The organism is Brevibacterium sp. Lmc1, from assembly GCF_057654315.1.
The window spans coordinates 1-115,343 of sequence record NZ_CM172803.1; the positions used below are offsets into that span (position 1 = coordinate 1).

100 protein-coding genes and 3 tRNA genes (1 of these 103 running past the window's edge) are annotated in these 115,343 nt (G+C 65.7%); 54 read left to right on the forward strand and 49 right to left on the reverse strand.

The features are described 5' to 3' along the window. Positions 1 to 100: 100 nt before the first annotated feature. The 9 genes from dnaA (at position 101) to AC239G_RS00045 (ending at position 11,379) form a co-directional block, all read left to right on the forward strand. Entirely contained in the window at positions 101 to 1,786 is a 1,686-nt protein-coding gene (gene dnaA, locus AC239G_RS00005; RefSeq protein WP_487489510.1) for a chromosomal replication initiator protein DnaA, read from the forward strand. A gap of 557 nt (positions 1,787 to 2,343) precedes the next feature. Then, positions 2,344 to 3,483 (forward strand): DNA polymerase III subunit beta, encoded by a 1,140-nt coding sequence (gene dnaN / locus AC239G_RS00010; protein WP_487489511.1) that lies wholly within the window; start codon positions 2,344 to 2,346, stop codon positions 3,481 to 3,483. Beyond that, the gene (gene recF, locus AC239G_RS00015) at positions 3,484 to 4,620 is read left to right on the forward strand and encodes a DNA replication/repair protein RecF (RefSeq protein WP_139909528.1); all 1,137 of its coding nucleotides are present in this window, start codon (positions 3,484 to 3,486) and stop codon (positions 4,618 to 4,620) included. It begins immediately after the preceding gene. Next, the gene (locus AC239G_RS00020) at positions 4,617 to 5,129 is read left to right on the forward strand and encodes a DciA family protein (protein WP_101546518.1); all 513 of its coding nucleotides are present in this window, start codon (positions 4,617 to 4,619) and stop codon (positions 5,127 to 5,129) included. Before recF ends, AC239G_RS00020 begins: the two co-directional genes overlap by 4 nt. 219 nt (positions 5,130 to 5,348) lie before the next feature. After that, the gene (gene gyrB, locus AC239G_RS00025; RefSeq protein WP_139467608.1) at positions 5,349 to 7,346 is read left to right on the forward strand and encodes a DNA topoisomerase (ATP-hydrolyzing) subunit B; all 1,998 of its coding nucleotides are present in this window, start codon (positions 5,349 to 5,351) and stop codon (positions 7,344 to 7,346) included. A 141-nt stretch (positions 7,347 to 7,487) separates the two neighbouring features. Continuing rightward, positions 7,488 to 10,055, forward strand: a complete 2,568-nt coding sequence (gene gyrA, locus AC239G_RS00030) for a DNA gyrase subunit A (RefSeq protein ID WP_139467609.1) — start codon at positions 7,488 to 7,490, stop codon at positions 10,053 to 10,055. Next, positions 10,052 to 10,912, forward strand: coding sequence for a DUF3566 domain-containing protein (locus AC239G_RS00035; RefSeq protein ID WP_487489512.1), 861 nt, complete (start codon positions 10,052 to 10,054; stop codon positions 10,910 to 10,912). Before gyrA ends, AC239G_RS00035 begins: the two co-directional genes overlap by 4 nt. 149 nt (positions 10,913 to 11,061) lie before the next feature. After that, positions 11,062 to 11,135: transfer RNA gene (locus AC239G_RS00040), tRNA-Ile, on the forward strand. Between the two features lie 171 nt (positions 11,136 to 11,306). Next, positions 11,307 to 11,379 (forward strand) — tRNA-Ala (locus AC239G_RS00045). Positions 11,380 to 11,461: 82 nt separating this feature from the next. Here the strand turns inward: AC239G_RS00045 and AC239G_RS00050 are convergent. Continuing rightward, a complete protein-coding gene (locus AC239G_RS00050) occupies positions 11,462 to 12,055 on the reverse strand; it encodes a CHAP domain-containing protein (RefSeq protein WP_487489513.1) in 594 nt (197 codons plus the stop codon). Between the two features lie 188 nt (positions 12,056 to 12,243). Here AC239G_RS00050 and AC239G_RS00055 point away from each other — a divergent pair, with 188 nt between their 5' ends. From AC239G_RS00055 to AC239G_RS00075, 5 genes are all read left to right on the forward strand, one after another. Next, complete coding sequence (locus AC239G_RS00055) at positions 12,244 to 13,116, forward strand: endo alpha-1,4 polygalactosaminidase (RefSeq protein WP_487489514.1); 873 nt, start codon at positions 12,244 to 12,246, stop codon at positions 13,114 to 13,116. A 249-nt stretch (positions 13,117 to 13,365) separates the two neighbouring features. Next, on the forward strand, positions 13,366 to 14,814 hold the full coding sequence (locus AC239G_RS00060) for an MDR family MFS transporter (RefSeq protein ID WP_172173512.1): 1,449 nt from the start codon (positions 13,366 to 13,368) through the stop codon (positions 14,812 to 14,814). A 145-nt stretch (positions 14,815 to 14,959) separates the two neighbouring features. Next, positions 14,960 to 17,521, forward strand: coding sequence for an excinuclease ABC subunit UvrA (locus tag AC239G_RS00065; protein WP_487489515.1), 2,562 nt, complete (start codon positions 14,960 to 14,962; stop codon positions 17,519 to 17,521). 140 nt (positions 17,522 to 17,661) lie between these two features. Further along, complete coding sequence (locus AC239G_RS00070) at positions 17,662 to 18,969, forward strand: sodium:proton exchanger (protein ID WP_487489516.1); 1,308 nt, start codon at positions 17,662 to 17,664, stop codon at positions 18,967 to 18,969. A gap of 10 nt (positions 18,970 to 18,979) precedes the next feature. Then, positions 18,980 to 19,654 carry a metal-dependent transcriptional regulator gene (locus AC239G_RS00075; protein WP_487489517.1) on the forward strand — a complete coding sequence of 225 codons (675 nt, stop codon included), beginning with the start codon at positions 18,980 to 18,982 and terminating at the stop codon, positions 19,652 to 19,654. A 13-nt stretch (positions 19,655 to 19,667) separates the two neighbouring features. Here AC239G_RS00075 and AC239G_RS00080 read toward each other — a convergent pair whose 3' ends face one another. Then, positions 19,668 to 20,882: an MFS transporter gene (locus AC239G_RS00080; protein ID WP_487489518.1), complete on the reverse strand. Its 1,215-nt coding sequence runs from the start codon at positions 20,880 to 20,882 to the stop codon at positions 19,668 to 19,670. A 168-nt stretch (positions 20,883 to 21,050) separates the two neighbouring features. Here AC239G_RS00080 and AC239G_RS00085 point away from each other — a divergent pair, with 168 nt between their 5' ends. From AC239G_RS00085 to AC239G_RS00095, 3 genes are all read left to right on the forward strand, one after another. Continuing rightward, complete coding sequence (locus tag AC239G_RS00085; protein WP_487489519.1) at positions 21,051 to 21,497, forward strand: MarR family winged helix-turn-helix transcriptional regulator; 447 nt, start codon at positions 21,051 to 21,053, stop codon at positions 21,495 to 21,497. Positions 21,498 to 21,619: 122 nt separating this feature from the next. Further along, the gene (locus AC239G_RS00090; RefSeq protein WP_487489520.1) at positions 21,620 to 22,255 is read left to right on the forward strand and encodes a TetR/AcrR family transcriptional regulator; all 636 of its coding nucleotides are present in this window, start codon (positions 21,620 to 21,622) and stop codon (positions 22,253 to 22,255) included. A gap of 46 nt (positions 22,256 to 22,301) precedes the next feature. Next, entirely contained in the window at positions 22,302 to 23,039 is a 738-nt protein-coding gene (locus AC239G_RS00095) for a DUF4097 family beta strand repeat-containing protein (RefSeq protein ID WP_487489521.1), read from the forward strand. Between the two features lie 139 nt (positions 23,040 to 23,178). On the opposite strand, the gene AC239G_RS00100 is transcribed toward AC239G_RS00095, so the two are convergent. Continuing rightward, positions 23,179 to 24,552 (reverse strand): aldehyde dehydrogenase family protein, encoded by a 1,374-nt coding sequence (locus AC239G_RS00100; protein WP_482401060.1) that lies wholly within the window; start codon positions 24,550 to 24,552, stop codon positions 23,179 to 23,181. Positions 24,553 to 24,665: 113 nt separating this feature from the next. Here AC239G_RS00100 and AC239G_RS00105 point away from each other — a divergent pair, with 113 nt between their 5' ends. Continuing rightward, a complete protein-coding gene (locus AC239G_RS00105) occupies positions 24,666 to 25,043 on the forward strand; it encodes a VOC family protein (protein WP_259358034.1) in 378 nt (125 codons plus the stop codon). A gap of 18 nt (positions 25,044 to 25,061) precedes the next feature. Here AC239G_RS00105 and AC239G_RS00110 read toward each other — a convergent pair whose 3' ends face one another. Further along, complete coding sequence (locus tag AC239G_RS00110; RefSeq protein ID WP_487489522.1) at positions 25,062 to 26,444, reverse strand: MFS transporter; 1,383 nt, start codon at positions 26,442 to 26,444, stop codon at positions 25,062 to 25,064. Between the two features lie 76 nt (positions 26,445 to 26,520). On the opposite strand from AC239G_RS00110, the gene AC239G_RS00115 reads away from it, so the two are divergent. Next, the gene (locus AC239G_RS00115) at positions 26,521 to 27,015 is read left to right on the forward strand and encodes a winged helix-turn-helix transcriptional regulator (RefSeq protein ID WP_139909554.1); all 495 of its coding nucleotides are present in this window, start codon (positions 26,521 to 26,523) and stop codon (positions 27,013 to 27,015) included. A gap of 97 nt (positions 27,016 to 27,112) precedes the next feature. Here the strand turns inward: AC239G_RS00115 and AC239G_RS00120 are convergent, their stop codons facing one another. The 5 genes from AC239G_RS00120 to AC239G_RS00140 form a co-directional block, all read right to left on the reverse strand. Further along, entirely contained in the window at positions 27,113 to 28,399 is a 1,287-nt protein-coding gene (locus AC239G_RS00120) for an MFS transporter (protein WP_487489523.1), read from the reverse strand. Then, on the reverse strand, positions 28,396 to 29,046 hold the full coding sequence (locus AC239G_RS00125) for a TetR/AcrR family transcriptional regulator (protein WP_487489524.1): 651 nt from the start codon (positions 29,044 to 29,046) through the stop codon (positions 28,396 to 28,398). Before AC239G_RS00125 ends, AC239G_RS00120 begins: the two co-directional genes overlap by 4 nt. A 113-nt stretch (positions 29,047 to 29,159) precedes the next feature. Next, on the reverse strand, positions 29,160 to 29,507 hold the full coding sequence (locus AC239G_RS00130; protein ID WP_487489525.1) for a VOC family protein: 348 nt from the start codon (positions 29,505 to 29,507) through the stop codon (positions 29,160 to 29,162). A gap of 35 nt (positions 29,508 to 29,542) precedes the next feature. Then, entirely contained in the window at positions 29,543 to 30,061 is a 519-nt protein-coding gene (locus AC239G_RS00135; protein WP_139467628.1) for a DinB family protein, read from the reverse strand. Further along, a complete protein-coding gene (locus tag AC239G_RS00140; RefSeq protein ID WP_487489526.1) occupies positions 30,058 to 30,537 on the reverse strand; it encodes a DUF488 domain-containing protein in 480 nt (159 codons plus the stop codon). The genes AC239G_RS00135 and AC239G_RS00140 overlap by 4 nt, the downstream gene beginning before the upstream one ends. A gap of 236 nt (positions 30,538 to 30,773) precedes the next feature. Here AC239G_RS00140 and AC239G_RS00145 point away from each other — a divergent pair, with 236 nt between their 5' ends. Together AC239G_RS00145 and AC239G_RS00150 are read left to right on the forward strand one after the other, a co-directional pair. Further along, positions 30,774 to 32,033: a Dyp-type peroxidase gene (locus tag AC239G_RS00145; RefSeq protein ID WP_487489527.1), complete on the forward strand. Its 1,260-nt coding sequence runs from the start codon at positions 30,774 to 30,776 to the stop codon at positions 32,031 to 32,033. After that, on the forward strand, positions 32,030 to 32,830 hold the full coding sequence (locus tag AC239G_RS00150; RefSeq protein ID WP_139467630.1) for a family 1 encapsulin nanocompartment shell protein: 801 nt from the start codon (positions 32,030 to 32,032) through the stop codon (positions 32,828 to 32,830). Before AC239G_RS00145 ends, AC239G_RS00150 begins: the two co-directional genes overlap by 4 nt. A 205-nt stretch (positions 32,831 to 33,035) precedes the next feature. Here the strand turns inward: AC239G_RS00150 and AC239G_RS00155 are convergent, their stop codons facing one another. From AC239G_RS00155 to AC239G_RS00175, 5 genes are all read right to left on the reverse strand, one after another. Next, positions 33,036 to 33,671 (reverse strand): TetR/AcrR family transcriptional regulator, encoded by a 636-nt coding sequence (locus AC239G_RS00155; protein WP_139467631.1) that lies wholly within the window; start codon positions 33,669 to 33,671, stop codon positions 33,036 to 33,038. Beyond that, positions 33,661 to 35,355 (reverse strand): AMP-binding protein, encoded by a 1,695-nt coding sequence (locus AC239G_RS00160; protein WP_487489528.1) that lies wholly within the window; start codon positions 35,353 to 35,355, stop codon positions 33,661 to 33,663. The genes AC239G_RS00155 and AC239G_RS00160 overlap by 11 nt, the downstream gene beginning before the upstream one ends. Before the next feature lie 94 nt (positions 35,356 to 35,449). After that, on the reverse strand, positions 35,450 to 36,214 hold the full coding sequence (locus AC239G_RS00165) for an SDR family NAD(P)-dependent oxidoreductase (protein ID WP_139467633.1): 765 nt from the start codon (positions 36,212 to 36,214) through the stop codon (positions 35,450 to 35,452). 108 nt (positions 36,215 to 36,322) lie between these two features. Beyond that, a complete protein-coding gene (locus tag AC239G_RS00170) occupies positions 36,323 to 37,468 on the reverse strand; it encodes an acyl-CoA dehydrogenase family protein (protein ID WP_482401068.1) in 1,146 nt (381 codons plus the stop codon). Between the two features lie 62 nt (positions 37,469 to 37,530). Beyond that, on the reverse strand, positions 37,531 to 38,364 hold the full coding sequence (locus tag AC239G_RS00175) for an enoyl-CoA hydratase-related protein (RefSeq protein ID WP_482401069.1): 834 nt from the start codon (positions 38,362 to 38,364) through the stop codon (positions 37,531 to 37,533). Positions 38,365 to 38,590: 226 nt separating this feature from the next. On the opposite strand from AC239G_RS00175, the gene AC239G_RS00180 reads away from it, so the two are divergent. Further along, on the forward strand, positions 38,591 to 39,229 hold the full coding sequence (locus AC239G_RS00180) for a hypothetical protein (protein ID WP_487489529.1): 639 nt from the start codon (positions 38,591 to 38,593) through the stop codon (positions 39,227 to 39,229). 227 nt (positions 39,230 to 39,456) lie between these two features. On the opposite strand, the gene AC239G_RS00185 is transcribed toward AC239G_RS00180, so the two are convergent. Further along, positions 39,457 to 42,780 carry a S41 family peptidase gene (locus tag AC239G_RS00185; protein ID WP_487489530.1) on the reverse strand — a complete coding sequence of 1,108 codons (3,324 nt, stop codon included), beginning with the start codon at positions 42,778 to 42,780 and terminating at the stop codon, positions 39,457 to 39,459. An 87-nt stretch (positions 42,781 to 42,867) separates the two neighbouring features. Here AC239G_RS00185 and argS point away from each other — a divergent pair, with 87 nt between their 5' ends. Then, positions 42,868 to 44,607, forward strand: a complete 1,740-nt coding sequence (gene argS / locus AC239G_RS00190; protein ID WP_487489531.1) for an arginine--tRNA ligase — start codon at positions 42,868 to 42,870, stop codon at positions 44,605 to 44,607. Further along, on the forward strand, positions 44,604 to 45,890 hold the full coding sequence (locus AC239G_RS00195; RefSeq protein WP_487489532.1) for an MFS transporter: 1,287 nt from the start codon (positions 44,604 to 44,606) through the stop codon (positions 45,888 to 45,890). Before argS ends, AC239G_RS00195 begins: the two co-directional genes overlap by 4 nt. A 204-nt stretch (positions 45,891 to 46,094) precedes the next feature. Here the strand turns inward: AC239G_RS00195 and AC239G_RS00200 are convergent, their stop codons facing one another. Further along, on the reverse strand, positions 46,095 to 46,835 hold the full coding sequence (locus AC239G_RS00200; protein ID WP_229664020.1) for a hypothetical protein: 741 nt from the start codon (positions 46,833 to 46,835) through the stop codon (positions 46,095 to 46,097). Between the two features lie 175 nt (positions 46,836 to 47,010). On the opposite strand from AC239G_RS00200, the gene AC239G_RS00205 reads away from it, so the two are divergent. Both AC239G_RS00205 and AC239G_RS00210 read left to right on the forward strand, forming a co-directional pair. After that, positions 47,011 to 47,553: a peptidylprolyl isomerase gene (locus AC239G_RS00205; protein WP_139467639.1), complete on the forward strand. Its 543-nt coding sequence runs from the start codon at positions 47,011 to 47,013 to the stop codon at positions 47,551 to 47,553. A gap of 38 nt (positions 47,554 to 47,591) precedes the next feature. Next, positions 47,592 to 48,293, forward strand: coding sequence for a rhomboid family intramembrane serine protease (locus AC239G_RS00210; RefSeq protein WP_487489533.1), 702 nt, complete (start codon positions 47,592 to 47,594; stop codon positions 48,291 to 48,293). A gap of 431 nt (positions 48,294 to 48,724) precedes the next feature. On the opposite strand, the gene AC239G_RS00215 is transcribed toward AC239G_RS00210, so the two are convergent. Next, positions 48,725 to 49,435 (reverse strand): cell division protein CrgA, encoded by a 711-nt coding sequence (locus tag AC239G_RS00215; RefSeq protein ID WP_487489534.1) that lies wholly within the window; start codon positions 49,433 to 49,435, stop codon positions 48,725 to 48,727. 264 nt (positions 49,436 to 49,699) lie between these two features. On the opposite strand from AC239G_RS00215, the gene AC239G_RS00220 reads away from it, so the two are divergent. The 4 genes from AC239G_RS00220 to AC239G_RS00235 all read left to right on the forward strand — a co-directional run bounded on the left by AC239G_RS00220 (position 49,700) and on the right by AC239G_RS00235 (position 52,390). Next, complete coding sequence (locus AC239G_RS00220; RefSeq protein ID WP_487489535.1) at positions 49,700 to 50,908, forward strand: class E sortase; 1,209 nt, start codon at positions 49,700 to 49,702, stop codon at positions 50,906 to 50,908. A 1-nt stretch (position 50,909) separates the two neighbouring features. After that, the gene (locus AC239G_RS00225) at positions 50,910 to 51,077 is read left to right on the forward strand and encodes a hypothetical protein (protein ID WP_167443994.1); all 168 of its coding nucleotides are present in this window, start codon (positions 50,910 to 50,912) and stop codon (positions 51,075 to 51,077) included. Beyond that, entirely contained in the window at positions 51,074 to 51,718 is a 645-nt protein-coding gene (locus AC239G_RS00230) for an anthranilate synthase component II (protein ID WP_139909575.1), read from the forward strand. The genes AC239G_RS00225 and AC239G_RS00230 overlap by 4 nt, the downstream gene beginning before the upstream one ends. Positions 51,719 to 51,877: 159 nt before the next feature. Beyond that, entirely contained in the window at positions 51,878 to 52,390 is a 513-nt protein-coding gene (locus AC239G_RS00235; RefSeq protein WP_487489536.1) for a GyrI-like domain-containing protein, read from the forward strand. A gap of 109 nt (positions 52,391 to 52,499) precedes the next feature. Here the strand turns inward: AC239G_RS00235 and pknB are convergent, their stop codons facing one another. The 7 genes from pknB to AC239G_RS00270 all read right to left on the reverse strand — a co-directional run bounded on the left by pknB (position 52,500) and on the right by AC239G_RS00270 (position 62,184). Further along, a complete protein-coding gene (gene pknB, locus AC239G_RS00240) occupies positions 52,500 to 54,389 on the reverse strand; it encodes a Stk1 family PASTA domain-containing Ser/Thr kinase (RefSeq protein ID WP_487489537.1) in 1,890 nt (629 codons plus the stop codon). 117 nt (positions 54,390 to 54,506) lie between these two features. Continuing rightward, positions 54,507 to 56,336, reverse strand: a complete 1,830-nt coding sequence (locus tag AC239G_RS00245) for a protein kinase domain-containing protein (protein ID WP_487489538.1) — start codon at positions 56,334 to 56,336, stop codon at positions 54,507 to 54,509. Further along, the gene (locus AC239G_RS00250) at positions 56,333 to 57,802 is read right to left on the reverse strand and encodes a peptidoglycan D,D-transpeptidase FtsI family protein (protein ID WP_139909578.1); all 1,470 of its coding nucleotides are present in this window, start codon (positions 57,800 to 57,802) and stop codon (positions 56,333 to 56,335) included. Before AC239G_RS00250 ends, AC239G_RS00245 begins: the two co-directional genes overlap by 4 nt. Continuing rightward, positions 57,799 to 59,391, reverse strand: a complete 1,593-nt coding sequence (locus AC239G_RS00255) for an FtsW/RodA/SpoVE family cell cycle protein (protein WP_487489539.1) — start codon at positions 59,389 to 59,391, stop codon at positions 57,799 to 57,801. Before AC239G_RS00255 ends, AC239G_RS00250 begins: the two co-directional genes overlap by 4 nt. Beyond that, positions 59,391 to 60,815, reverse strand: coding sequence for a PP2C family protein-serine/threonine phosphatase (locus tag AC239G_RS00260; RefSeq protein ID WP_487489540.1), 1,425 nt, complete (start codon positions 60,813 to 60,815; stop codon positions 59,391 to 59,393). The genes AC239G_RS00255 and AC239G_RS00260 overlap by 1 nt, the downstream gene beginning before the upstream one ends. Then, positions 60,812 to 61,321 (reverse strand): FHA domain-containing protein FhaB/FipA, encoded by a 510-nt coding sequence (locus AC239G_RS00265; protein WP_172173079.1) that lies wholly within the window; start codon positions 61,319 to 61,321, stop codon positions 60,812 to 60,814. The genes AC239G_RS00260 and AC239G_RS00265 overlap by 4 nt, the downstream gene beginning before the upstream one ends. Beyond that, positions 61,318 to 62,184 carry a DUF3662 and FHA domain-containing protein gene (locus AC239G_RS00270; protein ID WP_376905173.1) on the reverse strand — a complete coding sequence of 289 codons (867 nt, stop codon included), beginning with the start codon at positions 62,182 to 62,184 and terminating at the stop codon, positions 61,318 to 61,320. The genes AC239G_RS00265 and AC239G_RS00270 overlap by 4 nt, the downstream gene beginning before the upstream one ends. A 547-nt stretch (positions 62,185 to 62,731) precedes the next feature. Here AC239G_RS00270 and AC239G_RS00275 point away from each other — a divergent pair. After that, positions 62,732 to 62,815: transfer RNA gene (locus tag AC239G_RS00275), tRNA-Leu, on the forward strand. A gap of 179 nt (positions 62,816 to 62,994) precedes the next feature. On the opposite strand, the gene AC239G_RS00280 is transcribed toward AC239G_RS00275, so the two are convergent. From AC239G_RS00280 to AC239G_RS00320, 9 genes are all read right to left on the reverse strand, one after another. Beyond that, positions 62,995 to 64,305: a hydroxymethylglutaryl-CoA synthase family protein gene (locus AC239G_RS00280; protein ID WP_487489541.1), complete on the reverse strand. Its 1,311-nt coding sequence runs from the start codon at positions 64,303 to 64,305 to the stop codon at positions 62,995 to 62,997. Further along, positions 64,302 to 65,420 (reverse strand): hydroxymethylglutaryl-CoA reductase, encoded by a 1,119-nt coding sequence (locus AC239G_RS00285; RefSeq protein WP_446656483.1) that lies wholly within the window; start codon positions 65,418 to 65,420, stop codon positions 64,302 to 64,304. The genes AC239G_RS00280 and AC239G_RS00285 overlap by 4 nt, the downstream gene beginning before the upstream one ends. Further along, complete coding sequence (fni, locus tag AC239G_RS00290) at positions 65,417 to 66,577, reverse strand: type 2 isopentenyl-diphosphate Delta-isomerase (RefSeq protein WP_139467653.1); 1,161 nt, start codon at positions 66,575 to 66,577, stop codon at positions 65,417 to 65,419. Before fni ends, AC239G_RS00285 begins: the two co-directional genes overlap by 4 nt. Next, positions 66,567 to 67,697 carry a phosphomevalonate kinase gene (locus AC239G_RS00295; protein WP_446656482.1) on the reverse strand — a complete coding sequence of 377 codons (1,131 nt, stop codon included), beginning with the start codon at positions 67,695 to 67,697 and terminating at the stop codon, positions 66,567 to 66,569. Before AC239G_RS00295 ends, fni begins: the two co-directional genes overlap by 11 nt. After that, positions 67,694 to 68,710, reverse strand: coding sequence for a diphosphomevalonate decarboxylase (gene mvaD, locus AC239G_RS00300; RefSeq protein ID WP_259358059.1), 1,017 nt, complete (start codon positions 68,708 to 68,710; stop codon positions 67,694 to 67,696). Before mvaD ends, AC239G_RS00295 begins: the two co-directional genes overlap by 4 nt. Beyond that, positions 68,707 to 69,669 (reverse strand): mevalonate kinase, encoded by a 963-nt coding sequence (gene mvk / locus AC239G_RS00305; RefSeq protein ID WP_482401081.1) that lies wholly within the window; start codon positions 69,667 to 69,669, stop codon positions 68,707 to 68,709. Before mvk ends, mvaD begins: the two co-directional genes overlap by 4 nt. 84 nt (positions 69,670 to 69,753) lie before the next feature. After that, positions 69,754 to 71,007, reverse strand: a complete 1,254-nt coding sequence (locus tag AC239G_RS00310) for an RNA polymerase sigma factor (protein ID WP_487489542.1) — start codon at positions 71,005 to 71,007, stop codon at positions 69,754 to 69,756. A 10-nt stretch (positions 71,008 to 71,017) separates the two neighbouring features. Further along, positions 71,018 to 71,452, reverse strand: a complete 435-nt coding sequence (locus tag AC239G_RS00315) for a YciI family protein (protein ID WP_487489543.1) — start codon at positions 71,450 to 71,452, stop codon at positions 71,018 to 71,020. A gap of 138 nt (positions 71,453 to 71,590) precedes the next feature. After that, a complete protein-coding gene (locus tag AC239G_RS00320; RefSeq protein ID WP_139467658.1) occupies positions 71,591 to 72,964 on the reverse strand; it encodes an FAD-binding oxidoreductase in 1,374 nt (457 codons plus the stop codon). Positions 72,965 to 73,136: 172 nt separating this feature from the next. On the opposite strand from AC239G_RS00320, the gene AC239G_RS00325 reads away from it, so the two are divergent. From AC239G_RS00325 to AC239G_RS00340, 4 genes are all read left to right on the forward strand, one after another. After that, positions 73,137 to 74,927, forward strand: coding sequence for a bifunctional 3'-5' exonuclease/DNA polymerase (locus tag AC239G_RS00325; RefSeq protein WP_487489544.1), 1,791 nt, complete (start codon positions 73,137 to 73,139; stop codon positions 74,925 to 74,927). Between the two features lie 162 nt (positions 74,928 to 75,089). Then, complete coding sequence (locus tag AC239G_RS00330) at positions 75,090 to 76,169, forward strand: NAD(P)-dependent alcohol dehydrogenase (RefSeq protein ID WP_482401085.1); 1,080 nt, start codon at positions 75,090 to 75,092, stop codon at positions 76,167 to 76,169. 141 nt (positions 76,170 to 76,310) lie between these two features. After that, positions 76,311 to 76,778 carry a VanZ family protein gene (locus AC239G_RS00335; RefSeq protein ID WP_482401086.1) on the forward strand — a complete coding sequence of 156 codons (468 nt, stop codon included), beginning with the start codon at positions 76,311 to 76,313 and terminating at the stop codon, positions 76,776 to 76,778. A gap of 80 nt (positions 76,779 to 76,858) precedes the next feature. Next, positions 76,859 to 77,332 carry a VanZ family protein gene (locus tag AC239G_RS00340; protein ID WP_181271182.1) on the forward strand — a complete coding sequence of 158 codons (474 nt, stop codon included), beginning with the start codon at positions 76,859 to 76,861 and terminating at the stop codon, positions 77,330 to 77,332. Between the two features lie 38 nt (positions 77,333 to 77,370). Here AC239G_RS00340 and AC239G_RS00345 read toward each other — a convergent pair whose 3' ends face one another. After that, a complete protein-coding gene (locus AC239G_RS00345; protein WP_487489545.1) occupies positions 77,371 to 77,853 on the reverse strand; it encodes a MarR family winged helix-turn-helix transcriptional regulator in 483 nt (160 codons plus the stop codon). A 98-nt stretch (positions 77,854 to 77,951) separates the two neighbouring features. On the opposite strand from AC239G_RS00345, the gene AC239G_RS00350 reads away from it, so the two are divergent. Continuing rightward, positions 77,952 to 78,383: a VOC family protein gene (locus tag AC239G_RS00350; protein ID WP_487489546.1), complete on the forward strand. Its 432-nt coding sequence runs from the start codon at positions 77,952 to 77,954 to the stop codon at positions 78,381 to 78,383. On the opposite strand, the gene AC239G_RS00355 is transcribed toward AC239G_RS00350, so the two are convergent. From AC239G_RS00355 to AC239G_RS00365, 3 genes are read right to left on the reverse strand one after another with little or no spacing between them, the layout of a single operon-like run. Further along, a complete protein-coding gene (locus tag AC239G_RS00355) occupies positions 78,384 to 78,815 on the reverse strand; it encodes a YdeI/OmpD-associated family protein (protein WP_487489547.1) in 432 nt (143 codons plus the stop codon). It abuts the gene before it with no gap. A 45-nt stretch (positions 78,816 to 78,860) separates the two neighbouring features. After that, complete coding sequence (locus AC239G_RS00360; RefSeq protein WP_487489548.1) at positions 78,861 to 79,832, reverse strand: methyltransferase family protein; 972 nt, start codon at positions 79,830 to 79,832, stop codon at positions 78,861 to 78,863. Beyond that, entirely contained in the window at positions 79,829 to 80,752 is a 924-nt protein-coding gene (locus AC239G_RS00365; protein ID WP_487489549.1) for a PhzF family phenazine biosynthesis protein, read from the reverse strand. The genes AC239G_RS00360 and AC239G_RS00365 overlap by 4 nt, the downstream gene beginning before the upstream one ends. Before the next feature lie 203 nt (positions 80,753 to 80,955). Here AC239G_RS00365 and AC239G_RS00370 point away from each other — a divergent pair, with 203 nt between their 5' ends. From AC239G_RS00370 to AC239G_RS00385, 4 genes are all read left to right on the forward strand, one after another. After that, positions 80,956 to 82,062 (forward strand): Gfo/Idh/MocA family protein, encoded by a 1,107-nt coding sequence (locus AC239G_RS00370; protein ID WP_482401091.1) that lies wholly within the window; start codon positions 80,956 to 80,958, stop codon positions 82,060 to 82,062. Between the two features lie 121 nt (positions 82,063 to 82,183). Further along, on the forward strand, positions 82,184 to 82,933 hold the full coding sequence (locus AC239G_RS00375; RefSeq protein ID WP_172173048.1) for a M50 family metallopeptidase: 750 nt from the start codon (positions 82,184 to 82,186) through the stop codon (positions 82,931 to 82,933). A 151-nt stretch (positions 82,934 to 83,084) separates the two neighbouring features. Next, on the forward strand, positions 83,085 to 83,762 hold the full coding sequence (locus AC239G_RS00380) for an HAD family hydrolase (protein WP_487489550.1): 678 nt from the start codon (positions 83,085 to 83,087) through the stop codon (positions 83,760 to 83,762). Positions 83,763 to 83,934: 172 nt separating this feature from the next. Next, positions 83,935 to 86,148 carry an HNH endonuclease signature motif containing protein gene (locus AC239G_RS00385; protein WP_487489551.1) on the forward strand — a complete coding sequence of 738 codons (2,214 nt, stop codon included), beginning with the start codon at positions 83,935 to 83,937 and terminating at the stop codon, positions 86,146 to 86,148. Between the two features lie 165 nt (positions 86,149 to 86,313). On the opposite strand, the gene AC239G_RS00390 is transcribed toward AC239G_RS00385, so the two are convergent. Then, a complete protein-coding gene (locus AC239G_RS00390; protein WP_482401094.1) occupies positions 86,314 to 87,924 on the reverse strand; it encodes a nucleobase:cation symporter-2 family protein in 1,611 nt (536 codons plus the stop codon). A gap of 450 nt (positions 87,925 to 88,374) precedes the next feature. On the opposite strand from AC239G_RS00390, the gene AC239G_RS00395 reads away from it, so the two are divergent. After that, positions 88,375 to 89,919 carry an 8-oxoguanine deaminase gene (locus tag AC239G_RS00395; RefSeq protein ID WP_482401095.1) on the forward strand — a complete coding sequence of 515 codons (1,545 nt, stop codon included), beginning with the start codon at positions 88,375 to 88,377 and terminating at the stop codon, positions 89,917 to 89,919. A 115-nt stretch (positions 89,920 to 90,034) separates the two neighbouring features. On the opposite strand, the gene AC239G_RS00400 is transcribed toward AC239G_RS00395, so the two are convergent. Beyond that, positions 90,035 to 90,520, reverse strand: a complete 486-nt coding sequence (locus tag AC239G_RS00400) for a hypothetical protein (protein ID WP_487489552.1) — start codon at positions 90,518 to 90,520, stop codon at positions 90,035 to 90,037. Positions 90,521 to 90,665: 145 nt separating this feature from the next. Between AC239G_RS00400 and AC239G_RS00405 the strand changes: the two genes are divergently transcribed. After that, on the forward strand, positions 90,666 to 91,133 hold the full coding sequence (locus AC239G_RS00405; RefSeq protein ID WP_376905147.1) for a DUF2871 domain-containing protein: 468 nt from the start codon (positions 90,666 to 90,668) through the stop codon (positions 91,131 to 91,133). 132 nt (positions 91,134 to 91,265) lie between these two features. On the opposite strand, the gene AC239G_RS00410 is transcribed toward AC239G_RS00405, so the two are convergent. Together AC239G_RS00410 and AC239G_RS00415 are read right to left on the reverse strand one after the other, a co-directional pair. Beyond that, positions 91,266 to 92,075 carry a MerR family transcriptional regulator gene (locus AC239G_RS00410; RefSeq protein WP_482401098.1) on the reverse strand — a complete coding sequence of 270 codons (810 nt, stop codon included), beginning with the start codon at positions 92,073 to 92,075 and terminating at the stop codon, positions 91,266 to 91,268. A gap of 72 nt (positions 92,076 to 92,147) precedes the next feature. Next, complete coding sequence (locus AC239G_RS00415) at positions 92,148 to 92,894, reverse strand: FadR/GntR family transcriptional regulator (RefSeq protein ID WP_487489553.1); 747 nt, start codon at positions 92,892 to 92,894, stop codon at positions 92,148 to 92,150. A gap of 188 nt (positions 92,895 to 93,082) precedes the next feature. On the opposite strand from AC239G_RS00415, the gene eat reads away from it, so the two are divergent. Genes eat through AC239G_RS00445 form a run of 6 tightly spaced genes read left to right on the forward strand, consistent with a single transcriptional unit; the run spans position 93,083 to position 99,753 of the window. After that, positions 93,083 to 94,519, forward strand: a complete 1,437-nt coding sequence (gene eat / locus AC239G_RS00420) for an ethanolamine permease (protein WP_139467681.1) — start codon at positions 93,083 to 93,085, stop codon at positions 94,517 to 94,519. 47 nt (positions 94,520 to 94,566) lie between these two features. Beyond that, complete coding sequence (locus AC239G_RS00425; RefSeq protein ID WP_172173034.1) at positions 94,567 to 95,985, forward strand: glutamine synthetase family protein; 1,419 nt, start codon at positions 94,567 to 94,569, stop codon at positions 95,983 to 95,985. Then, positions 95,966 to 96,736: a gamma-glutamyl-gamma-aminobutyrate hydrolase family protein gene (locus AC239G_RS00430; protein ID WP_172173032.1), complete on the forward strand. Its 771-nt coding sequence runs from the start codon at positions 95,966 to 95,968 to the stop codon at positions 96,734 to 96,736. The genes AC239G_RS00425 and AC239G_RS00430 overlap by 20 nt, the downstream gene beginning before the upstream one ends. Next, positions 96,733 to 98,100, forward strand: coding sequence for an aldehyde dehydrogenase family protein (locus AC239G_RS00435; protein WP_259358081.1), 1,368 nt, complete (start codon positions 96,733 to 96,735; stop codon positions 98,098 to 98,100). Before AC239G_RS00430 ends, AC239G_RS00435 begins: the two co-directional genes overlap by 4 nt. Positions 98,101 to 98,143: 43 nt before the next feature. Then, positions 98,144 to 98,920, forward strand: a complete 777-nt coding sequence (locus tag AC239G_RS00440; protein WP_139467685.1) for a 3-oxoacyl-ACP reductase — start codon at positions 98,144 to 98,146, stop codon at positions 98,918 to 98,920. A gap of 29 nt (positions 98,921 to 98,949) precedes the next feature. Then, a complete protein-coding gene (locus AC239G_RS00445; RefSeq protein WP_482401099.1) occupies positions 98,950 to 99,753 on the forward strand; it encodes a type 1 glutamine amidotransferase in 804 nt (267 codons plus the stop codon). Positions 99,754 to 99,849: 96 nt separating this feature from the next. On the opposite strand, the gene AC239G_RS00450 is transcribed toward AC239G_RS00445, so the two are convergent. The 8 genes from AC239G_RS00450 to AC239G_RS00485 form a co-directional block, all read right to left on the reverse strand. Then, positions 99,850 to 100,692, reverse strand: a complete 843-nt coding sequence (locus AC239G_RS00450) for a hypothetical protein (protein WP_139467687.1) — start codon at positions 100,690 to 100,692, stop codon at positions 99,850 to 99,852. Beyond that, the gene (locus AC239G_RS00455) at positions 100,689 to 101,306 is read right to left on the reverse strand and encodes a DUF6114 domain-containing protein (protein ID WP_487489554.1); all 618 of its coding nucleotides are present in this window, start codon (positions 101,304 to 101,306) and stop codon (positions 100,689 to 100,691) included. Before AC239G_RS00455 ends, AC239G_RS00450 begins: the two co-directional genes overlap by 4 nt. Further along, positions 101,306 to 101,920, reverse strand: a complete 615-nt coding sequence (locus tag AC239G_RS00460; protein WP_487489555.1) for a DUF6230 family protein — start codon at positions 101,918 to 101,920, stop codon at positions 101,306 to 101,308. Before AC239G_RS00460 ends, AC239G_RS00455 begins: the two co-directional genes overlap by 1 nt. Before the next feature lie 339 nt (positions 101,921 to 102,259). Then, complete coding sequence (locus tag AC239G_RS00465; protein WP_139467689.1) at positions 102,260 to 103,804, reverse strand: AbgT family transporter; 1,545 nt, start codon at positions 103,802 to 103,804, stop codon at positions 102,260 to 102,262. Positions 103,805 to 103,931: 127 nt separating this feature from the next. Beyond that, a complete protein-coding gene (locus tag AC239G_RS00470) occupies positions 103,932 to 104,744 on the reverse strand; it encodes a creatininase family protein (RefSeq protein WP_487489556.1) in 813 nt (270 codons plus the stop codon). Then, positions 104,741 to 105,454, reverse strand: coding sequence for a FadR/GntR family transcriptional regulator (locus AC239G_RS00475; protein WP_487489557.1), 714 nt, complete (start codon positions 105,452 to 105,454; stop codon positions 104,741 to 104,743). The genes AC239G_RS00470 and AC239G_RS00475 overlap by 4 nt, the downstream gene beginning before the upstream one ends. A gap of 58 nt (positions 105,455 to 105,512) precedes the next feature. Further along, the gene (locus AC239G_RS00480; protein ID WP_139467692.1) at positions 105,513 to 106,538 is read right to left on the reverse strand and encodes a CE1 family esterase; all 1,026 of its coding nucleotides are present in this window, start codon (positions 106,536 to 106,538) and stop codon (positions 105,513 to 105,515) included. Between the two features lie 143 nt (positions 106,539 to 106,681). Beyond that, positions 106,682 to 107,341 carry a GntR family transcriptional regulator gene (locus AC239G_RS00485; RefSeq protein WP_139467693.1) on the reverse strand — a complete coding sequence of 220 codons (660 nt, stop codon included), beginning with the start codon at positions 107,339 to 107,341 and terminating at the stop codon, positions 106,682 to 106,684. A 185-nt stretch (positions 107,342 to 107,526) separates the two neighbouring features. Here AC239G_RS00485 and AC239G_RS00490 point away from each other — a divergent pair, with 185 nt between their 5' ends. The 6 genes from AC239G_RS00490 to AC239G_RS00515 all read left to right on the forward strand — a co-directional run. Next, positions 107,527 to 108,543: a 1-aminocyclopropane-1-carboxylate deaminase gene (locus AC239G_RS00490; protein ID WP_139467694.1), complete on the forward strand. Its 1,017-nt coding sequence runs from the start codon at positions 107,527 to 107,529 to the stop codon at positions 108,541 to 108,543. A 2-nt stretch (positions 108,544 to 108,545) separates the two neighbouring features. Next, positions 108,546 to 110,999 (forward strand): transketolase-like TK C-terminal-containing protein, encoded by a 2,454-nt coding sequence (locus AC239G_RS00495; protein WP_487489558.1) that lies wholly within the window; start codon positions 108,546 to 108,548, stop codon positions 110,997 to 110,999. 343 nt (positions 111,000 to 111,342) lie between these two features. Beyond that, positions 111,343 to 112,737 (forward strand): NAD-dependent succinate-semialdehyde dehydrogenase, encoded by a 1,395-nt coding sequence (locus AC239G_RS00500; protein WP_139467696.1) that lies wholly within the window; start codon positions 111,343 to 111,345, stop codon positions 112,735 to 112,737. A 378-nt stretch (positions 112,738 to 113,115) separates the two neighbouring features. After that, the gene (locus tag AC239G_RS00505) at positions 113,116 to 113,829 is read left to right on the forward strand and encodes a FadR/GntR family transcriptional regulator (protein WP_487489559.1); all 714 of its coding nucleotides are present in this window, start codon (positions 113,116 to 113,118) and stop codon (positions 113,827 to 113,829) included. A 67-nt stretch (positions 113,830 to 113,896) separates the two neighbouring features. Beyond that, complete coding sequence (locus AC239G_RS00510; protein WP_139909621.1) at positions 113,897 to 114,919, forward strand: asparaginase; 1,023 nt, start codon at positions 113,897 to 113,899, stop codon at positions 114,917 to 114,919. 74 nt (positions 114,920 to 114,993) lie between these two features. Beyond that, positions 114,994 to 115,343: the 5' end (the start) of an aspartate ammonia-lyase gene (locus AC239G_RS00515; protein ID WP_487489560.1), read on the forward strand. 1,054 nt of this gene lie beyond the right edge of the window; only the first 350 of its 1,404 coding nucleotides appear in the window; it begins with the start codon at positions 114,994 to 114,996; the stop codon falls past the right edge of the window.

Genomic DNA, 115,343 nt, shown 5'->3' on the forward strand with positions numbered 1-115,343 from the left:
AGTCGGCACTGATCCACATTCTGTGGAAAACTATGTGGAAGTCATGCACAGGTGTGGATCACGCCAGAACGATTTTTTTGAAAGCTGAGGAAATGTGACGGTGTCGAATTCCAAGAATGAGCTCATCAGCCGCTGGCACACGGTGGTCTCAAACCTGGAAAAGGACCCGGGCCTCTCGTCGCACCAGAAGGGTTTCCTCTCCCTCGCCGTGCCGAAGGCCCTCGTCGACAATGCCCTCATCCTTCTCGCCGTGCGCGAAGAACACACCCGCCGCACCATCGAGACTCGACTGCTCGGCCCCCTGACCAGGGAGTTCTCCAAGGTCCTCGGGTTCGAAGTGACGTTCGGATTCGTCGTCGATCCCGAACTCGACGTGCCGATCCGCTTCGAAGAACTCATCGGAGAGCCGACACCGGGAACTCAGGTTCCCATCGATCCGGCCACCTCCTCCTCGGCGACGGAATCGCCGGAACCCATCCCCACTGAGGCGGCCGAACCGGTCCGACCGGTCCCCGCCGATCATTCGACGCTCGAATCCGCCCAGCCGAACCAGGGCCAGCCGGCCGCGCAGACCTCGGACACCCAGTTGCCGCAGGCGCAAGCATCGGCACCGCCGGCAACGCAGACGCCCGCCTCGCAGCCGCAGGCTCCCGACGATTCCGGGATGACCGACCGTGAGATGAAGATCGCCGAGGCGACCGCCGCCCCGATGGGCCCGCCTGTCGATGCTCCCGGCGTCGCCCAGCTCAATCCGAAGTACACCTTCGACACCTTCGTCATCGGCGCTTCCAACAGGTTCGCCCATGCAGCGGCCTTCGCTGTCGCCGAGGCACCGGCCAAGGCCTACAATCCTCTGTTCATCTATGGGGACTCGGGATTGGGCAAGACCCATCTGCTCCATGCGATCGGCTACTACGCGACTCAGCTGTTCCCGGAGATCCGAGTGAAGTACGTCTCCAGCGAAGAGTTCGTCAACGACTTCATCAATACGATCGGCTCATCGAAGACCTCGAATGCTCTGCGTCCGGCATTCCAGCGCCGCTACCGTGAGGTCGACATCCTCATGATCGACGACATCCAATTCCTGCAGGGCAAGGATGCGACCGTCGAAGAGTTCTTCCATACGTTCAACGCCCTGCACAATGAGGCGAAACAGGTCGTCATCACCTCCGATCAGCCGCCGAAGATGCTCAAGGGCTTCGAAGAGCGGCTGCGCTCCCGATTCGAATGGGGTCTGCTCACGGACGTGCAGCCGCCGGATATGGAGACTCGGTTCGCGATTCTGCGCCGCAAGGCCGCAGCCGAGCAGCTCGATGTTCCCGACGATGTCCTCGAATACATCGCCTCCCGTGTGTCCTCGAACATCCGCGAACTCGAAGGCGCTCTCATCCGGGTCACGGCATTCGCCAACCTCAACGATCAGCAGATCGACGTCTCCTTGGCCGAGACCGTGCTCAAGGACTTCATCACCCCCGATGACACCCCTGCGGTCACGGCCGCGGACATCATGGGTCAGACCGCTGCCTACTTCAGCCTCACCCTCGATGACCTGTGCGGAACCTCCCGGTCCAGGACGCTGACGACGGCCAGGCAGATCGCCATGTACCTGTGCCGCGAGCTCACCGACCTGTCCCTGCCGAAGATCGGACAGGCGTTCGGTGGACGCGATCACACCACCGTGATGCACGCGAACAAGAAGATTCGAACTCAGATGGCCGAACGACGGGCCGTCTACACCCAGGTCACCGAACTCACAAACCGCATTAAACAACAGCACCGCCTATAGAAGACGTCATACACATCTGTGGATAACCCTGGGGACAATTGCTCACAGCTTGGGGACAGAGCGGTGGACAGAACTGCTCCACGGGTGGAAAGATGTGAACTACATGCTTGTGTTTACCCAAGCGCCCACCGACGCCTCGGTCACGGTGCACATGGCATCCACAAGCCCATAATGGCTCAGAACCCTTGATTACTCTGGGGTAAGCGGCACTTGTCCACAGTGTCCACATGTGCTGATACTTCTACCAAGTGAATTCAACTCTTAAGAGGGCGACCGCCACCGACTGCTGCGGTGGATGAGCTTCGAGCTCACAAGCTCGAGGTCGAGAGAGTCATGGACCTGCAGAATATTCGAACACAGGATCTCGGCTGATTCTCGAATGCGAGATTCGCTCGCTGAGCACCCCTGGCATCCCTTTTCGGCCGCCACTCCTGAGGTGGGCACAAATCGGATAGGCTGTGTAAAGTTTTCCGAGCAGTATCGAGCCTGTGACTCGCAACCCGGAATCTCGTGCCAGATGCCCAGTGCAGGTCGGGTGGCCACCCCGAAGGAGTAAAGTGAACGCGGAAGCATCCCCCTTGAAGTTCAAAGTCAATCGCGACGTTCTCGCTGACGCTGTTGCCTGGGCGACCAAGACTCTGCCCAACCGTCCTTCCGCTCCGGTCCTCACCGGTATTCTCATCACCGCCGAAGCCGGCGGCACAGTGCGTCTGGCCGTCTTCGACTACGAAGTCTCATCCCGCGTCGAGATCGTTGCCGAGGTCGCCTCCGCAGGAACGGTCCTCGTCTCCGGACGTCTGCTCGCCGACATCTCCAAGGCTCTGCCGAACCAAGAGGTCACCCTCGAACAGATCGATGCGAAGGTCGACGTGACCTGCGGATCCTCGCGCTTCTCACTCATGACGATGCCCGTGGCCGAATACCCCGCGCTGCCGCAGATCCCCGACGACTCGGGCACCGTTTCGGCCGGTGAGTTCCAGAACGCCGTCTCACAGGTCACGATCGCGACCTCGAAGGACGACACCCTGCCGATCCTCACCAGCGTGAGAGTCGAGATCGAGGGCGAGAAAGTCACGATGCTCGCCACCGACCGCTATCGTCTGGCCGTTCGCGAGTTCACTTGGAACCCGGGACGCCCCGACGTCTCGGCCGTGGCTCTGCTGCGCGGACGCACGCTCTCCGATGTCTCGAAGTCCCTCGGCGGCGATGTCACGATCGGCCTGAGCACCGATGCCGGCAAGGACCTCATCTCCTTCACCTCGGCGGGTCGAGTCACCACCTCGCTGCTCATCGAGGGCGAGTACCCGAAGGTCCGGTCGCTGTTCCCGGATTCGGTTCCGATCCATGCCATCGTCGAGACCGCCGTGCTGCGCGAAGCCGTTCGCCGCGTCTCACTCGTGGCAGAACGCAACACCCCGCTGCGCTTCGAGGTCACCGACGGCATGCTCACCCTCCACGCCGGCACCGGTGACGACGCTCAGGCCTCCGAAGCCGTCGAAGCCACCCTCCAGGGCGACGAGATCACCGTCGGCTTCAACCCGCACTACATCGCCGAAGGTCTCGCCGCTGTCGAGAGCCCGTACGTGAACTTCTCCTTCACACAGCCGATGAAGCCGGTCATCATCTCCGGGCAGAAGGAACTCGACGGTCCTGCCGACGAGTCCTATCGCTATCTGCTCATGCCCACGCGCATCTGAATGTGGATATCCCGACTCTCCCTGCGTGACTATCGGTCGTATCCGGAACTCGACCTCGAGTTCTCACCCGGAGTCACCACATTCGTGGCCGACAATGGGACCGGGAAGACCAATATCGTCGAGGCGATCGGGTACCTCGCTCATCAGCGCTCCCATCGGGTGGCCTTCGACGCTCCGCTCGTCCACGAGGGGCGACCGGCTGCGACGGTGTCCGCACTGGTCAACCGGGATCAGCGGCATGCCACCGTCGAGGTGACTATCCAGGCCAAAGGTGCCAACCGGGCCCGGGTCAACCGCAATGCGGTGAAGCTCAAGGACATCCTCGGCCTCGTCTCCTGCGTCGTCTTCGCTCCCGAGGATCTCAGTCTGGTCCGCGGTGAACCGGCCGAACGCCGGTCGTGGATCGACACGCTCGTCGTGGCGCGAAATCCGCGCTTCGCTTCGATCATCACGGACTTCGAACGGGCACTCAAACAGCGCAATGCTCTGCTCAAACGGCTCCGCGAGGACCGCGATCCCGGCCTCGAGGCGACACTCGACATCTGGAATATGGCCTACGCGGACTCCGCTGCCGAACTCGTCTTCGGGCGACAGCGGATCCTCGCCGATATCGTCGAGCCGCTGCAGACGAACTTCGCCTATATCGCAGCCGATGCCCGACTGGAACGGCAAGGCGCCCACATCGCCTACGATTCGCGCATCGACTACTCGCAGGCAGCATCCGCTGCCGACTGCAAGGAGCTGCTGCTGGCGGCCCTCGATCGTCGCCGCACGACTGAGATCGAGCGCGGACTGACCCTGCACGGACCCGGTCGCGATGATCTGTCCCTGATGATCGGAACCCATCCGGCGAAAGGCTATGCCTCTCACGGAGAGACCTGGTCGCTGGCGTTGGCCATGCAGCTGGCAGGGTGGGATCTGCTCTCCGCCGATGCCGGAAGCGCCGCTGAACAGCCGATCCTCGTCCTCGATGACGTCTTCGCCGAACTCGACACCGGTCGGCGTCAGCGTCTGGCGTCCAGAGTGACATCGGCCGAACAGGTCTTCATCACCGCGGCCGTCGACTCCGATCTGCCCGATGGTCTCGAAGGAATCCGGATCGACCAGTCCCGACTTCTGCAGAGCGGCGCATCATGAGCGGCATCGACCGGGACTACTCCACTCCCGTCGCCGCACTCGAAGCCCTCGACCGAGTCCGACGGATGGAGGTCACCGAAGCGAAGTTCGTCCGCAGCCGTCGCCGTTCCCGCCTGCGCGGCGAAGCCGTCTACTCCGGATCGGGTCGTGACGGCCGTGACCCGAAGACCGTGTCATCCGTGCTCGGGTCGCTCATCACGGACCGCGGCTGGTCGTCCTCACTCGACATCGGCAAGGTGCTCGGCCGGTGGCCCGACCTCGTCGGACCCCAGGTGGCCCAGCACGCGACGCCCGTCGACTTCTCTCCTCCCCTGCTCGTCATCGCCGCAGACTCGACGACCTGGGCGACCCAGCTGCGGGTGCTCAAACCGACGATCCTGCGCAGACTCGAGGAAGGGCTGGGTTCGGCGACGATCACCGAGATCGAGATCAAGGGGCCACAGGGACGCAGCTTCAAACGCGGTCGACGATCGGTGGCCGGCCGCGGACCCCGGGACACATTCGGGTGAAGTGGGCAGCCGCCTCGGCGAAATTCCGGGAAGAATCCCTGTATTTCTGAGAAGAACACAGAGGGCCTTAAACGGCCATAGCCGCTACCTCACCTGTCCGGGGGTACATCTGCGGCACGAAAATTCGGGAAATATGCCTTCACAGGCCGCTTACGGGCATTTCAGCGTGCGGCGCGGTAGAATGGGGAGCTGATAGCGACCATCCGAACAAGGAGTCATATGACGACCGAGGATCAGCCTCATTATGATGCCGGCGACATCACTGTTCTCGAGGGTCTCGAGGCAGTCCGGAAACGGCCCGGCATGTACATCGGTTCGACCTCGGAACGTGGTCTCCACCACCTCGTTCAGGAGATCGTCGACAACTCGGTCGACGAGGCGATGGCCGGCTACTGCGATCATATCGAGGTCACCATCCTCGCCGACGGAGGCGTCCGTGTCGCCGATGACGGCCGTGGAATGCCGGTGGCGATGCACCCGACGGAAGGCAAGCCGACCGTCGAGGTGATCCTCACGATCCTCCACGCCGGCGGTAAGTTCGGCGGCGGCGGATATGCCGTGGCAGGCGGTCTCCACGGTGTGGGTTCGACCGTCGTCAACGCACTGTCCGAACGACTCGAGGTCGAAGTCAGGCGCGACGGCTACGTGTGGACGATGGACTTCGACCGTGGTGTGCCCAACGGCGAACTGCAGCGCGGCGAAGCCACCGATGAGACGGGCACGACCGTGACCTTCTGGCCGGACGGCTCGATCTTCGAGACCACGGACTTCTCCTACGAGTACCTCCGTGCGCGCTTCCAGCAGATGGCCTTCCTCAACAAGGGCCTGAAGATCAGCCTCACCGATGAGCGCCACAACGAAGTCGATGACGACGATGTCCAGATCGACGAGGACGAGGCGACCGAGTGGAAGCCGCGCACCGTCACCTACGAGTACGCGAACGGTCTGCTCGACTATGTCGAGTACCTCAACTCGACGAAGAAGGCCGATCTCGTCCACCCCGATGTCATCGTCTTCGAAGCCGAAGAGGGCGAACAGACTCTCGCGCTCGAGATCGCGATGCAGTGGACGACGTCGTACAACGAGTCCGTCCACACCTACGCCAACGTCATCAACACCCATGAGGGCGGCACCCACGAAGAGGGCTTCCGCACGGCTCTGACCTCGCTGGTCAATGCGTATGCGAAGGACCAGAAGCTGCTGCGCGACAAGGACCCGAACCTCACCGGCGATGACATCCGCGAGGGTCTCACGGCCGTCATCTCCGTCAAGCTCGGCGATCCCCAGTTCGAGGGGCAGACGAAGACGAAGCTCGGCAACTCCGAGGTCAAGGGCTTCGTCCAGCGCGTGGTCCGCGACGAACTCGGACACTGGTTCGAGTCGAACCCGGCCCAGGCCAAGGACGTCGTGCGCAAGGCGCTGCAGGCCTCCCAGGCCCGCTTGGCCGCTCGCAAGGCTCGTGAGGCCACTCGCCGCAAGGGACTGCTCGAGTCTTCGGGTATGCCCGGCAAGCTCAAGGACTGCCAGTCGAAGGACCCGTCGATCTCTGAAGTCTTCATCGTCGAGGGTGACTCGGCCGGCGGCTCGGCGACTCAGGGCCGCAACCCGAACACTCAGGCGATCCTGCCGCTGCGCGGAAAGATCCTCAACGTCGAAAAGGCTCGACTCGACCGTGCGCTGGGCAACAACGAAGTCCAGGCGATGATCACGGCCTTCGGCACCGGCATCGGTGAGGAGTTCGATCTCGAGAAGCTGCGCTATCACAAGATCGTCCTCATGGCCGACGCCGATGTCGACGGTCAGCACATCACGACCCTGCTGCTGACGCTGATCTTCCGGTACATGAAGCCGCTCATCGAGCACGGCTACGTCTACCTCGCCACCCCGCCGCTCTATCGCATCAAGTGGTCGAACGCCCCGCACCAGTTCGCCTACACCGACAAGGAACGCGACGGACTGCTCGAGACCGGGCGGGCCGCCGGCAAGCGACTGCCCAAGGATCTCGCGATCCAGCGCTACAAGGGTCTGGGCGAGATGAACTACGAGGAGCTGTGGGAGACGACGATGGATCCCGACCACCGGCTGCTCAAGCAGGTGTCGCTCGACGATGCGATCGTCGCCGACGAGATCTTCACCGTCCTCATGGGCGATGACGTGGATTCGCGTCGCCGCTTCATCCAGGAGAACGCGAAGGACGTCCGCTTCCTCGATATCTGATCGTCCGTCCTCACCGGGGCAGCCGCCTCGGTGAGGGTGGGAGACCGGATGCACCGCCCCCATTCTTTGCACGCACCAATCGCCGCCGCACACGGCTGAGATCCAGCCGGACACGGTTCGAACACAAGGGAAGAGCCCACATTGGCCGACGAGAACGATATCGGAACAGAAATCAACCGGATCGAACAGGTTGATCTCAACCTCGAGATGCAGAGGTCGTACCTCGATTACGCGATGAGCGTGATCGTCGGACGTGCCCTGCCCGACGTCCGTGACGGACTCAAGCCCGTCCACCGCCGCGTGCTCTACGCGATGTTCGACGGCGGGTACCGCCCCGACCGCAACTTCTCCAAGTGCTCGCGCGTCGTCGGCGACGTGATGGGCCAGTACCATCCGCACGGTGACACGGCGATCTACGATGCCATGGTCCGCCTCGTGCAGCCGTGGACGATGCGCTACCCGCTCGTGGCCGGTCAGGGCAACTTCGGCTCCCCGGGCGACGACGGAGCGGCCGCACCGCGTTATACCGAGTGCAAGATGGCGCCCCTGGCCATGGAGATGGTCCGGGACATCGAAGAAGGCACCGTCGACTTCCAGGACAACTACGACGGCCGCAACCAGGAACCCATGGTCCTGCCCTCCAGGTTCCCGAACCTGCTGGTCAACGGCTCGGCAGGCATCGCCGTGGGTATGGCCACGAACATTCCTCCCCACAACCTGCGTGAGGTCGCCCAGGGCGCACAGTGGCTGCTGTCCCACCCGGAGGCGAGCAAGGAAGAGGCGCTCGAGGCCCTCCTCGGCATCGTCAAGGGACCCGACTTCCCGATGGGCGCGACGGTCCTCGGTCGCAAGGGCATCGAGGACACCTACCGCACAGGTCGCGGATCGATCACCCAACGCGCCGTCGTCGAGGTCGAAGAGATCCAGGGCCGGACCTGCCTCGTCGTCACTCAGCTGCCGTACATGGTCAACCCGGACACCCTGGCTGCGAAGATCGCCTCCTACGTCAAGGACGGCAAGGTCGCCGGCATCGCCGATCTGCGCGACGAGTCATCGGGCCGCACCGGTCAGCGCCTGGTCATCGTGCTCAAGCGCGATGCCGTGGCCAAGGTCGTGCTCAACAACCTGTACAAGCACACGTCGCTGCAGGAGAACTTCTCCGCGAACATGCTGGCCCTCGTCGACAGCGTGCCGCGCACACTGAGCATCGACTCCTTCCTGCGTCTGTGGGTCAAGCACCAGATCGAAGTGATCGTCCGTCGCACGCAGTTCCGTCTGCGCAAGGCCGAAGAACGCGCGCATATCCTGCGCGGCTACCTCAAGGCCCTCGACGCCCTCGACGAGGTCATCGCCCTGATCCGCCGCTCCCCGTCCTCGGACGAGGCGCGGAGCGGACTGATGGAGCTGCTCGAGGTCGACGAACTCCAGGCCAATGCGATCCTCGACCTGCAGCTGCGCCGACTGGCCGCACTGGAGCGACTGAAGATCCAGGAAGAGGCCGAGAAGATCGAGCAGCAGATCGCCGAGTACAACCACATCCTGGCAACCCCGGCTCGCCAGCGTGAGATCGTGTCCGAGGAACTCGACGAGATCGTCGAGCGCTACGGTGACGATCGCCGGACGAAGATCCTCGCCGGATTCGACGGTGATGTGTCCATGGAGGACCTCATCCCCGAGGAAGAGGTCGTCGTCACGATCACCCGCGGCGGTTACGCGAAGCGGACCCAGACTCACCTCTACCGGGCCCAGCACCGTGGCGGCAAGGGCATCAAGGGCGCGGCACTGCGCGGCGACGACGTCGTCGAACAGTTCTTCGTCACCTCGACCCACAACTGGCTGCTGTTCTTCACGAACACCGGTCGCGTGTACCGGGCGAAGGCCTATGAGCTGCCCGAAGGCTCACGGGACGCCAAGGGCCAGCACGTAGCGAACCTGCTCGCCCTCCAACCAGGTGAGACGATCGCACAGGTGCTGTCGATCCGGGACTACGAAGTAGCCGACTTCCTCATCCTCGCCACTCGTTCCGGTGTGGTGAAGAAGACCCGCCTGAGCGAGTACGACTCGAACCGCACCGGCGGTGTCATCGCCATCAACCTGCGCGAATACAAGGGTCAGCCCGATGAGCTGGTCTCGGCCCGCATCGTCGGTGCCGAGGATCACCTGCTGCTGATCTCGCGCAAGGGCATGTCGATCCGCTTCGCCGCCGATGACGAGTCGATCCGTCCCCTGGGCCGAGTCACCGGTGGCGTCACAGGTATGAAGTTCAAGGACGACGACGAGCTGCTCACGATGGACGTCGTTCGGCCGGACACCTACGTCTTCGTCGTCACGGAAGCCGGGTTCGCCAAGCGCACCCCGGTCGACGAGTACCGCCTGCAGGGGCGCGGCGGTCTGGGAATCCGGGTTGCGAAGATCACCGAACAGCGCGGAGACTTGGTAGGCGGACTCATCGTTGAAGACGGTGAGGAGGTCCTCGTGGTCATGGAGCGCGGTAAGATCGTTCGGTCGAGCATCGATGAAGTTCCGGCGAAGGGACGCAACACCATGGGTGTGGTGTTCGCGAAACCGGATAAGAAAGATCGTATTATCGCAGTGACCCGTGGGCCCGAAGCCGAGGTCGAAGACGAGATCGAAAGCGAAGACGATGCCGAGGTCCCGGAAGGTGAGGTCGCAGAGCCTCAGACCGGCAACGAGGATGTGGAAGAGTGAGCGATAGCAAACAGCCAGGCTCAGGCAAGATCATACGCACGTCGAGCGGCTCGACCCGTCTGACGGCCGGATCGTCGAAGTCGGACGACAAGTCGGCTGCAGCAAGCGGTTCAGGCTCGAACTCCGGGTCGGGAACCGGCGCGAAACAGGGATCCGGCTCCGGTCGCGGCTCTTCGGGACCGAACAGCCAGAACGCCACCGTCGTCGCACCTCCCGCTCCGAAGGCCTCGCCGAAGCCCAACCGGGCACCCTCGGCGGGCTCGACGCCGTCGGCACACACCGGATCTCAGGGATCGGGTGCTCAGACCGGGTCCCAGGGATTCGGCGCACCGGCTTCCGGTTCACAGGGAACAGGTTCCCAGGGATCGGGCGGCGGCAACCGCGGCGCCACCTCGGTGATGGGAAATGCGGCGAACACCGTCCGCGCGAGCTCCGGCAGCGTGAAGATGGGTGTGAAGAACATGGTCGACAGCGGGAAGGGCAAGAAGAAGAAGGGCCCCCGCACCGTCCGCCTCACCGTCTCCGCGGTCGATCCGTGGTCGGTCATGAAGATGTCGTTCCTCATGTCCGTGGCGATCGGCATCGCCACGATCGTCGCCTTCATCGTCCTGTGGGTCGTGCTGCAGGCGACCGGTGTGATGAGCGGCCTCGAATCGACGATGAGCGAGCTCGCCGGCGCAGAGTCGGCCGAGCGGATCGTCGGCATCTTCGGCTTCGGCCGAGTCGTCGCGGCCGGCTTCATCATCGCGGTCATCAACATCGTGCTGATGACGGCGCTGTCGACGCTGGCGGCCTTCATCTACAACATCGGCTCCCTCATCGCCGGCGGATTCAGCCTCACCCTCACCGACGACTGATTGCTACCTGACGGCGGCCCAGCAACCTCGCGCGAGGTTGCTGGGCCGCCGTCAGGTAGTTCTGGGAGGGTGTGAGAGGGGTCACTGGGTGTCGATTTGTGTTTAGCTGCGGTCGATGGGTATTGTTTTACTTCGGGTTCACCCGATGAGGGCCTATAGCTCAGGCGGTTAGAGCGCTTCGCTGATAACGAAGAGGTCCCTGGTTCAAGTCCAGGTAGGCCCACGTCCTGTCACAACAGGATTTCCTTTCGAGGAGGATCATGAGAAGATGGATTCTCAGCGGTCTCACGTTAGTGGGACTGGGAGTGTTCTTCGGGTGGCGGCACCAGAACCAGAGTGCCCAAGCCGAATGGTCCGAACACACCGACTCGGTGTGAGGGTGTGAACCCGTTTCGGGGGTATGGCGCAATTGGTAGCGCATCTGCTTTGCAAGCAGAGGGTTAGGGGTTCGAGTCCCCTTACCTCCACTCGAGTAGTTTTGAGACAGCACTCGTAAAACGAAGGCTCCGAACCACATTGGTTCGGAGCCTTCGTCGTTGCGAAAACCTATCAGGCGCGCCAGTAGCCCAAGTAGCCATCGATGAGGCCGTCATAGGTGTGCAGGCTGCGGTCGCCGTTGAAGTTCTGGTGCCACACCTGGCCTTCGTAGTAGATGCCGATGTGACCGTAGGCGGTGGTGTTGTCGCCGTCGCCCCAGACGAGGATGTCGCCGTTCTCGAACTTCTGGTCGGTGTGCCAGGTGAAGCCGTTCGCCTTCATCTTGTCACCGCCGGAGCCGCCTGCCTGATAGTCGACGGCGTTGCCCCACGCTCCGTGGTCGACGCCGTGGACCTCTTCGAGGGCCCGGGAGATGAGGCTGACGCATTCTCCCTGGTAGCCGCCCTGCGAGTTCGCCAGCGACTGGCCCTTGTAGTGCTTGAGGAAGTCCCCGATGTTCGAGAACTTCTTCTCCGCCTCCGGGCTCGCCGAGGCGGTGCCGGAGTCCGCAGCCGAGTTCTCGGCTGCGGCGGAGGCGGCTCCCGCGGAAGCGGCGGGCTGTGCCGCCGGCTGGGCGGCGGAGGCGATCGAACTGGAGCCGAGCACGGCGGCTCCGGCGATCATCGCAGCTGTCATGGTCTTCGTGGTGACGTTCTTCAGAGTCATTCTCATCCGTTCGTTCCGCTTGACTGTGTGACTGGTAGTGACTTTCCAGGAGACGATCCGCCTCGGTGACGGGTCGTTTCCTCTGCCGACGTTAACAGCGCTTAAGTGAACATCCGATACGTCGAATCGAAGAGAGTGTGAACTCCGCCGCGACATCGATGCCGGCCGCCTCCGTCTACAGTGTTTCCATGAGACCTCTGCTGAGCCCGATTCCACCGCGGTGGATGGCGGCCGCGGTCGCCATCGGCATTGCCGTGGCAATGGGCGGCTGTTTAGCGAACGCTTCGCCGCCATCGACGATGCCGACCTCAGGAGCTCCCTCGCTGCCGACGTCAGGAACCTTCGACTACCAGCTCGGCGGATCCTATGACTCGCTGCCGGATTCGCGGGGCCGCATCGATATCGTCGCCCGCGACGCGGGTGCCGCGCCGCTGACCGGGGCCTACTCCGTCTGCTACGTCAACGGCTTCCAGACCCAACCTGACGAGGCTGCGGACTGGCGCGACCACGCTGACCTGCTGCTCCACGATGCCGTCGGTGACCTGGTCGTCGACACGGATTGGCCTGACGAACACATCCTCGACCCCTCGACCGCAGACCGACGATCCCAGATCCTCGATGTCATCGGCCCCGTCATCGACGGCTGCGCCGAATCCGGATTCGACGCCGTGGAGATCGACAATCTCGACACGGCCGACCGATTCCCCGACATCGACCGAACCGGTGCCCTGGAACTCGCGGCCGCGTATGTCGACCGTGCCCACGCCCATGGTCTGTCGGTCGCACAGAAGAACGCCGCTGAGCTCGCCGACACCGCTCATTCTCAGCTCGGCTTCGACTTCGCCGTGGCCGAGGAATGCGCCGCCTTCGACGAATGCACTGCGTACACCGAGATCTACGGCGACCGTGTCCTCGCCATCGAATATCCCGACACCCTCGCCGAGGCGGGGCTGGACTTCGCCAACGCCTGCACCGTCCCCGATCGTCCGCCGCTGATGATCCAGCGCGACCGCGACCTCGTCGCCGCAGGCGATCACGGGTACCGATACGACACCTGCTGAGGAGACCGAGCGAGCAGTGACGAAGATCGCCGTGATTTCGGGTTCTCCCCACTGTCGGAGGTATTCGGGAATACGTTAGTCTGAGATGCTGTTGACACTTTCGTCTGCGCGTCGATTCGGCATCTGCGTGCGACCTCCGCCCACATCCCGGGCCCCTCAGACACATCCGAACGGAGCACCGTCTTGTCCAGCGACAGCTCACCCGCACACGCGCAGACACAGCATAACGACACCATCGACCCCGCCGGTATGAAGGTCATCTGGCTGCTGCTGGTGGCTGCCTTCGTGGCCATTCTCAATGAGACGACGATGGCCATCGCCATTCCCGAACTCAACAAGGCCCTCGACATCCCTCCGGAGCTCGGCCAGTGGCTGACCAGCGCTTTCATGCTCACCATGGCCGTCGTCATTCCGACGACCGGTTTCCTCCTGCAGCGTTTCACCACCCGCCAGATCTTCCTGGCCGCGATGATCCTGTTCTCTGCGGGCACGCTCATCTGCCTCGTTTCGCAGGGCTTCCTGCTGCTCCTCATCGGACGGATCGTCCAAGCCGCAGGAACCGGCATCATGATGCCCCTGCTGATGACCACGATGATGAACGTGGTCCCGGCGCATTCGCGCGGTCGGATGATGGGTCGAGTCGGCCTTGTCATCTCGCTGGCCCCGGCCATCGGACCGACGATGTCGGGCATCGTCCTCGATTCGCTGGGCTGGCGCTGGCTCTTCGGCATCATCCTGCCCATCGCGCTCATCGCACTGGCACTCGGCGCGAAGTGGATGACCAACCTCGGCGAGTCGACGCACGCCCCGATCGATGTCATCTCCATCGTTCTGTCCGTCTTCGCCTTCGGCGGCATCGTCTATGGCCTCAGCCAGTTCGGCGGAGGCCACGGCGGTGAGGCGGGCGGCGGATCGACGAGCACCCTGGCCTGGGCGACGATCGGCGGCGGAGTCGTCTTCCTCGCGCTCTTCGTGTGGCGTCAGCTCGTCCTGCAGAAGGGCGATCGCGCCCTGCTCGACCTGCGTGTGTTCAATTCGCGGAACTACGTCTTCTCGGTCATCATCATGGCCGTCGTCGCCCTGTCCATGTTCGGCACGTTCTCCCTGCTGCCGCTGTACCTGCAGAGCGTCGTCGGACTCGGTGCCACCCAGTCCGGTCTCGTACTTCTGCCCGGTTCGGTGATCATGGGTCTGCTCGGACCGGTGATGGGTCGGATCTACGACGCCCGCGGACCGAAGACGCTCCTCGTGCCCGGCACGATCATGATCGCGTCCTCGATGTTCGCGTATTCGACGGCCGGCGTGGGAACGCCGATCTGGCTGCTCATCATCGTCCAGATCGTCATGTCATTGGGCCTGGCCGCATCGTTCACCCCGCTGTTCTCCGCCTCGCTGGGATCGCTGGAGCGCCACCTGTACTCCCATGGTTCGGCAGCGCTCAACACCCTGCAGCAGGTCGCGGGAGCTGCCGGCACCGCGCTGCTCATCTCGATCTACTCCGCGGCCCTGCACTCGGGTCAGGCGGAGGGCAAGTCCGTCCCCGAGGCGGGTGCCCCCGGCGGTCACGCCGCGTTCCTGTTGGCGACGGTCATCGCGATCGTCCCGATCGTCCTCGCGTTCTTCATCCGCAAGCCGGAGGACCAGGAAGAGTACCCCGCCGAGGTGGTCGAACCGACCGAGGCCAGCCCCGCCGAATGACGGTCGGCCCCGCCGAATAAAGGTCGGCCCATGACAGCGGCCGACTGAGGCACATCGAACCCCTCGTTCCGAATTTCCCGGAACGAGGGGTTCTGTCGTCGGCCACCTCGGTGATCGGAGGTTCCGACCTTGGTACGGTGACCTCATGACCTCCTCTGTGCCCTCGGCTCCGACATCCTCGACCGAGATCCAGCCGGACGTGCGGGTCCGCGGGGCCAGGGAACACAATCTGCGCAACGTCGATCTCACCGTGCCCCGGGATGCGCTCGTCGTGTTCACCGGAGTGTCCGGATCGGGCAAATCCTCCCTGGCCTTCGGCACCCTCTTTGCCGAGTCCCAACGCCGTTACCTCGAATCCGTGGCACCGTATGCCCGCCGGCTCATCGATCAGGCAGGGGTCCCCGACGTCGATTCGATCACGGGAATGCCGCCGGCCGTCGCCCTGCAACAGCAGCGCGGCGGGCGCAGCGCACGCTCGAGCGTCGGCAGCATCACCACGGTGTCCAGCCTCGTGCGCATGCTCTACTCACGGGCGGGATGGTACCCGGAGGGGCAGTCGATGCTGTTGGCCGAGGATTTTTCGACGAACACCGTCGAAGGTGCCTGCCCGGAATGCCACGGAATCGGCCGCGTCTACGAGGTGCCCGAGGACAAGATGGTCCCGGATCCGACGCTGACGATCCGGGAGCGCGCCATCGCTTCCTGGCCGAAGGCCTGGCACGGCCACCAGCTGCGCGATGTGCTCGTCGCTCTCGGCTACGACGTCGATGTCCCCTGGCAGGACCTGCCGCGCGAACACCGCGATTGGATCCTCTACACGGAAGAGACTCCGCACCTTCCCGTCCACTCCCGGCTGACGCTGGACGAGGCGCGCGAAGCGATCGCAGCAGGCGCCGAACCGACCTACTCGGGAACCTTCGTCGGAGCCCGGAAGTACGTGCTCGACACGTTTGCGAACACGAAGAGTGCCGGGATGAAACGGCGCGTCGCCGAATTCCTCAGTGCCGGTCCCTGCCCCGTGTGCCACGGAAAGAAACTCAGACCCGATGCTCTGTCGGTGACGATCGCCGGTCTCGACATCGCCGAATTCTCCGCGCTGCCGCTGCATGAACTCATGTCCGTCCTCCGCGATGAGGTCGCCTCGGCGAAGGCGGCTGCGGAGGCAGACGACCACCCGGCTGCGGACAAGCTCGCCGCGTTCGTCCGCCTCGGCGAGGGTCTCATCGATCGGCTCCGGCCGATCGTCGATCTCGGTCTCGGGTACCTCTCACTCGATCGGACCACACCGACGCTGTCCGGAGGTGAGCTGCAGCGGTTGCGATTGGCCACTCAGCTGACCTCGGACCTCTTCGGCGTCGTCTACGTGCTCGACGAACCCTCCGCCGGCCTTCACCCGCAGGACGTGGATGCCCTGCTGGGCATCCTCGACGGGTTGAAGGACCGCGGGAACAGCCTCTTCGTCGTCGAACACTCCGTGGACATCATGCGCCATGCCGACTGGCTCGTCGACATCGGACCCGGCGCCGGCGAACGCGGTGGAGACGTCCTCTACAGCGGACCTACGGCCGGACTTGCGGAGATCGACGAATCCGTGACCAGGGGCTATGTCTTCGGCGGACGTGGACTCGAACCCCACGAACCCCGGCAGCCGCGAGGCTGGATGAAACTGACGAACATCCTCCGCAACAATCTCCACGACATCAGCCTCGATCTGCCGCTGGGCTCGCTGACCGCCGTGACCGGAGTATCGGGTTCGGGCAAGTCCAGCCTCGTCAGCCAGGTGCTCCCGGCTATCGTCGGCGACCGGCTGGGTACCACCACGACTGCTGATGAACCCGCGTCCGATGATGACGAGCTCCTGCTCAACGATGAACCCGAGGAGCTTGAGGGCACCGTCACCGGCGAACTCACCGGGATCCGACGGGTGGTGTGCATCGATCAGAGGCCCATCGGCCGCACGCCCCGGTCCAACGTCGCCACCTATACGGGCCTGTTCGACCATGTGCGTCGCCGCTTCGCCGAGACGCCTGAGGCCAGAGAGCGCGGTTACAAGCCCGGTCGCTTCTCCTTCAACGTCGCCGGCGGAAGGTGCCCCACCTGCGAGGGTGAAGGATCGGTCATGGTCGAGCTGCTGTTCCTGCCCTCGGTCTACACCGAGTGTCCCGACTGCCACGGCACCCGCTTCCAGTCGAGTACCCTGGAGATCCTGTGGCGCGGACGCAATATCGCCGAGATCCTGGGGATGAGCGTCGAGGAAGCCCACGACTTCTTCACCGGCGAATTCGACATCATGCGCTCCCTGACCGCACTCATCGACGTCGGCCTCGGCTATCTGCGCCTCGGCCAACCTGCCACCGAGCTCTCCGGCGGTGAGGCGCAGCGGGTCAAACTCGCCAGCGAGCTCCAGCGCTCCCAGCGCGGCGACACTCTCTACGTGCTCGACGAACCTACTTCCGGACTCCACTGCGCGGATGCCGACCGGCTCGTCGCGCACCTGCAGACCCTCGTCGACGCCGGCAACACGGTCGTCATGGTCGAACTCGATATGCGCGTCGTGGCCGTCGCTGACCACGTCGTCGAACTCGGCCCCGGCGCCGGTGACGACGGCGGCCGGGTCGTGGCGACCGGAACCCCCGCCGACATCGTCGACGTCGGAGCGGGCCCCTCCGCGAAATACCTCGCCGCGGCACTCTCCGAACTCCGGTGATCTGAGGCACACGACTTCATCTCAGCGGGCCGTGTGATCCCCAGAAACAAGCGGATCCCGGGGCCTGCCGGAATTGTTGGAGACGTCTAAGTCTCAGTTGTGCGTAGACACACCCGATTCGCGGCGGGAAGTCTTGAGATATGCCCACCGCAATCATCCGCCGCATCGCGATCTGCCTCGTCATCGCCGCACCCGCCGTGGTGCTGCGCATCACCGGCATCGAACTCGCCCCGGTTCTCGAGCTCCTCGCGTTCGGCGCCGCCATCGTCGCGGCCGCCTTCCTCCTGGCCTGGGCCGCCGAGGCGGCGCAGAAGGACATCTCGGGTGCTCTCGCGATCGCCCTGCTCGCCCTCATCGCGGTCCTCCCGGAATATGCCGTGGACCTCTACTACGCGTTCCGCTCCGGAACGGATCCGGATTACCTGCACTTCGCGGCGGCGAATATGACCGGATCGAATCGACTGCTGCTCGGCTTCGGGTGGCCGCTCGTCGTCATCATCGCCCTCCTCGTCGCCCGCCGCATGGCCAAGCGGACGAAGTCCCCCATCCAGCATTCCCTGCACATCGACTCGGGCAGCCGGATGGACATCGGCTTCCTCGTCATCCTCGGTGTGATCGCCTTCGCCATTCCGCTGCTCGGCAGCATCCCCATCTGGTTCGGCTCAGCCCTCGTGCTCATCTTCGTCGCTTATCTGTGGCGGGCCGGGCAGGCCGCGGGCGATGACGAAGAGGAGTTCGTCGGCGCCGCGGCTCTCATCGTCGCCATGCCGCAGAAGGCCCGTCGGATCACGGTGGTGACGATGTTCGTCGTCTCGGCAGCGATCATCCTGCTGTCTGCCGAACCGTTCGCCGAGGCGCTCGTGGCCTCGGGTTCGGCGTTGGGCATCGACAGCTACTTCCTCGTCCAGTGGCTGGCCCCGCTGGCCTCGGAGGCCCCCGAGTTCATCATCGCCGCAATGTTCGCCCTGCGCGGCATGGGCGGGGCCGCCATCGGCACACTCATCGCCTCGAAGGTCAACCAATGGAGCCTGCTCGTCGGCTCCCTGCCGATCGCGCATTTCGCGGGTGGGGGTGGTCTCGGGCTGCCTCTGGACGGGCGGCAGATCGAAGAGTTCACGCTCACGGCCACGCAGACCCTCCTCGGTGTGGCGATCATCTTGGCCCTGCGCTTCCACTGGGCACCAGCGCTGGGACTCGCCGCGCTCTTCGGGGTGCAGTTCTTCGTCACGGACACCTCCGGCCGCTATGTTCTCTCCGCGATCCAAGCGGTGCTGGCGATCGTCTTCCTTATCCTCCACCGCAGTGACATCCTCCCCACGCTCGCTGCCCCGTTCCGCAGACCGCAGCGCAGTGACGACGGTGCAGACCCCGCCGAGGCGGCCGATCCGGAGCACGAATCGACCGTCACCATGTCCGCCGACCCGAAGCCGGCCGGTACCCGCGCGTAGAATGACGATCATGCCGCGCCCCTCTGTCACTCGCATGGTCGAGGACTACGTCACCCTCATCTGGAAGGCCTACGAATGGCCGGGCGGTCGCCCCGCCACCACAGACTTGGCCGAACAGTTGGGAGTGACCGCCTCGACGGTGTCGGCGAACCTCAAGAAGCTCTCCCGCGACGGCTACATCGACTACGAACCCTACGGGCGGATCGTGCTCACCGACGTGGGACGGCAGATCGCCGTCGAGATCGTCAGACGCCACCGCATCGTCGAGTCCTACCTCGTCGAGGCTCTGGGCCTGACCTGGGATCAGGTCCATGATGAGGCGGATCGACTCGAACATGCCGTCTCCGATCTCGTGCTCGAACGGATGAACGCAGCGTTGGGAAGCCCGCAGCGTGACCCGCACGGCGATCCGATTCCCGATGCCGACGGGCACACAGCCGATTTCCCGAGCCGGCGGCTGCAGGAGACCGCCCCGGGGCTCGAGGTCGAGGTCGTGCGCGTCTCCGACCGGTCGCCTGAACTGCTGCGTTACCTCACCGATCGTGGAATCGTCATCGGCACGAAGCTGCAGGTGAGATCGATCAGCTCGGCCGCCTCGGCGATCGCGGTCACCGTCGGCGACGAGAGCATCGAACTCGCCCTCGACGCCGCCGACGCGATCCGCGTCGGTCCCGGCCTCGGCTGAGGCAGACAGAGCCTCAGACCGACTGCGATTCCCGCTCGAGACCCGCGGCGGCCTCGGTGCTTGCCGCCTTCTGGCGCAATTCCCCTTCCCGCGCGCGTCCGGCGATGAGGAGGGTGACGAGCCCGCCGACGGTGACGAGCGCACCCGCCCACAGCGGTGAGGTATAGCCGAGACCCGAGGCGATGGTCAGTCCGCCGACCCACGCGCCGAAGGCATTGCCGACGTTGAAGGCCGCGATGTTCGCTCCCGACCCGAGCGTCTGCGCGTCGCCGGAGTGACGCATGATGCGCATCTGCATCGCCGGGACCGTGGCAAAGCCGAACCCGCCCATGAACACCAGCGCGATGATCGTGGCGACCTTGTTCTCGGCGATCAGAGAGAACACGGCGAGGATGACCACGAGACCGATGAGCAGAGTGAGCAGGGTCGCCCCGAGGTTCTTATCGGCCGCCCGACCGCCGAGGATGTTGCCGACGAAGAGGCCGACCCCGAAGAGGACGAGCAGCCATGGGACGGTGGCGCTGGAGAAGCCGCTCACCCCGGTGAGCGTGAACGCCATATAGCTGAAGGCTCCGAACATGCCCCCGTAGCCGAGGATCGTGATGAGGATCGACGCCCACACCTGACCGGAGGCGAAGATGCGGAATTCGCCGAGGATGCCCGAGGCCGCGTCCGATCGTGCCGGAATCGAGGGGACGAGGACGGCTGCGCCGATGAGGGCGATGACGCCGATGACCGCGATGGTCCAGAAGGTCGACCGCCATCCGGCGGCCTGGCCGAGGAAGGTGCCCAAGGGGACTCCGAGGACGTTCGCTGTGGTCAGACCCGCGAACATCATCGAGATCGCCGCAGCCTGACGGTTCGCGGGTACGAGAGAGGCGGCGACGACCGCGCCGATGCCGAAGAAGGCACCGTGGCAGAGTGCTGCGACGATGCGGCCGACCATCATCATCTCGTAGCTCGGGGCGAGAGCCGAGAGTCCGTTGCCGATGATGAAGAGGACCATGAGGCCGATGAGAGCGGTCTTCCGGTTGACCCGGCTCAGCGCCACTGTGATCGCGATGGCTCCGATGGCGACGGCCAGGGCATAGCCGGAGATGAGGTAGCCGGCGACGGTCTCGGAGACCGCGAAGTCTGCGGCCACCTCGGGCAGAAGGCCCATGATGACGAACTCGGTGAGTCCGATTCCGAACCCGCCGATGGCGAGAGCGAGCAGTGCGAGCGGCATGGTGGTGCAGACCTTTCGGTGGGGAGCGGATTCCGCGGTCGCGAAATCACGTGCGTGTGCAATAGGGCGCGTTTGCAGTAGTTGCAGACGCAATGAATATAGTTGCATACGCGTCTTATCCGCGCAAGTGGTGTATCCTTGAGAGACGTCGAGAACAAGGAGAATGACGTGGGTATCAGGGACGACGCGGTGGAGATCCGGGCCAAGGGCTGGCGCACGCTCGCTGCTCTGCACGGACTCATCGAGGTCGAGCTCGAACGCAGCCTGCAGCGCGAGCACGACCTCTCCGTGGTCGAATTCACCGTCCTCGATGCGCTGAGCCGGCAGGACGGCTGGCATATGCGCATGCGGCAGCTCGCCCGCGCCGCCGCCTTGTCATCGAGCGCGACGACGCGCCTGGTCACCCGCCTCGAGGACCGCGGGCTGCTCACTCGTGTGCTCTGCGATGACGATCGGCGCGGAATCTACACCGAGCTCACCCCTGCCGGTGAGACGCTGCTCGCCGAGGCGCATCCGACGCATGACAATGTGCTCGAATCCGCTCTCGCCGAAGCTCGTGAGACGCCGGAGCTCGCGCCTCTGGTCTCGGCGCTCTATGCCGAGTCGGTCGTCTGAGTGGTGATGGGCTGCGGCCCGGCCCAAGGCTCTTTGCTGTGAGACTGCGAGTATCTTCTGAGAGCTGTCGGCAAACTGGATACTTCTAGTATTCAGTACTGAAAGTATTGTAATGTGTCGGCATGCACCAGCCGCAGAACGCCCGAGAAGTCGCCAAACGCATCCCGCGGTCCGAAGTCCGACAGCGACTCATCGCCGCGGCCGCGGAGGCATTCGCCGAGTCCGGCTACTCCGCTGCGACCGTAGACGACATCGCGCTGCGAGGCGGATTCACCAAGGGCGCCGTCTATTCGAACTTCGGAAGCAAGCAGGGACTCTTCGCTGCCGTCCTCGAGGACCGCTCCACAAGCGAACGAGACCGACTGCTGCAGGCTCCCGCGAGACCGGCAGATGAAGTCGCGACCTTCGTGGCGGGTGTCGTCGCAGAGAGCATCACGGAGGACGAACAACGGGGTCGGCTCGGCCTCGAATTCGCGGCACGAGCCGCACGGGACCCCGCAGCGAGACAGTCATGGGGGCCGTTGCGGCGAACACAGCGAGAGGCCGCCGAGCGTGCTGTCCGTGAGGTCACTGCACGGAGCGGCCTGGAGCTCTCAATCGATCCTGGTGTGGCAGCTCTTGTCCTGCACTGTCTGACGAACGGGCTGTCGATGGAGCATCTGGCGGACCCGGAGCAGGTTGATTCGACTGCGATCAAACGGGCCATTGCCGCCCTGATCGAAGCGATCACACACTCCGAATCCGAACGGCGGAGTTGACGACGATGGTGTCGGTGGCAGGACACGTGACGAGGAGCGAGTCGGAGTGAAAGTACAGAGATGGTCGAAGGCTATTGCACTGTCGAGCGTGGTGGTTCTCGGTGCGATCGGGCTGAGCTCCTGCGGACCTTCGCTCGACGCAGTCGATCCCGAAAGTCGCTCTTTTCGGATAGGCGGCGATGATCTGGGTATCGTCATGGAGTCCGGGGGTGACATTGCTCTGCGGCCCGGCGATGTCGACGCAGTCGAAGTGACGAGGTGGTTCACCGGGAAGGCGGGGCAGGCGACATGGGCGATCGCAGACGACGAGCTCACGCTGTCCACGGACTGCGGATTCCTCGCCTCGTGCGAAGTGCGCTACCAGGTGGTCATCCCGCGGTCCGCTGCGGTGAGACTGCAAGCGGAGAATGCAGAAGTGTCCGCGAAGGACTTCGACAGCTCGGTGGCGATCGCGACGGAGAACGGCGGGATCTCGGTGACGGACATGGTCGGGGATCTGACGCTGAGGAGCACGAATGGCGACCAGCACGGCAGCGGTCTGAGCTCAGACAATGTCTCGGCACAGGCCGAGAACGGGAAGGTCGATCTGACGTTCGACGAAGCGCCGTCGAGCCTGAGGGTGCGGACCGGCAACGGTGCCGTGAGCGCCTCATTGCCGCGTGCGACCTACGCCGTAGCACTGAGAACCGACAATGGCGCGGAGTCGAACTCGCTGTCCGAGGATCCCGACAGCCCTCACTCCGTCGAGGTTACGACCGGCAACGGGGATATCTCACTCGAGTGAGATGATCGGACCACAGAGACGCGGACGAGCCCGCCGAACAGCGATCGTCTCGCTGCCCGACGGGCTCGTTCTCTTATGACACCGTCCGGTCACCTCGGTGACGGAGTTCTCAGGAGTGAACCTGAGGTCTCACACCTGATCAGGCGTGGACGCGGATGAGGTGTTCGTTGGTGAACGCCTGGAAAGCCCACTGAGCGTTCTCACGGCCGTAGCCGGAGCGGTTGATGCCGCCGAAGGGGTACTCCGGTCCGGACTCCATGTGGCTGTTGATCAGGGTCATGCCGGCGTTGATCTTCTTGCCGAACTCCTGGCCCTTCTCCAGGTCGTCGGTCCACACCGAGGACATGAGGCCGTACTCGGAATCATTGGCCAGACGCAGAGCATCCTCTTCGTCCTTGGCACGGTAGATCATCACGGCCGGGCCGAAGAGCTCGTTGCAGCCGAGGTCCGAGTGCGGGTCGATGTCCGTGAGCACGGCCGGGGACATGAACCAGCCGGGGCGGTCGAGCTTCTTGCCGCCGGTGTGCAGGGTCGCACCATCGGCCACGGCCTTCTCGATCATCTCGATGATCTCGTCGCGAGCACCTTCGGAGGACACGGGTCCCATGCCGACCTCGGGGTCGTCGAAGTCGGAGATCTTCATGGCTTCGGCGGCCTTGACCGCCTCGGCGACGAATTCGTCGTAGAGCTCATCGACGACGATCATGCGCTTCGGCGAGGTGCAGACCTGGCCGGCGTTCGCCAGACGAATCCCGACGAGCTTCTGCGCCACCGAGGCGACGTCCTTCGAGTCGAGGACGACGGCCGGGTCATTTCCGCCGAGCTCGAGGACCGCGCGCTTGTAGTACTTCGCGGCGATCGCGGCCACCGACGCACCGGCACCCTCGGAACCGGTGAGTGAGAAGCCCTTGACGCGGAAGTCCTTGAGGACCTCCTCGGCGTGGGAGGAATCGAGGTAGATGTTCTGGTACACGCCCCTCGGCAGTCCCGCCTCGGTGAGGAGGTCCTCGAAGTACTGCGAGGACTTCGGACAGATCGACGCCTGCTTCATGATGATCGTGTTGCCGACCATGAGGTTGGGCAGCACGAAGCGGGCGATCTGGTTGTACGGGAAGTTCCACGGCATGATGCCCAGCAGCACGCCAAGCGGCTGGTGCTCGACATAGCTGCTGGCCGCACCGGCGGCGGCCAGGTGGGTCGTGGACAGATGGGTGGCGGCGTTGTCGGCCATCCAGCGGGCGGTGCGGGCGACCTTGTCGACCTCGCCGAGGCCCTGCTTCTTGATCTTGCCCATCTCACGACCGATGATGTCGGTCATCTCATCGGCATTCTCATCGACGAGATCGGCGAACTTGCGCAGGATCGCCGCGCGCTCATGCAGCGGCGTCTCCTTCCACGCCAGATGTGCCTCGTGGGCACGATCGATGTAGGAAGGAATCTCCTCTTTGGGAACCGAGGCGAACTCCTCCTCGACTTCGCCGGTGTTGGCATTGGTGACAGCGAACTTGCTCATGGAACGTCCTTTCACGGGTTGACGATCTGTGCCCTGTAACAAACTACAGTCTCCCGACATTCCGCGACACTTGAGTCCATCCCTGGGATTGGGATCGGGCATACGATTCGGACGTGGAGAGAGTGAATGGAATCGGCGGATACTTCCTGCGGGCGGCCGACCCCGAGGCGATGACGGCCTGGTACCGCGACGTCCTCGGCGTCGACTTCGGTGATCACGGATTGTGGCAGCAGCCGGCCGGACCGACCGTGATCGGACTCTTCGAGGCCGACACCGACTACTTCGGGACGCGACCGGAAGGTCAGGACCGGCAGCAGACGATGCTGAACTTCCGTGTCGCCGACCTCGACGCGATGATCGCGCAGCTCCGCGTTGCCGGCGCCGAGGTGGACGACGAGACCCAGCAGATGGACGGAATCGGACGCTTCGGTTGGGTGACCGATCCCGAAGGGAATCGGATCGAGCTGTGGGAACCGGAGGAACAGGACTGAATCTCGGTTGAACTGGGACTAGGCGGCCGCCTCGGCGGTGGCGGGTTCCCTGCGATCATCGATCAGACGGCGTCTGACCGCGAACGACAGGACCGCGGCGATGACGCACATGGCCGCCCCGCCCCACCAGGCGTAGGTGTACTCACCGAAGGCGTCACGGACGGCGCCGGCGGCGAAGGCCGCGGCGGCGGCCCCGATCTGATGGGCGGCGAAGACCCAGCCGAAGACGATGGTGCCGTTGTCGCCGAAGATCTCCCGGCACAGAGCGGCCGTCGGCGGGACCGTCGCGACCCAGTCGAGGCCGTAGACGACGATGAAGAGGATCATGCTCGGGTGGACCGTGTCCGAGAGCAGCCAGGGCAGAAGCAGCAGGCCGACCCCGCGGAACGTGTAGTACGCGACGAGGAGGATCCGGGCATCGAATTTGTCGGTCAGCCAACCGGAGAACACGGTGCCCACGATGTCGAAGATCCCGACGACCGCGAGCAGGCCGGCCGCCGTCGACGCGGGCATCCCATGGTCGTGGGCCGAGGGGATGAAGTGGATGCCGATGAGTCCGTTCGTCGTCGCGCCGCAGATCGCGAAGGCGATGGCCAGAGCCCAGAACGAGCGATGACGGGCGGCGAAGAAGAGACCTGCGAAGGCGCGTCGGGCGGCACCGGTGCCGCGGCGTTCGGCGGGCGTGGTCGGGGCGGACTCCGCCGTGGTCGGGGTGTCGCCCTCAGGCTCGGTCTCGTCGTTGAAGTCGGTCGGGCGATCCGTGCTCGCATCAGCCGCACCGTAGGGCAGGACGCCCAGGTCAGTGGGATGATCGCGGAGGACGAACCAGACCAGCGGCACGGCGGCCATCGCCGCGATGCCGATGAGCAGGGATGCCGGCTTCCACCCCGTGGACTCGGCGATCGTCGCGACCGGCGGCAGGAAGATCAGCTGACCGGTGGCCGATCCGGCGGTGAGGATGCCCATGACCAGCCCGCGGCGGGCGACGAACCAGCGATCGGCGATGGTGGCAGCGAAGACAAGGGCCATCGAACCAGTGCCCAGCCCGATGAGCACTCCCCAGAATATGAGCAGCTGCCACGACGCGGTCATGAGCACGCTGCCTCCGGCGCCGAGGGCGACGAGAGCCAGAGCCGCGGCCACGACCTGGCGGATGCCGAAGCGATCCATGAGTGCCGCGGCAAAGGGGGCCGTGAGTCCGTAGAGCAGCAGGTTGACGCTCACGGCCAGGGACATGCTGCTCATCGACCACCCGAAGTCCGCATGGAGCGGGACCATGAGTGCTCCGGGAGCAGCCCGGAATCCGGCGGCGGCGAGCAGGGCGATGAAGGCGACGGCAGCGACCCACCAGGCGGGGTGGATGCGGCGGTGTCGCCGCTGCGCGGGTGGAGTGGTCGACATCGATCCCTCGAACTTTCTTCAAAGAAGTTATACTGGAGGAAGTATAAGCAGACTTCGTCGAAGAAAGGTAGTCGAGATGGCTTTGCGTTCGGATTGGTCGCAGGAGTTCTGTCCGGTGAAGCGGTCCCTCGACGTGCTCGGCGATCCGTGGGTGCTGCTCATCGTCCGCGACGTCCTCCATGGTCGGGGGCGTTTCGATCAGCTGCGTGAGAATCTCGGAATCTCCGAAGCCGTGCTCAGCCGGCGGTTGTCCGGGATGATCGAGGCCGGGCTGCTGACGAAGGTCGACTACGCCGATGGGGCCCGGATCCGGCAGGGCTATGCGGCCACCGAGGCCGCGGCCGATCTGCTGCCGATCCTGCAGCAGCTGTCGCTGTGGGCAGAGAAACACACCGAACTGCCTGCCGGCGGAGGCCATATGGGACTCATCCACGAAGCCTGCGGGCAGGAGACGACTCAGGGCGAGGTGTGCAGCGCCTGCGGCGAGACTCTGGTTCCCGAACAGATGACCTGGGTCAAGCCATGGAAGGACGCGCGCGAACGGCTGCAGCCGGCTGGGACTCTGAGCTGAGCACTGACCGGACTGTACGGTCCGCTGGGACAAGCCGTGGAAGGACGCGCGCGAACGGCTGCAGCCGGCCGGGACACTGAGCTGAGTCCTGCTGGGACTAGCAGGCCGCCTCGGCGAGGGTGGATTCTGACCGCCGCTCCCACGTCCGTTCGACGCGGATCGCCACGGCCACGACGACGAGCGCAGCGAGCGCGAGGACGATGGCGGCGATGACCGTGGCTGGGAAGCCGAACCCGGCGGCGATGACCCAGGCACCGACGGCCGGGCCGAGGGCATTGCCGACGTTGAAGGCCGAAGTGTTGACGCTCGCGGCCAGGGTCGGAGCCTGAGTGGCGATCTGGAAGACGCGGGCGTTGAGCGCTCCGGCGATGGAGAAGCCGCTGGCGCCGACGAGGACGATCATGACGACGGCGAGGATCGCCTGGTCAGCGACCAGCCATAGCGCGCCGAGGCTGAGTGCCAGGGCCGCGAGGCTGCCGACGATATTGCCGAAGATGTTCTTATCGGCCAAGCGCCCGCCGACGACGACACCGACGAATGCACCTACACCGAAGGCCGCGAGCACTGCGGGAACGAGATCCGCGGGCAGGCCCGCGACCCGTGTGAGCAGGGGTGAGAAATAGGAGAAGGATGCGAATACCGAGGCTTGGAACAGCGCGGTCGTGCCCAGGGCCAACCAGATTCGGGGTCCTTTGAACGCGGCGATCTCGGCATGCAGCAGGGTCCGCAGACGGGGAGCCGCCTCGGTGGGGGTGGGCGATCCTGCGTCGTCAGGGCCGGTTTCGTCCGGGTCGGTGGGCTTCGCGTCCGACCGTGTCGTCACGGCGATGAGGACGGCGGCCAGTGCGGTGACGAGGGCAACCGCCCAGAAGGTCGAACGCCACCCGAACTGGGTGCCGATCCACGTTCCCATCGGCACCCCGACGAGGTTGGCCACGGTGAGTCCGCCGACGAGGCTCGCGAGTGCTCGGCCCTGCACGGCTGCGGGAGAGATGGCCGAGGTGTGGACGGCGGCGACGGCCCAGAATCCGCCGCAGGCGAAGGCCGACAGCACCCGGGAGGCCATGAGCAGCCCGTAGCTCGGTGACAGTGCTGCAAGGATGTGGAGGGCGGAGAAGCCGATGATCATGACGATCATCGTCGCCCGCCTGGGCAGGGTCAGCGTCAGCAGCGTCATGGCCGGTGCCCCGACGATCATGCCGACGGCGAAACCGGTGATGAGCAGGCCCGCCTGCGGGATCGTCACACTGAGGTCAGCGCTCAAGGGTTCGAGGATTCCGGCGATCATGAATTCGCTGGTGCCGAGGCAGAAGATCACGGCGGCCAGCAGATAGACCTGACCGGGGACCCGAGGCCTGAGAGAAGGCGGTGGTGAAGTGGTCATGGGGTGGGGCTGCCTTTCGTCGAGGCGCCTGGAGCACCTCCGGTTTCGAGGGTGGCCTTGCCGGCCGGAGTGCACAGTCCGGCGACGAAGGCTCGTGCCTGGGCGAGGACGTCCTCTGTGGTCATCACGCGGGCGGCGATGCGCAGGCCGGCGAGCACGCTGTGGATGAGTGGGGCATGGATTCGGGGGTCGATGTCAGCGAGGATATGGCCCGCGGTCTGACCGCGCTCGATGACGCCTGAGTAGGTGTCGAGCCACGCGTCGCGGTCGGGGTCGAGGATCGAGCACACGGCATCGACTTCGCGGCCGAGCTCGGCGGCCGTGTTCGCCGACAGGCACCCGGTCCGGTTCTCGTCGTCGCACTGCTTCTTCAGCTCGCCGCCGAGGCGGTGCATGAGCAGGACGGGCGCGGGTTCGAGGCTGTGCTCGAGTTCCTCCCTGAGCGGGATGCCCGTGGCCGTGTAGTCACGCAGGGCGCGGAGGAAGACGGTGTCGAGGCTGTCGAAGGTGTTGTAGAAGCTCGAGCGGCCGATGTTCGCGCGTTCGCAGACCAGTCCGACATCGGTTCCCGCATAGCCGTGCTCGCTGAACACGGCGATGGCGGCATCGATGACGGACTGCTCGTCGAAGCTCTTCTTCCTGCCCATGTGACGAGACTAAAGCATTTTGGACACCTGTGTCCAATAAAACAGTGGTGACGGTTTCGACGCCCTGGTCTCCGGCCCGGCTTCGGTCTGTGTTGCGGCCGTTCTCGGCCCGATCAGGAGTTGAGGATGCAGAATTCGTTGCCTTCGGGGTCGGCGAGGACGACCCAGGGTTCGTCTCCGGTCTGACCCACATCGACACGGCGTGCTCCGAGATCGAGGAGGCGGGCCACCTCGGCGTCACGGTCATCGGGCCGGAAATCGAGGTGGAGTCGGTTCTTCACGACCTTCTCTTCCCGGTCGATGCCGACGATGATTCCCGGCAGGCGATCGGGATTCTGCCGGATCTCGATCTCCGTGTCGTTCTCGTCGACGATCACCCAGCCGAGCGCTCGAGCCCACCAGCGCCCGAGCGTGAATGGGTTGGGCGAATCGATGACGATCTGTTCCCATTCCAATGACATGGCTTCACCTTTCGACAGTTGTCTCGGTTGTGCCCTCAGGCCCCGACGTCGCCGAGGTGGTGCCGGATTTCGTGGAGTCCGTAGAGCGTGAGCGAGGCGACGGTGAAGGCGTGACCGTCGGAGCGGAAACCCTGACGCTCCCATTCCTCCCCGCTGACCTGGGACAGGAGGCCGGCGTAGGACTCCGCGGCCGTACGCACGGCGGGGGCCACCTCGGCGGGAGCGGCGTGGGCATAGTCGGATTCGACGGCGACCGCATCGCCGTCGAAGTTGTCCAAGATCGGGTCGGTCTCGGCCAGCATGCGCTCGGTGCGACGGCGGAATTCGTCGAGGACATCGCGCATATGAGCGGCGTATTCGATGTCCGACCACCGGTCCGGACTGCGCCGTTCGGTAGCGTCATCCCTGGTCAGGACCGTCTGCCAGGTGGCGGCCGCCTCGGTGAGGGTGGTCGGGACGCCGGTCGGGTCCTCGGTGCCGGTGAAGCCGCAGTCGGAACAGCCCGCGGCGAGGACATCGGTCCAGTCGCGGGTGTCAGGGGTGATCTCGCTCATTCGCTGTCCTTTTTGGAGCTCGCCTTCTTGCTTCCGGACTTGGTGGTTCCGGTTGTCTTGCCGCTCGCCTTCCTGCCACTCGTCTTCTTGCCGTCGTTGAGGATCTCGGCGAGCACGGTGGCCTGGCTGATTTCATCGCGCTTGGCCGCCGTGAGCAGGGTCAAGGTCCCCTTCTGCGCGAGCTTGCGCAGTTCATCGAGGGCCTGCTCGGCTTCATCGCTCTTCAGTTCCTCGCGGAAGCGGCGGGCGAACTCGTCGAACTTCTCCGGGTCGTGGGAATACCATCTGCGCAGTTCGGTCGAGGGCGCGACGTCCTTGATCCAGTCGTCGAGTTCGGCCTTGTCCTTGCTCACACCGCGCGGCCAGACTCGATCGACGAGGATCCGGGTCCCATCGGAGGTCTGCGCTTCGTCGTAGATGCGGCGGACCCGGACCATGTGTGCGCTGCTCTCGGCGGAGTTCTTCTTCCCGGACATCGGAGGATGTTCCTTTCGCTCGCTTCCCTTCGAGTCTACGACGCGAATGCAGCGGCAGTGCCCGTCTGCCTCTGCCGGTCTTGTCGACAGCTGTTTCTGACGACAGCTGCTCTCAACGACAGTCGGTATGGGCACCGTGGCCAATCGCGCCTGGTGAAGCGTAGACTCCAAGACGTAGGTGACCTTGGCATCCCGAGGTGCACCGCGCCGAATCCGCGAGCGGAGGAGATGATGCAGTGACCGTCTGGCAACAGGCCTTCCCCGATGGGAAGAGTCCGCAGAGGGTGCTGGTTCCGCCATCTCCGTATGCGATCTTCCTCGTCCTCACCGTCCGCCCCGGGTTCGAGAGCACGGCCAAGGACTTCCTGTCCGAAATCGCAGGACTCACCCGAACAGTCGGCTTCCGCTCCCGCGAAGACGATCTCAGCTGTGTCACGGGCATCGGCGCCGATCTCTGGGACCGCATGTTCACCGCGCCCCGCCCCTCGGACCTCCACCCCTTCATCGAACAGCGCGGAGACGTCCACACAGCACCGTCCACCCCGGGTGACCTGCTGTTCCACATCCGCGCTCGCCGCATGGACATGTGCTTCGAACTCGCCCGACTCATCGGCGACGCGCTGGATGGGGCGGTCGACGTCGCCGACGAAGTCCACGGCTTCCGCTACTTCGACGAACGCGACATCCTCGGCTTCGTCGACGGCACCGAGAACCCCGAGGACCAGGGTGCCGTCGACGCCGTGTTCCGCCACCCCGATGACGTCGCCCAGGATTCCGGCCCGGAGTCCATCCTGGATTCCGCCGAGGCGGGACCCGATGTCGCTGCCGCCGCCGGGGCAGGAGCCGAGGTGGGAGCCGTTCCCGGCGATGGCGCCCCGGGCTATCCGGGCAGCACCTTTGTGATCGTTCAGAAGTACACACACGACATGGCCGCCTGGGACGCACTCAGCGTCGAGGAGCAGGAAGCGGCCTTCGGGCGGCACAAACTCTCCGACGTCGAATTCGCCGAGGAGGACAAAGCACCGAACTCGCACCTCGTGCTCAATTCGATCGAGGACGAGGACGGCAACGACCGGGAGATCGTGCGCGACAATATGGTCTTCGGATCCGTCGGCTCCGAGGAGTACGGCACTTATTTCATCGCCTATGCCGCAGACGTGACGACGACCGAGCAGATGCTTACGAACATGTTCATCGGAGACCCGGTGGGCACCTACGACCGGATCCTCGACTTCTCGACCGCGGTGACCGGAGGGCTGTTCTTCGTCCCGTCCCAGGATTTCCTCGACGATCCCGATGGGGAACTCGTCGAGGCGGGACTCGGGATCGGCGGAGCCGCCTCGGCGAAGGTCGATGGACCGGACATCGACGACGGATCGGACGACGATCCGGTCGCTGATGAACCGACAGACAGCGACGACCCGACAGATTCGGACCCCTCAGCACCCACGGACGGCAGCCTGGGAATCGGCAGCCTGAACAGGAGACGACAGTGAACAATCTCTATCGCGAACTCGCCCCGATCACCGGCCCGGCTTGGGCGGAGATCGAGGAGGAGGCTCGGCGCACCTTCAAGCGCAATATCGCCGGTCGGCGCATCGTCGACGTCGAGGGGCCGACCGGTTTCGAGACCTCCTCGGTGACCACGGGACATATCAAGGATGTGCAGTCCTATTCGTCGGGTCTGCACATTCGACAGCGCATCGTGCAGGAATTCGTCGAACTGCGCGCCCCCTTCACTGTCACGCGTGAGGCCATCGACGATGTTGCACGCGGCTCCGGCGATTCGGACTGGCAGCCGGTCAAGGACGCAGCGACGACGATCGCCCTGGCCGAGGACCGGGCCATCCTCCACGGACTCGACTCCGCGGGCATCGGCGGAATCGTCCCGAACTCGTCGAACGCGGCCGTGACCCTGCCCGATGCAGTGGAGGACTATGCGGACGCGGTGGCGCAGGCGCTGTCGAGCCTGCGCACGGCCGGTGTCGACGGACCCTACAGCTTGCTGCTGTCCGAGGCCGAATACACGAAGGTCTCCGAGTCGACCGACCACGGCTTCCCGATCCGCGATCACCTCTCCCGCCAGCTCGGCGCCGGGGAGATCGTCTGGGCGCCGGCGCTCGAAGGTGCCCTGCTCGTGTCCACCCGCGGCGGCGACTACGAACTCCACCTCGGCCAGGACCTGTCGATCGGCTACAGCGGCCACGACAGCGAGACCGTCGACCTGTACCTGCAGGAGACCTTCGGCTTCCTCGCGCTCACCGACGAATCGAGCGTCCCCCTGCACCCCTGAGCCCGGCTCGGTGAACTGCTGCGCCTGCGGAGTCGCGGCGCAGCCCCCAGGTCGCGCTGCACAGCAGAGGGCCGCAGTTGCCTAGGCATCGGGTTCTGTTCCCTGAATCATCGGGTTCTGTACGGTTGCACATCGAGTTCTGATCCAGTCATCGAGTCATATTGCGATCACTGGATCAGAAGTCGATGACTCCCCACGAGGTGGCCTAGCGGCGGGCAGCCTCGCTGAGGTTGCTCAGCACAAGCGTGCGCACCTGCCGGTCGATATAGGTCTCCAGGTCGAGCCCGATCCGCTGGAAGTACCAGTACTTGAGCGCCCACATATGGGCGATCGACATGAGGTCGTGCCCGAGCACCTGAGCATCGACATCACGCAGGTCGCCTGCTTCGACGGCGGCGGTGACGACGTCGACGAGGGGCTGGAGGGTCTCGAGCTCCTGGTCCTGGATCGACTTCAGTCCGTCCTTCGACAGTGCCCTGGAGACCTGATAGGTGAGCACGACCGCATGTCTCTGTTCACCGACGATGCGGCAGAACTCCGTGAACGCGGCGATGACCTTGTCCACGGGTTCGGCCGCCTCGGCGATGGCGGAAGGGACACGGAGACGGAACTCCTCGAGGACGCGGGTGATCGCGGCGAGCACGATCTGCTCCTTGTCCGAGAAGTACTTGTACAGCAGTCCGACACTGACCCCGCCGGACCTCGCGATCGCCTGCATGGACACTGAATGAGTGCCCTTCTCCTGCATCAGACGCACGGCGGCGTCGACGATCTGCCGCTCTCGGAATTCCGCGCGGGCACCGCGGACGATCGCGTTGAGGTCTTCGGATTCAGCTGACATGCTCGGCGGCGACTTCCTCTCTGAGCTTGAACTTCTGAATCTTACCGCTTGGCGTGCGAGGGAACTCGTCGAGGCACTGCAGGGCCTCGGGCCAGTACTGCTTGGCCACTCCCTTCGCGTCGAAGAACTCCTGCAGCTCGTCCATCGTCAGGCTGTGGCCCTCATTGAGGGTCACGACCGCGCACGCGATCTCCTGCAGCCGGGGATGCGGCACCGCGACTACGGCGACCTGGGAGACCGCGGGATGTTCGTAGAGAACGTTCTCGATATAGGCCACCGGGATGTTCTCGCCGCCGCGGATGATGATGTCTTTCGACCGCCCCGCGATCCGGATGAAGCCTTCGGCATCCATTTCGGCGAGGTCTCCGGTATCGAGCCAAACGCCTGCGAAGGCGTCTGCCGTCTGCTCCGGTTCATCGAGGTAGCCGACGAACAGGAATGGGCCCGTGACCTGGATTTTTCCTTCGACGCCCGCGGGCACGGGTTCCCCGAGGGGATCGACGATGCGGACCTTCATCGAGCCCAGTGCTCGTCCGTCGGTGCTCGTGACCTTCTCCTCCGAATCGCCCGGCGCCGTCATCGTCACCAGCCCGCATTCCGTCTGTCCCCAGCCGCCGAAGACGTTGAGCTCCGGAAGCAGCGTGCGCGCCTCATTGACCATGACGCGTGGAATCGGGGCGCCCATGCAGCAGAAGTGCTTGAGGGAGGACAGGTCGTGCTGCGTCGACTTCGCCACCTCGAGCAGATCGTGGAGGAACGGAGTCGCCCCCGATGTGTGCTGGATTCCGTGCTCGGCGACGAGACGGGCGAACTCCTCGCCGTTCCACACGTCCTGGAACACGCCCGAACCGCCGATGAGCAGAGGCAGACACACTCCGTACATGTAGCCGGTGAGATGGCCGAAGGTCGAGGCCATGTGGATGACCGAATCCTCGTCCAGGCCCAGGTGATCCGGCCACGGCAGCGAGGCCGCGAGCACGTTGTTGTGCGTATGCATCACACCCTTGGGATTGCCCGTCGTCCCCGAGGTGAAGAGGATGAGTCCGACATCATTGGGGTCCGGGCGCCGGCCGTCCCAAGCGATGGATTCGATCGCCGAGGCGGCCGACCGTGAACCGTCCGAGCTTGAGTCGCGTTCCCCTCGAGCCAGGAAATCCGTCCACCTCTCGAAGCCGTCCCGACCGTCGAAGGTCGCCTCGCCAGGGGTGTCGAGGACGATCGTGTGCTGCAGCTCCGGCAGGTTCGGACGCAGTCGGTCGACCATATCGGGATAGTCGAACTTTCGGAAGCGATTGGGCACGAAGAGCACCGAGACCGACGCCTTCTTCGCCATATACCCGATCTCGCGGTCCCGATAGATCGGGATGAGGCCGTTGGTCACAGCGCTGGCCTTGATCGCGCCGAGGTGGATGACCAGCCATTCATACCAGTTCGGCAGCTGCACACCCACCACGTCGCCGGGTTCGACCCCGAGGTCGACGAGCGCCTGGGCACAGCTGTCGACATCCGAGCTGAGCTCGGCATAGGTGTGAGCACCGTAGGGATCGCGGGTGACGACCGCGTCCGGTCGTTGTGTCCTCCAGTGCTCGAGGTGGTCGTGCAGGGTCTGGTTCTTCCAGTCCCCGGATGAGGTGAATTCCTTGATGAGGGAGTCGGTCAGGATGGTCTCGAATCGGGTGGGCATAGCAGGGCTCCTTTGCTCTGGTGTCGTGCCTGTGACTCGGGTGGTGCTGGTAGTCGTGCTGACAACTGCCGCCGACGGGAGACGGCCGTGATGCTCAGGCCATCGTCAGTCCGCCGGAGACCGAGAGTGTCTGGCCGGTGACATAAGCGGAATCGGGACGGGCGAAGAAGGCCACGGCATTCGCGAGGTCCTCGGGCTGGGCGAGCCGACGCATCGGAATCGCCTTCTCCAGTGCGGTGCGCAGCTTCGGATTGTCCGCGGAGATCTCAGCGAACAGCGGCGTGTCGGCCGGTCCGGGACACACGCAGTTCGCGGAGATCCCGTGACGGGCGACCTCGCGGGCGAAGGTCTTCGTGAACGAGATGATCCCGCCCTTGGCCGCCGAGTACACGGCCTCCCCGCTCGATCCGACCCGGCCGGCGTCCGAGCCGATGCTGATGACGGATCCCGATCCGGCTGCGATCATGTGCTCGGCCGCCGACTGCGTGCAGTTGAGTGTGCCGAGGAGGTTGATCGCGATGACCCGCTGCCAGGTCGCCGGCGTCGACTCCATGAACGGTTCGACCTTGTCCCAGCCGGCGTTGTTGACGAGGACGTCGATGCGTCCGAAGCGCTCGACCACCTCGGCGATCATGGCGTCCACGGCCGCACGGTCGGTGACGTCGGCGGCGAGCCCGATCGAATCATGCCCCAGCGCCGAGGCGGTGTCCGCGGCCGTCTGTGCGTCGAGGTCGGCGACGACGACGGTGGCGCCGTCGGCGGCGAGGCGGGTCGCGATTCCCTTGCCGATTCCGGAGGCGGCACCGGTGACGATGATGATGCGATCGGTCAGAGGTGCGGTCTGAGTGGGTGCTGACATGGTGGTGTCCTTCCAGTCGTGTGTCTGATGCTGCGGTTGGAATGTGAGCCGTGCGAGAGGAGTCCCAGTGGAGAAGCTATGGGTGGGACCGGTTTGTGTTCTTCCCGGTCAGGGGGCGTATTCGCGACCGGCGGAGCTGCGGGCGATGATGAGCTTCATGATCTGGGCGGTGCCGTCGCCGATCTGCATGCCGAGCACGTCGCGCAGTCGCTTCTCGACGTCCAGGTCCTGTTTGTAGCCGTTCTGTCCGTGCAGAAGCAGGCACTGATGGACCGCATGGTAGGCCTCGAGCGGGGCCCACCACTTGCACATGGCAGCCTGAGAGGTGTGCGGGTGGCCCTCGTCGCCGAGGCGCAGAGTGTCCAGGCATAGCAGTCGGGCCGCCGCCATCTTCGTCTCCGCCTCGGCCAGGGGGAAGGAGACCCCTTGGAACTTCGACAGCGGCTGATCGAAGGCCTCACGTCCCTTGACGTAGGCCCAGGCATCCTCGATCGCGCGCGTCGCAGTCCCCGTGCACTGCAGTCCGATGAGAGCTCGGGAGAAGTCGAATCCCTGCATGACCTGGGTGAATGCTCCACCGACCTCGCCGAGGAGGTGGTTGGCGGGCACACGGACATCGGTGAAGTCCACGCTGCCGCGAGCGACGGCCGCCTGACCCATGTCGATGATGGGGTTCCGGGTGACTCCGGGGGCGTCGAGGTCGACGAGGAACGCCGAGATGCCCTTTCCGCGCCCCGCCTCGGGGTCGGTGCGGGCGAAGATCACCGTTGCCGTCGAGGTCATGGCCAGCGACATCGACTTCGTGCCGTTGACGATCCAGTCGTCGCCGTCCCGTCGGGCCGTGGTCGAGGGGTTTCCGGCGTCCGAACCAGCCTCGGGTTCGGAGAGTCCGATGGCCACCGTTTCGTCACCGGTTGTGATGAGACGGCAGTAGTGGGCGGCCACCTCGGTGCTGGCATTGCGGGCGATGACCTGTCCGATGAGGGATCCGACGACCTGGATATAGGCGACGGTGAGGTCTCCACGGGCGATGGCCTCGGTGACGAGACCCGCGGTGACCTTGGTCAGTCCGGCCCCGCCGAGGTGGGTCGGCAGTTCGGGGGCGATGAGACCGGCGTGGCCCATCTCCCGGGTGATATCGGCACCGATGCGGCCGGCGGCTTCGCGTTCGCGGGCCTCGCTGATGAGCCGCTCCTCGAATCCGGCCGCCGCATCGAGCAGGGTCTGGGTATCGGGGGTGAGAGTCGTGTCCACGGGAATCCTCTGTGCTGTCAGGGTCTGTGCGGGTGGGATCTGTGCCGGCGGGGCGCCGGGGGTCAGTACGCGCCGTCGAAGCGACTGAAGTCCGGATCACGCTTCTCCGCGAAGGCGGCCGCTCCTTCGTGTGATTCCGGGGAGTGCGCGTAGAGGTCGAGGGCGCTCATGGCGAGGTTCGTGAAGCCGGTCTGCATCTCGGAATCGGCGTTGAATGACTGCTTGAGGAAGCGTAGCGCCGTCGGTGCCTTGAGACCGAGGGCCCGGGCGCGTTCCTTGGCGCGGGGCATGAGTTCTTCGGCGTCGACGACTTCGTTGGCCAGGCCCCAGGATTCGGCCTTCTGTGCGTCGATGAGTTCGCAGAAGTACCACATCTCACGGGCGCGCTTCTCACCGATGACCCGGGCGAGGAAAGCCGAACCGTAGCCGGCGTCGAAGGATCCGACCTTGGGGCCGGCCTGGCCGAAGCGCGCGTGCGAGGCCGCGATCGTGATGTCACAGAGGGTGGTGAGCACGTTTCCGCCGCCGATGGCGACACCGTTGACCGCGGAGATCACCGGTTTCGGCACCGAGCGGATGACCTTGTGGAGTTCGGAGATGCGGAACATGCCGTAGCGGCCGGGGCCGTAGTCGCCGGTCCGCGCCTTCTGTTTGACGTCGCCGCCGGCGCAGAAGGACTTCTGCCCGGAACCGGTGAGGATGATCGAACGGACGCGGTTGTCGCCCCAGGCGAGAGTGAAGGCTTCGATGAGTTCGTCGACGGTCTGCGACCGGAACGAATTGAAGGAATCGGGCCGGTTGATCGTGATGACCGCGAAGGTCTCTTCCACCACGTAGAGGATGTCTTCGAAATCCGTGGCTGCGGTCTGCTGAGTCGGTCTGGTGGATGTTGGCATCGTTGCCTCCTCGAACGAAAAATGAATCTATGTTCACACCTAGTGAACATCAGTTCATGAACGAGGTCAAGAGTCGCGGTGCCGGAAGATTCTTGTGAGTTCGCCGAGTTTCGTCCGTCCGCATCGGAGCGACGGTGCACTGGTGGAAGAATGTTGCCGGCAAGGGTGCCGACAGAATGCACTGCTCAGGTGTCGGCCGATCCGAACTCCCGGCATTGGGTCGGGAGTGACCGACGATGACGACGAGAGACGGACGATGATGACCGCTGTAGAACCTGGGCCGAACGGCTCGACGTCACCGAGGGGCAGGCAGACAGCTGCCGGTGCGGAGATCGGGGCGCTCATCGGCGCCGGCTTCGGGCTGCTGTTCCTCATCATCAACACCGGCCAGTTCTCGACCCTGGGGCGCACGCTTGTCATCGCGGTCGGCGTCATCGTCTTCGCCGGCATCGCGGTCCTCGCGGTTCGCGGACTGCTGCGGAACCGTGGTGGAGGCGGCCGCCTCGGCGAATCAGGGAAGAGCGGGCGCCGGGAACCGCCGTTCGGTCGCGCCTACTGGATCATCGTGCTCATCGAGGCGGTTCTCCTGTTCGCCGGAGCCCGACTGCTCACGAGCCTCGGCCATCCGGAGCTCGGAGTGGCGTGGGTGGCAGTGGTCGTCGGCACTCATTTCTATGCGCTCGGCCGCGTATTCGGGCTCGACCGCTTCCATGTGCTCGCCACCGTGGTCACTCTCTGCGGTATCGGCGGATTCATCGCCTTCTTCGCCGCGGCTCCGGCGTTCATTCCGGTCATCAGCGGCGTGATCTCGGGCTTCGTGCTGCTCGCCTTCGGCATGTGGGCCCTCGTCCCGACCGAGCGGTAGGGCACTGGCACGCATCGAGTTTCGTTCGGTTCGTCATCGGGTTCTGATCCAGTCATCGAGTTTTCTCCCAATGACTGGATCAAAAGTCGATGAAGCTGCACGAGGTGGCTGGGCCTGTGACCGCACTGCGTTCCAGCCATCAGGACGCGAACTGATGGCTGGAACGCAGTGCGGTCGTCGGCAGGTGGCGGGGCCAGGCCCTACCGGCAGGTGGAGGGGTTGGTGGGTCAGTCCTCGGCGGGGGCTTCGGGCGCCCCGGCGCCGTCCTTCTTCAGCGGCTGCACGCGCGGCGGTGGGAACTCCGGAGCCTGGGCGGCGGGACGGGCCTCCAGCCCAGCGAACACCTCGGCGATGGCACGATCGAGCTGCGGATCGTCGGCGGCGAAGATCTGACCGGGATCGTGCTCGACCTCGATATCGGGGTCGACGCCGTAGTTCTCCACACTCCAGCCCTTGCCCTCGATCCAGAAGGCATAGCGCGGCTGCGTCACTCCGGTGCCATCGACGAGATCGTAGCGACCGTCGATGCCGACGACTCCGCCCCACGTGCGCACGCCGATCACCGGGCCGATGCCCTTGGCCTGCACGCGCGCGTTGATGATGTCGCCGTCGGAGCCGGAGAACTCGTTGGCCACGAACACCACCGGGCCGCGCGGAGCATCCTCGGGGTCCCGGTCCATCTGGTCATAGCTGCGAGCCGCACCCCAGGCAACCACCTGATCGGCGAAGCGTTCGGCCACCAGAGCACTCGTGTGCCCGCCTCGGTTGAACCGCACATCGGCGATGACGCCCTCGCAGCCCATGGCCTGCCGCAGATCCCGGTGCATCTGCGCCCACCCGTAGGAGGTCATGTCCGGGACATGCACATAGCCGATGCGGCCGGATGACTTCTCGGCCACATACTCCCGGCGGGAGCGCACCCAATCCTGATAGCGCAGCTTCTCCTCGGTGGGCAGTGGAATCACGGCGACCGCGCGGTCCTTGCGACCGCGGCGCAGAGTCAGCTCGACGATTGTGTCCGCGGCCCCCTGCAGATGAGCGGCGGGACCGGCCGCCTCGTCGACGGGCTGACCGTTGACAGCAACGATGACATCGCCGGGCTGAGCTCCGACTCCGGCCTGGCGCAGCGGCGACCTTGCCCCCGGTTCACTGCTCTCACCGGGAAGGATGCGAGAGATCGTCCAACCCTCAGCGCTCCGCTCAAGATCCGCACCGAGGAATCCGAGCTTCTTCGACCCATCGCCGAGCCCAGACGGCGTGACATAAGCATGCGAGGTGTTGAGCTCGCCCACGGTTTCCCACAGCACGTCGACGAGGTCGTCATGAGTCAGCGCCTTCGCGGCCACGGCACGCCAGCGCAGCGTCACCGACTCCCAATCGACCCCGTTCATGTCCTCGCGCCAATAGTGGTCGCGCATGATCCGGGAGTTCTCCTCGAACATCTGCAGCCACTCGGCCCGGCGGTCGAGCTCGAACCGCAGACGCGAGAGATCGACGGAGATGTTGTCATCATCGTCGGCCTCGACCTTCCGGTTCGCCGGGACCACGCTGATCGCATCGTCGCTGCGCACGACGAGCAGCTTGCCGTCTCCGGAGATCTCATACTCGTCGGCCTTGTCGACGACGGTGCTGACCTTCCGCTTGGCGAAGTCGAAGTACTGGACCACCTCGGCGGGTTTCTCACCGGCATCTCCGGCCCGTCCGGTGCCGAGCTCACCGGCTTCGACGTCGCCGGTGCGCAGCCAGACGAGACCTCCCTCGGCGGATTCGAGATCCCGGAAGACCCCCGAGGCGACCGGGAACGGCACGATGCGCTCTTCGGCTCCCTCGAGCTCGACCTCGACGGTGGCGGCGGGTTTGTCCCCGCGACCGCGCTCGGACTTCGCCTCCTCGGTGACCTCGCTGATCGCCCATCCGCCGGCGCTCGGTCCGAAGGGCGCAGGCTCATCGGCGGCCAAGGGCAGCAGCCACGGTCGGGTGACGCCGTTGAACGACAGATCGAAGGAATGCTGGTTGTACGAGGGATCGAAGGTGCGATCGGAGAGGAAAGCGACGAACTTCCCGTCCCGGGTGAACGTCGGCGAGAAGTCATTGAACTTGCCCGTCGTCAGCGGCTGGGCCTCGCGATCCGACTTCACCTCGGCGATCATCAGCTGTGCGAGCAGCTCCTCACCCTGCGTCGGCTGCGACCACACGAGGTACTTCCCATCGGGTGAGAACCGCGGATCGCGCGCCTCGCCGTGTCCCGAATGCCCGATCAGACGCGTCCGACCATTGCCCACCTCGACGGTCCGGATCGACCCGTCGTGGGAGATTGTGGCGAGCATCTTCCCCGCCGGATCCGCCTTCAGGTGCAGGACCCGTCCCAGGGCTCCGGCCCCGATTCGCCGAGGCGGCTTGTCCCCGGTCACGGACGCGACCTCGATCGCGTCCTCCCCTTCGACGTCGGTGATGTACGCGGCAAACCCGGTGTCACCGAGGACGAGAGGTTCGCGGGTGCGGATCGACGAATCCGCGCACAGCGCCCGGGCCGGGCCCTCGCGGTGGGCGAGCCAGAAGGTCTTTCCCCGCCATTCCACCACCGAGGCATTGCCTTCTCTGTCGGGGCTGATGTGGTTGAGCCCGGTCTTCGGGTCGAGACTGAGCGGCTGCACCTGGGTGCCCGGCAGAGCTACTGCGAGGGTGCGGACCTCGGCGTCGAGGCTGTCGAGGATCCTGATCTCCCCACGGGAGTGCCAGACGATGCGGGTGCCGTCGGTCGTGGCGTCACGGACATAGCCCTCGGCCTCGGACTGGTGCGTGAGCTGCCGTGGTTCGACCGAGTCATCACCCGAACTCGCCGAGGTGGCCAGTCCGTCGATGATCCACAGGTTCGCCTGTTCATCTGCATGGTGAGGGAAGGTCGCGGCCCGGTCCGAGGTGAACACGAGCGAATCGCCGACCCACAGCGGGTCGGTCAGAGAGGCCTCGTCCTCGCGCAGCAGCCGCTGCCACCGGGCCCCGGATCCATCTCCGATGCCGGCAGCGTTCGTACTGCCGACTCGATCGAGCCACAGCCTCGGCGCAGTCCCACCCCGGTAGCGCTTCCAGTGCGCGGGCGGACGGGAGAACGGCGTCGACAGAGCGGTCACTCCCGTGTGGTGCCGGGCCAGACCCGAGGCACGACCGAACGACAGCCGATCGACCTCGCCGTCGAGGCTCACGGACTTCACGACATGGTTGCGGACCTCGAACTCCCCGGCATTCGCGCCGACGAGGACATGGGCGGCATCGGCCCACCCGAGCATCGTCATCGCGCTCGACCCCAACCAGGTGAGCCGACGCAGGGACCCGGTGGCCACCTCGGCGACCATGAGCTCCGCCTGGCCGGTGCGGAAGGATACGAACGCGACGTGCGCTGCGTCGGGCGAGATCCTCGGTGACCGGACCGGCGCATGATCGGAGGTCAGCCGCCAGGCGCGGCCGCCGGCGGAGGGAACGAGCCAGACATCGTCGTCGGCGGTGAAGGTGATGAGATCGGACTGGATATGGGGATAGCGAAGATAAGTCACGTGACCCACATTACAAGCTCGACAGTGCGGCGACCGCGGGCCGGAACCGATGCCCAGGCAACTTGCACCCGGCAATAGAATGGGCACATGCCATCTCTGACTTCTGTGCTCACGGACCGTTTCGCCGCCGCCCTCACCCAGGCCTTCGGTGAGGACTTCGCCGGACGTGACCCCGTCATCCGCAGCAGCCAGTTCGCAGATTTCCAGGCCAATGTGGCCCTGCCGCTGGCCAAGGAGCTGAAGTCGAAGCCGCGCGATATCGCCGCACAGATCGTTGAGAACCTCGACCTCGAGGGTGTGTGCGAGACCCCGGAGATCTCCGGACCCGGGTTCATCAATCTCACCTTCACCCCCGAATTCCTCGCCTCCACCCTCGAAGCGGGAGGCGCCGCAGAGGCACCGGCAAACGATGCCCCGCAGAAGATCGCCATCGACTACTCGGCCCCGAACGTGGCCAAGGAGATGCACGTCGGGCACCTGCGCACCACCGTCGTCGGGGACGCCCTGGCCCGCACCCACGAATTCCTCGGCAACACGGTCATCCGCCAGAACCACATCGGCGACTGGGGTACCCCCTTCGGCATGCTCATCGAGCACCTCCTCGATGTGGGAGTCGACTCCGACGAGGCCTCCGAAGTGTCCGAGAACCCGAACGCCTTCTACCAGGCGGCCCGGGCGAAGTTCGACTCCGATGAAGCCTTCGCCACACGCTCCCGGTCCCGCGTCGTCAAACTCCAGGGCGGCGACGAAGAGACCCTGGGCCTGTGGACGACGCTCGTCGGCTACTCCCGCGAGTACTTCAACCGCATCTACTCCCTCCTCGACGTCACCCTCACCGACGCCGACCTCGCCGGAGAGTCCACCTACAACGACATGCTCGCCGAGGTCTGCGACGAGCTCGAGGCGAAGGGCCTGGCCACGATCTCCGATGGAGCGCTGTGCGTGTTCCCCGAAGGCTTCACCGGCCGTGAGGGCGAACCCCTGCCGCTCATCATCCGCAAGTCCGACGGCGGCTACGGCTACGCCACGACCGACCTCGCGGCCGTCCGCAACCGGGCGATCAACCTCGGTGTGAACCGGGCGCTCTACGTCGTCGGCACCCCGCAGGCCATGCACTTCGAAATGGTCTTCACCGTCGCCCGCGCGGCCGGCTGGCTGCCGGAGACCTTCAGCCCCGAACACGTGAAGATCGGCAATGTGCTCGGATCTGACGGCAAGATCCTGCGCACCCGTTCCGGTGCCCCGCTGCGCCTGGCCGAACTCCTCGAAGAGGCCGTGACCCGGGCGAAGACGACTCTGGCAGAATCACACGTGGACTTCGGCCCCGAGGAGGCCGATGAGGTTGCGCGCATCGTCGGCATCGGTGCGGTCAAGTACGCCGACCTCTCCGTCGCCCACGACACCTCGTACACCTTCGACCTCGACCGGATGCTCGCCCCCATCGGCAACACCGCCCCGTACCTCCAGTACGCCGGTGCCCGCATCCGTTCGATCGGCCGCAAAGCCGAGGCCGAAGGCGTCGATGCCTCCCAGGTCGCGAACGCTGCGATCAGCCTCGGCGAGACGGCCGAACGTGAGCTGGCCCTGTCGATCCTCGGCTTCGCCGATGTGGTCACTGAGGTGGCCGCCGGGTCGACGCCCCACCGCCTGTGCACCTACCTGTTCGATCTCGCCCAGGCATTCACCTCGTTCTACGAGCAGTGCCCGGTGCTCATCGCCGAGACCGAAGAGCTGCGCGATTCCCGTCTGCGGCTCTCGGCGATCGTGCTCGAGGTCCTCCAGGCCGGTCTCGGGGTGCTCGGCATCCGCGTTCCCGAGCGGATGTGAGTTCACCTCACCTGCCCTCCGCGAAGAGGATGCTGCCCTGGATCGTTCTGGGCATCGTCATCCTCGCCCTCAACCTGCGCACCCCGATCATCGCGCCGACGGCGATCCTGCCCGACATCCAGGAAGGCACGGGATTCAGCGCGGCCGGACTCGGTCTCCTCACCGGTCTGCCGGTTCTGCTGTTTGCGCTGGCCACGCCGCTGGCGGGGAAGTTCATCACCCGCCTCGGGGCCGAAGCCACGGTTCTCGCCTGTCTGTCCGGTGTCCTGCTGGGCACCGTGCTGCGGTCGGTCGGTCCGTCCTGGCTCGTGCTCGTGGGCACCGGAATCATCGGCCTCGCGATCACCCTGGGCAATATCGTCGTGCCCGTCATCATCCGCCGCGAGGTCCCGTGGGAGCAGGTGTCGATGGTCACCGGCCTGTACTCGGCGATGATGAACGTCGGGTCGATGGCCACCCTCATCGGCACCGGCCCGCTGGCCGCGGCCTTCGGCTGGCGCTGGGCGCTGGCCGCATGGGGCGTTCTCGCCCTGGCAGGGCTCGGTTTCTGGATGGTGCTCATCCGCGTGCGCGTGCGCCGCGAGGGGGAGGCCGCCCGCGCTGCCGCGGAGGCCGTCGATTCGACTGACCCTTCCCTCGCCGAGGCGGCCGCCCCCGCCGCGAAGCAGTCGTGGGCCGAGGCTCCCGCCTCCTTCCGAGTGATCATCGCCCTGCTCATCATCACGTTCTCCGGGCAGTCGACTGCCTACTACGTGACGACGACCTGGCTGCCGAGCTACCTCGGCGACACGATCGGGCTCGCCCCGACCGCCGCCGGAGGCACGGCATCCCTGTTCCAGATCGCGGCGATCCTCGGCGCCTTCGGAGTGCCGCTGCTGGCAGTGAAGACGAAACCGTGGGTGCCCGTGGCGATCGTCGCAGTCCTCTGGCTGTCGCTGCCCGTGGGTCTGCTGGCAGCACCCGGTGCGTACTGGCTGTGGGCGACTACTGGCGGCATCGCCCAGGGCGGCGGGTTCACCGCGATCTTCTCGATCATCGCCCGCACCGCCGGCAGCGACGCCCAGACCGCGTCAGCATCGGCGCGCGTGCAGTTCGGCGGCTACCTCGCAGCGACCTTGGCTCCACCGTTCGCCGGTTGGCTCAACACCGCGACCGGTGGGTGGACGGCACCGCTGCTGCTCATCCTCACCGCAACCCTCGCATTCACGATCACCGGTCTCGTGGCCGCCCGCCGTGCCGGAGGCTTCCCCCGCGGTGGGCGCGAGGTCCTCGACCCCGAATAGGCTCGCCCTCCCTAATTACTACCTGACGGCGGCCCAGCAACCTCGCGCCAGGTTGCTGGGCCGCCGTCAGGTAGCAATAAGGAGTCGGCGCGCACAGAAACACCGAGGCGGTCCACCGTAACGGTGGGCCGCCTCGGTGACGGTCATGCGAATCCGTGGATTCGCCTGGTGACTGAACAGCGTGACTGCTCAGTCGTCAGTGACTCAGTGCTTGGCGTCGGAGCCTTCGGCGGGCTTGACGGCCGGCTTCGGTGCGGGGACCTCGTCCGCGGCCTCAGCCTTGGTCGAGGGCACAGCGGTCTGCGAGACCTCGGTGGCCGCGGCCTGGCGCGAAGCCGGGGTCGAACCGACCGGACGGGCATCGGCGGGACGGTTGTTCGGCAGCGGGGTCGACCAGGGATCCTCGACCGGCTGGGCCTTCTTCCACACGTAGTAGCCGATTCCGGCGGCCGAACCGATGACGAGGGTCCACACAAGTGCGGCCTTTCCGCCACCGGACTTGCGAGCGGTGTCCTTCTCGATGCGCTTGCCGGCGTTGGCGAGAGCCTTGCGTGCCTTCTTCATGGCCTTCTTGTCGCCGGTGAGGCGGACAGCCAGGTCATCGATGAGCTTCGGGGTCTCGGCAGCGGACAGCGAAGTCGCGGCGTTCGATGCGAACTTGCCGGCGCGTTCGGTGGCTTCGGGGCGGTAGGACTCGAGCTTGTCGGCCCAGTCGTGGACCCGATCATTGGCCTTGTCGGCGAGAGCTTCGACCTGCGGACGCGCCTTCTCAGCGAACTCTTCGGCCTTGCCGGCCAGCGCCTCGACCTGGGGGCGAGCCTTGTCTGCGGCCTCACGCAACTTAGGGGCCGCGTTCTCGCTGGCATCTGCCAGGACTCGGAGCGACGTCTGCTTCGCGGAATCGAGCTTCGAAGTGAGCTGATCTCGAGTGGGCTTCTTCGACATAAACAGTTCCCAATCCTTAGATGTCGGTGGTCAGGTGATCATTGACCAGTCTACGGCCTAGGGGCAACCCTGTGGACAGCGGATGTCATCGAATTGTCTGCGGATCGCCTGACAGGTTGGGCAATGGACCTGGTGCGAAACTGCATTCGCCGTCTCGGCGTGGAAGAATGAAGGCATGACTACAGCTTCGACACATACCGCAGTCCTGCACACCAACCACGGTGACATCACCATCAACCTCTTCGGCAATCATGCTCCGAAGACCGTGGCCAACTTCGTCGAACTCGCCCAGGGTGAGCGTGAGTTCACCGATCCCTCGACCGGCGAGCCGACCAAGCGCCCGTTCTTCGACGGACTCGGCTTCCACCGCATCATCTCGAACTTCATGATCCAGGGCGGCTGCCCGCTGGGCACCGGCACCGGCGGACCCGGCTACACCTTCGATGACGAGATCCACCCCGAACTGCAGTTCGACCGCAAGTACCTGCTGGCCATGGCCAACGCCGGCAAGCAGATGGGACGCGGCACCAACGGCTCGCAGTTCTTCATCACCACCGCCGAGACCCCTTGGCTCAACGGCAAGCACACCATCTTCGGGGAGGTTGCCGATGAAGCCTCGCAGCGGGTCGTCGACGAGATCGAGGGTGTGCGCACCGCTGCGATGGACAAGCCGGTCGAACCGGTCGTCATCGAGAAGGTCGACGTCACCGCGAAGTGAGTCACTGTCCGTAGAGGACCACTGAGTACCATGGTGTGATGGACACACCTGAGGAGGGCTCGGCACGGGAAACCGGCCGGGCCCTCTCTGCATCCCCGCCGCTGATCACCCGCACGCTCCTCATCGTCACCATCGTGGCGTTCCTCGCGGAGCTCATTCCCGGCCTCGACCTGCTGCGCCGACTGAGCTTCGTGCCTGCGCTCACGCTCGAACAGCCGTGGCGGGTGCTCACGGTCGCCCTCGTCCACGAGGAGCCCTCACCGTTCCATCTGCTGGCGAACATGATCGGACTGTTCTTCTTCGGATCCTTCGTCGAGCGGGCGCTGGGGCATTGGAAGTTCCTGGCCGTCTACATCATCGGCACTGCGGGTGGTTCGGCCATGGTGCTCCTGCTGGCCGATCCCCTCGGCGTCGATTGGGTGACGCATCATATCGGTGCTTCGGGTGCGGTGTTCGCGATCGTCGGTGTCCTCTTGGCCCCGACCCGTCGGCTCGACCGGAACATCGCCGGGGTGCTCGTGTTCGTGGCGCTCAACTTCGGCTATGGATTCCTCGTCGCGGGCGTGTCCTGGGAGTCCCACCTCGGCGGTCTGCTCACCGGGCTCGTGCTCGGGTGTGCGGGGCTGCTCGGGCCACAGCGCTCACGGACGCTCGTGTTCACGTCGACCGCGGTCGGTCTGGTGGTGCTCCTGGCGGCCGGCGGAGCGTGGAAGCTGGCCGGCCTCTCAGCCCTGCCCTGAGCTAGGAGCTCGAATTCCGAACTCGGCTGAGGCCCTGGACTCAGTCGCAGAGTGCGACGTTTTCGTCTGCTGGGCGAAGTCGCACAGGCGCTATCAGGCTTTTACCAGACAAAAGCCGTTTTGTGTGCACTCTGCAGTGGAAAATTCTTTGTCCACAAGCTCTATCCACAACGTGGATAACTTACACCTGTGTGTTTAGCCTGGTCAGAGGCTTAAATTAAGTTTTCCACAAGCGACGCACCCGGCTTGGGTATAACTCGGCGCTTGTGGATTGTTGATGCCGGGGCGCCGCTGCCGGAGCGAGCGGAGCGCCGTTGCCGGTGCGAGCGTGGACCGGTGAATGCAGATTGTCTGGTCGATCCGCGGTGATTCCGAGCTCAGAATCACCGCGGATCGACCAGACAATCGTCAGCGATTGCGGCCGGGGTCGGCTACCGCCAGCGTGTGGACATGATCAGACCCGCCACGAAGAAGGCGAAGCCGATGAGGATGTTCCAGTTGCCCCACGCTTCGACGGGGAAAGCGCCCTGGGTGATGTAGAAGGTGACGAGCCAGATCAGACCGATGAGCAGGAGGCCGATGAGGACCGGCAGGAACCAGCTCGGGTTCGGTTTGATGGTCTGCTGCCCCGAGGTCGAGGTGTAGCTCGCCGTCTTGCGACCTTGCGGGCGCTTGGCGGGATTGCCCGACCGGGCCGTGCGCCTGGCGGCCGCACTCTTCGAGCCGGTTGTCTTGGAGGCTGATGATTTGGAATCAGAGGCCTTCGATCCTGAGGTCTTGGAGTCCGAGGTCTTCGACGACTTCGCATCCTTGGCCGAGTCGGACTTCGTGGCCGACTTCTCGTCCGTCGACGCCTTGTCCTTCTTTCCGGCGGCCGCGGTCGCTGAGTCCTTCGCGGAAGCTTTTTCGGAGTCCTCTGCGCCTGCGTCCTCATCCGCGGAATCGTCCTTCAGGTCATCCGCAGCAGACTCCGTCGCATCCGACTCGGTGTCGGCAGCCTCGGCGACATCGGTGTCGAGCGATTCGGTCTCGAGTTCGTCGACCTCGGTCACCTCGACCGCTTCTGCGGATTCGGCCTGCTTCGCCTTGGCCGCCGACGAAGTGCGAGAAGTGCGCTGGGGGCGTCCTTTGGACTTGGCCACAAGTACTCCTTTGTCGGCCGACCGTCGTTGGGGTCGCCGAATGAATGGTTGGGGACGATCGCAGACCAGTCTACTCGGGGCGGGGGTCACAGTGAAAAACTCCGACTACCCTGAAAGCGCCCCGAGCGCGCCCCGAACGATGATTCCCATAGGATAAAGTGCATAGGGGTGTCCCCGCCTGTCTTCTTCGACGGCCCCCGACAATGCAGTGACAGTCACGGAGCAGAAGTGGTGAATAGTTCCTCCTCGGGTAACGAGCCGGGCGTGAATCCGCCCTCGCGACCCACTATCCGTCCTGCTCAGAGACGGCAGGCTCCATCTGACTACGGTGACCAGCAGCTCGGTCACTCCGCCGATCAGTCTGCAGGTGGTTCCGGTGCCGGGGGCGATCAGCCGCTGCCCAGCCGACGCGAGCTGCGACGCAGGGAAGCCGAAGCCGCTGCTGCCCAGGGCGAACCGACCGCCGTCTACTCCGACGCCCCGCCCGTCTACGAACAGCCCCACTCGACGCACGCGCAGGCCACCCAGGCCATGCCCGCGGTCCCGCAGAACGCTCCCAATGCGGCACAGAACGCCGGTGGCGCGACCGGCAACGGATATGCGGCCGCACCCCAGCAGGGCGGACATGCTGCGCACGGCCGCCTCGGCGAGGATCAACACCAACCGGAGGCCGCACCCCAACCTCAGGGCCGGCCTCAGACCCGCCGTCAGCGGCGACGTCAGCCCGTGGAGAAGGAACCGCTGGGCCCGATTCGCGGGACCGTGCGCACCTTCGGCGAACTGTGCATCACGGCCGGTCTCGTCCTCATCCTCTTCGTCGTCTGGCAGCTGTGGTGGACGGACATCCAGGCCAACCGCGACAACGAAGTGCTCGCCGACGAACTCACCCAGGACTGGGCGAACCAGGATCCGAACGAGCTGCCCGATGACCCGGACGAACCCGTGGTCTCCGAGCCCGTGGGCAAGAACGAGGCCTTCGGCATCTTCTACATCCCGCGCTTCGGCGACGACTACTACCGCACCGTCGCCGAGGGCGTCGACCTCGAACCCGTGCTCAACCGGATGGGCGTGGGCCGCTACCCGAACTCGGCGATGCCGGGCGAAGTCGGGAACTTCTCCATCGCCGGCCACCGCGTGACCTACGGCAAGCCGCTCAACCAGATCGCGAACCTGCGCCCGGGCGATGAGATCATCGTCCAGACGAAGGACGGCTTCTACACCTACACCTTCCGCAACTTCGACATCATCCTCCCCGACGCCGTCGAAGTGCTCTCGCCCGTGCCCGACGCACCCGACTTCAAGGGCAAGGACCGGATCCTGACGATGACGGCCTGCAACCCGATGTTCTCCGCCCGGGAACGCTACGTCGCCTACGCCGAACTCACGGACTGGACGCCGGCCAGTGACGGAGCACCGGACAATATCAAGGACTCGAAGGCCTATGACAAGGTCAGCAAGAACGGCGGTGCCTGATATGTACGCATTCATCTGGCGGATCCTCCCGGGCAACTGGGTGGTCAAGCTCATCCTCGCCCTCATCCTCATTGCGGCTGTCGTGCTGCTGCTCATGCAGTACGTCTTCCCCGTGATCGCCCCGTACATGCCCTTCAACAACGCCACAGTGACCGAAGGCGGACAATGACAAAGATCCTCGTCATCGACAACTACGACAGCTTCGTCTACACGCTCGTGTCCTATCTGCGTGAGCTCGGCGCGGATGTCGACGTCGTCCGCAACGACGACATCCCCGCCTCCGCGATCGCGGAGTCCGTGAGCGCCTACGACGGCGTGCTCCTGTCCCCGGGCCCCGGCGTGCCCGCAGAATCCGGAGTCTGCCCGCCCCTTCTGTCCTGGGCGGAGACGGCTGGCATGCCCGTGTTCGGCGTCTGCCTGGGCCATCAGGCACTCGGCGAGGTGTTCGGCGCCGAGGTCACCCATTCTCCCGTGCTCATGCACGGCAAGACCTCGGTCATCACCCACGACGGCGAAGGCATCTTCTTCGGCTGCCCGAGCCCGCTGACGGTCACCCGCTACCATTCGCTGGCGATCGTCGACGAGACCCTCGACCTCGAGAAGTTCGCCGTCACCGCCCGCACCGACGACGGCATCGTCATGGCCATCGAACACCGGGAGAAGCCCCTGTTCGGGGTCCAGTTCCACCCCGAATCCGTGCTCACGGAGTGCGGATACCTCATGCTCGGCAACTGGCTCGAGGTGTGCGGTCTCGAAGGCGCTGCGCAGGCGGCGGCGGGCATGTCGCCGCTGGCGACCGCGATCGCCTGAGAATTCCCGCCGATCCCTGTTCTCAGGGTTCTCGCCGAGGCGGCCCATCGTTATGATCGTGAGCACAGTGGTCCCCGTGCTCAGATGATCCGAATCAGCGCCGGGATCCGTGCACGACCTCAAGGGCCGTGCACTGCCGACGAACAGGAGACAGCGACGATGTCAGAACCGACCTATCTGCGCGACGAACCGTTCACCGAACTCACCGTCATCGAGGTCCCTGCCACTCCGGCGGCGGTCGTCGAAGCGCGTGAAGTGCACATGTCAGACCTGCCGGAACTCTTCGATGCCACGTTCTCCGGTCTCTTCCCCGTGCTCTCCGAGGCGGGCTTCGAACCCGCGGGACCGGCCTTCGCCCTCTACACTCGACAGCCGAGTGAAACGGTGGATCTGCAGGTCGGGATCCCCACCTCGGCGGGGCTGACGAATGCGCAGCCGATCGCCGGCGGTCATATCGTCATCCCTGCGGAGCTGCCCGGCGGCTCCATGGCCGTGCGCAGCCACCTCGGCGGATACGACGGCCTCGGGGAGTCATGGGCGCAGCTGCTCAAAGACGCGGTGGCGGCCGGCCACCGTCCGGGACTGCCGTTCATCGAACTCTATGTCACCGAACCCAGCCCCGAGGCGGATCCCGCCGATATGCGCACCGACCTGTTCCTCACCTTGGAGTGAGGAACGGCGTCACCGACGCCCACGGACACTCTTCGGAGACCGGACTCACTTCGGAGACGACAGCGGCCGGGTCAGTCGATGACTGACCCGGCCGCTGTGCGCTGCGAACTCAGTTGCCGATGATGCCTTCGGACCAGTTGTCGAAGAGCCCTCCGCCCATCGAATCTTTGTCCTTCTTGTCCTTGTCCTGATCGCCTTCGTCTCCGTTGTCTCCGCCGTCGTCGCCGGGAGCGGTCGGGATTCCACCGGGGACCGACGGGATCGACGGCGACGGCTCCGGCGGCTTCTTGGCCACCTTCACGGTGATCTCCGAGCCCTGCTTGACCTCGCTTCCGCCGGTCGCTGACTGTTCGAAGACCTTCTTCTCATCGTGTTCGTCGGTCTCGACCTCTTCGGTCTTGCACGTGAGCTGGTACTCATCACCCTCGAGGGTCTTGCACGCCTCCTCGGCGGTCTGACCCGTGACGTCGGGGACCTCGACCATGCCCGAGGAGACGACGAGATCGACATTCGAATCGACGTCGACTTCCTGACCGTCACCGGGTTTGGTCTCGATGACGACGCCTTTCTCCACATCCGGGGAATTCTGGGAGATATGGGTGCCGGCCTGCAGCTTCGCGTCGTTGATGATCTTCCGCGCCTGCTCTTCGGTCTTGCCGGAGACGTCGGGGACCTTCACTGACTCGGGGCCCGAGGAGATGATCAGCTTGACGACGCTGTCCTTCTCCACGGTTTGACCCCCGGGAGGATCGGTCTCGATCGCCTTGCCCTCATCGACTTCGGCGCTGTACTTCTCGTCGCGGTCGACTCGCAGGCCCTGTTGGATGAGCGCGGATTCGGCCTCATCGGCGTCCATGTTCGCCACATCCGTGACCTGGACCTCGATGACCTCAGGCGGCTTGTTGATTTCGTACACCCACAGGGCCACGGCGGCCAGGGCGAGGAGGACGAAGATGCTACCGATCCAGACCCAGGCGCGGGAGCGCTTCTGCGGCGGACGTTCCTCCTGATTGGTCATGATCGCCGATACGGGCCCGGTTTCGGGAGTGGGCTCAGCCTCGTTGGCATGAGCCATCGGAGCGGTCATGGGCGGGGCCATCATCGGATACGCCTGCGTGGCCTCGACATCGTCCTCGAAGCTCATGGGACGGCCGTCGCGGGCGGCGAGCACGTCCTCGCGGAAGGTGTAGGCGTCCTGGTAGCGGGCGTCGCGGTCCTTGAGCAGAGCGTGGAGAAGGAGCCGGTCGACGGCCGGTGGGATGTTCGAGTTATAGAAGCTCGGCGGCTGCGGAGTCTCTCCCACGTGCTGGTACGCCACGGCCAGCTGGGAATCGCCGACGAACGGGGGACGACCGGCCAGCAGCTCGTAGAGCAGGCAGGCGGTCGAGTACAGGTCGGAACGGGCGTCGACGACTTCGCCGCGGGCCTGCTCCGGGGAGAGGTACTGGGCGGTGCCCACCACCGACTGGGTCTGCGTCAGTCCCGAATTGTCCTTGAGCGCCCGGGCGATGCCGAAGTCCATGACCTTGATGTCGCCCTCAGGAGTGAGCATGACGTTCGCGGGTTTGATGTCCCGGTGGACGATGCCGTTGCGGTGGGAGTATTCGAGCGGAGCCAGGACTCCAGCGATGACGTTGAGGGCCTCGTCGACGGTGAGTGTGCCGTGCTCGTTGAGGACTTCGCGCAGGGTCTGGCCCTCGACGTATTCCATGACGATGAACGGAACGGACACGGAGGAGCCGCCGGATTCGACGAATTCCTCTTCACCCGAATCGTAGACGGAGACGATTCCGGGATGGTTGAGACCGGCCGCGGACTGGGCCTCGCGCTTGAGGCGGGTGTGGAACGACGGATCGCGGGCGAGATCGGAGCGCAGAAGTTTGATGGCCACGCGACGGCCGAGACGGTTGTCGACGCCCTCATGCACTTCTGCCATGCCCCCACGGCCGAGGAGCGCACGAACTTCGTAACGCCCCGACAGCACCTTGGGTTCACTCATGTATGTCCTCCGCTTGTCTCACCCGAGCTTCAGGCTTCATTCTCACCTGAACCGGGTCGAGTTTCAGTATCTCAAACTCTTCGCTTCTCGTAATCGCTGCTCTGTATCGATCACTGTCTAGTCATTGCCGTTGTTTCCGTTCTGGTTGCCGCCGGCCTCCGAGCTGCTCGCCGAGCCGGAATTGCTGCCCGCTCCGTTATTGCCGCTGTTCGGGTTGGAGCCGCCGGAGGTGTCGGCCGAATCGCCGGAGCTCGAGGTATCCGACTCGCCTGACGTGTCCGTCGACGATGAGGAGTCCGATTCGCTCGAGGTCTCGGAGTCCGACGACGAACTCGACGAGCTCGAGGAGTCCTGATCGGAGGACGAGCCGTTGTCACCGGAGTTCGAACCCTGATCCTGCGAATCGGATGAGGAACCGGAATCCGAGCTCGACTCCGAGTCATTGCCCAGCCCCGAATCGGATCCGGAGTCCGAGGCCGGCTCTTCGGGCTGCTCGGCGGGACCGGCGGAGATGTAGAGGGTCACGGTGTCACCCTCTTCGAAGGTGTAACCGTTGTCGCCCTCGCCGACGTCCGCGACGGTTCCAGCCGCCCGATCCGAGTTGATGTCGGTCGTCTCGACCTCGAGTCCCTTGTTCTCGAGGTTCTGCGTCGCCGAGGATTCCGTGAGTCCGATGTAATCGTTCTTATCGATCTCGATCGTCTTCGCCGCCTCCGAGGTGGGCGCCGAGGTCGATGGCTCCGGTTCGGGTTCGGCATTGCCTCCGCCGAGGAAGAACCACAGCAGGGAACCGACCGCGATGAGGGCGATGATCGCAAGGATCCAGATGAGGACCCGGCCCTTGTTCGACTGCTTGTCCTTCTCCAGATCCTGATTCTGCGGATCGTTGGGATCGATCTGTCCCGTATTCGCCGCAGCTGCTCCGGCACCGGCGGCACCGGCGGCACCGGCGCCGACGATTCCGGCGGCGGCACCGTTCGGGTACACCTGGGTCGCATCGTTCGAGGAGGTGACGGGCAGGGTCTTCGTCGTGGCTGCCGGCTCCGGGTTGTTGAAGACCTGGGTCAGAGCTTCGGACGCCGCGGCTCCGTGGCGCATCTGCGGCACGAGCTCCTCGGCCCCGGCGATGTCCCCGGCCGAGAGCGCCTCGGCGGCCTTAGCGACCTTGAACGCGTCCGAGGGACGGCGTTCGGGCTTCTTCTCCAGCAGGCAGTCGACGAAGCGGCGCAGCGGTTCGGAGACCGTGTCCGGCAGCGGCGGATGCTGCTGATTGACCTGGGCGATGGCGATGGCCACCTGCGAGTCTCCGGTGAAGGGACGCTGACCGGCCAGGGCCTCATAGGCGATGATGCCCAGTGCATAGAGGTCGGAACCAGGTCCCGAACCCTTTCCGGTGGCCTGTTCGGGGGCGAGGTACTGGGCGGTGCCCATGACCTGCCCGGTCTTCGTCAGCGGTGCCTGATCGGTGACTCGGGCGATGCCGAAGTCCGTGATCTTGACCCGGAAGTCCGGGGTCATGAGGATGTTGCCGGGCTTGATGTCACGGTGGATGACGCCCACCTTGTGTGCGGCACCGAGGGCCTGAGCGGCCTGCGTGACGATGGAGAGCGTATCGGTCTCGGACAGGGGAGCACTGCGCTCGATGATGGCCGACAGAGCCTCACCGGGCACGTATTCCATGACGAGGTAGGGCGAACCCTGCTCGTCACCGTAGTCGTAGACGCCGGCTATTCCCGGGTCGGAGACTCGGCCCATGTTCTGGGCTTCGGCACGGAACCGGGCGAGGAAGGTCGATTCGGAGAGGTACTCGTCCTTGAGGATCTTCGCCGCGACCTCGCGGCCGAGCACGGAGTCCACACCCTTCCAGACCTCGCCCATGCCGCCGACGGCGATGCGGGAGGTGAGTTTGTAACGGTTGCCCAACAGGGTGCCTTCGACGGGTCTCATTTCTCGACCACCGCTTCCATCATGTTCTTCGCGATCGGTCCTGCGACCGTCGCACCATAAGCTTCATTGCCCGCGTTTCCACCGTTCTCGACTACGACCGCGACCGCGACCTGAGGGTCGTCGGCGGGGGCGAAGGAGATGAACCAGGCATGGGGTGCCGCGCCCTTGGCGTGCTGGGCGGTGCCGGTCTTCGCTGCGACCTTCGTATCGCCCATCTTCGCCACCGAGGCGGTGCCGTTCTCGACCACACCGGTCATCATGTCGGTGAGCTTGTCGGCCGTATCTCCGGACACGGGTCGGGACATCTGGCTCGGGCGGGTCTCGGAGATCGGCTCGAGGGTGTTCGCGTTGAGCACCCTGTCGACGAGCTGGGGCTTCATCATCTTCCCGCCGTTGGCGATTCCCGCGGTCATCATCGCCATCTGCAGCGGAGTCGACCTGACTTCGTACTGACCGAGCGAGGACTGAGCCAGCTGCGGCGGATTGAGGTCGGACGGGAACGAGGACGGGGTGACATTGAGAGGGATCTCGAGATCCTCGCCGAAGCCGAACTTCTCGGCCTGCTTCGCGATTGCGTCTTCTCCGAGATCCATTCCCAAGGAGGCGAATGAGGTGTTGCAGGATTCGGCCAGCGAATCGGCCAGGGTCGGCTTGCCCCCGTTGCGGCAGGCACCGGGATGCGAGTTGCCGATCGTCGCCGTCGTCTGCGGCAGATCGAGCGTGGCGGGTCCGTTGAGCTGGGAATCGGGCTCGTAGTCGCCGGATTCCAGGGCGGCCGCGGCGACGAGGACCTTGAACGTCGAGCCGGGCGGGTACAGGTTGCCGCCGATAGCGCGGTTGTAGGCGGGCTTTCCGTCGGCGGCTTCGAGGTTCTTGAAGGCTTGGCTGGCTTCGGTCGAGTCGTGGCTGGCCAGAGCATTGGGGTCCCAGCCCGGGGTCGAGGCCATGGCCAGGATCTTCCCGGTCTTCGGGTCGAGAGCCACGGCGGCGCCGTTCTGGTTGCCCAGACCGTCCCACGCAGCCTGCTGCACCTTCGGGTCGATCGTCAGCTCGACGGCGGCGCCGCGCGGCTGCTCACCGGTGAAGAAGCTGCCGACCTTGTCATAGAACAGGGCGTCGGAATCGCCGGAGAGGTAATCGCCGGAGGCGCGCTCCATCCCCGAGGCGCCGGACACGACGGAATAGTAGCCGGTCAGCGAGGCGTAGGCGCGCGGATCGAGGTTGTCCGAACCGTATTTGCGCTGGTACTTGTACTTGTCGTCGACGGGTTCCGAATAGGCGATCGGTGTGCCGTCGACGAGGATCGGACCGCGATCACGAGCCAGTTGGTCGAGAATCCGCCGGTTGTTCAGCGGATTGTTGTTCAGCGAATCCGCAGTTACGTACTGCACCCAGCTCGTCGACCCGAACAGGAGCGCGAACATGACGAATCCGACGACGGCGATATGCGTCAATGGCTTCTTCATCGTTCACCTCCGGTGGGTCGTTGGTCGGTGGCATCGGTGTCGTTCGGTGCCTGGCCGCGGGGCCGTGCGCCCGCGGGTGGCAGATTCGTGGTCGGGGCTTCGTCGTCGAACACGCGGGAATCCGCCGGCGGCAGGTTCGTCGTGGGGGCATCCTCGTCGACGGTGCGCGCCGAGGCGGCCGTGTCGTTGGCGTGAGCACCCGCGGGAACTGGTTCGGGATCCTCGGTGATTCTGAGCACTCCGGTGTGGAATTCCTCCACGGGGCGCCTGGCATTGTCCGAGATCCGCAGCAGCAGGCCGATGATCATCCAGTTCGCGATGAGCGAGGAGCCGCCCTGTGCGAGGAACGGCGTGGTCAGACCCGTCAGCGGGATGAGGCGCGTGACGCCGCCGACGACGACGAAGACCTGCAGGGCGATCGTGAACGACAGGCCCGTGGCCAGCAGAGTGCCGAAGCCGTCACGCAGCTGCTGAGCGGTGCGGATTCCGCGCTGGAAGATGAAGAGGTAGCACAGCAGGATGACGAAGAGTCCGGCCAGGCCGATCTCCTCTCCGAAGCTGGCGTAGATGAAGTCGGATTCGGCGTAGGGGACCATATTCGGTCGGCCTTCACCGAAGCCGGTGCCGATGAGTCCGCCGTTGGACATGCCGAACAGACCCTGGACGAGCTGATACGAGCCGCCGAACTCCTTGTTGTACTCCTCGGGCGTCAGCGCATTGAGCCAACCGGACACACGCTGTCCCACGTGGGAGAAGAGGAAGTTCGCTGCAACTGCACCGACTGCGAAGAAGCCGAGGCCGAGGATGATCCACGAGACCTTCGAGGTGGCCACGTAGAGCATGGCGACGAAGAGGCCGAAGAAGAGCAGCGAGGTGCCGAGGTCGCGTTCGAAGACAAGGATGCCGACGCTGGCAACCCAGGCGATGACGATCGGGCCGAAGTCGCGGAGTCGGGGGAACCGGATGCCGAGGATCTTCGGTCCGGCGGCGACGAGCTGGTCCTTGTAGCTCACGAGGTAGCCCGCGAAGAAGATGGCAAGCAGGATCTTCGCGATCTCGCCGGGCTGGAAGGACATCGAACCGAACCCGATCCAGATACGCGCACCATTGATGGTCTTACCGAGGCCGGGGATGAGCGGCAACAGGAGGAAGGCCAGGGCGGCAAAGCCCGAGACATAGGTGTAGCGGCGCAGCCAGCGGTGGTCGCGGACAATGAAGATCACGGCGATGGCCAGACCCACGCCGAGTGTCATCCACACCAGCTGGGTCATACCTGAACCGAGGTATTCCTTGCGGCCGAGGTCGACGCGGTAGATCATGGCCAGGCCGAGGCCGTTGAGCAGCACCGCGATCGGCACGAGCACGGGATCGGCGTATTTCGCCTTGATCCACACGATGATGTGGAGGATGACGCCGAGGGCCGCCAGCCACGCGGCATATCCGTAGACATTGGCCGGGATGGTGTCTTCGACGCCGAGGCCGACCAGGGCGTAGGCACTGGTGGCGACGGCAATAGCCAGGATCAGGAGACCGAGCTCGGCCAACCGGTAGGTTCTGGGGCGCGCGGTCTGCGAGGGAGCCTGGTTCATCACTGCGACTCCCGGGTAATCGCGTCACTGGGGTCGGCAGACTTCGAATCCGGAGGTGAGGGGGCCGGGTCGCTCGGACTCGTCGAGTCCTCGACATCGCCGGACATGCCGGAGGAGCGATCGGATTCCTTGCGCAGATTGTCGATGATGCGATCGGCCTCATCGCGTGACCCGGCGGGAATCGATCCACGCAGACGGTCCTGGGAGTAGCTGTTGAGGCTGCCGACCTCGATGTCCGTGGTGTCGACGAGGCGGCTGAGTTCGATGGGCCCGAGCGTCGTGTCGAGACCGCGGTAGAGGGAGACCTTGCCGTCGTCGTCGGCGACATAGTACTGGTGGCTGACGTAGTTAAAGGCGAAGAATCCGCCGACGGCCAGCGCGACGATCACGATGGCGGTGATGATCCATCCGAGATAGGACCTTTTCTCGACCTCATCGTCGAGGTCGGCCTCCTCGTCTGCCGCGGTGTTCGTCCGCAGCTGCTGAGTGGTTCCGTCCTGAGCTTCGACGTCCTCGCCGTCCACGGCCTGGATCGGGGCGGTGTCGGCGGACACGTCATCCTCGGCGAAGGTCGCATGGGCTTCGGTGTCCACGGCCGCCTCGGCATCAGGGTTCGCACCGATCGCGGCGTAGCGGGGGTTGAGGTGGACGGAGCCGACGGACACGCCTTCGGTGGTCTCGACTTCGCCTTCGAGGACATCGCCGACGACGACGGTGACGTTGTCGGCTCCGCCGCCGGCCAGGGCCAGGTCGATGAGCTGACGGCAGGCCTCGTCGGGGTCGGCCACCTCTTTGAGCACGCGGGTGATGTCGTCGATATCGGCGAATCCGGTCAGACCGTCCGAGCACAGCATCCAACGGTCGCCGACCTGGGCCTCACGCAGGGACAGATCGAGGTCTGGGGAGGCCCCGACGTCGCCGAGGACCTTCATCACGACCGAGCGCTGCGGGTGGGTCTCGGCCTCCTCAGCGGTGATCCGGCCCTCATCCACGAGCATCTGCACGAACGTGTGGTCGTGGGTGATCGGCTGGAGTCTGTCGTCGCGGAGCACATAGCCGCGGGAGTCGCCGATATGGGCGAGAGCGAAGCGATTGCCGGGGGCGCGCAGCACGGCGGTGACGGTGGTGCCCATCCCGGCGAGTTCGGGCTGTTCGCCGACGCCGCGGCAGATGCGGTCATTGGCCTCGAGGATCGAGGTCCGCAGGATTTCGAGGGCGTCCTCGCCTCCGGGCTCGTGATCGAGTTCGGCCAAGCGGGACACGGTGATCGCCGAGGCGACGTCTCCGCCGGCGTGACCGCCCATTCCGTCGGCGATGAGCAGGAAATTGGGTCCCGCGTAGCCGGAGTCCTGGTTGTTCTTACGAACCAGCCCGGTATGAGACCGGGCTGCCGAACGGAGAGTGATGGTACCGCCGGTCGTCACGATTGGGTCTCCAGGGTCGTATGTCCGATGGTGATCCGGGTGCCGATGGCCAACTGGATGGGCCCGGTCATGCGCGTGCCGTCGACGATGGTGCCGTTCGTCGACCCGAGGTCTTCGAGCATCCAGGCTCCGTTCTTCGCCGAGATCCGCGCGTGATGGCTGGAAGCGAAGTCGTCATTGATGATGATCGTGTTGTCGGGGGCTCGGCCGAAGGTCACTGGCGCTCCCGAGAGCATCAGCGTCTGCCCGGCCAAGGGGCCGTCGGTGATGCGGATGGTGCCCGGATGGGCGTGGGCGACCGGGGCGGCCGCCGGACGAGGTGCGGGAGCCGGACGCGACGGTGGCGGCGGGGCGGACTTGGAGCCGCCTCGGCGAGCTTTCTTTCCGGCCCGGGCCTTCCGGGGGCCGAAGATGTCGCGGCGGAGGACTCCGGCGACTCCGAGGACGAAGAGCCAGAGGATGACGAAGAATGCCAACCGGAAGACGGTGACGGTGAATTCGCTCACTGGGCATCCCGCTCGTTGTAGTGGACCTCGGCCTCTCCGGCGAGGAGGACATCGCCGTCGGACAGGGTCGCCGATGTCAGTTTGCGTCCGTGCAGAAGCGTGCCGTTCGTCGAACCGAGGTCATTGGCCACGGCACGGTCGCCCTCGACGACGATCTCGAAGTGACGTCGTGAGACGCCGGGATCGTCGATGACGAAGTCCGAACTCGACGAGGATCGGCCGAAGGTGTTCGTGCCCTGACGCAGCATCTGCGTGCGACCGTCGATGGTGACGCTGGCTTCGATGGAGCGCGCCGGTGCCGGTGCGGGCCGGGCGGCAGGGTTCGGTCGCGAGGTCGCGGCGGGGGTCGGAGCCGAACGGGCAGGTTCGGGGGTGCGGCGCGGGGTCGCGGGCCGGGGGCCGGAGTTCGGGGACTCGCCGACGATCGGATTCGCCCGTGAGATCGGGTCGTAGCCGCCGCGGTTGGCCGGCTGAGCGGCGGGGGATCCGTCGGGGCGCTGAGTCGAGGACACGACGCGGTACATTCCCGTGTCGAGGTCGTCGGCGAGAGCGAATTCGACGGAGACGGGACCGACGAAGCTGTAGGCCTGTTCGACGGCGTGGTCGCCGACGACTTGGCGCAGATCGGAGCGCAGTTCGGACTCGAGGCCGGAGAGTCGGTCGTGGTCGGTCTGCGAGAGCTCGATGACGTAGTGGTTGGCCGTCAGAGTGCGACCGCGGGAGACCACGGCGGCTTTGTTGTCGGCCTCACGGCGCAGGGCTCCGGCGAGCTCGACGGGTTCGACCTGGGATCTGAAAGCCTTGGCGAAGGCGCCGTTGACGACGTTCTCCAGCCCCTTCTCGAAGCGATCGAGTAACCCCATGGCACCTCCTCATCAGGTGTTGCCGTTGCCGGACGAACTCTTCGCCTAGCGTCTTTGAGTGCTCTGACCAGGTGGTCCTGATCACGTGCACTCTGGGCACATCAACACCCAATCCTAACGCGGTGACGCTCTCAACTCACGTCACGCGTGTTCGCGGGGCGAAGCTGTGCCGGGATTCCCTGCGCGCGTCCAGGGAAGATCGAGGCAGTGCACGCGGTGCCGGTGGGCCCGTGCGGGGGGCGAGCGTGCGTGGCCGCGCGGGGTGAGTGCGGGGCGAGCGGGTGGGGCCGTGTGGGGCGAGAGCGGGCGCTGGGAAGGCTGAGGACGTGGGGCTGCGAGGGTCGAGGGCGTATGGCTGCAAAGGGCGAAGATGAGTGGCCGCGTGGAATGCGCGATGAGTGACCGTGCGGAATGGACGTGGTCCGCGCGGGCGACACAGCGTGAGTGACCGCGCGGGGCGAAAATGTGAAGGTGGACACGTTTGCCTCGATTCGGCTTCCTCGGTTTTCAGTTTCGCCGCCTCCGATGCTAGAGTTTTACCTTGTTCGCGCGAGTGGCGGAATTGGTAGACGCGCTGGCTTCAGGTGCCAGTGGCCGCAAGGTCGTGGGGGTTCAAGTCCCCCCTCGCGCACAGCGAACGAGAAGCCCCTCACCGGGTCCCGTCAGGGTCAAGGTGAGGGGCTTCTTCGTGCCTGCGGTCGGTTGAAAACTCGCGAAAGGCCCAGTTTGAGTTGAGCAGCCCAGTTTCAAACATGGGCTGTTCGCCCCAAACTGGGCCGAACGCAGTGCGTGAAGTGTCGGGTGAGCCGCCTAGGCGCGCTCGTAGAGGCGGGCGCCGCCGCGGATTCCGGCGAAGCGGAACGGTCCCGCGGTCACCTTCGGGGTCGTGACGTCCTCGGCGCTGGAGAGCTCGGCGGCGTGGAGCGCGCGGTACGCGTCGATGGACAGCGGAACCCGGGCGTCGAGGGCCTCGGTGACGGTTAGTCGGTGCGAATGCTGTGCGTAGCCGGGGACGACGCGGGCGGTGAAGAACTCGCCGACGCTGCCCGACCCATAGCTGAACAGCCCGATGCGCTTGCCGGCAAGATCGTCATCGTGATCGAGCAGTGAGCACAGTCCTGCGTAGAGCGAAGCGGTGTAGGAGTTGCCGAGGCGCCGGTTGTACAGAGTGCTCGTGGCCAGCCCCGTATCGCGCGGGCCAGTGGCAACGGAGTTGTCGGAAGCGCCGGCAGTGGCCGAGTCCGTGGCGGCGGCCGAGTGGGCGGCAGCCGGGCCGGGACTGGCAGCAGCGGCGCCCGCGCCGGAGACACCCGCGACGATCTCCGTGTCGAGATCCTCACCGGTGAGTCCGGCGAGATGGACCTGCGCCTTCTTCGCCATCTTCGTGAACGGCTGGTGGTAGAGCACACGGTCGATCTCGGCCATGGCCGGTCCGCCCTGCGCGGCCAGATCGGTCCACGCTCCGGTGAGCGCATCGAGGTACGCGGTGACCGACAGGGCTCCGTCGACGATCGCCGTAGTCGAGTCGTTCGGGCGCCAGAAGTCATCGACATCGGCCGAGTTCAGACCCGAGACCGGTTCGATCTCCAGCAGCTTCGGATCCGCGGAGACGAGCATTGCCACCGCGCCGGCGCCCTGAGTCGGCTCACCGGGGGTGTCGAGCTCGTAGCGGGCGACATCCGAGGCGATGACGAGCACCCGCTGGCCGGGAGAGCGCGTGACGATGCCGACGGCGGCCTGCAGAGCCGCAGTCGCCGAATAGCACGCTTCCTTGACCTCGACGACGCGCATCTGCGACGGCAGGTCGAGCAGCGAGTGCACGGCCATACCGGCAGCCTTCGACTGGTCGATTCCCGATTCGGTGGCGAAGAGCATCGTGCGGATGCCCTCGGAACCACAGCGCTGAATGATGGGCGCGGCGGCCGCGGCGGCCATGGTCACGACATCCTCATCGGGAGCCGGGAAGCTGAACTCGTCCTGGCCGAGGCCGAGGCGGAACTTGTTCGGATCGGTGCCGTTCGCCTCGGCGAAGTCATCGAGCCTGACGACATGATGGCTCGTGGCCAGTTCGATGTCGTCGATGCCGATCGATACAGTGCCCGCAGCAGTGTGTGATGTCATGCGGCCTCGCCGTCCTCTCGGTGTGCTGAATCTGTCGGAGTCTCGGCAGCGCGCTGCTCATCAGCCTTGCGTTCCATCTGACGGTGAGTGTCCATCAGCTCACCGGGGTTCGTCTGAGCGGCGAGCAGCGAGAGCTCCCCGCAGAGCACCGTCGCGGCCATGAGTGCGGCCAGTCGACGCGAATTCGCTCCCGGCTCACGATCCTCCCGGCAGCCGAGACGCTCCAGCGCTTCATCGACATGCGGCAGGTCCTTGCCGTTGCCCACGGTGCCGACGATGAGGTGCGGCAGCGTCGTCGAGAAGTACAGGCCTTCGGGGCGGTTCTCCGCATAGGTGATGCCCTGCGAACCTTCGACGATGTTCGCCGCATCCTGACCGGTCGCCAGGTAGAAGGCGAGCAGCATGTTCGCATAGTGCGCGTTCGCCGAACGCAGGGCTCCCGCGATCGTCGATCCGACGAGGTTCTTGCGCACGACGAGTTCGACCATCTTCTCAGCGCTCGTGCGCAGGCGACGATCGACGACCTCGTGGGGCAGGACGATCTCGGCGACGACATTGCGTCCGCGTCCGAGGATCCCGTTGACCGCGGTGGCCTTCTTGTCCGAGCAGTAGTTTCCGGACACCGAGCCGTAGTCGAGGCCCAGCTGCCAGGACAGAATGGTGTCCATGAGCGAATCCGAAGCCTGGGTGACCATATTGTGGCCCGAGGCGTCGTTGGTGCGGAAGGCGAAGCGGACGAAGAGCAGGTTCCCGACGATCTCGGGGTGGATCTCGATGAGCCGGCAGTGGCCGGACCCGGCTTCGACGACGGCTTCGAGTTCGCGGGTGCGGTGACGGATGGCCTGCGCGGCGGCTGAAGCGCCGATCGCTGATTCGGCCACGAACAGCACGGATCGGGTCATCCGCTCATCGACGATGACGGTGCGGATCCCACCCTCGATCTCACGAGAGATCGATGCCCCGCGGCCGACGGAGGGCCACAGCGGGGTCTCGTACGTTGCCAGGGGCACGGCCACCTCGGTGTGGGTGCCACTCGGCGCCAGCGCTTCGCCGCTGACCCGCAGGGGACCGACCCACGTGGTGGGGATCCCGGTGATCGTGGTCTGCTGATTCACAGCTGATTCCTCCTCGAAAGGACGTCGGATCGGTGCGAGAGCGCGGTGACGTCGATTCCGCGCAGGCGGGCGAACTCGCCGAGGCGGCCCCGCGTGAGCAGGTCCGTGGCCGTGAGGTCCGTGGACCGCTGCGCCCCGAGCAGGGCGAACAGAGCCGAGGTCTGAGTCTGCCAGGTGCGCACGAGATCGACGAGCCCGTCCGGACCGTGGTCGAGCACGGTCTGCAGGAACGTGCCGGCGACGCCGACGGCCCGAGCACCGCAGGCCAGTGCTTTCACGACATCATAGGGGTTGCGCACGCCGCCGGAGGCCAGGAGCACGCGGTTCGAGACGCCGTCGTCCATCGTCGTCTCCGTTGTCCACTCGGGTGGGGCGTCGAGCAGGCAGGCCAGGGCGGACTGGCCGAAGCCGGTGAGCATGGAGAAGTCATCGGCCGGTGAGCGATCGTTCTCGATGCGCAGGAAGTCCGTGCCTCCGGCGCCGGAGACATCGGCGTACTGGACCCCGATATCGGCGAGCAGGGTGAGCGTCCGGCGGCTGAGTCCGAATCCGACCTCCTTGACGACGACGGGCACGGGGCAGGCGGCGACGATGTCCTCGAGTCCGGACAGCCAGGTGGAGAAGTCGCGGGTGCCTTCGGGCATCGCGGTCTCCTGCACCGGATTGATGTGCAGCTGGAGGGCATCGGCGTTCAGCAGCTCGACAGCCCGTCGGGCATCATCGGCGCTGCGACCGGCACCGAGGTTGCCCATGACGAAGCCGTCCGGGTTCTCCTCGCGGATGACGGTGAAGCCCTTCGCTGCCTCGGCGTCGTCGAGGGCCACGCTCATCGATCCGCAGGCCATGGGCAGACCGGTCTCGGCGGCGGCGATGGCCAGGTCCCGGTTGATCTTCGCCGTGGTCTCCGTGCCGCCGGTCATGCCGTTGACGTAGAAGGGCGTCGGCCAGGTCCACTCGCCCAGTTCGACGCTGAGGTCGACAAGTTCGGGGTTCGTGCCCGAGAGCGCATGGTGGACGAATTCGAGGTCGTCGAAGTCGGTGCGGCGGGGGCCTTCCGTCTGCTGCGCCGAGGCGAGGCGCACGTGGTCGTCCTTGCGGGAGGCCCGTGAGGCCTTGGTCTCCGGAGTCTCAACTGATGCCGGGGTCTCAGAACTCATCGATCTCGCCTTCCTCTCGGTGGGCACCGAGGTCCAGGGGTCGGATTCCGGCGGCTTCCCAGCCGCTGAGAATGGTCTGTGCTTCGGTGTGGGGGTGAGCGAGGGCGATTCCGCAGTCACCGCCGCCGGCTCCCGAGGGCTTCGCTGCGGCCCCGTGGGTTTCGGCGATCTCGCACAGGTCGTGCAGGGCTTCGGTTTCGATGAGGCTGCCCGTGGAGTCGCTCAGCCGCCGCAGCAGGCCGCGCACGGAGCGGATCGTGGTCAGGCTCGCCTCGGCATCGTCGGCGTCGAAGGCCGCCACGAGATCGTCGACGAGCGTGTGCGACTCGGCGGCGAAGGACACGAGCGGGCGCGGTTTCTGCGCTGCCGGGGACGATTCGGAGGAGGATTCGTCCGTCCGCTCGCGCGGGGTGTGGACGCGTGTGACGAGGTGTTCGGTCGACGCCGGTGATCCGGTCCAGCCGACGAGGAGGTCGAGCGAGCTCGGTGGGGTGACCCGCCTGGCCGAGCAGCCGGCCCATTCCGGGCAGCTCATGGCGGAGACGACCCCGTGGGCCTCGCGGTGAGCGTGCAGGGCGGCACGGTCGGGGGAGGAGTAGCGGATCCAGCCGCCGAAGGTGCTCGCGGCAAGATCGCCGCCCGAGGCCTTCGTGGAGATCGCGATGGTCGCCAGGACGGCGAGTTTGAAGCGTTCGGTCAGGGTCAGCCCGAGGCGATAGAACTCATCGAGCGCGGCGATCGTCGCCACCGTCACCGCCGCTGAGGAGCCGAGACCGAACTTCCGGCCGTCCGAGTCATTGAGCTCGCTGGAGATCTCGAGATCGAAGTAGCGGGGGCTGGCGCCCCGGCCGGAGCGCAGCTCTTCGACGGTGGAGATCGCCGAGAGCACATAGTCGAAGGGACGCTCGTCGACGATGATGTGCTCACCATCGTCTTCGCGCCGCCACACGACGGGAGCCTGACCGTATTCGCTCGAATGGATGCGGCCGGCGCCTTCGCTCTCGGTCAGCCGGACGGTGATGCACCGGTCGACGGCGATGAGCACGGCGGGCTGTCCGGGTTCGACGACGGCGTACTCGCCGGCGATGAACAGCTTGCCGGGCGCCCGGGTCTCGATCATGCCCGGCTGCCCTCACCCGCAGCCGGGTTCACTGCGTCTGCGGGCGGGACTGCGTCGGCGGCGGTGAGCAGGTGGGCTCCCGGTCCCGGTCCGACGATGCGGACGTCGCCGAAGCCGGAGAGCTTCTCGGCCAGCGCCTCGGCGTCATGGGGGCGGACGATGACGGCGACGTTCGGGCCGGCATCGGCGGTCGAATAGGCTTCGATCCCCGACTCGCGGGCTTCGGCCACGGCGTCGAAGATCGCGTGGCTGGTCGGATTGAGGAACCGGATCGGCGGCACGGTGGACTGGATGAGGCCGTGCATGCGCAGGGCGTGTGATTCGGTGATCTCGCCGATGCGGGTGAAGTCCCCGGCCGCGCACGCGGCGACCATCTGCTCGAGGTAGTCCTCGGTCGAGGACACCCAGCCGGAGTAGAAGGGGGAGGTGGCGGCGGTCAGGCGCATCGCCTCGCGGGAGGACACGGCCTTCCTGGCCCGGTTGACGGTGACGATGATCATCCGCATATCCGGGGCGGGAACGGTCTCGGCGAAGGAAGCGGCGTCGTCGCCGGCGTGCCAGACGGCGATGCCGTCGGGAATCGAGCGGCACGCCGACCCCGAACCGCGGCGGGCCAGCCGGCTGAGATCGCGGGGTGCGAGGTCGAGGTCGAAGGCCGCGGCGGCGGCCGTCGCCAGAGCTGCGAAGCCCGACGCCGAGGAGGCCAGTCCGGCACCCGTGGGCACGGAGTTGCGGGACCGGACGAGGACCCGATCATCGCGTCCGGCCAGGTCACGGACATGGTCGAGGAAGGTGGAGATGCGGTCGGTCTGACCGGCATCGGCGAGTGCGCCGTCGAGTTCGAGGACATCGGTCTCGGCGTCCGGGGCGGGCACCACGGTGGTCGTGGTCTCGAAGTGATCGAGGGTCAGCGACAGACTGCCCGCAGCGGGCAGGATGAGCTCCTCATCGGCCTTGCCCCAGTACTTGACCAGGGCGATGTTCGGGTAGGCCCGCGCCGTCGTCGTTCTCATGTCGGTCTGACCTCCGTCGTCCAGGTGCGGGGTGCTCCCGCCTTGCGCAGGGCCTCGGCGAGCTCTTCGGCCGAATCATCGTCCTCGGCCAGGGCCAGCACGCAGCCGCCGAGTCCTCCGCCGGTGAGTTTGGCACCCCAGGCTCCGGCCGCCGTGGCGGCGTCCACGAGGGAATCGAGGGTCGGGGTCGACACGCCGAGGCTGCCGAGCAGTCCATGGGCTTCGTTCATCAGCGTGCCGATCGCCCGACGATCACCGGAGCGGATGTTGTCGACGGCGGAATCGGTGATCTCGGCCAGACGGTCGATCATCCCTCCGATGCGCACGGGATCGGCGTCACGGCGGGCACGGACCCCTCCGACCGCCTCGGCGGTGGACCCGTGATGACCGGAGTCCGCGAGGACGAAGACGAGGCGCTGACCGACGTCGATGGTCTGGGCGCACCCGGTCTGGAAGCGGATGGGGGCGGGTTTGGCCACGGCCCAGGCGTCGATTCCGCTGGGTCGGCCATGGGCGACGGTCTCGGCCGCCTGCACGATCTCGTGGAGGGTGTTCTCGTCGAAGACCGTCGCATGCAGGTTCGCGACCGCGCGGGCCACGGAGGTGGCCACGGCTGCACTCGAACCCAAGCCCCGGCTGTGGGGGATCGCCGAACGGATGAGCAGCTCCACCTCGGCGTCGGGATTTCCCACGGCCTTCAGCGCGGCGTTGAGACCGGCGACGACGGGGCCCATCGGCTCCGGAGCGGTCTGCGCATTTCCGGAGAACAGCTGGCTCTCGATCCGGGTCTCCTGGTGCGGGGACCGGCGGATATCGGTCTGGACTCCGAGCCCGTGCAATGGCACTGCGACGGCCGGAGAGCCGTAGACAACCGCGTGTTCGCCGAACAGGATCGCCTTTGCGTGGGCGAAGCCCTGGGACGTGCCCTGGGCGGGTTCGGTCTGAGAGGAATTGTGCATGCAGGATGGTTTCGGAGTCTGTGGATTGATTTCACCATCATATGCCGTACCCCCGCCCATCCCGAAGACGAGGTGACGTCCGTCTCAGGTGAGTCCTGCCGAGAGGTACTCGCGTTCGGCCGGGTCGGTGGTCAGGTCGAGCGCCCGCCGGCGGGCGGTGGCCGCCTCGTCTGTGCGGCCGAGGCGGGTGAGCAGATGCGCCCGCAGCACCCAGGCAGGTTGGAAGGCGGAGACGCGTTTATCGTCTTGGCCGTCCGGGTCGAAGCCCAGCGCGTCGAGTGCGGCCAGTCCCGCCTCGGGGCCGTCGACCTCGGCGAGGACGGCCGCTCGGGAGACCGACCCGCCGAGACTCGGGGCTACCTGCGCGAGATCGTCGTGGAGGCGCAGCAGCATCGGCCAATCCGTGGATCCGGTGCGGATTCCGGCCATATGGAGGAGTTGGATGGCCGCCTCGAGCCCGAATCGGCCGACGTGTCCGCAGCGGTGGACCTCGACGAGGTGGCGCTCGCCCGCCTCCGTGAGAGTTCCGTCCCAGCGGTCCGGGTTCTGGTCGGACAGGGGCACGAATCGTCCGTCGCCGCTGCGACGAGCGGGGAACCGGGCTGCGGAGAGGTGGATGAGGGCGGCCAGTCCGTGGGATTCGCCGTCACCGGGGCAGAGTTCGGCCACGAGGCGGGACAGGTACAGGGCCTCGCCGATCATGCCCTCCCGTGGCTGCGCGGCCGCCTGAGCCCATTCGATGGCGAATGCCCCGTAGATCGCCTCAAACACATCGGGCAGACGGGACTCGAGGTCGAGACGGTCGGGACTGCCGAAGGCGACACCGAGACCGGCAACGCGCTTCTTCGCCCTGGTCAGACGGGCAGAGACGGTGGCGGCGGGCAGGGCCATGGCCGCCGCGATCTGTTTTGCCGTCATCCCCATCACCGCCGAGAGCATGAGCAGCGGCCGGGCGGGAGGATCGATGTCCGGGTGGGCGCAGGCGGCGAGGAGTTCGAGCCGGCGGTCGGGCAGGGCGTCAGGGTCGTGATGGGCAAGGTCGGTGCCGGCGTCGATGCGGTCGATCGTCTCCTCATCGAGGGCCGTCGAGGTCCGTGCCGCCGCCGATCTCCACACGTCCCGGCGGGCATTGAGAGCCACCCGGTAGAGCCAGCCTTCGGGGTTGGCGGGCGGTCCGTGGGCCCGCCACGCGGTCACGGCACGTTCGAGCGCCGTGGACAGCGCATCCTCGGCGCCGGAGATATCACCATCGGCGGCCGAGATGAGTGCGACGATCCTGCCCCAGCCGTCCTGGGACAGGATCATCGCGCGCTCGGCAGGATCGGCGGACTCGATCATCGGCGAGCGATCAGGAGGAGCCGCCCGGGAGGGACGGGCAGTCGCCGGGTCGAGTCGGCTCGTCACCCGGTCGGGTCCAGGCGCCGTCGACGAACGAAGTCGCCGCGGGTCGGACCTCGATGGTGCCGTAGCTCGTGCCGGGGAACTTCTCGGCCCAGGCCAGGGCCGCCTCGATGTCGGGAACGTCGATGACGACGACCCCGGCCAGGGCCTCCTTCGCCGCGGCGAAGGGCCCATCCTCGATGACGACCTCTCCGGTCCTCCGGGTCACGGTCTTCGTCTCGGTGTGGGGTGCGAGCATCTCCCAGGCGACGACGACCCCGGCCGAGGTCAGCGCCTGGCCGAAGTCGTCCATGAGGCGCATCATCTCCAGGAAGTCCTCTTCGGTGGGGGCGGGGCCGTCGGCTCCGGGTTCGGGTGCGTGGAAGATCAGTGAATAGCGCATGGTTCGCTCCGTTCTGTGTGCGGCGGCCGGATTTCAGTCGCTCACGGAGAAGACGATCGAATCGACGCCGATTCGACAGCTGTGCAGAATTCTTCCACGAATCCCCTCCGCCGAGGCGGTCCCGAACCAGCCGAACCCTCAGACGAGTCCGGTGTAGACCGATCCCGGGTTGAAGATGTTGTCCGGATCGAGGGCCTGCTTGATCCGGTGGTTGAGCTCCATGACGTCTTCGCCGAGGTAGGGCGCGAGCCACGGTGCCTTGAGTCGGCCGACGCCGTGCTCACCGGTGATCGTCCCGCCCAGCCCCGTGGCCAGATCCATGACCTCGCCGTAGGCGATCTGCGCGCGCTTCTGCTGTTCCTCATCCTTGGGATCGAGGACGAGCAGCGGATGCGTGTTGCCGTCGCCGGCGTGCGCGATGACGGCGATCGTCACCTTGCGTTCGGCCGCGATCTTCTCGATGCCGAGGACCAGGTCGCCGAGCTTCGGCAGCGGAACCCCGACGTCCTCGAGCAGCAGAGCACCCTTCTTCTCCACGGCCGGGATCGCGATCCGGCGGGCCGTGACGAAGGCTTCGCCCTCGTCGGGGTCGGCAGTGAGATAGCACTCTGAGGCAGAGTTGCTGTTGCAGATCTCCTCGATGATCTTCGCCTGCACAGTGCAGTGCTCGCCGGGTTCGTCGGACTGGATGACGAGCATGCCCTCGGCCTCACGGTCGAGCCCCATCTTCAGCTCATCCTCGACGGCGTTGATCGAGGGCTTGTCCATGAACTCGAGCATCGAGGGTCGCATGGCCTTCGCGATCTCGAGCACGGCGTTCGTGGCATCGGCGAGCTTCGGGAACATCGCGACGACGGTCGTCGGGGGCAGCTGGGCGGGAATGAGCCGCAGGGTGACCTCGGTGATCACGCCCAAGGTCCCCTCGGAACCGACGAAGAGCTTCGTCAGCGGCAGACCCGCGACGTCCTTGAGCCTCGGGCCGCCGAGTTTGACCGCCCGACCATCGGCGAGGACGACGGTCATCCCGAGGACATAGTCCGTGGTCACACCGTATTTCACGCAGCACAGGCCACCGGCGTTCGTGGCGATGTTGCCGCCGATGGAGCAGAACTCGAAGGACGAGGGGTCCGGCGGGTACCACAGGCCGTGTTCGGCCGCGGCGGCCTTGACCTCGGCATTGAAGGCGCCCGGCTGGACCGTGGCCATGCGGGTGACGGGATCGATGCTGATCTCGCGCATCTTGTCCAGGGACAGCACGATTCCGCCGGCGACCGCGGAGCTGCCGCCCGATAGGCCGGATCCGGCGCCGCGGGGCACGATCGGGACCTTCGCCTCGGCGGCGATGCGCACCACCGTCTGCACCTCCTTGGTGGTTCTCACCCGGACCACGGCGGCAGGAACCCCGGCATCGGGGTCGTTCGCACGGTCCCAGCGGTAGGCGTCCATCGAATCGGGATCGGTGATGACGGCTTCGGCCGGCAGAGCGGAGGTGAGGGAGGAGACAACGTCCATGTTGTGTGTCTGACCTTTCGAGCGGAGTTCGGCACCCGGAGTTCGCTCTCGACGTTACCAGGATCACGTTCGCCGCAGGCGGTCGGGTTCAGGCTGCGGACGGGCGGGCAGCCACGGTGCGGACGGGCGATCGGAAGACTGTCCGAGCGAGCCCGCGGCGTAGGCTGGATCCATGACCTCCGCCCCCGCTCAGCGGCCCGCCGCCTGCGTGTTCGGAACCGTGCCCGGAACCGGGTTCGAGGGGCAGCGGTTCGGGATCGTCGACCTCGACAGCGCGGGTGAGGAAATCGGTCGGATCGACCTCGCCGAGGCGGCCCTGCCCGAGGTCGTCCGTGACCGTGAGGGCGGAGCCGGGGGAGATCCGAGCGAACCGGGCGGAACCCGCCCCCGCTGGGTCCTCAGCGACACCGCGAAATGGTGCCCTCCGCTGCTCGCGGCCGGGGTGAGCCTCGAGCGCTGCCACGATCTGCGCTTGGCTCATGCGATCCTCGCCCGCTCCGAACTCGTCACCGCACCGGAGGCGGTGCGCGCCGCCTCCGAATGGGACGCCGCGCCCGCCGACGCCGCCGCACCCGAACAGGCGGCCGCTCTGTTCGACGTCGATGCCGGGCGCGGATTCATCCCACAGGTTCCGCACGATCTCGAGGCGGCTCTGGCCGAATATGCCCGTCAGACCGCGGCGATCGAGACCGCAGGCGATCCGGGCCGACTGCGGCTGCTGCTCGCAGCCGAATCGGCGGGAGGACTCGTCGCCGCGGAGATGCGCGCGGCAGGCGTGCCCTGGGACGAAGCCGAACATGATCGGATACTGACCGAACTGCTCGGTCCCCGGCCGATCCGCGACGGGAAGCCTCAGAAGATGCTGGCCAAGGCCGAGGAGGTCCGCGCGGCCCTTGAGGATCCGCGGGTCAACCTCGATTCGCCGAACCGGCTGCTCGCGTCGCTGCGCAATGCCGGCATCAACGTCGCCTCGACCTCGAAATGGGAGCTGCAGACGAGCGAAAATCCGGCGATCGCGCCCCTGCTCGAGTACAAGAAGATGGCCCGACTGCTGTCGGCCAACGGCTGGCACTGGCTCGACGAATGGGTTGATGACGGACGGTACCGACCCGTGTACGTGCCCGGCGGGGTCGTCACCGGCAGGTGGGCGGCCAGCGGGGGAGGGGCCCTGCAGATCCCGCGACAGCTGCGTCCGGCCCTGCGTGCCGACGAGGGATGGCGGCTCGTTTCCGCCGATGTCGCCCAGCTCGAACCCCGTGCGCTCGCCGCCATGTCCGGAGACCGGGCGATGGCCGCGGCCGGATTCGGCCGCGATCTCTACTCCGGGCTCGTCGACGCCGGCGTCGTGGCCACCCGGCAGGAGGCGAAGATCGCGGTGCTCGGGGCGATGTACGGATCGACGACCGGGGAGGCCGGAGCCCTGGTGCCACGTCTGCGGCAGAATTTCCCCGCCGCCATGCACCTCGTCGATTCCGCCGCCGAGGCGGGCCGACAGGGAGGAGTCGTGTCCACCTGGTTGGGTCGGACCTCCCCACCTCCTGGCGAGGGGTGGCAGAGACTGCAGAGGGCGGCGAACCGCTTCGACGCCACCGGTGCCGATGAGCAGCGGGCCCGGCGGGCCGCCGGTGACCAGGGACGGTTCACCCGCAATTTCGTCGTTCAGGGCACAGCGGCCGAATGGGCGCTGGCCTGGCTGGCCGACCTGCGGCTGCGCCTGGCGCGGCTGCCGGAGATCGAGGACACATCTGAGGCGGCCGCCTCGGGGCCGGTGTTCTCCCGCCGTGCTCACCTCGTGTTCTTCCTCCACGATGAGGTCATCGTCCATGCCCCGACCGAGCAGGCCGAGGAGGCGGCGGAGGCGATCAGGGCGGCGGCCGCCTCGGCGGGTCGACTGCTGTTCGGAGATGCCCCCGTCGATTTCCCCCTCGATCTGAGCATCGGTGAGCGGGCGATCAAGGACTGAGCCGTTCGATGGGCCCGAATGAGGGACTGAGCGGGACGATGGCGCTGAATGAAGGACTGAGCGGATTTACGAAGAATAAGTCCATGTGCATGGAATAGACTGCGAGCCGCAAGCGCTGGACGATGTGGCCCAGCAACGGATACGCAAGTCCAAGGAGATCACATGAGCATCAGCGTCAAGGCACTGCAGAAGACGGGAGCGGATCAGCCGTTCCGCGTGGCCACGATCGAACGCCGGGATCCCCGACCCGATGACGTCGTCATCGACATCAAGGCCGCAGGCATCTGCCACAGCGACATCCACACCATCCGCAACGAATGGGGCGAAGCGCACTTCCCGCTCACCGTCGGCCACGAGATCGCCGGCGTCGTCGAGGCCGTCGGTTCCGATGTCACCGATTGGAAGGTCGGCGACCGCGTGGGCGTGGGCTGCATGGTGAACTCGTGCGGCGAGTGCGAGGAATGCCGGGCCGGTCAGGAGCAGAACTGCCTGAACGGCAACGTCGGCACGTACAACGTCGAAGACGTCGACGGCACGATCACCCAGGGCGGATACGCGCAGAAGGTCGTCGTCAACGAACGCTTCGTCTGCCGGATCCCCGATGCGCTCGACTTCGACGTCGCCGCCCCGCTGCTGTGCGCGGGCATCACCACCTACGCACCGCTCAACCGCTGGGGCGCCGGTGAGAAGAAGAACGGAGCTCCCAAGCAGGTCGCCGTGCTCGGACTCGGCGGACTCGGCCACATGGGCGTGCAGATCGCCGCAGCCATGGGCGCCGAGGTCACCGTTCTGTCCCGCACGCTGAAGAAGGAAGCCGCGGCGCTGGAACTCGGTGCGAAGCGGATGCTCGCCACCACCGACGAGAACTTCTTCTCCGACCATGCCGGCGAGTTTGACCTCATCCTCAACACGATCAGCGCCGATATCCCCGTCAACCGCTACCTGCGACTGCTGGGGCCGCGCGGGGTCATGACCGTCGTCGGTCTGCCGCCGGAGAAGCAGGAGTTCTCCTTCGGTGCCGTCATCGGCGGGGCCAAGGCCATCGCCGGATCGAACATCGGCGGCATCGCCGAGACCCAGGAAATGCTCGACTTCTGCGCCGAACACGGCATCGCCGCGAAGATCGAGACGATCCCCGTCACCGAGGCGGACGCCGCCTACGACCGAGTCGTGGCCGGAGACGTGCAGTTCCGCGTCGTCATCGACACCGCGAGCTTCGATGACGTCGAGGCCGTCGCCTGATCCGCCTCGTCTGATCCGCCTCGTCCGAATCCCGGGCGTGAGACCGCAAGGGTCGAGGGATTCCCGCAATCGATGCGGGAATCCCTCGACCCTCATGCTGCAGGCGGGCACAATGAGACCGGGTCGAGGAACAGGGGAACGATGACGGGCACGAGGCGACAGCTGCGGACGGTGCCCCTGGCGCTGCTCATCCTCTACACGGTCTTCATCGGCCTCGTCACGCTCACACCCAACCAGATGGACACAGGCCCCGGCTCGTTCATCGCAGGACTGCTCGAGTTCCTCGCCTCCCACCGGATGACCGCATGGATCAGCTTTGACATCCTCGAGAAGCTCGCGAACGTCGGAATGTTCATTCCCTTCGGCCTGCTTGTGGCCCTCCAGTGCGGCCGCAGCCGCTGGTGGGTCGGCTGGGTCGCGGGCATCGCCTTCACGTGCCTCATCGAGGGCACTCAGGCGACCCTGCTCTCACCTACGCGCTTCGCCACGATCAGCGATCTCGTCACGAACAGCCTCGGTGCCGGCATCGGGGCTGTGGCCGGACTCCTCGTCATGAGGATCTGGCCGCCGAGGATGGACGTCGTTCCCGTCGACCATGAGGTTCGTTGACAGATCGTGAGGTCCGGTGAGAGCCGGGTCATATCCGCATCTGAGGATGTGCCCAGGATTCGGTCGTAAGTTGGGCGGTGATGACCGATCGTGATCAGCGCACAGTCGGTGCGCCGCTGGCTCTTCTCGTCCTCTACACACTCTTCATCGCCGCCATCACGCTGACCCCGCAGCAGATGGGCACCGGCCCGGACACTCTCATCGGGCACGCACTCGACCTCTTCGCCGCTCACCGGGAGACCGCCTGGCTGACCTATGAACGGGTCGAGAAGCTCGGCAATGTGGCGATGTTCATTCCCTTCGGATTCCTCGCGGCCCTGCACTTCGGGCGCCGACGGTGGTGGCTCGGATTCCTTTTCGGCGCGGGTTTCAGCGCCGCCATCGAGATCTTCCAAGGCACCGTGCTCACTCAGTCCCGCTTCGCCACGCTCAGCGATCTCGTCACGAACACCCTCGGCGCCGGCATCGGCGCAATCCTCGGCCTGTGCTGCCTGGCCGCATGGCCGAAACGGTCGAGGAGGAGGGAATCGGACAAGGAGCTCGCGCCGGTGTAGGTCCGGTCAGGCCAGTCCAGGCCTCGATCTCCCGGCCCTCAGCCGTCCTCGGCTTCTTCGAGGGCCGCGATGCACCGGCCGAGCGCCTCGGTGACCATCGTCCGAGTCTCATCGTCGAGCGGTGAGACCATTCGAGCGGAGACCGCCTCGACGCGGGAGACGGCCTGATCGAGCACCTCGACGCCCGCCGAGGTGAGGCGTGTGGGCAGCACTCGACCGGATTCGGCCGTGGCCGGCCTCGTGATCAGTCCCCGTTCCTGGAGGCCGCGCACCAGCGTATTCATCGTCTGCCGGGTGACGAAGGCGCCGCGCGCGAGCTCGGAATTCGACGCTCCCGGCCTCCGGCGCAGCTGTTCGAGGCAGTTGTACTGCGGGGTGGTCAGCTCCAGCGGCCGCAGCGTCTCGTCCATCTTCGACCGCAGCTCCGACTGCAGATGCTTGAGTTGATAGCCGAGCAGCGACTCGAGTTCCACCGGCTCTTCGCAGGTTCCCGCATTGTGATCCTCTAACCCTTGACTCATGTAAGTATTCTGACATACATTTATCGATGTCAGTATACTGACATGTGACAAAGGCGGCTCTCCATGAAAGGGAGGGACGCCGAGAGAAGGGAACGAACATGAATGCATCGACGACCGATACAGTGAAAGCCGGCACCACGAGCACCGACACCGAGGAGACCGGCACCGTGAGCGGTCCGGACTTCATCGCCTTGCAGGTCCGAGACGTGGAAGCGGCCGCACAGTTCTACGAATCGCGGCTCGGACTCACCCGTGCCCCGGCCGCCCCTCCCGGAGCGGTCGTCTTCACGACGTCGCCGATTCCCTTTGCCGTGCGCGAACCGCTGCCCGGCGTCGACCTCGACTCCGGCGACCGTCCGGGAAACGGGGTGGCGCTGTGGCTGAAGTGCGATGATGCGCAGGCGCTGCATGATTCCCTCGCCGAGGCGGGGGTGGAGATCCTCCGGGCGCCCGCTCCCAGCCCCTTCGGGCTGACCTTCGCCTTCGCCGATCCCGACGGCTATGCGGTGACCCTGCACGACGCAGGGTGATCAGCCGAGCGAGTCGACGATCTTCCTGATCCGTCTGTTCCGGGTCTCCTCGGCCTTTGCCGAGGTCACCTGGCGCACATGCTCCTTGCGCTTCGACGGTGCGAGCGCATCGAAAGCCGCGCGGACACCGGCGGCGGCGAGCGCCTCGGCGAGGGAATCGGGAACCGGGGTCTCTCGGTTCGAGGTGTCGTGAGTCAGCGTCACCTCGTGGGTCTCACCGCCGGCGACCCCGATCTTCTCCCGGTGTTCCTTGGCGAGCGGGAGCAGGTACTTCCCACCCATCACCGCGGTCGTCGAGGGATACGAATAGCCTTCGATCGTGACGATGACCGGGACCCGTTTGCCCACGCCGAAACCGAGCACGAGGTCCTCGGGAACTTCGATGCCGACGTTGTTGCCGAGTTTCAGGAGTTCAGTGGTGAACGTGACCATGCGGCCTCCTCGGTGAGTGGATGGTCTTGACCGAGCGTAGGCCGATCAGTCCTCGTCGACAAGGTCGGGAGCGGTTTCGGCGGTCGAGAAGGTCGGCCACCAGCTGCGCACGCGCTTGGCGTAGTCGCGGTATTCGTCGCCGAAGCGCTCGATCAGGTCGGTCTCCTCGTGGGGGCGGATGAGCCAGTTCCACAGCAGTGAGCCGATGAGTGCGTACACGACGACGAGCCACGAGCCGATGAGCAGACCCATCGCCATGCCTTGGACGACGCCGGCGATGGCCATCGGATTGCGGACGAAGGCGTAGGGGCCGCGGGCGACGAGGTGGTGGGCCATCTGCGAGGGCAGCGGGGTGCCGGAGCCGAAGTTCGCGATCGCTCGGGCCGACCACACGCCGATGACGCTGGAGAAGGCGAGCAGGGCGAAGCCGACGACCACGATGAGGATCGGGAACTTGTAGGCGAGGTTCCAGCGGTCTTCGAAGGCATTGATGATGACCGGGATGATGACGAGGAACACGCCCCAGAACACGACGATCTGGATGGTGGTGTGCATCAGCAGGCGGGACCGGATGCGGGTGTGCGAACTGTGGAACGCGAAGGGTCCGATGAGGAGCTTCTCGGACGGGATGCGCCCGACGATCATGAGCACACCGGCAAGGAGGCTGCCGAGCGCGGCGAGGATCATGAGGACGGCGCCGAGTCCCGCCTCGGTGGTGGCGGTCGCATAGACGACCATGCCCAGCGCCACGAGCACGGTCCAACCGGTGGCGATCCACACGGCCCAGCGGAAGTTGAGCGCGGCCAGGGCCGAGCCGATGACGAAGAGCGGGATGTCGACGAACGCGACGAGCAGCGGGTCGATGCTGCCGAGCGTCGCGTCGGCCACCCCGGGAATCATCGCGGTGCCCAGCCACCATACCGCTCCGGCGAGGGCCTGGAGGGCGAAGTACATGCGGGCGTGGAAGATGCGCAGTCGTTTCTTCGGTTTGTTCACTTCGGTGAGATGTCGATTCATGTGTGCACCGTCCCGCGGATGCAGATGGATGTGTCTCCGCCGACCCAGATCTCGTCGTCCTCGGCGGTGATGGAGATGACTCCGGAGCGGCCGAGCGCGGTTCCCTGGGCCGCGGTGTAGCTGTTCGGGGCCAGGTCCTCACCGATGAGCCATTGGGCGACGGAGGCGTTGAGGCTGCCGGTCACCGGATCCTCGGCGACGCCGACTCCCGGCACGAAGGCGCGGATCTCGTACTCGTGGTCCGACCCGTCGGGGTGGGCGCCGAGGACGCCGAGCTTCGCATCGGGGATCGCCGAGAAGTCGGGGGTCAGTGCGAGCACCTGTTCGGCGCTGGACAGTCGCACGGCCGCCCAGCCGGGGCCGTTGTCGGCCCACTGGTGTCCGAGGATCTCGGAGCGATCGACGCCGAGGGCGGCTGCGATCTGCTCGACGTACGCCTCGTCGAGCGGTCCCGAGCGCAGGCGATCGGGGGCGGCGAAGGCGAGGGTTTCGGTGGATCCGGTTGTTGGGTCGGTCGGGGTGGTCGGGCTGGTCGGATCGGTCGAGTCGGTCGGATCGGTCGGGCCGCCTCGGCGAGGGGATCTGCGGATGTCGACGAGACCGGCACCGCACTTCTGGACGATGCGGTCCGCGTGTTTCGGGGCGCCGCCGGCGTCGAGCCAGGCCGCTGCCGAACCGAGCGTGGGGTGGCCGGCGAAGGGCAGCTCTCGGTGCGGGGTGAAGATGCGCAGGCGGTAGTCGGCCGCGGGGTCGTCGGGCGGGAGGACGAAGGTGGTCTCGGACAGGTTCGTCCAGTTCGCGATGCGGGCCATCTGCGTCTCATCGAGGCCATCGGCGTCGACGATGACCGCGACGGGGTTGCCCTGGAAGGGCACGGCAGAGAAGACATCGACCTGGGCGAAACGACGGTGCTGTGACAATGACACTCCTTCGCAAGATGCGGACCACGCTGCGAGCGGGGGATTGCGCGGGCGCTTCTCACAGTGTAAAGGCCCAGGCCGGAGCGTCGGTGGATTGGCCCCCGTTGGCGCGGGGGGTGTCAGCTGCGGAGGGCAGCGGTTCGGTCGACTCGGTGCTGATGGATGCGGTCGACTCGGTGTGGACGGTGATTGCATAATGAGGCATGCACTCACGTGACACAGCGCGGGGCCGAGGTCTCCGCATCGGAATGCTCGGCGGCGGGTTCATGGGCCGCGTCCACAGTCGGGCCGTACGGTCGGCCGGAGCCGTGCTCGACTCGGTCGCATCGTCGCAGCCGGAGAGATCGGCGCAGGCGGCGGCCGAGCTCGGCTTCGAGAATTCGACTGCGGCCGACGAACTGCTCAGTCGCACCTTCGATGCCGTCCACATCTGCACTCCCAATGACGTCCACGCGGCACAGTCCCTGCAGGCGCTGGACGCGGGATCGAACATCATCTGCGAGAAGCCCTTGGCCACTGGTTCGGCAGCCGCGCGTGCCGTGTTGACTCGCGCCGACGAGGCGGGGCTGCTTGGGACCGTTCCGTTCGTCTACCGCTACCACCCGATGGTGCGTGAGGCCCGCGCCCGATTCCGCGAGGGTCAGGCCGGGACGGTGCTGACCGTCGACGCCGGATACCTGCAGGACTGGCTGCTCGGCTCCGGCGACGAGAACTGGCGCGTCGATTCCGAACGCGGCGGCCCGTCGCGGGCCTTCGCCGATATCGGCTCCCACCTCGTCGACCTCATCGAGTTCATCGTCGATGACCGGATATCGTCCCTGGTGGCGACCACGAGAACCGTTCATCCACGCCGAGGAGGTGCCGCGGTGACCACGGAGGACACTGTGGCCGTGACCGTCGAGTTCTCCGGCGGCGCCATCGGTTCGCTGCTGGTGTCTCAGCTGGCTCCCGGACGCAAGAACGGGCTGACAGTGGAGATCGCCGGCACCGAGGCGAGCATGCGCTTCGAGCAGGAGCGGCCCGAGCAGCTGTGGTTCGGTCAGCGCGCCGACAGCCGCCTACTCGTCCGCGATCCCGACTTCCTGTCCGCCGATGCCGCGCGCCTGTGTATGGTCCCGGCCGGCCATCCGCAGGGATACCAGGACGCGTTCAACGGCTTCGTCGCCGACTCCTATGCCTACTTCGCCGGCGAGCGACCGGAGGGGCTGCCGACTCTGCGAGACGGGGTGCGAGCCGTGCTCGTGACTGAGGCCGTGCTGCGGTCGGTACACGAACGTTCTTGGGTCGATGTAGAATCGCTGGCCGTCTAGGCACCGCGATCTCCCGAACCATAGGCACCTCGACTGCCTGAGTCATAGGAGTCCCGACCTCCCGAATCGCTGAGGAGGTCCTGAGGGTCCCGCTCAGGAGCGGTTCGTACACTGGGCCGCTATGGACTTCAAGCAGGCAACGGCGACGTGGTGGGATGCCATCACCTCGGGCTTCGGGCGGCAGGACGGGCTCGAGCTCGACGTCCTCGGGCTCGTGCTCGTCATCGGAGTGCCCCTGGTCGTGACCCTGACTCCGGGGATCTGGAGGTTCTTCGGACTGTTCGTGACCTTCATCCACGAACTCGGTCACGCATTCGCCGCGCTCATGACGGGACGAGTGGTCAAGGGGATCTCGCTGAACTTCGATCATTCGGGGCAGATGAACTCCTTCGGCCGAGTCGGCTTCTCCGCCACATGGGCGGGTTTCTGGGGATATCCGGCACCGGGCGTGCTCGGACTCGTCCTCGCCACCTCGGCGGCCTTCGGTTGGGCCCCCTTGGCACTGTCTGTGGGCGCGCTGATCCTGTTGGTCGCGCTCATCTTCATCCGGAACTTCGCGGGCGCGGTCATCGCCGTGATCACGGCGATCGCGGCGCAGCTCGTCGTCGTTTTCCTGCCGCTGGAGTGGATCTCGGTCTTCGTCGCCGCGCTCGGCACGGCGCTGACGATCGGGTCGCTCAAGGACCTCGTCAAGGTCATCCGCGTCCATACGCGCCGGCGCCATGTGCAGCAGTCCGATGCCTATATCCTCGCGCAGGGCTCGGCCTTGCCCGCCGGTGCCTGGCTGACGCTGTTTGCGCTGGTCATCATCGTCTGCGCGCTCGCCACCGCACGGGTGCTGTATACGGCGGTGTCGGTCGGCGCGGTGTGATTGGGGCTCTCTCAGTTTCCTGAGCTGGAGCAGCAGGGACGGTGGCGGTCGGCACGGTGCGACAGCGGCAGTATCGGGTCCGCGAGATTCAGGGACGAGCCGGCGTGGATGCCCGTGATTCCGCGTCAGTGCCGGGTGGCAGAATCGGAGTATGGCCCCACTTCCGAAATTCTCCGCTGTCCTCTTCGACTGTGACGGAGTCCTCGTCGATTCCGAAAGCATCACGAACGGCGTCCTCCACCAGATGCTGCAGGAACTCGGCTGGCAGCTGAGCGCCGAGGAATGCATTGCGCGATTCGTCGGTAAGATGCTCCGCGATGAGGCTGATGTCATCGAGGAGCACACCGGATTCCGTATCGACGAGCACTGGATGCAGGAGTTCCGGCGGCGCCGCAATGCCCAGCTCGAGGCCTCCCTCCAAGCGATTCCGGGGGTCGTCGATGCCGTTCACCGCATCGCCGAGATCTACCGGGGCAGGATCGCCTGCGCTTCGGGAGCGGATCGTCCGAAGATCGAGCTGCAGCTGCGCAAGATCGGCCTGTTCGATGCCTTCGAGGGTCGGATCTTCTCCGGCATGGAGCAGCCGAACTCGAAGCCTGCCCCGGACGTCTATTTGGCAGCAGCCGAATCCTTGCAGATCGACCCCGCCGAGGCGGCCGTGATCGAAGATTCCCCCACCGGTGTGATCGCCGGCGCTGCGGCCGGATCCCGTGTGCTCGGGTTCTGCCCGGATTCTCCGGTTCATCAGAGCGCGGAAACGCTGTTGGCAGCGGGTGCCGCCGAGACCTTCAACGCGATGGACCAGCTGCCCGGCCTGCTGACTGAGTAAGTTCCTGGCTCGCCGAGCCTCGCCTGGGGCAAAACTGCATCATCAAAATACATCAAACAGCACCCAAATTCGCAGAGATTCTTTTCGTAATCGAATTGTGACCTTCATTTCTTCTCCTTGGGAGTAAAATAGAGTCAAGGCATTCACATCGACGTGAAAGGCGGCGAGATCGATGAAGGATCCTCAGGATCCGGGCAACAACGGTCTCGAGCGTGCCTCGAATGAATCAGTCTCCGGTTCACCCGCGACATCGGCAGACCTCTCTTCATCACCTCAGGTTCCTCTGATCGGCCCCGACTCACCCCGTCGTCTCGACGTCGAACCCGATTCGCCGATGGCCGTGGTCGTCAGTCTGGCTCATTTGAGCACGGGAGTTCGCCTCGCCGAATTCCAGGCCATCGCGGGCCTGTTTCTGACCGATGTCATTGAGAAGCTCCGTTACGCCGAGGGCGACAAGATCTACTATCACGCAACGTTCACCGAAACGGCCGGCCGCTTCATCACGGCACGTGACGGACTGCGGCCTGAAAAGGACGACTTCGTGGACCCGTGGACATCCACCGGCTTCGTTCTCGAAGACCGCGCTCTCGACGGGTCTGATGACGCTGATTCCTCCACCGGCACTGCCGTCGACGACAGCGAAACCGGGGAGAGCATCGTCGAGCAGCCACTGGCTCCGCCGGCAGCCCCGCTTCCGAATTTCCCCAAGTTCGGACTGCACAAATCCTTCAACAGCTGGGTCCACGACCTTGCCACGCGCGAAGAGATCGCCGAGCTGACCACGGTCCTCGGCTCGACGAGCAACGGTGCCTACAACGAGATCACGAACGCCGTGACACTGGCGTTCGGACTGCCGAAGTTCCTGCAGCGCTGCCTCGCCGGTGAATTCACGATCGAACACGTACTTGCAGCGACCCGTGCCATCAAAGACGTCGCCTTCGAATATCTGCCCCGTCTCGATGCCTACCTGGGCGACCGCCGTGCCGATATCACTATGGAGACCTTCAAGAAGTCGCTCAACCTCAAGATCGCGGCACTCGTCCCGGTCGACGACCGGACCGAACTGGCCGAGAAGCGTCGCCGGGTCGACATCATGAATTACCCCGACGGCACCGCCTCGGTGACCTTGTCCGGACCCGCCGTGGAACTCAACGCCTTCTACCTGCGCATCGAAGCATTCGCCCGAGCGATCCGCAACGGCAACATCTCGGCGCTCTCCGAAGAGAGCACCGCCGGCCTCGAGGTCGCCGACCAGGACAGCATCGCCGCCCTCATGTTCGACATCGCCACTCGAGCGACCCCGCAGATGAGCATCGCCGTGACGACGCACGACACCACAACCGGTGAGACCACCACGAACGAGATCGCTCTCGAAGCCGCCGACGGCTCGGACTCCTCGGTCGCCGACGAATCCGACTCCACGGCTCCGATCACGGCAGCCGCGGTCGATCGTGCCGTGCAGGAGGCGCAGAGCGAAGCGGAAGCGACCGCCAACACCGGCGTCGAGGTGACGACCACCATCAAGCTCGTCATGCCCACCCACGGGCAGTGGGTGCGAGAGCAGGCGAAGATGATGGTGACGGTTCCCTACCTCACCGCGGTGGGAAAGTCGGAGCTCCCGGGGACGTTCTCCGACGGCACCCCGGTGCCGCCCGACGCGGCACGTGCGCTCGCAGGCGAGAGCCCCACTTGGCACCGGATCCTCACCGATCCCGCCACCGGGACACCGATCGATGCCCGCTCGCGCAGTTACTACATCCCGGCAGACGTGCGCGCGCCCTTGGTCGGCAGATGGCAGTCCTGCACCGCTCCAGGCTGCACCCGACGAGCGGAGACCTCGGAAGTCGATCACATCATTCCGTTCGACCATGCCGATCCGGCCCGAGGCGGTCAGACGACGTTCGAAAACCTCCACCCGCTGTGCAAACCCGACCACCAGGCCAAGACCGACCGCAGGCTCGCGGTCCGAATGACCGAGGACGGGGCAGTGGAGTACTCCTTCACCCGCGGAGTCGTCGCAACACTGTATCCACCGGACAACCCAATCAACGCCGAGCACGCTCGACAGGTGGAGAACTATGACCAACTGCCGAATCTGCTCGACCGGCAGAATCCCGTCGACGCGGAGCAGCTTCGCGACGTCGGAAATCTGGGCCCAGCCGGACGACTCGACAATACGGATGCATTTCGCCCTCCTGAACCAGAGGGCCACACCGCAACAGGGGGCTCCGAACCAGTAGCCTCCGAGCCAAGGGACTCCGAACCAGGCTCCAGGGAACGAGGGGACAAGTGTGCCCCGACCGCTGGCGCCAAGCCCGTCTTGAGCGTCGGCCGGGAGCCCCCGTGGAACGACTATTGGGACTCCGGAGATCCTCCCCCGTTCTGACGGCGGGTCCGTTCTGACGGCGGACCCTTTCTGACGGCCCGCCCGTTCTGACGACCAGCCCGATCTGACTGCAGCCCGAAATCGCACGAGGCCCCGGACGCGCGCCTTCGCAGACGGCGGCCGGGGCCCGTTCGGTGTATCCGGGTCCAGTTGGCGTATCTGGCCTCAGTTACCGTCCTCGGCGATGAGGCGGCGGACGTCTTCCTGGGTGCGAACCTCACCCTTCTGGGCGGCGTCGACGACCTTCTCGTGCTGCTCCTCGGTGACGACCGGAACCTCTTCTCCGTTGCAATCGACGATCTTGCCGTCCTTGACGGTATCGCCTTCATAGAGGATGGCTTCGTTGTCGATGAGTCGCTGCAGCTCTTCCTTGCGGATGACTCGTCCGGTGCCGGCCACGAAGACCGACCGATCAGAACGGTCCTTCGTCTTCACTCCGATGTGGTTGAAGACGAGGTTGAGCAGCACGGCCATGAGAGTGGCCGAGGAGATGCCCGAATGGAGGATGATGCCGACCCAATCCGGGAAGGCATTGTAGAAGTCGGGCTCGACGACCGGGATGATGCCGAAGGCCAGCGAGACCGCCACGATGATCATATTGAGGTTGCCCTCGTACTCGACCTTCGACAGCGTGCGGATGCCCGACGCGGCGACCGTGCCGAAGAGCACGATGCCCGCGCCGCCGAGAACCGGAGTCGGGACCGCCGCAACGACCCCGCCCATCACGGGCAGCAGACCGAGAACGACGAGGATCGCACCACCGGCCGTGACGACGAAGCGCGACTTCACGCCGGTGATCGCCACCAGGCCGACGTTCTGCGCAAATGCCGACTGGGTGAAGGAGTTGAAGATCGGCGAGACCGCCGACGACAGCATGTCAGCGCGCAGGCCCGATGCGATGCGCTTGGAATCGACCTTCGTATCGACGATCTCTCCGACGGCGATGATGTCCGCCGTAGTCTCGGCGAAGGTGACGATGATGACGATGAACATCGAGATGATCGCCGCGGCCGAGAATGTCGGCATACCGAAGGCGAACGGCTCGGGGAACGCGAAGATCCCGCGATCGAGCACATGGGAGAAATCGGCCCAGCCGAAGATGAGGCAGCCGATGGTGCCGATGACGATGGCCAGCAGAATCGACAGGCGGGAGATCACCGCAACGGGAATCCTGCTGAGGATGAGCACGATGGCCAAGGTGACCACGGCGATGAGGATATTGCGCATGCTGCCGTAGTCGGCGGCCTCGGCATCCCCGCCCATGGCCCAACCTGCGGCCACGGGCATGAGTGACAGACCGATCGTGGTGATGACCGTGCCGGTGACCACCGGAGGGAAGAACTTCACGATGAGTGCGAAGGCCGGGGCGACGATCAGGCCGATCACCGAGGCGACCAGCACCGACCCGAAGACCGCAGGCAGGCCGTCGCCGCCGGCCAGAATGGACGTCATCGTCGCGACGCCGGCGAACGAGACTCCCTGGACCAGCGGCAGCTGCGAGCCGAAGAACGGCACTCCGACCGACTGCAGGATCGTGGCCAGACCGCCCATGAACAGACAGGAGGCGATGAGGAGGCTGATGCCGTTGCCGTCGAGACCGGCGGCATTGCCGATGATGAGGGGAACGGCGATGATTCCGCCGTACATGGTGAGCACGTGCTGCAGACCGTAGGCGAAGGAACTGCCGACAGGAAGCCGTTCGTCCTCCGGACGGGCCGACTTGCTCGCGGCCGCGGACTTGCGGTCGTTGCTGGGTGACTGATGGGATACCGACATCTATCTCTCCATTGAGTGCGTCCTCGGGCGAAGACCTCACTGTGACTGACCGACCTCAGTGGCCGGTGTAGCGTCCGAGCGGGCATCAGATCGACCGAGGGATCGGTTGCATAATTCCGTTATGCGAAAGGAAATTTCCTTATCGCAAAACTCTAAAGGAATACCATTTTCGCCGCAAGCCATTTTAGTGACCCGCGGCACATGCTAGAGTTCACGGCAGTCGTGTACTCATCCCCCGACGATCTACTGAACGTTCGCTCAGTTCGATGGTTTTGGATCATCGTACCGTCTCGCCGATAGGTGGGTACAGTCGGGGATCCCGGATGGGATACCGACCGGCGGAGCAGCAGACTCCGGAAAACCTGAGCTGGTGGCGTCAGCCCCAGTTCTGTCGCCACTGACCAATAGTGCGCGCTCGACGCGCACGGTTCAAGAGGGAAAGGCGACACGATGACCGACAGCAATGGAACCGGCACACCGTCAGCAGGAAGCTTCTCGGCACCAGGAAGCTCATTCAATACGGGAGACCGCGCATCGAGGAACTCCCCGCTGCCGGGGAACTCCCCGGCTTCCGGGAACACATCGACCGCGCGACTGTGGCTGCGCGATCCGCTGGCCGTCCACCTCGGTGTCGGTGTCGATCCGAACCGGGCGGCGCGGGGAATCGTCATCGACCCCGCCACGGGAACTATCGTGGAACTCGTTCCCGCCGGTGGCGAACCCACTTCATCCGGGGCCGGCGGAACCGCCGGTGACACGGCTGCCCTCGAAGTCATCGACGCCTCAGCGCATGTCATCACTCCCGGGCTGATCAATACCCATCATCACTTCTACCAGACGCTGACCCGTGCATGGGCGCCCGTCGCCGACCTGCCGCTGTTCGGATGGCTGCAGAACCTCTATCCGGTCTGGGCCAGGCTGACCCCGCGCGCGCTCGAACTCGCCACGACCGTGGCGATGGCCGAACTCCTCGAATCCGGATGCACGACCGCCGCCGACCACCACTACCTGTTCCCCACCGGCATGGACGAGGCCATCGACATCCAGGTCGACGTCGTCCGGAGACTCGGCATGCGTGCCATGCTGACTCGCGGGTCGATGTCACTGGGCGAGGACGACGGCGGACTGCCCCCTCAGCAGACCGTCCAGGACTCGGAGGTCATCCTCGACGATTCCCGCCGTCTCGTCGAGACCTACCACCAACGTGGGCCCGGCGCTCAGATCCAGATCGGCTTCGCCCCGTGCTCCCCGTTCTCCGTGACCACCGAGCTCATGCGCGAATCCGCCGCACTCGCTGCGGAACTCGATGTCCGCCTCCATACCCACCTGGCCGAGACCATCGACGAAGAGGACTTCTGCCGCGAGACCTTCGGCCTGCGCACCGTCGACTACCTCGAATCCGTCGGCTGGCTGGGGGAGCGGACCTGGTTGGCGCACGGTGTGCACTTCGACGATTCGGAGATCGGCCGCCTCGGCGCCGCCGGGGTCTCCGTCGCCCACTGCCCGACTTCGAACATGCGGCTGGCCTCGGGAATCGCCCGCGCCGTCGAACTCGAGGACGCCGGAGTCAACGTCGGACTCGGTGTCGACGGATCCGCGTCGAATGACGCCTCGAACCTCATCCGCGAGGTCCGGCAGGCGCTCTACATCCAACGTCTGCGCTACGGCGCCGAGGCGGTCACCTGCGGCCGCGTCCTCGACTGGGCGACGAAGGGATCGGCGGCGGCACTCGGACGCGACGATCTCGGCACCATCGAGGTGGGCAAGCAGGCCGACCTCGCAATGTTCCGCCTCGACGGCCTCGCTTTCTCCGGATCGCACGACCCGATCCCCGCACTCGTCCTCTGCGGTGCAGAGAAGGCCGATCGCGTGATGGTCGGCGGTCAGTGGCGGGTCGTCGACGGCCACGCCATCGGCGCGAGCGGACACGCGCTCGACAAAGAAGCGCTCATCGCTGCGCATCAGGAGGAGGCGCGCCGCCTCGTTGCAGGGTGAGTTCCGGCTGAGGTCGGATGACGTGGTGGGCGGGTGCCGCCTCGGTGGTCGTGGTCAGGGGCCTCATCCGATGGGCCTCCGGTACGGGCCCGGGCACGAGGAGGATGCCGCCCGCTCAGTCCTCGGGTTTGCGGAACACCTCGCGCAGGTGGTCGCCGGTGAGGAAGTCGCCGACGCCGATCATGACCAGGCTGAACACGATCTGCTCGGTGATCATCCAGACCGGGTAGAGGCCGGGGATCGCGGCCATGACGAGGGTGATGACGGGGAAGATCTGCGTGAACAGGCGCAGGCGCTGGTATCCCCAGTAGAAGCCCTTCGTTGCGCGCCAGAAGAAGTAGAAGAGGGTCACGGTCATGCCGAGGACGACGATCGTGCGCATCCACACGGCGAACGGCACCGGTTCGCCGGCCTTGGCGATGAGCACCGCGTAGACCACGGCTCCGAAGCCGAGCACGAGTTCGAACACGAGCAGCCAGGTGATCCACGCGAAGGCGCGTTTGGTCCTCGGGTGCGCGAGGCCGTCCGAGGGCACGACGATTCCGGCTTTCCTGCCGCCGGCGAGGCGGTCGATCTTCGCGAGCAAGTTCTCCATGGCCATGCCTCCAGGCTAGCGGGATCACGAGCTCCGGAACCGATTTTCGCGGCCTCAGGACCCTGTGTGATGGAACATCAATCGAAAGTTGGGGATGCAGTTCAATCCTGTGGGTCAGGAAACCGCGCCCGCGTGCTGATGAAGTGGAAGCATGAAGAAGATATTCAATGCAGCGTTCACGTACATGATCATCGGCGTCCTCTCGGGACTGTTCTACCGCGAGTTCACCAAGGCCAACGACTTCCCCTCCGGCGAGTTCACGCAGCTCGGCCTCGTCCACACCCACCTGCTCACACTCGGCTTCATCGTCCTGCTCATCGTCCTCGCCCTCGACAAGGTGTTCGGACTCTCCGGCACGAAGCTGTTCTCGTGGTTCTTCTGGCTCTACAACGTCGGCGTGATCCTCACTGCGGGGGTGATGGTCTGGCACGGCTCGCTCACCGTCCTCGGCGAAGAGTCGAACGCCATGATCGCCGGAATCGCCGGCCTCGGCCACATCGCCCTGTCCGTCAGCCTCGTCCTGTTCTTCCTCGCCCTGCGCAAGAAGGTCGTGGTCGGCAAGGCTGTAGCCGATAAGGCTGTGACCGAAGGCGCGGAGGCGACTTCGCCGTCGCGCTGACCAGGACACCGTCGCCGAGGCGGTTCCGCAGCGTCGTTCAAGGCGAACCGCGTCTGTCGATCTGTACACGAACCGACAGACGCGGTTCGCCTTGAATGAGGGAATGGAACCCTGCCCCCTCGGGCGTCGCCGTCACGCGATGATCGGCTGCTGGAGCTCGACGATCCACCCAGCTTGGTCGGAGTTGTCTGCGGTGTCGTCATCGGTGTCGAGATAGACCTCGCGGCACGGGCCGGTCAGGGAATACCCCTGACTGATGCACCACTTGGAAAGGTGCTGCCAGCTGGCGCCGATGCGGCTCATCGACCCCTCGTGGATGAGAGTTGCCGCAGTGCACGCCTCCAGCTCTGTGACCTGCAGATCCGCAAGATCCTGAGCTGTTTCCGTGCGATACCCGCAGGTGACCTCGGTCCCGTGTCCGGCGTAGGAGTAGATGCCGACGCCGGCTGCGTGTCGGATCCCCGCTTCCGCGAGACGGTCGGCAACACTGCCGAACAGCGGTCCGATCTCAGAAGTGTCGAACGGCGGCTCGCCGAGAACGACCGTCTGTCCGAGTACCCTCTCTGCAGGCAGTTCTTTGATGATGCAGTCCGGATGGTTCATAGCAGTCCCTTCGATGAGTGCCAGCCGAAATTCGACTTCGGCCAGCTTCGCGGCTGCAGCCGACTGCTCGGCTCGCAGTTGATGACGACGCAGATTGAGCATGCCGGTCAGCTCGGTTGTGCTGAGGTCGGCGTCAATCAGTTCGGCGATCTTCCGCAGCGAGATCCCCAGGGCGTTGAGCGCCATGATTCTGTTGAGCCGCGGCAGCTGCGCCACCGTGTAGCTGCGGTGTCCGGAGAACGGTTCGACCGAATCCGGAGCCAACAGACCCATCGACTCATAGTGGCGGAGCATGCGCACCGATACCTGCCCCAGCTGCGCGAATTCACCGATCCTCATGTGCTCTCCTCGTCGTCATCGACAGTCCACCACCTGACACGGTGTCAGGTTCAAGAGCATTCGCCGCTGGTCTCACCTCTGTTCGAGGAATCCGCGCAGCAGCTTCTCGGTGCCTTCCGCATGCTGTGCGGCTAGATCGGCGGCACGATCAGGGTCAGAGGCGAGTATGGCGTCGACGATCTCTCGGTGCTGATCGCAGGAGTGCTCGACGTTCGTATGGATGAAGGGGATCCGGTCGAGCAGGGCGTTGACCCGATCGCGAGTGCTCGCTGAGGCGTAGATGAGTGACGGCATGTGCGTGAGTTCGGCGATCATGAGGTGGAATCTGGCATCGAGCACGCGGAACTGTTCGGCGGAGGCGAACACCGTACGACAATCCGTCTCCGCTGCGGTCAGGGCAGCGACCTCGTTCGGAGAGAGGTCTCGCTCGGCGACGATGCGGGCCGCGGCTGTCTCGAGAACCAAGCGAAACCGGACGGCATCATCGAGCTCGCCGGGGTCGATCCGCTCATCGGTGTCGGCGGACGGCAGTCGGGTCACATAGGTGCCGCCGTAGCGACCGCGACGGGACGTGACGATGCCCGCAGTCTGAAGCTCGATGAGCGCCTGCCTCAGGGTCGCCCGCGAGACCCGGATCTGGGCGGCGAGTTCGCGCTCGGCCGGCAGTTTGTCGCCGACGAGGTACTTGCCGAGACGAATCGCCCGCAGCAGCTCCGCAATCGTATGTTCGAAGACATTTCCGCCGCGCGCATGCTGGCCTCCCGGGCGGGGTGGGCTGACCGCATTCCCGGGGCTGCCCGGCTCTTCTGCTCCGTCCACGTCTGCCTCCTCTCCTGGTCTCGCAGCTCAACTCATCTTCGTTGATTCTTCCACTCTCGCGGAAAATCCTTGACAGTCATCTGTGAGTCAGATTACATTCGTCTCAGTCTAATGGTCTGGTAACGATCCATTGGATGACAGTTCGACCACGACGAGATCGATACTCACAAGAACCCCGAGGGGCAGCCATGAGCAAGAACATCGAATACGGCAATGTCGATGAGCACTACCTCGAAAAGCGACAGCTGAAGAAGGGCGCGGCCGGCTGGATCCTCCTCGCGGGCCTCGGCGTCGCCTACGTCATCTCCGGAGACTTCTCCGGCTGGAACCTCGGGTTGGCCGAAGGCGGCTGGGGCGGCCTGCTCATCGCCTTCCTCCTCATGGGACTCATGTACGTGTGCATGGTATTCGGCCTCGCCGAACTCTCCTCCACTCTGCCGACTGCCGGCGCCGGCTACGGCTTCGCCCGCCGAGCGCTCGGCCCACTGGGCGGATTCGCCACAGGCATGGCGATCCTCATCGAGTACACGATGGCTCCGGCAGCGATCTCGACCTTCATCGCCGGCTACGTCCAGGCGCTCGGCATTCTGCCGGAATCGGTACCGACCTGGACGATCTATCTCGTCGCCTACGCGGTCTTCATCGGAATCCACCTATGGGGAGTCGGCGAGGCCCTGCGACTGATGTTCGTCATCACTGCCGTCGCCGTCATCGCCCTCATCGTCTTCGTGGTCGCCGCGGTCGGCCACTTCGATGCGAGCAATCTCTTCGACATCGAACCCACCGGCGCCCTCGGGTCATCGGCCTTCATGCCGATGGGCATCTCCGGCCTGCTCGCCTCGCTCGTCTTCGGAATCTGGTTCTTCCTCGCCGTCGAGGGCGTCCCGCTGGCCGCCGAGGAATCGGCGAACCCGAAGAAGGACATGCCGCGCGGCATCATCACGGCAATGGCCGTGCTCGTCGTCTTCGGCGCCCTCATGCTCCTCCTCGTCCCCGGACTCGCAGGCGCCTCGGCGATGGGGGAATCGGACAATCCGCTGCCCGAAGCCCTGCGCACGATCTACGGCGAGAACTCCGTCCTTGCGACCTTCGTCAACTGGGCCGGCCTGGCGGGACTCATCGCGAGCTTCTTCTCGATCATCTTCGCCTACTCTCGTCAGCTCTTCGCCCTCTCGCGCGCCGGCTACCTGCCCAAGTGGCTGTCCCTGACGGGCAAACGCAAGACCCCGGTCCTCGCCCTCATCGTCCCCGGCACCATCGGCTTCATCCTCGCGATCGCCGTCGACGGCAACGGCGGAGTCCTCCTCAACGTCGCGGTCTTCGGTGCCACGGTCTCCTACGTCCTGCTCAACCTCTCCCACATCCGCCTGCGCGTCAAGGAACCCGATCTGCCCCGCGGCTACCGCACTCCCGGCGGCATCGTCACCACCTCCATCGCCCTCGTACTCGCATCGGTGGCCGTCATCGCCACCTTCTTCGTCGACATCCTCGCCGCCGGCATCGCCGCCGGAGTCTTCCTCATCGCGCTCGCCTACTTCTGGTTCTACTCCCGCCACCACCTCGTCGCGAGCGCACCGGAAGAGGAGTTCGCACAGATCGAGGCCGCCGAGAAGGGCCTCAAGTAGCCCGCACGACCCACCTTCAACCACCCCGCACAGCAAAGGAACGCCGCATGACCGAGATTCCGGTACCCACCTCGCCCACCTCGGAGCAGAGGACCTCCAGAGGGTCGATCCAGGCCGAACCGCTCACCGTCGACGAACTCCGCCGACTCGCCGCCGAGGGCACGATCGACACCGTGGTCGTTGCCATCACCGATCACATGGGTCGCCTTCAGGGCAAGAGGCTCGGCGTCCAGTTCTTCCTCGAAGACGTCATGGACCACGGCTCCGAATGCTGCAACTACCTGCTCGCCGTCGACGTCGACATGGATACCGTCGACGGCTACGAGGTCTCCTCCTGGGAGACCGGATACGGCGACATGGTGATGAAGCCCGACCTTGCGACCCTGCGCCTCCTGCCCTGGCAGCCGGGCAGCGCGATGGTCAACTGCGACCTCCTGACGACCACCGGCGCCGAGGTGGCGCCCTCCCCACGTCAGATCCTCAAGCGCCAGCTCGCCCGCCTTGCCGACCATGGGCTGAGCGCGCATGTCGGCACCGAACTCGAGTTCATCACCTTCGACTCGAGCTACGAAGAAGCCTTCGCCTCGAAGTACACCGAAGTTACGCCCTCGAACCAGTACAACGTCGACTACTCCCTCCTCGGCACCGCCCGAGTCGAACCTCTGCTGCGCGACATCCGCAATTCGATGGCTGGGGCCGGGCTCTTCGTCGAAGGGGCCAAGGGCGAATGCAACTTCGGCCAACACGAGATCACGTTCCGCTACCAGCCCGCCCTCAAGGCGTGCGACGACCACGCGGTATACAAGAACGGGGCGAAGGAGATCGCCGCCCAGCACGGGAAATCGATCACTTTCATGGCCAAATACGACCAGAAGGAGGGTTCCTCGTGCCATATCCACCTGAGCTTCCGCTCGGCTGAGGGCGATATGGTCATGGCCGGAGACCGCGAGCATGGGTTCTCGACCCTCATGGAACAGTTCATCGCCGGTCAGCTCGCCTGCATCGAGGACTTCACGTACTTCTTCGCCCCGAACATCAACTCGTACAAACGCTTCGTCGAAGGTTCGTTCGCACCGACCGCGGTCGCCTGGGGCTTCGACAACCGCACCTGCGCCTTCCGCGTCGTCGGCTCGGGGCCCTCCCTGCGCGTGGAATGCCGAGTCGGCGGGGCCGATCTCAACCCGTACCTCGCCACTGCGGCTCTCATCGCGGCGGGTCTCCACGGGATCGAGAAAGGCCTCGAACTGCCCGCGATCACGGAAGGCAACGCCTACACCGCCGGTGCCTCCCGACTGCCCACCACCCTCCAGGGTGCCCGCGACCGGTTGGACGGATCGCAGATCGCCGAGGACGCGTTCGGCGACTACGTCGTCCGCCACTACGTCCACGCGGCCGACATCGAACTGGAGGCCTACAACGCGACTGTCACCGACTGGGAGAGGCTCCGTGGGTTCGAACGACTCTGACCCCGTCATCGGCATCAGCTGCTACATGCAGCAGGCCCAGTGGGGAGTCTGGGACACCGAGGCGGCTCTCATCCCGGGCGACTATGTGCGCATGGTCGCCGCTTCCGGGGCGATCCCCGTGCTGCTGCCGCCCCACGGACAGGCTCCTGCGGTCCTCGACCGTGTCGACGGCCTGCTGTTGGCCGGAGGAGCCGACGTCGGATCGTCCGAATACGGTCAGGATCCGCACGAAACGACCGTGTCCCACCCGTTCCGCGACTCGAGCGAGATGATGCTCCTGGCGGCCGCGCGGCGACGCCGCCTGCCTGTGCTCGGCATCTGCCGCGGGATGCAGGTCATCAACGTCGCCGCCGGAGGCACCTTGATCCAGCATCTGCCGGAGTCGCTCGGACATTCCGACTATCAGCCGGCCCCCGGCGTCTACGGCGAGGTCACGGTGACCACGGAAGCAGGGTCACGGGCCAGGGAGATCCTCGGCGAGGCGACCACTGCACCCTGCTATCACCATCAGGGGATCGACCGCCTCGGCGCCGGTCTGCGTGCGACCGGCCGCAGTCCAGAGGGACTCGTCGAGACCATCGAACCGGACCCGGCCGTGGATCAGACAGGAGACCCGGCTGACGGGGGATGGCTCTTCGCCGTCCAATGGCATCCCGAACACGACCCCGATGACGACCGAGTCGTCCGTGCCCTCGTTCAAGCGGCACGACGACACGCGACAGACAGAGGAACAAGGAGAGCACCGAAGTGAGCACCTACACGGTCATCAACCCGGCGACGGAAGAACCGATCGCCGACGTCGAACTCGCCGATCTCGAACAGACGGACCGGGCGATCGAGAAGGCGGCGCGGGCCTTCGAATCCTGGCGCGCCGTCGCCCCCGCCGATCGCGCCCGGCTCCTGCGGCGCTTCGCCGACAAGGTCGACGCGGCCAACGAAGAGCTCGCCCGGCTCGAGGTCGCCAACGCCGGACATACGATCGGGAACGCCCGATGGGAAGCCGGCAACGTCCGCGACGTCCTCGAATACTACGCGGCGGTGCCGGAGAGGCTCTTCGGTCGGCAGATCCCCGTCGACGGGGGAGTGAACATCACCTTCGCCGAACCGCTCGGCGTTGTCGGTGTCATCGTCCCCTGGAACTTCCCGATGCCGATCGCCGGATGGGGCTTCGCCCCTGCCCTGGCAGCCGGGAACACCGTGGTCCTCAAACCCGCCGAGATCACGCCGCTGACCGCGATCCGCATCGGCGAGCTCGCCCTCGAAGCGGGCTTGCCCGAGGGTGTTCTGCAGATCATCCCCGGCAAGGGATCCGTCGTCGGGGAGCGCTTCGTCACCCACCCGGCCGTACGCAAGGTCGTCTTCACCGGATCCACCGAGGTGGGCAAGCGGATCATGGCCGGCTGTGCAGCGCAGGTGAAGAACCTCACTCTCGAACTCGGCGGGAAGAACGCGAACATCGTCTTCGACGACGCCGATGTCGTGGCCGCCGCGGCCGCCGCCCCCGGAGGCGTCTTCGACAACTCCGGCCAGGACTGCTGCTCCCGGTCCCGGCTGCTCGTCCAGCGCGGGATCTACGACGACTTCATGGCCGCACTCGAATCCTCCGTCGGGTCCTTCGCCTGTGCGGATCCGAGCCGCGAGGACACGGACATGGGTCCGCTGGTCACTGCAGCTCACCGGGAGAAGGTCGCCGGCTATGTGGCTGCCGCCGAGGTGGCCTTCACCGGCTCTGCCCCCGAAGGCCCGGGCTTCTGGTTTCCGCCGACAGTGCTCACCCCGCCCGACACAGCGACGGCCGACTTCCGCGAGGAGATCTTCGGCCCCGTTCTCTCCGTCGTCCCCTTCGATACCGAAGCGGATGCCCTGCGCATCGCCAACGACACCGAATACGGACTCTCCGGCTCAATCTGGACGAACGATCTCGACCGGGCAATGCGGGTCTCCCGCGGAGTCGAGGCCGGCAACCTGTCGGTGAACTCGCACTCCTCGGTCCGCTACTCAACCCCGTTCGGCGGATTCAAGCAGTCCGGACTCGGCCGCGAACTCGGCCCCGACGCCGTGTCCGCATTCACCGAGGTCAAGAACGTCTTCTTCGCGACCCGGCCAGCGCGCTGACCCATCCACCTGCCACCTCATCACCACGATCATCAGGAGAATCATGACCACTGCGGCAAACCGACTCAAGGACAAGATCTGCGTCATCACCGGCGGTGCCTCGGGCATCGGACTCGCCAGTGCCCGCCGTCTGACCGAAGAAGGCGCGAAGGTCGTCATCGGCGACCTCGACGAAGTGCGTGGACCCGAGGTCGCCGACGAGCTCGGCGGACTCTTCGTGCGAGTCAACGTAGCCGATGAGGAGGAGGTGAAGAACCTGTTCGCCCGCTCTGTCGAGCACTTCGGACGCGTCGACGTCGCCTTCAACAACGCAGGCATCAACCCGACCGACGACAATTCGATCCTCACCACCGACATCGAGGCTTGGGCGAGGGTGCAGACGGTCAACCTCACCTCCGTCTATCTCTGCAGCAAGTACGCCCTCGAGCACATGGTCAAGCAGGGATCGGGGTCGGTCATCAATACGGCGTCGTTCGTCGCGCTCATGGGAGCGGCGACTTCGCAGATCTCCTACTCGGCGTCGAAAGGCGGAGTCCTGTCGATGAGCCGTGAGCTCGGCGTCCAGTTCGCGAAGGATGGCATCCGCGTCAACGCACTGTGCCCGGGACCGGTGAACACCCCGTTGCTGCGTGAGCTCTTCGCCTCGGACCCCGTGCAGGCGCAGCGGCGACTCGTCCACTGCCCCGGTGGGCGCTTCGCCGAACCTGAGGAGATCGCTGCCGCCGTGGCCTTCCTCGCCAGCGACGACTCCTCCTTCGTCAACGCCTCGACCTTCACTGTCGACGGCGGCATCTCCTCGGCTTACGTCACCGCCGAATAGAGGCGCACGGAGGGTGAGAAGATGGGGCCATGACTTCCGTGAGAATCCTTGCCATCGAACACGAACGTGGCACTGGACCGCAGAGGTTCGGTGAATGGCTGATCGAAGCCGGCGCCGAGGTGGTCGTGGCCCGTCCGTACCTCGGCGAGGTGATCCCGGAGCTCCGTTCGTTCGACGCCCTCATCGTCCTCGGCGGATCCGCAGGGCCCACCGAGGACGATGAGAATCCCTGGTTCCCCGAGGTCAGGGATCTGCTTCGCCGGTCGATCGCGGGAGAGTTCCCTAGCCTCAACATCTGCCTCGGCGGGGAGATGCTTGCCGTCGCAGGTGATGCTCCGATCAGGCGGCGGGCGCACCCGCAGATCGGGATCTACAAACTGGGTGTCACCTCGGCGGGGGCATCCGACCCGGTGTTCGGGGCGCTGGCCGGTGGTGGGTCAACCAGTGCTGGGGAGACTGAAGGGGAGTCGCTGCCCTCCGTGCTCTTCCATCAGGAGGAGATGGCGCTGCCGCCCGGAGCTGAACTCCTGATCACCGGTTCCGACGCCCCGGTCCAGGCCTTCCGCCTCGGCGAATTCGCGTGGGGCACCCAGTTCCACCCGGAAACCGATGCCGCGCAGATCGCGCGCTGGCTGGACGGCAACGACCTGGCCCTGCCGGCCGGCAAGACCGAGGACTCGATCATCGCCGAGGTCGAGGTGGACGATTCCGCTCTCGTCGACAATGGGAGGCGATTGGCTCGTGCCTTCGTGGAATTCCTGCAGGGCCGGCGTCGGGCAGGCCGGGAAAGCAAGCCGGAATGCAGACAGCAAAGCACGAAGGCCGCGGACTGAGTCCGCGGCCTTCGTACCTGGCCTTTCTGGTCTGAGCCTGGCCCGTCGGGTGGTTCCTCCTCACGGTGAAGGAGGAACCACCTCGGCGATGGTGGGTCAGTCTTCGGCCTTCTTGAGCTTCTGATCGGTGTTGGTGTAGTAGATCCCATCGGCGGTCGAGCCGACGAGCCCCATCGTCACTCGCAGCAATCCGGGTTCGACGTCGTCCATGGGCGGCGGCGTCTCCGGTCCCAGGGTGAGCGACTTTCCGTCCTTCGTCGTGGCGGTGATCGAGCCGATGTACACGGTGACATCGCCCTTCAGCGTCATCGTGTCGGCCGTCGTCACCAGTCCATACTCCTCGTCCGGCGGCTTCACCGTCAGCGAGAAGCCTTCGATCGAGATCTCTTCGGCCTGCAGCTTCAGAGTCACGATGGACCCGCCGTCAGCGGTGGGCACCGAGACGAACGAAATGCCCTTCAGACCCTTGAACGAGAGTCCTTCCGAACCCATTGCGGCCGGAGTCTTCGTGAAGACCGGTGCGTTCTCATCCATCTGTGCATCGGACGGGAACTCACCGTTGCCCTCTTCCTCCGAGTCTTGATCCTCGTCCTCGGTCGGGTCGTCGCTGGGCTCATCGAGTCCCAGACCACCCGGATCCGTAGGTTCGTCGGACGGTTCCTCCGTCGGTTCCTCGCTCGGTTCATCCGTGGGGCCCGGTGCGGGCAGCGAGGGGTCTGACGTCGGTGGATCACTGGGCTTCACCGGCATTCCGGGCGACAGGCTCCCCGCAGGTGCGGAGTCCTTGGCCTTTGCGGAATCCTCGTCATCGCAGGTGCCCACGAGTGAGCACAGCGGTGACGAGTGGGCGGCTGCAACCGAACCCGCCCCGAGAGTCGTCGGGAGGATCAGGACAGCTGCCGCGAGGATTGAGGCCGTGCGGCGGCTGGGTGCCCTCATGCAGTCTCCCCCTCAGCGGCTTCGGACTCCTTCGGCCCGCGCGGTCCCATCCATGCGACGATGAGGATCGCGCCGATGGTGGACAGCAGCATGCCGATGATGAACCCGCCGAGGTTCACTCCGATGAGTGAATAGACTGCGAGGACGAGAGCGATGATCCCGTAGAACACATGATGCGTGGGACGGAAGATCGACAGCAGAGCGAGGACGACGATGGCGATCGGAACCACCGTCGCCTGCAGGCCCTCGATGCCGAACTGGATCTGCATATTGCCGAGGTCCAGCTGACCGGAGAAGAAGAGCTCGATTCCGCCGATGACGGCAAGCACGCCTCCGATGAAGGGCCGCTGTCGACGCCAGTGCTTGAACCCCTGGCGCTTCTTCTCGGCGCCTTCGGTCATCTCGGCTCCCTCGCTGTTGTCAGCACCCCCCGTCTCCGGCGCCGGGACGGCGAATTCTGCCGTCTCGACGCCGGATTCGGTGTGGTCGCTCTGTTCGTTGGCGCGTCGACTCCGCCGGGACAGCGCAAGCAGGCTCGTCTTCTGCACGGTGTCCTCCTGTTCGGCGGCCCCCCGTTCATCGGTCGGCTGCCCGTTGGCTGCTGAGTCCCTCATCAGTCGCACTGCTCAGATCCGTCGGTGAGCTTCAGCGACATGTCCTTGAGGGTGAAGACCGAGGCCGTGGTCGACCAGGAATCCTGCTTGAGGTCCTTGATCGAGATGGTGTCGGAATCCTGGGCGAAGTCGCCCTTGCTTCCCTTGGCCTTCGTATTGACGTCGGAGGCATCCACGCCGATGCGGATGTTCTTGAATTCCGCATCGCCCTTGAGGCCGGTCATGCCGATCTGCAGATCCTTCGCCGAGGCGGGGGTGCCCTTTCCGCCGGCCTTGATGAGGATGCCCACCTTGCCCAGAGGAGTCTCCTGGACGGCAGACTGGCAGAGGTTCTCCAGGGTCGCATCCTTGATATTCGCGGTGACGATGGCGTGCTTGCCGCCCTCGGCGTCCTTGGCGACTCCGCTGTACTGGGAGAAGCCGGTCCCCTCGAGCTGCGACGAGGCGATCTTGAACTGAGTGCCGGAGATGGCGAACGAGACCGGCACCGCGCCCTGGGCCACCCCGCCCATGAGCATGGCTGAGACGACACCCGTGGGAATTGCGACCATGGCGATGCGACCGGCATGGGATGAGACGAGCCTGCGGATGAGGCTGGGATTGCGGAACTTCATTGATCCTCCTTGACCACCGAAGGTTCGGCGGGCATCAGCGTGTGACGTAAGTTACTACGGGGTGTTACCCGACAGTATCGCGGGTGAAGTTTGAGCGTCAACATCTTTTGTCGACGAGGCTCGCAAGGGCGCGGGTGCGAGCGGTCGTGCGGCCAGGTTCCAAGCAGTCTTGTCGGATCATCGCGTTCATCATCGGCCCAGGTCAGACGATGCGTCAATGGCAGCCGTGGGCGAGATCTGAACCACGAGCGACGCCCCGTCGGCCCCGCCCGAGACGACGGAATCCGAAGGGAAGTCGTTCGTGAACAAAACTTTCAAAACTCAGCTGGATCGACGCACTCAGCGCACCGGCGCATCGGGACCGAGCGGAATGCCCAGACCCCACCACAGGAAGAACAGCAGGCTCCAGCTGATCGTCATGCACACGGCCAAGGGCAGGGTGTGAGAGGCGAGCGTGCCGATGCCGGCGCTCTTCTGATACTTCTGCATGAAGCCGAGTGCGAGGATGAAGTACGGGCTCATCGGGGTGATGGCCGTCGACCCCGAGTCGGCGATGCGGAAGATCGCCTGTGAGGTCTCCGGCGGCACCTCGAGCAGCATGAGCAGCGGCACGATGACCGGGGCCATGATCGCCCACATCGCCGAACCGGATGTGATGAGCACGTTGACGACGGAGAGCACGAGCAGGACGAGGATGAACACCACCCACGTCGGCAGACCGAGACCGGTGAAGAGTTCGGACACGGAGACCGAGACGAGCATGCCGATGTTCGTCCACTCGAAGTACTCGAGGAACTGGGCGATGGCGAAGAAGAGGACGAGGACCCCGGAGATCGAGGCGAGCCCCTGACCCATGAGCTTCGGAACGTCCGACCAGGTCTCGATCGTGCCCTCGCGGAAGCCGTAGACGATGCCGCCGATGCCGAAGAGCATGGCGATGAGGAAGGCGATTCCGGTGAGGAACGGGGACTCGCCGAAGGGCCCGTCGCCGCGCAGGGGCGCGCCGTCCGGGACGACGAGGACGACGATGGCGATGACCGCAGCGATGACGGCGAACATGGCCAGGCGCAGGGCCTTGCGCTCCTTGTCGGTGATGACGAGGTCTTCGTGCTCGGCATCCTCGTCGGCTTCGAGGTTGTCGCGCTTCGTGAGCACGAGCTCGGTGACGATCGTGATGACGATGGCCAACAGGATGGAGCTGGCGATGTTGAAGTACCAGTTGCCGATCGGGGTGACGATGTAGTCGGGGTCGATGATGTTCGCCGCAGCCGTCGTGATGCCCGCGAAGATGGCATCGTTGGGCGTCGGGATCGGGCTGGCATCGTAACCGGAGGCGATCGAGGTGTACGCGACGATGACGCCGAGGACGGGGGAGCGGCCCACGGCCTTGAACACCATTCCGCCGAGCGGCACGAGGATGACATAGGCCGCCGCCGAGGCGACGTGGGAGACCGTGCCCATGAACGCGACCGTGAAGACGATGAGTCCGGCCGGGACGCGGGCGATCGAGACCTTCATCGCCGTCGACAGCAGACCGGTGCGTTCGGCCAGGGCCACGCCCATGATGACGACCATGATCGTGATGAGCGGTGGGAAGGTCTCGTAGGCGTCGAGCGCGGTGTTCACGGCCATGGCGATGCCCTCGCCGCTGAGGAGGTTGTTCACCGGGGTCCAGTCCCCGGTGCCGGGATCCTCGACTCCCGCGCCGGCGAGGGAGAGGGCGAGGCTGAATACGGCGAGGATCGCCGCGAGGATCCAGAACAGCCAGAAGGGGTTCGGCAGCTTGTTGCCGACGACTTCGATGACGTTGAGGGCGCGGATGACCAGCGGCAGCTTCTCCTGCTCGTCGGTCTGCACGGTATCGGTGGTCTGGGTCGGTTTCATTGTGAGCTCCTGAGAGTCCAGGCGGGATTTTCGGGCAGGGTCCACCAGGGCACGGTGATTACGGCGCTGGAATCGGGTGTTCTGTGGTGGGGTGCGGGCCGAGCGGCCGGTCAGTGAGAAGCGGGTGTCACAGTCTCTGCAGCTCCTGACAGTAGGCGACGAGTCGGTCGACGACCTCGCCGAGGATGTCCTCCCCGGCCGCGGCCGTGGCGGTCCGCGGATCGCCGAGGACGCCGTTGTCGGCGTAGCGGTCGAATGTCACCGCTGTTGACGGTGTTTTCGTTCGTGAGAGTCGGGCACGTGGGTCGAGATCGTCGAGCCGGGTGGCGCCGGGGTTGAGGTGGCCCGAGTCGACGAGGGATTCGTCGATGGCGAGCATCTGCGAGGTTTCGGACTCTCCGCAGTGGCCGCTGACCTCGGTGCGCGGCAGCTGGGCGGTCGCCTCGGTGGCCAATGCTGAGACCGGAGTATAGGCGAAGACGAAGTCCGGATGGGTGGCGAGCAGGGACTGCTGGATCACGCCGAGCGCGGCGAGGTTGCCGCCGTGGCCGGTGATGACGAGGAGTCTGTCGAATCCGGCATCGGCGAGCTGACGCACGATCGAGGAGACGAGGTCGATGAACAGCTGCGGACCGATATTGATCGTGCCGGGCAGGAAGCGGTGATGCGGGGAGACCCCGTAGTCGATGCTCGGCAGGACGAAGGCGCTGCCCGCCCGCCCCCGGTCGCCATCGGTGAGTGCGTCGACGACGGCGCGGGCGACGTGAGCGGCTCGGATGTTGTCGGTGCCCAGGGGCAGTCCGTCACCGTGCTGTTCGCAGGCGCCGACGGGAAGGACGAGCAGGCTGTTTCGATCCTTCGCGAGCTCGACCTCCAAAGAGGTGAGTTCGGAGTAGTCGCGGATATGCGGGCGGATCTCGGAGATCGTCGGGCGGCTCATCGCTGGGGTCCTTCGATGGTGTCGGCGTCACCGGTCTGGTCTGTATCGTCCGCCCAGTCGGCGACGACGGCGGCCTTGATCGCCTCGAGGTGCTTGCGGGTGCGGTGGGAGGCTTCGAAGCCGTCGCTGCGGCGGATCGCATCGAGGATGTCCGCGTGTTCGTCGTGGTCGCGCAGGCGGTCATAGCTCGTGCGCGCAGCCTGCTGGGTCCGCGAATGGATGGCCAGCAGGGACACGAGCATCTCGTGCAGAGCGCGGTTGCCCGAGGCGCGAGCGAGTTCGACGTGGAAATGACCGGCCGGGACCGCGGTCTCGACCTGGAGGGCATTGTCGAGCGCGGACTCCATGGAGGCCACGGCATCCGCAGCCTGGACCGTCGCTGCGAGCTCGGCGATTCCGGGCTCGATCGCGATGCGGGCGTCGAGGAGCTCGATGGCCGCCGCGAGGTCGACGGGCACATAGTGCGGGTTGTCGAGGATGCGGCGGTTGATCGCTTCGCGGACGTAGGTGCCCGATCCGTGCTTGAGCTCGACCGAACCCGTGGCCTCGAGCCGGCGCAGGGCCTCCCGGACGGTGGGAACGGTGACCTCGAAGCGTGCTGCAAGGACCTTCGCGGAGGGCAGGGTCTGCCCGGGCTGGAGGTTCTCGGTGCGGATGGTGTCGACGATTTCGCGAGTGAGGCGTTCGACGAGTCCGACGGTGGACGTCATGGTGCTCTCCTTCAAGTGTTTAAGTCATCTAATCACTTTGAGTGATGTGTGTCAACGGTCACTTCTGGGTGGGCCCCTGCGTTGTTCCCGGGTGGCTGCGGAAGAAGTCCCAGACCGTGTTCGTGGCTGAGAAGTTCTTCGTGACGTATCCGCCGCCGCTGTAGACGACCTCACCGGGCCAGACGTGGCCGCCGTCGGCGACGGAGTAGAGCTCGACGGAGGCGTCGCATCTCGTCCACTGGGTGCGCGCAACGTCTTCGCCCTTGCGTCCGACCTGGCGTTCCTTCGTTCTCGCGCAGCCGGAGGCCTCCGCCCATGGCTGGATCCACTCGCGGACTCCCGGGTAGTCCTCGCCCTGGCGGTGGCCGCCTTCGTAGTGCATCGTCGCGTCCCCGGTGCCGTGGATCGCGAGCATCGGTGTGGGCGTCGAGTAATCGCAGCCCTCTGTCGACTGCGGATAGTAGGCGCCGGCGACGGGAGCGAACGCGGAGAAGCGATCGCGCAGGTGACAGGCGAGGACTGAGACCATGCCGCCGCCGTTCGACTTGCCGGTGGCATAGACCCGATTGAGGTCGATGCAGTGCTCGGATTCGATCGCATCGAGCAGCTCGGCGACGAACGCGACGTCATCGGCGCCGCTGGCGTACGGGGCGCCCTGCCAGGAGCGTTTGCCGTCATTGAGGTCGCCGTCGGGGAAGACGGTGATCGCGGGCAGGGTCGGCAGCCCCGTGTAGTTCTGGAATTCGGCGCCGTCGGAACCGTTGCCGTGGAACCCGAGGACGAGCGGCAGGGGAGTCTCAAGCTCGTAGTCGCGCGGGATGTTGATCCGGTAGCTGCGCTCGCCGTCTTCCGTCGAGATCGTCTTCTCGTCGTTGCCGGGCTTCTGCTCGGTGCCGCAGCCGGCCGACGGGGCGGCAGATATCGTCGATGCCTTCTTGCTGGTTGTGTGAGCGGCGGCAGAATGCGCGGGTGCGGTCTGTGCGGTGGCGGCCATTCCTGGGGTCGCAACTGTGCCCGTCAGCAGAGCAGCGCTCGCGGCGGTCGCGAGCAGAGCGGTCATGATGCGTTTCGTCGTCGATGACATCGTCAGTCCTTTGATCGTCGGTGATCGTGGTGAGGACTCTAGCACAGGTCATCAGATGACTAGAAGAGTTGGCGATGACGGTGGCGTCGTCGAGGTGACAGCGGTGTTGCCGATCCGGAACCCGCAGCTGGAAGGTGTTCGACTCAGGCCGTCTGGGGCGAATCCCCTTCGATGGTCGACCAGTTCGCCTTCGTCAGTGCGACGGCATGCGCATGCTCACCGGAACGGACGGCGGCGATGATCTCGGTGTGCTGCTCCGGTGAGGCTGATCCCTTCACCGATTCGAAATGCAGGAACTCCGCGCGGCGCAGAGTGGCGGTGACGACCTCGAGGTGATCGGGAATGAGGGGATTGCCGGATCGGGTGAGGGCCACCTCGTGGAAGTCGTCATCGGCGGCGATCGCCGCCTCGGCGTCGCCGACTGCGAGGGCCGCGCTCAATCGCCCGTTCGCCTGCTCCATCTCAGTCAGCGCCTCCTCGTCGAGGGCGGGGAAGGCGAGGTCGATCGCCAGGCCGTGGAGTTCGGCGGCGATCTGCCGGGCCGCGAGGATGAGTTCCGGATCCTCTGGGGCCACGCGCGTCATCCGGCCCGGCTCCGCCACGACGAGTCCGGCCTGTGCCAAGCGTTGGAGTGCCTCGCGCACGGGCGTTCTGGATACCTGGAGCCAGGCGCCGAGCTCCTGATCGCGCAGCTGTTCTCCGGGGGCGAGCTGGCCGCGGACGATGGCGTCGCGGATCGACCGATAGACGTCATCGCGCAGCAGGCTGCGCTGCGGGGCGGGGGAATCCGTGGGGATCGGCACGCTCGGTCACCTTGTCTCTGAGTGGGTGGGTCTCGTCCCGCGGGATGGGACTCGAACTCTGACCCATTGTAACCGTCAGCAGAATGCAATATATTGCATATTGCGATCCAGGACACATCGCACAGGACACATCGCACGAGAGAGCGATCGCCCCGAAGCGAACGCTTCAGAGAACAGAGGACATCATGGCCATCACCGACTTCGAACGCTACCCACTCACCTTCGGGCCGAGCCCCGTGCACGAGCTCCCGCGACTGAGCGACCACCTCGGCGGGGCCCGCGTCTGGGCCAAACGGGAAGACGTCAACTCAGGACTCGCCTTCGGCGGCAACAAGACCCGCAAGCTCGAGTACATCGTTCCCGACGTTCTCGCCTCGGGTGCGGACACCCTCGTGTCCATCGGCGGCTACCAGTCCAACCACACCCGCCAGGTAGCCGCTGTCGCCGCTCACCTGGGGCTGAAGGCGCGCCTGGTGCAGGAACGCTGGGTCGACTGGGAGGACCCGGTCAACGACAAGGTCGGCAACATCGAGCTCTCGCGCATCATGGGAGCCGACGTCCGCCTCGACTCGGCCGGATTCGACATCGGCATCCGCTCGAGCTGGGAGAACGCTCTGGCCGAGGTCGAAGAATCAGGCGGCAAGCCCTACCCGATCCCGGCCGGCGCCTCCGAGCACAAGTTCGGCGGACTCGGCTTTGCGAACTGGGCATATGAGGTCGCCGACCAGGAGAAGGAGCTCGGCGTCTTCTTCGACACCATCGTCGTGTGCACCGTGACCGGCTCGACGCACGCCGGAATGATCGCCGGATTCGCCGCCCTCGAAGCCGCCGGCGGACCGAAGCGCAAGGTCATCGGCATCGATGCCTCGGCCACGATCGAGAAGACCCGCGACCAGGTGAAGAGGATCGCGAACACCACTGCCGAACTCATCGGCCTCGGGCGTGAGATCACCGCCGACGACGTCGATATCCGCACCGGTTGGGAAGGCCCGGCCTACGGCATCCCCGACGAGACGACCGTGAACGCGATCCGCACCACCGCCCAGCTCGAAGGCGTCATTCTCGACCCCGTCTACGAGGGCAAGTCGATGGCCGGACTCCTCGACCTCGTCGGAGACGGTACGATCGGCAGGGATTCCACCGTCCTCTACGCCCACCTCGGCGGACAGCTCGCACTCAACGCCTACTCCTCGATCTTCTGACGATGAGCACCGCACAGGAGTCGACAGCACAAGAATCGGCGGCTCAGGCGCCAACACCACAGGACACGGACCGCCACCAATTCGAGACCTCCCTGCAGGTCAGCCCGCCGGGGACGAACGACCGTCCGCTGCGCGCCTCGACCTCGGGAGATGATGAGATCCTCGACGAGATCGCCCAGCGCGTACTGTGGCTGGCGACCTCGATCATCGACCGTGCCAACCGCGGCCGGGTCAACCCGGACGGGGTCAAGGTCGGCGGCCATCAGTCCTCGTCGGCCTCGATGACCGGGATCATGACGGCGCTGTGGTTCACCCGACTGCGCGCCATCGACCGCGTCTCGGTCAAACCGCATGCCTCGCCCGTCCTCCACGCGATCAACTATCTGCTCGGCGACCTCGGCGAGGAATTCCTCGACACCCTGCGCAGCCGCGGGGGACTCCAGCCCTACCCGTCGCGGACGAAGGACCCGGACACGGTGGACTTCTCCACCGGATCCGTGGGCATCGGCGCGACCGCTCCCATCTGGGCAGCCCTGTCCCACCGCTACGTCTCCGACCGGTTCCCCGAGACCCCGGAAGTCGGCCGGTTCTACTCCCTGCTCGGCGACGCGGAGATGGACGAAGGGGCGGTGTGGGAGGCGATCATCGATCCGGAGGTGCGCAGCCTCGGCGAGATCGTGTGGATCGTCGACCTCAACCGGCAGTCGCTCGACCGGGTCATCCCCGACGTCCAGATCCGCCGTTTGCAGGGCATGTTCGATGCCGCCGGGTGGCAGGTGCTCACCTGCCCGTGGGGGCGCCGACTCGAAGCCGTGTTCGCGGCCCCCGGCGGCGAGGCGCTCAAGAAGCGGCTCGTGCAGATGCCCAATCCCGAATACCAGCGGCTGCTGCGCGCCCACCCGTCCGAGATCCACGACCGGCTGCTCACGGGACTCACCGACACCGAGGCGACCGCCCTGTCCGCGGTCATCGACGGCTTCGACGCGGACGGTCTCGCCTCCCTCATCCGTGACCTGGGTGGACATGACCTCGGCCAGCTCGTGTCGACGTTCGACGCGATCGACGACGACCGGCCGACGGTGGTCTTCGCCTACACGATCAAAGGCAAGGGGCTGGCCACGGAGGGCCATCCCGGCAACCATGCCGCGCAGCTGACCGAAGCGCAGATGCGCGAGCTCGCGGCCGCCTCGGGGATGGACTTGGACGATCCGTGGGTCGCCTTCGCTCCGGACACCCCGGCCGGCCGGTTCTGTGCCGAAACCGCGCGGCGGCTGCGACGGGAGCCGGTCACCGACCATGCCGTGGCCGCAGTGCCTGCCGAGCTGGGATTCACTCCGCGACCGCAGATCTCCACGCAGGCGGCGCTGGGCCGGTTCCTCTCCGACCTCAAGCACGTCGCCCCCGAGGTGGCCCAGCGGGTTGTGACCCTGTCACCGGACGTCGCGACGTCGACGAACCTCGGCGGATGGATCAACAAGACCGGAATCTGGTCACCGGCGGGCCGGCATGACTGGTTCTCCGACGATCGGGAACGGGTGCTGCGGTGGCAGGAGGGCACGAGCGGACAGCACATCGAACTCGGCATCGCCGAGGTCAATCTCGTCTCCCTGGCCGGAGAGCTCGGATCGACCGGGCAGCGCTGGGGACAGCCGCTGCTGCCGATCGCCACGATCTACGATCCCTTCATCAACCGGGCCCTGGAACCCTGGACCTTCAGCCTCTACGCGGGTGGGCGTTCGATCATGGTCGGCACGCCCTCAGGGGTATCGCTTGCGCCGGAAGGCGGGGCGCACCAGTCGTTCAACACACCCTCGGTGACTCTGGAGATCCCGGGCCTGACGAGCTGGGAGCCGGCCTTCGCCCAGGACCTCGAGTGGACCCTGCTCGAAGCGCTGCGCGAACTCGCCGACCCGGACGGCGACTCCGCCTACTTCCGGCTGACGACGAGACCGGTAGCGCAGGAGCTCGCAGATGTGCCCGAGGATCCGCTGCTGCGGGAACGCCGCCGTGACCAGGTCATCGCCGGCGGCTACCGGCTCTCGGCCAGACCGGCCGCCGAGGACGAGGTCACCCTCGTCGGCGCCGGGGCCATCATGACCGAGGTGATCGCGGCGGCGGCCCGACTGGAATCCCTGGGTGTGCGGGCCGGAATCGCCTGCCTGAGCTCACCGTCGAAGGTGTTCCGGTCGGTGCAGGATCGGTCTCGGGTCCGCTCGAGTGTCCGCTCGGCCATCGCCGACGAACTCTTCCCCGCAGAACATCCGGCACCGCTGGTCACCGTCCTCGACGGGCACCCGCACACTCTCGCGTTCCTCTCCGGAGTGCGCGGGGACCGCACACGGAACCTCGGGGTCACCGAATTCGGTCAGGCATCCTCGGTGGGGGAGGCCTATGCGATTCACGGGATCGACACGGACTCCATCGTGCGCGCCGGACTCGACCTCGTGGGGCGGTGAGTTCCCGCGACGCGAGGTGAACCGTTTCGATCCTCTGGTTCGATGAACAGGGACCGGAGCGGGCCCCTCGCCGAGGAGGGTGGTCCCCGATCGAGGCCGGAGTTCTCTCCTCGCGAGTGCGGTTCGGATTTCGTCGTGACCGATTCGGAATCCGCACCGCCTCGGCGAGGGGACCACGGGCGATCGGGGACTGAGGATTCCCCCAGGTTTCGGCACTTGTTGCGCGGGTCACGTATTGATAGCGTGGGTGGCAGGCATGCGCATTCCGTCGATTCGGGCGGCAAACAGGTATGCAATTGCTTCAGCGGCGCCAACAGGCGCGCACAAGTCAAAGGAGTCTGGAATGAGCAACGTAGGCAGTGCTGCAGGCGGCTACCGTGTCGAGAACCCGGCCACCGGTGAAGTCGTCGAGAAGTTCGACAATGCCACCGACGAAGAGGTCCAGCAGGTCCTCGAATCCGCACACAAGGGCTACCTGAGCTGGCGCGAGAAGACGATCGAGGAACGCGCCGCGATCGTCAACAAGGTCGCCGCTCTCTTCGGCGAGCGCAAGGAAGAGCTCGCGAAGATCATCGCCGAGGAGATGGGCAAGCCCACCGCCGAAGGTGAGGAAGAGGCCGAGTTCTGCGAGGCGATCTTCAACTACTACGCCGACAACGGACCGAAGTTCGCCGCCGATGAACCGATCGAATCGATGTCCGGCGGCAAGGCCTTCATCCAGCGCCGCCCCGTCGGCACGCTGCTGGGCATCATGCCCTGGAACTTCCCCTACTACCAGGTCGCCCGCTTCGCCGCACCGAACCTCGTGCTCGGCAATACGATCATCCTCAAGCATGCGGAGATCTGCCCCCGCTCCTCGGCGAAGATCGCCGAGATCATGAAGGAAGCCGGCATCCCCGAAGGCGTGTACTCCAACATCTACGCCACGCACGAGCAGATCGAGACGATCATCGCCGACGACCGCGTCGAAGGCGTGTCCCTGACCGGTTCCGAGCGCGCCGGATCGGCCGTGGCCGCCACGGCCGGCAAGTACCTCAAGAAGGCCGTGCTGGAGCTCGGCGGCTCCGACCCGTACATAATCCTCGACACCGACGACATGAGCGAGGCCGTCGACACCGCCTGGGGCACCCGCCTGTACAACACCGGCCAGGTCTGCAACGCGAACAAGCGGATGATCGTCATGGACGACATCTACGACGACTTCGTGTCCGGCCTGACCGAGCGCGCCCAGTCCTGGGAGAAGGGCACCCCCGCCGAGGCGGGCGACGGCAAGTACTCGCCCCTGTCCTCGCGTTCGGCTGCCGAGAACCTGCGCAAGCAGCTCGACCGTGCCGTCGAGCAGGGTGCGACCCTCGTCGGCGGCGAGCTCGCCACCGACGGATCCGCGTACGTCTCGCCGGCCGTGCTCACCGGAGTCACCTCGGAGATGGACGCCTACCGCGAAGAGCTCTTCGGCCCCGTGGCCACCGTGTACAAGGTCAGCAGCGATGACGAAGCACTGGCCCTGGCCAATGATTCGCGCTTCGGCCTCGGCGGCGCGGTGTTCGCCAAGGACGAGGAGCGTGCCGCGAAGCTCGCTCAGCGCCTCGATGTCGGCATGTCGAACGTCAACACCCCTGCCGGAGAGGGTGCGGAGATCCCGTTCGGCGGCACGAAGCGCTCGGGCTTCGGCCGCGAACTCGGCCCCTACGGCATGGATGAGTTCGTCAACAAGCGCATGTACTACGTGGCTGACTGACTGGGGCTTGGCTTCAGCCTTCGTCGAGAAACGGGCTGGGTGTCGAGAAACGCGTGTGCGCATGCGTTTCTCGGCACCCAGCCCGTTTTTCACTGTCTTGCATGTGGGCCAGCCCTTTCTGCATGGGCCGGGGTGTTCCCTGCGGGTGGATCCACCTCGAACTCTGCGCGGATGTCGCGGTGAATCCACCCGCAGGAGACACCCGCTCGCGGGCAGCACGGGCAAGCGACCGTGAATCTCAGAGTCTGAAACGCCTCTCTGATGGGTTGACGCACGTTGGGTGAGCGGGATTACACTCAAACCTGTCATACAGCTTGACAGGTTTGTCTGGTGGGCTGTGTGCCGGATCAATGATCGGATCGAACCGGAGGAGTGGTCATGGGGACGAACAGCCCGGCCGAACCCACGGCCAGACGCACGGCCGTAGAACGACTGTCCGCGGGTGAGGGCGTCGTGCGCAGTCTGCGTGCCGAGATCGCCGACGGCACCTTTCCCGTCGGCAACCGCCTTCCCTCCGAAGCGAAGCTCGCCGACCGATACGCCGTCAGCCGTCCCGTCATCCGCGAAGCCCTGCGCTCGCTGGCAACCCTCGGGCTGACAGAGACGAAGACGGGCAGCGGCACCTTCGTCATCGCCTCCGCTCCGGAGACCGGACTGCACCTCGGCGACTACTCCTCCCGGGATCTCCACGAGGCCCGACCGCATATCGAAGTTCCCGCCGCCGAACTCGCGGCCACTCGGCGCACCGAGGCCGACCTCGTCCGTCTCCACGCCCTGCTGCAGTCGATGAGCGCCGAGCCGAGTCCCCGCGGCTGGGTCGAGCTCGACGGAGAGCTGCACATCGCCATCGCCCGAGCCAGCGGAAACCGAGTCTTCGAAAGCGTCATCGCCGAACTCCGCGGTGCCCTGACCGCCCAGTCCGAGCTCCTCAACCTCGCCGCCAGCCGTCAACCGGACTCCGACGTCGAGCATGCGGAGATCGTCCGCGCGATCGAAGCCGGCGACAGCGCCCGTGCCCGCGACGCCATGGCCGAGCACCTCGCTCAGGTCGCTGTCGCCGTCACCGACCTCGCCGCTCCGCCCGGCGGCTGACCACTTCTGCAGAGCCGGCGCACTGCGCCCCGTCCTTACCCGTCCCCGCCCGAAATCCAGGAAGACCATGACCCACACAGCCACCCCCACCGCGACCCACCGCGCCCATGTCCCACTCGTCGAGGTCACCCGCGGTGATCTCGTCGAAGGCGTGCACTACGGTTCCTTCGCGGTCGTCGACTCCGAGTGCCGGCCGCTCACCTCCGCCGGTGATATCGATGCGCCCTTCTATCCTCGGTCGACCCTCAAGCCCCTGCAGCTGCTTGCGATGCTGCGTCTCGGCCTCGATCTGCCGACCGAGCTCCTCGCTCTCGCCGCGGCCAGCCACTCGGGATCCCCCGAACACATCGACGGTGCCCGCCGGATCCTTCATCAGTACGAGCTCGACGAGACCGCCCTCGGCAACGTCATCGACCTTCCCTATGGGGCGCCCGAGCGCGAAGCCCACCTCGCCGCCGGCGGACAGCGCAGCCGCTTGGCCCAGAACTGCTCGGGCAAACACGCGGCCATGGTCGCGACCTGCCGGATCAACGGCTGGGACCTCGCGGGCTACCTCGATCCCACCCACCCTCTGCAGCGGCACATCGGCGCCACCATCGCCGAACTCACCGGCGAGACGCCGGCGACCGTGTCGACCGACGGATGTGGAACACCGTTGCCGGCGATCTCGCTGACCGGAATGGCCCGCGCTTTCGCTCGCCTGTCCACCGTCTCGACCGGCACGAGCGCGGCGCGCGTCGCCGCCGCCATGCGCGACCACCCGGACATGGTCGCCGGTGCCGGGCGCGACGTCACCGCGCTCATGCGCACCGTCCCCGGACTCATCGCCAAGGACGGCGCCGAAGCGGTTCAGCTGCTCGGGATCGACGGCATGGGCATCGCCGTCAAGATCGCCGACGGCTCGGATCGGGCCAGGCTGCCGATCGCCACCCGGATCCTCTCCGCTCTGCCCGCACCGACCGAAAAGGCTGGCGACATCGTCAGCCCGCCCATCCTCGGCGGAGGACGGGAAGTCGGCGGACTGCGCGTGACCCGCGAGGTCGAGGAACGCCTCGGCGAGTGGGAACGCACCCGGTCGGTCGCCTCCTGAGCCTCCGCAGCCGAACCACCCACCAGCACCGACAGGCATCAGCAACAACGACGAACAAAGGCGACACGAGAACCATGAGCACGGATACACGCATCGAGCACGACCTCCTCGGCGACCGGGAGATCCCGGGCGATGCCTACTGGGGCATCCATACGCTGCGGGCGGTCGAGAACTTCCCGATCACCGCGCAGACCCTGCAGTCCAACCCCGACCTCATCCGCGGACTCGCCGCGGTCAAGCTCGCCGCCGCCAGGGCCAACCACGACCTCGGCCTCCTCGATGAGCAGCGGCGGGACGCGATCGTCTCAGCCTGCCGGGAGATCATCGACGGGAAGCTGCACGACCAGTTCCCGATCGACGTCATCCAAGGTGGGGCGGGCACCTCGTCGAATATGAACGCCAACGAGGTGATCGCGAACCGGGC

Excerpts from the sequence above, each read along its gene's own strand:
- recF (WP_139909528.1), top strand. The coding sequence starts at position 3,484 with ATGTGGATATCCCGACTCTCCCTGCGTGACTATCGGTCGTATCCGGAA.
- AC239G_RS00020 (WP_101546518.1), top strand. The coding sequence starts at position 4,617 with ATGAGCGGCATCGACCGGGACTACTCCACTCCCGTCGCCGCACTCGAA.
- gyrB (WP_139467608.1), top strand. The coding sequence starts at position 5,349 with ATGACGACCGAGGATCAGCCTCATTATGATGCCGGCGACATCACTGTT.
- AC239G_RS00050 (WP_487489513.1), bottom strand. The coding sequence starts at position 12,055 with ATGACTCTGAAGAACGTCACCACGAAGACCATGACAGCTGCGATGATC.
- AC239G_RS00055 (WP_487489514.1), top strand. The coding sequence starts at position 12,244 with ATGAGACCTCTGCTGAGCCCGATTCCACCGCGGTGGATGGCGGCCGCG.
- AC239G_RS00060 (WP_172173512.1), top strand. The coding sequence starts at position 13,366 with ATGAAGGTCATCTGGCTGCTGCTGGTGGCTGCCTTCGTGGCCATTCTC.
- AC239G_RS00065 (WP_487489515.1), top strand. The coding sequence starts at position 14,960 with ATGACCTCCTCTGTGCCCTCGGCTCCGACATCCTCGACCGAGATCCAG.
- AC239G_RS00070 (WP_487489516.1), top strand. The coding sequence starts at position 17,662 with ATGCCCACCGCAATCATCCGCCGCATCGCGATCTGCCTCGTCATCGCC.
- AC239G_RS00075 (WP_487489517.1), top strand. The coding sequence starts at position 18,980 with ATGCCGCGCCCCTCTGTCACTCGCATGGTCGAGGACTACGTCACCCTC.
- AC239G_RS00080 (WP_487489518.1), bottom strand. The coding sequence starts at position 20,882 with ATGCCGCTCGCACTGCTCGCTCTCGCCATCGGCGGGTTCGGAATCGGA.
- AC239G_RS00090 (WP_487489520.1), top strand. The coding sequence starts at position 21,620 with ATGCACCAGCCGCAGAACGCCCGAGAAGTCGCCAAACGCATCCCGCGG.
- AC239G_RS00100 (WP_482401060.1), bottom strand. The coding sequence starts at position 24,552 with ATGAGCAAGTTCGCTGTCACCAATGCCAACACCGGCGAAGTCGAGGAG.
- AC239G_RS00110 (WP_487489522.1), bottom strand. The coding sequence starts at position 26,444 with ATGTCGACCACTCCACCCGCGCAGCGGCGACACCGCCGCATCCACCCC.
- AC239G_RS00115 (WP_139909554.1), top strand. The coding sequence starts at position 26,521 with ATGGCTTTGCGTTCGGATTGGTCGCAGGAGTTCTGTCCGGTGAAGCGG.
- AC239G_RS00120 (WP_487489523.1), bottom strand. The coding sequence starts at position 28,399 with ATGACCACTTCACCACCGCCTTCTCTCAGGCCTCGGGTCCCCGGTCAG.
- AC239G_RS00125 (WP_487489524.1), bottom strand. The coding sequence starts at position 29,046 with ATGGGCAGGAAGAAGAGCTTCGACGAGCAGTCCGTCATCGATGCCGCC.
- AC239G_RS00130 (WP_487489525.1), bottom strand. The coding sequence starts at position 29,507 with ATGTCATTGGAATGGGAACAGATCGTCATCGATTCGCCCAACCCATTC.
- AC239G_RS00135 (WP_139467628.1), bottom strand. The coding sequence starts at position 30,061 with ATGAGCGAGATCACCCCTGACACCCGCGACTGGACCGATGTCCTCGCC.
- AC239G_RS00140 (WP_487489526.1), bottom strand. The coding sequence starts at position 30,537 with ATGTCCGGGAAGAAGAACTCCGCCGAGAGCAGCGCACACATGGTCCGG.
- AC239G_RS00155 (WP_139467631.1), bottom strand. The coding sequence starts at position 33,671 with ATGTCAGCTGAATCCGAAGACCTCAACGCGATCGTCCGCGGTGCCCGC.
- AC239G_RS00160 (WP_487489528.1), bottom strand. The coding sequence starts at position 35,355 with ATGCCCACCCGATTCGAGACCATCCTGACCGACTCCCTCATCAAGGAA.
- AC239G_RS00165 (WP_139467633.1), bottom strand. The coding sequence starts at position 36,214 with ATGTCAGCACCCACTCAGACCGCACCTCTGACCGATCGCATCATCATC.
- AC239G_RS00175 (WP_482401069.1), bottom strand. The coding sequence starts at position 38,364 with ATGCCAACATCCACCAGACCGACTCAGCAGACCGCAGCCACGGATTTC.
- argS (WP_487489531.1), top strand. The coding sequence starts at position 42,868 with ATGCCATCTCTGACTTCTGTGCTCACGGACCGTTTCGCCGCCGCCCTC.
- AC239G_RS00200 (WP_229664020.1), bottom strand. The coding sequence starts at position 46,835 with ATGTCGAAGAAGCCCACTCGAGATCAGCTCACTTCGAAGCTCGATTCC.
- AC239G_RS00205 (WP_139467639.1), top strand. The coding sequence starts at position 47,011 with ATGACTACAGCTTCGACACATACCGCAGTCCTGCACACCAACCACGGT.
- AC239G_RS00210 (WP_487489533.1), top strand. The coding sequence starts at position 47,592 with ATGGACACACCTGAGGAGGGCTCGGCACGGGAAACCGGCCGGGCCCTC.
- AC239G_RS00225 (WP_167443994.1), top strand. The coding sequence starts at position 50,910 with ATGTACGCATTCATCTGGCGGATCCTCCCGGGCAACTGGGTGGTCAAG.
- AC239G_RS00230 (WP_139909575.1), top strand. The coding sequence starts at position 51,074 with ATGACAAAGATCCTCGTCATCGACAACTACGACAGCTTCGTCTACACG.
- AC239G_RS00235 (WP_487489536.1), top strand. The coding sequence starts at position 51,878 with ATGTCAGAACCGACCTATCTGCGCGACGAACCGTTCACCGAACTCACC.
- pknB (WP_487489537.1), bottom strand. The coding sequence starts at position 54,389 with ATGAGTGAACCCAAGGTGCTGTCGGGGCGTTACGAAGTTCGTGCGCTC.
- AC239G_RS00245 (WP_487489538.1), bottom strand. The coding sequence starts at position 56,336 with ATGAGACCCGTCGAAGGCACCCTGTTGGGCAACCGTTACAAACTCACC.
- AC239G_RS00250 (WP_139909578.1), bottom strand. The coding sequence starts at position 57,802 with ATGAAGAAGCCATTGACGCATATCGCCGTCGTCGGATTCGTCATGTTC.
- AC239G_RS00255 (WP_487489539.1), bottom strand. The coding sequence starts at position 59,391 with ATGAACCAGGCTCCCTCGCAGACCGCGCGCCCCAGAACCTACCGGTTG.
- AC239G_RS00270 (WP_376905173.1), bottom strand. The coding sequence starts at position 62,184 with ATGGGGTTACTCGATCGCTTCGAGAAGGGGCTGGAGAACGTCGTCAAC.
- AC239G_RS00280 (WP_487489541.1), bottom strand. The coding sequence starts at position 64,305 with ATGACATCACACACTGCTGCGGGCACTGTATCGATCGGCATCGACGAC.
- fni (WP_139467653.1), bottom strand. The coding sequence starts at position 66,577 with ATGAGTTCTGAGACCCCGGCATCAGTTGAGACTCCGGAGACCAAGGCC.
- AC239G_RS00295 (WP_446656482.1), bottom strand. The coding sequence starts at position 67,697 with ATGATCGAGACCCGGGCGCCCGGCAAGCTGTTCATCGCCGGCGAGTAC.
- mvaD (WP_259358059.1), bottom strand. The coding sequence starts at position 68,710 with ATGAGAACGACGACGGCGCGGGCCTACCCGAACATCGCCCTGGTCAAG.
- mvk (WP_482401081.1), bottom strand. The coding sequence starts at position 69,669 with ATGCACAATTCCTCTCAGACCGAACCCGCCCAGGGCACGTCCCAGGGC.
- AC239G_RS00310 (WP_487489542.1), bottom strand. The coding sequence starts at position 71,007 with ATGATCGAGTCCGCCGATCCTGCCGAGCGCGCGATGATCCTGTCCCAG.
- AC239G_RS00315 (WP_487489543.1), bottom strand. The coding sequence starts at position 71,452 with ATGCGCTATTCACTGATCTTCCACGCACCCGAACCCGGAGCCGACGGC.
- AC239G_RS00320 (WP_139467658.1), bottom strand. The coding sequence starts at position 72,964 with ATGGACGTTGTCTCCTCCCTCACCTCCGCTCTGCCGGCCGAAGCCGTC.
- AC239G_RS00325 (WP_487489544.1), top strand. The coding sequence starts at position 73,137 with ATGACCTCCGCCCCCGCTCAGCGGCCCGCCGCCTGCGTGTTCGGAACC.
- AC239G_RS00330 (WP_482401085.1), top strand. The coding sequence starts at position 75,090 with ATGAGCATCAGCGTCAAGGCACTGCAGAAGACGGGAGCGGATCAGCCG.
- AC239G_RS00335 (WP_482401086.1), top strand. The coding sequence starts at position 76,311 with ATGACGGGCACGAGGCGACAGCTGCGGACGGTGCCCCTGGCGCTGCTC.
- AC239G_RS00340 (WP_181271182.1), top strand. The coding sequence starts at position 76,859 with ATGACCGATCGTGATCAGCGCACAGTCGGTGCGCCGCTGGCTCTTCTC.
- AC239G_RS00345 (WP_487489545.1), bottom strand. The coding sequence starts at position 77,853 with ATGAGTCAAGGGTTAGAGGATCACAATGCGGGAACCTGCGAAGAGCCG.
- AC239G_RS00350 (WP_487489546.1), top strand. The coding sequence starts at position 77,952 with ATGAATGCATCGACGACCGATACAGTGAAAGCCGGCACCACGAGCACC.
- AC239G_RS00355 (WP_487489547.1), bottom strand. The coding sequence starts at position 78,815 with ATGGTCACGTTCACCACTGAACTCCTGAAACTCGGCAACAACGTCGGC.
- AC239G_RS00360 (WP_487489548.1), bottom strand. The coding sequence starts at position 79,832 with ATGAATCGACATCTCACCGAAGTGAACAAACCGAAGAAACGACTGCGC.
- AC239G_RS00370 (WP_482401091.1), top strand. The coding sequence starts at position 80,956 with ATGCACTCACGTGACACAGCGCGGGGCCGAGGTCTCCGCATCGGAATG.
- AC239G_RS00375 (WP_172173048.1), top strand. The coding sequence starts at position 82,184 with ATGGACTTCAAGCAGGCAACGGCGACGTGGTGGGATGCCATCACCTCG.
- AC239G_RS00380 (WP_487489550.1), top strand. The coding sequence starts at position 83,085 with ATGGCCCCACTTCCGAAATTCTCCGCTGTCCTCTTCGACTGTGACGGA.
- AC239G_RS00385 (WP_487489551.1), top strand. The coding sequence starts at position 83,935 with ATGAAGGATCCTCAGGATCCGGGCAACAACGGTCTCGAGCGTGCCTCG.
- AC239G_RS00390 (WP_482401094.1), bottom strand. The coding sequence starts at position 87,924 with ATGTCGGTATCCCATCAGTCACCCAGCAACGACCGCAAGTCCGCGGCC.
- AC239G_RS00395 (WP_482401095.1), top strand. The coding sequence starts at position 88,375 with ATGACCGACAGCAATGGAACCGGCACACCGTCAGCAGGAAGCTTCTCG.
- AC239G_RS00400 (WP_487489552.1), bottom strand. The coding sequence starts at position 90,520 with ATGGCCATGGAGAACTTGCTCGCGAAGATCGACCGCCTCGCCGGCGGC.
- AC239G_RS00405 (WP_376905147.1), top strand. The coding sequence starts at position 90,666 with ATGAAGAAGATATTCAATGCAGCGTTCACGTACATGATCATCGGCGTC.
- AC239G_RS00410 (WP_482401098.1), bottom strand. The coding sequence starts at position 92,075 with ATGAGGATCGGTGAATTCGCGCAGCTGGGGCAGGTATCGGTGCGCATG.
- eat (WP_139467681.1), top strand. The coding sequence starts at position 93,083 with ATGAGCAAGAACATCGAATACGGCAATGTCGATGAGCACTACCTCGAA.
- AC239G_RS00425 (WP_172173034.1), top strand. The coding sequence starts at position 94,567 with ATGACCGAGATTCCGGTACCCACCTCGCCCACCTCGGAGCAGAGGACC.
- AC239G_RS00440 (WP_139467685.1), top strand. The coding sequence starts at position 98,144 with ATGACCACTGCGGCAAACCGACTCAAGGACAAGATCTGCGTCATCACC.
- AC239G_RS00445 (WP_482401099.1), top strand. The coding sequence starts at position 98,950 with ATGACTTCCGTGAGAATCCTTGCCATCGAACACGAACGTGGCACTGGA.
- AC239G_RS00450 (WP_139467687.1), bottom strand. The coding sequence starts at position 100,692 with ATGAGGGCACCCAGCCGCCGCACGGCCTCAATCCTCGCGGCAGCTGTC.
- AC239G_RS00455 (WP_487489554.1), bottom strand. The coding sequence starts at position 101,306 with ATGAGGGACTCAGCAGCCAACGGGCAGCCGACCGATGAACGGGGGGCC.
- AC239G_RS00460 (WP_487489555.1), bottom strand. The coding sequence starts at position 101,920 with ATGAAGTTCCGCAATCCCAGCCTCATCCGCAGGCTCGTCTCATCCCAT.
- AC239G_RS00465 (WP_139467689.1), bottom strand. The coding sequence starts at position 103,804 with ATGAAACCGACCCAGACCACCGATACCGTGCAGACCGACGAGCAGGAG.
- AC239G_RS00470 (WP_487489556.1), bottom strand. The coding sequence starts at position 104,744 with ATGAGCCGCCCGACGATCTCCGAGATCCGCCCGCATATCCGCGACTAC.
- AC239G_RS00475 (WP_487489557.1), bottom strand. The coding sequence starts at position 105,454 with ATGACGTCCACCGTCGGACTCGTCGAACGCCTCACTCGCGAAATCGTC.
- AC239G_RS00480 (WP_139467692.1), bottom strand. The coding sequence starts at position 106,538 with ATGTCATCGACGACGAAACGCATCATGACCGCTCTGCTCGCGACCGCC.
- AC239G_RS00490 (WP_139467694.1), top strand. The coding sequence starts at position 107,527 with ATGGCCATCACCGACTTCGAACGCTACCCACTCACCTTCGGGCCGAGC.
- AC239G_RS00495 (WP_487489558.1), top strand. The coding sequence starts at position 108,546 with ATGAGCACCGCACAGGAGTCGACAGCACAAGAATCGGCGGCTCAGGCG.
- AC239G_RS00500 (WP_139467696.1), top strand. The coding sequence starts at position 111,343 with ATGAGCAACGTAGGCAGTGCTGCAGGCGGCTACCGTGTCGAGAACCCG.
- AC239G_RS00505 (WP_487489559.1), top strand. The coding sequence starts at position 113,116 with ATGGGGACGAACAGCCCGGCCGAACCCACGGCCAGACGCACGGCCGTA.
- AC239G_RS00510 (WP_139909621.1), top strand. The coding sequence starts at position 113,897 with ATGACCCACACAGCCACCCCCACCGCGACCCACCGCGCCCATGTCCCA.